Source organism: Natronococcus amylolyticus DSM 10524, from assembly GCF_000337675.1.
In the GTDB taxonomy this organism is placed as follows: Archaea; Halobacteriota; Halobacteria; order Halobacteriales; family Natrialbaceae; genus Natronococcus; species Natronococcus amylolyticus.
Map to the genome: position 1 here is coordinate 109,863 of NZ_AOIB01000026.1, position 101,279 is coordinate 211,141.

At 66.3% G+C, this 101,279-nt stretch carries 96 protein-coding genes and 1 pseudogene (1 of these 97 only partly in view); 55 read left to right on the forward strand and 42 right to left on the reverse strand.

Annotated elements, in window-relative coordinates:
• The 4 genes from C491_RS12280 to C491_RS12295 all read right to left on the reverse strand — a co-directional run.
• A protein-coding gene (locus C491_RS12280; protein WP_005556687.1) for a S8 family peptidase crosses the window boundary here: on the reverse strand, nt 1-1,289 show its 5' portion. It extends 193 nt beyond the left edge of the window; the window shows 1,289 of its 1,482 coding nt (coding positions 1-1,289); its start codon is at nt 1,287-1,289; the stop codon falls past the left edge of the window.
• A gap of 115 nt (nt 1,290-1,404) precedes the next feature.
• Nucleotides 1,405-4,011, reverse strand: coding sequence for a S8 family serine peptidase (locus C491_RS12285; RefSeq protein ID WP_160167152.1), 2,607 nt, complete (start codon nt 4,009-4,011; stop codon nt 1,405-1,407).
• Nucleotides 4,012-4,162: 151 nt separating this feature from the next.
• Nucleotides 4,163-6,172: a bacterio-opsin activator domain-containing protein gene (locus C491_RS12290; protein ID WP_005556691.1), complete on the reverse strand. Its 2,010-nt coding sequence runs from the start codon at nt 6,170-6,172 to the stop codon at nt 4,163-4,165.
• 344 nt (nt 6,173-6,516) lie between these two features.
• Nucleotides 6,517-8,607, reverse strand: coding sequence for an LVIVD repeat-containing protein (locus C491_RS12295; protein ID WP_005556692.1), 2,091 nt, complete (start codon nt 8,605-8,607; stop codon nt 6,517-6,519).
• Between the two features lie 593 nt (nt 8,608-9,200).
• Between C491_RS12295 and C491_RS12300 the strand changes: the two genes are divergently transcribed.
• The 4 genes from C491_RS12300 to C491_RS12315 all read left to right on the forward strand — a co-directional run bounded on the left by C491_RS12300 (nt 9,201) and on the right by C491_RS12315 (nt 11,354).
• Entirely contained in the window at nt 9,201-9,395 is a 195-nt protein-coding gene (locus C491_RS12300) for a hypothetical protein (protein WP_005556694.1), read from the forward strand.
• A 221-nt stretch (nt 9,396-9,616) separates the two neighbouring features.
• On the forward strand, nt 9,617-10,207 hold the full coding sequence (locus C491_RS12305; RefSeq protein ID WP_005556697.1) for a 50S ribosomal protein L15e: 591 nt from the start codon (nt 9,617-9,619) through the stop codon (nt 10,205-10,207).
• A gap of 162 nt (nt 10,208-10,369) precedes the next feature.
• Complete coding sequence (locus tag C491_RS12310) at nt 10,370-10,804, forward strand: universal stress protein (protein ID WP_005556699.1); 435 nt, start codon at nt 10,370-10,372, stop codon at nt 10,802-10,804.
• A gap of 121 nt (nt 10,805-10,925) precedes the next feature.
• The gene (locus tag C491_RS12315; RefSeq protein ID WP_005556701.1) at nt 10,926-11,354 is read left to right on the forward strand and encodes an arsenate-mycothiol transferase ArsC; all 429 of its coding nucleotides are present in this window, start codon (nt 10,926-10,928) and stop codon (nt 11,352-11,354) included.
• A gap of 21 nt (nt 11,355-11,375) precedes the next feature.
• On the opposite strand, the gene C491_RS12320 is transcribed toward C491_RS12315, so the two are convergent.
• Both C491_RS12320 and thrS read right to left on the reverse strand, forming a co-directional pair.
• A complete protein-coding gene (locus C491_RS12320) occupies nt 11,376-12,086 on the reverse strand; it encodes a phosphoribosyltransferase family protein (RefSeq protein WP_005556703.1) in 711 nt (236 codons plus the stop codon).
• A 176-nt stretch (nt 12,087-12,262) separates the two neighbouring features.
• Nucleotides 12,263-14,212 carry a threonine--tRNA ligase gene (thrS, locus tag C491_RS12325; RefSeq protein WP_005556706.1) on the reverse strand — a complete coding sequence of 650 codons (1,950 nt, stop codon included), beginning with the start codon at nt 14,210-14,212 and terminating at the stop codon, nt 12,263-12,265.
• A 316-nt stretch (nt 14,213-14,528) separates the two neighbouring features.
• Between thrS and tenA the strand changes: the two genes are divergently transcribed.
• The 6 genes from tenA (at nt 14,529) to C491_RS12355 (ending at nt 18,069) form a co-directional block, all read left to right on the forward strand.
• Entirely contained in the window at nt 14,529-15,188 is a 660-nt protein-coding gene (tenA, locus tag C491_RS12330; protein ID WP_005556707.1) for a thiaminase II, read from the forward strand.
• Entirely contained in the window at nt 15,185-15,934 is a 750-nt protein-coding gene (locus C491_RS12335; protein ID WP_005556709.1) for a TenA family protein, read from the forward strand. Before tenA ends, C491_RS12335 begins: the two co-directional genes overlap by 4 nt.
• 56 nt (nt 15,935-15,990) lie before the next feature.
• Nucleotides 15,991-16,692, forward strand: a complete 702-nt coding sequence (locus tag C491_RS12340; protein ID WP_005556711.1) for an HAD family hydrolase — start codon at nt 15,991-15,993, stop codon at nt 16,690-16,692.
• Nucleotides 16,689-17,330 (forward strand): class II aldolase/adducin family protein, encoded by a 642-nt coding sequence (locus C491_RS12345; protein WP_005556713.1) that lies wholly within the window; start codon nt 16,689-16,691, stop codon nt 17,328-17,330. Before C491_RS12340 ends, C491_RS12345 begins: the two co-directional genes overlap by 4 nt.
• 110 nt (nt 17,331-17,440) lie before the next feature.
• Entirely contained in the window at nt 17,441-17,692 is a 252-nt protein-coding gene (locus tag C491_RS12350) for an AbrB/MazE/SpoVT family DNA-binding domain-containing protein (protein ID WP_005556714.1), read from the forward strand.
• Nucleotides 17,689-18,069 carry a type II toxin-antitoxin system VapC family toxin gene (locus tag C491_RS12355; protein ID WP_005556716.1) on the forward strand — a complete coding sequence of 127 codons (381 nt, stop codon included), beginning with the start codon at nt 17,689-17,691 and terminating at the stop codon, nt 18,067-18,069. The genes C491_RS12350 and C491_RS12355 overlap by 4 nt, the downstream gene beginning before the upstream one ends.
• A gap of 42 nt (nt 18,070-18,111) precedes the next feature.
• Here the strand turns inward: C491_RS12355 and C491_RS21515 are convergent, their stop codons facing one another.
• From C491_RS21515 to pyrE, 3 genes are all read right to left on the reverse strand, one after another.
• Entirely contained in the window at nt 18,112-18,354 is a 243-nt protein-coding gene (locus C491_RS21515; RefSeq protein WP_083909309.1) for a GNAT family N-acetyltransferase, read from the reverse strand.
• Nucleotides 18,355-18,387: 33 nt separating this feature from the next.
• Nucleotides 18,388-18,603 carry a hypothetical protein gene (locus C491_RS12360; protein WP_005556721.1) on the reverse strand — a complete coding sequence of 72 codons (216 nt, stop codon included), beginning with the start codon at nt 18,601-18,603 and terminating at the stop codon, nt 18,388-18,390.
• Between the two features lie 91 nt (nt 18,604-18,694).
• Entirely contained in the window at nt 18,695-19,222 is a 528-nt protein-coding gene (pyrE, locus tag C491_RS12365; RefSeq protein WP_005556723.1) for an orotate phosphoribosyltransferase, read from the reverse strand.
• A gap of 122 nt (nt 19,223-19,344) precedes the next feature.
• On the opposite strand from pyrE, the gene C491_RS12370 reads away from it, so the two are divergent.
• Nucleotides 19,345-20,769 (forward strand): amidohydrolase family protein, encoded by a 1,425-nt coding sequence (locus tag C491_RS12370; protein ID WP_005556726.1) that lies wholly within the window; start codon nt 19,345-19,347, stop codon nt 20,767-20,769.
• Nucleotides 20,770-21,071: 302 nt separating this feature from the next.
• Nucleotides 21,072-21,872, forward strand: coding sequence for an alpha/beta fold hydrolase (locus C491_RS12375; RefSeq protein ID WP_005556728.1), 801 nt, complete (start codon nt 21,072-21,074; stop codon nt 21,870-21,872).
• A gap of 149 nt (nt 21,873-22,021) precedes the next feature.
• Here the strand turns inward: C491_RS12375 and C491_RS12380 are convergent, their stop codons facing one another.
• The gene (locus C491_RS12380; RefSeq protein WP_005556730.1) at nt 22,022-22,528 is read right to left on the reverse strand and encodes a hypothetical protein; all 507 of its coding nucleotides are present in this window, start codon (nt 22,526-22,528) and stop codon (nt 22,022-22,024) included.
• Between the two features lie 400 nt (nt 22,529-22,928).
• Nucleotides 22,929-23,282 (reverse strand): 4a-hydroxytetrahydrobiopterin dehydratase, encoded by a 354-nt coding sequence (locus tag C491_RS12385; RefSeq protein WP_005556733.1) that lies wholly within the window; start codon nt 23,280-23,282, stop codon nt 22,929-22,931.
• A gap of 136 nt (nt 23,283-23,418) precedes the next feature.
• On the opposite strand from C491_RS12385, the gene C491_RS12390 reads away from it, so the two are divergent.
• The gene (locus tag C491_RS12390; protein WP_005556735.1) at nt 23,419-24,597 is read left to right on the forward strand and encodes a M24 family metallopeptidase; all 1,179 of its coding nucleotides are present in this window, start codon (nt 23,419-23,421) and stop codon (nt 24,595-24,597) included.
• A gap of 5 nt (nt 24,598-24,602) precedes the next feature.
• Complete coding sequence (gene gdhB, locus C491_RS12395; RefSeq protein WP_005556737.1) at nt 24,603-25,892, forward strand: glutamate dehydrogenase GdhB; 1,290 nt, start codon at nt 24,603-24,605, stop codon at nt 25,890-25,892.
• On the opposite strand, the gene C491_RS12400 is transcribed toward gdhB, so the two are convergent.
• The 4 genes from C491_RS12400 to C491_RS12415 all read right to left on the reverse strand — a co-directional run bounded on the left by C491_RS12400 (nt 25,893) and on the right by C491_RS12415 (nt 31,416).
• On the reverse strand, nt 25,893-26,495 hold the full coding sequence (locus C491_RS12400) for a hypothetical protein (protein WP_152421314.1): 603 nt from the start codon (nt 26,493-26,495) through the stop codon (nt 25,893-25,895).
• A gap of 89 nt (nt 26,496-26,584) precedes the next feature.
• Nucleotides 26,585-26,980 (reverse strand): VOC family protein, encoded by a 396-nt coding sequence (locus C491_RS12405; RefSeq protein WP_005556740.1) that lies wholly within the window; start codon nt 26,978-26,980, stop codon nt 26,585-26,587.
• A gap of 236 nt (nt 26,981-27,216) precedes the next feature.
• Nucleotides 27,217-30,438: an FAD-binding and (Fe-S)-binding domain-containing protein gene (locus C491_RS12410; RefSeq protein ID WP_005556743.1), complete on the reverse strand. Its 3,222-nt coding sequence runs from the start codon at nt 30,436-30,438 to the stop codon at nt 27,217-27,219.
• Nucleotides 30,439-30,447: 9 nt separating this feature from the next.
• Nucleotides 30,448-31,416, reverse strand: a complete 969-nt coding sequence (locus C491_RS12415; RefSeq protein WP_005556745.1) for an NAD(P)-dependent oxidoreductase — start codon at nt 31,414-31,416, stop codon at nt 30,448-30,450.
• Nucleotides 31,417-31,539: 123 nt separating this feature from the next.
• On the opposite strand from C491_RS12415, the gene C491_RS12420 reads away from it, so the two are divergent.
• The 3 genes from C491_RS12420 to C491_RS12430 all read left to right on the forward strand — a co-directional run bounded on the left by C491_RS12420 (nt 31,540) and on the right by C491_RS12430 (nt 34,688).
• On the forward strand, nt 31,540-32,862 hold the full coding sequence (locus C491_RS12420; RefSeq protein WP_005556747.1) for an amidohydrolase: 1,323 nt from the start codon (nt 31,540-31,542) through the stop codon (nt 32,860-32,862).
• Nucleotides 32,859-34,091 (forward strand): threonine ammonia-lyase, encoded by a 1,233-nt coding sequence (ilvA, locus tag C491_RS12425; RefSeq protein WP_005556748.1) that lies wholly within the window; start codon nt 32,859-32,861, stop codon nt 34,089-34,091. The genes C491_RS12420 and ilvA overlap by 4 nt, the downstream gene beginning before the upstream one ends.
• Before the next feature lie 75 nt (nt 34,092-34,166).
• Entirely contained in the window at nt 34,167-34,688 is a 522-nt protein-coding gene (locus tag C491_RS12430) for a hypothetical protein (RefSeq protein ID WP_049891832.1), read from the forward strand.
• Nucleotides 34,689-34,712: 24 nt separating this feature from the next.
• Here the strand turns inward: C491_RS12430 and C491_RS12435 are convergent, their stop codons facing one another.
• Entirely contained in the window at nt 34,713-35,858 is a 1,146-nt protein-coding gene (locus C491_RS12435) for a zinc-dependent alcohol dehydrogenase (RefSeq protein ID WP_005556752.1), read from the reverse strand.
• 123 nt (nt 35,859-35,981) lie between these two features.
• Here C491_RS12435 and C491_RS12440 point away from each other — a divergent pair, with 123 nt between their 5' ends.
• Nucleotides 35,982-37,106, forward strand: coding sequence for a Gfo/Idh/MocA family protein (locus C491_RS12440; RefSeq protein ID WP_005556754.1), 1,125 nt, complete (start codon nt 35,982-35,984; stop codon nt 37,104-37,106).
• 67 nt (nt 37,107-37,173) lie between these two features.
• Entirely contained in the window at nt 37,174-38,139 is a 966-nt protein-coding gene (locus C491_RS12445) for a C-terminal binding protein (protein WP_005556756.1), read from the forward strand.
• 46 nt (nt 38,140-38,185) lie between these two features.
• Here C491_RS12445 and C491_RS12450 read toward each other — a convergent pair whose 3' ends face one another.
• Nucleotides 38,186-38,437, reverse strand: a complete 252-nt coding sequence (locus C491_RS12450; RefSeq protein WP_005556758.1) for a hypothetical protein — start codon at nt 38,435-38,437, stop codon at nt 38,186-38,188.
• A gap of 123 nt (nt 38,438-38,560) precedes the next feature.
• Here C491_RS12450 and C491_RS12455 point away from each other — a divergent pair, with 123 nt between their 5' ends.
• The 4 genes from C491_RS12455 (at nt 38,561) to C491_RS12470 (ending at nt 42,751) form a co-directional block, all read left to right on the forward strand.
• Nucleotides 38,561-39,793 carry an HD domain-containing protein gene (locus tag C491_RS12455; protein WP_005556760.1) on the forward strand — a complete coding sequence of 411 codons (1,233 nt, stop codon included), beginning with the start codon at nt 38,561-38,563 and terminating at the stop codon, nt 39,791-39,793.
• Nucleotides 39,794-39,845: 52 nt separating this feature from the next.
• Nucleotides 39,846-40,868 carry an amidohydrolase family protein gene (locus C491_RS12460; RefSeq protein WP_005556761.1) on the forward strand — a complete coding sequence of 341 codons (1,023 nt, stop codon included), beginning with the start codon at nt 39,846-39,848 and terminating at the stop codon, nt 40,866-40,868.
• Nucleotides 40,869-41,109: 241 nt separating this feature from the next.
• Complete coding sequence (locus C491_RS12465; protein WP_005556763.1) at nt 41,110-41,922, forward strand: thioredoxin domain-containing protein; 813 nt, start codon at nt 41,110-41,112, stop codon at nt 41,920-41,922.
• 103 nt (nt 41,923-42,025) lie between these two features.
• Nucleotides 42,026-42,751, forward strand: coding sequence for a ferredoxin--NADP reductase (locus C491_RS12470; protein WP_005556765.1), 726 nt, complete (start codon nt 42,026-42,028; stop codon nt 42,749-42,751).
• 350 nt (nt 42,752-43,101) lie between these two features.
• Here the strand turns inward: C491_RS12470 and C491_RS12475 are convergent, their stop codons facing one another.
• Nucleotides 43,102-43,746: a hypothetical protein gene (locus C491_RS12475; RefSeq protein ID WP_005556767.1), complete on the reverse strand. Its 645-nt coding sequence runs from the start codon at nt 43,744-43,746 to the stop codon at nt 43,102-43,104.
• A gap of 204 nt (nt 43,747-43,950) precedes the next feature.
• Between C491_RS12475 and rqcH the strand changes: the two genes are divergently transcribed.
• The 3 genes and pseudogenes from rqcH (at nt 43,951) to C491_RS12485 (ending at nt 47,554) form a co-directional block, all read left to right on the forward strand.
• Nucleotides 43,951-46,104 (forward strand): ribosome rescue protein RqcH, encoded by a 2,154-nt coding sequence (rqcH, locus tag C491_RS12480; RefSeq protein WP_005556769.1) that lies wholly within the window; start codon nt 43,951-43,953, stop codon nt 46,102-46,104.
• A gap of 206 nt (nt 46,105-46,310) precedes the next feature.
• Nucleotides 46,311-46,457 (forward strand): annotated as a pseudogene (locus tag C491_RS24130) (NAD(P)-binding protein); the annotation flags it as partial.
• Between the two features lie 104 nt (nt 46,458-46,561).
• Nucleotides 46,562-47,554 (forward strand): NAD(P)/FAD-dependent oxidoreductase, encoded by a 993-nt coding sequence (locus tag C491_RS12485; protein ID WP_241431309.1) that lies wholly within the window; start codon nt 46,562-46,564, stop codon nt 47,552-47,554.
• Nucleotides 47,555-47,612: 58 nt separating this feature from the next.
• Here C491_RS12485 and C491_RS12490 read toward each other — a convergent pair whose 3' ends face one another.
• Both C491_RS12490 and C491_RS12495 read right to left on the reverse strand, forming a co-directional pair.
• Entirely contained in the window at nt 47,613-48,782 is a 1,170-nt protein-coding gene (locus C491_RS12490) for an ABC transporter ATP-binding protein (RefSeq protein WP_005556771.1), read from the reverse strand.
• Nucleotides 48,772-50,664, reverse strand: coding sequence for an ABC transporter permease (locus C491_RS12495; protein ID WP_049891852.1), 1,893 nt, complete (start codon nt 50,662-50,664; stop codon nt 48,772-48,774). The genes C491_RS12490 and C491_RS12495 overlap by 11 nt, the downstream gene beginning before the upstream one ends.
• A gap of 111 nt (nt 50,665-50,775) precedes the next feature.
• On the opposite strand from C491_RS12495, the gene C491_RS12500 reads away from it, so the two are divergent.
• On the forward strand, nt 50,776-51,090 hold the full coding sequence (locus C491_RS12500) for a thiamine-binding protein (protein WP_005556775.1): 315 nt from the start codon (nt 50,776-50,778) through the stop codon (nt 51,088-51,090).
• A gap of 75 nt (nt 51,091-51,165) precedes the next feature.
• Here the strand turns inward: C491_RS12500 and C491_RS12505 are convergent, their stop codons facing one another.
• From C491_RS12505 to C491_RS12515, 3 genes are all read right to left on the reverse strand, one after another.
• The gene (locus C491_RS12505) at nt 51,166-52,251 is read right to left on the reverse strand and encodes a thiamine ABC transporter substrate-binding protein (protein ID WP_005556777.1); all 1,086 of its coding nucleotides are present in this window, start codon (nt 52,249-52,251) and stop codon (nt 51,166-51,168) included.
• 51 nt (nt 52,252-52,302) lie between these two features.
• A complete protein-coding gene (locus C491_RS12510; RefSeq protein WP_005556779.1) occupies nt 52,303-54,054 on the reverse strand; it encodes an asparagine synthase-related protein in 1,752 nt (583 codons plus the stop codon).
• A 133-nt stretch (nt 54,055-54,187) separates the two neighbouring features.
• Complete coding sequence (locus C491_RS12515; protein ID WP_005556781.1) at nt 54,188-54,721, reverse strand: hypothetical protein; 534 nt, start codon at nt 54,719-54,721, stop codon at nt 54,188-54,190.
• A gap of 117 nt (nt 54,722-54,838) precedes the next feature.
• Between C491_RS12515 and C491_RS12520 the strand changes: the two genes are divergently transcribed.
• Nucleotides 54,839-55,099 carry a hypothetical protein gene (locus tag C491_RS12520; protein WP_005556784.1) on the forward strand — a complete coding sequence of 87 codons (261 nt, stop codon included), beginning with the start codon at nt 54,839-54,841 and terminating at the stop codon, nt 55,097-55,099.
• A gap of 1 nt (nt 55,100) precedes the next feature.
• On the opposite strand, the gene C491_RS12525 is transcribed toward C491_RS12520, so the two are convergent.
• From C491_RS12525 to C491_RS12535, 3 genes are all read right to left on the reverse strand, one after another.
• Nucleotides 55,101-55,385, reverse strand: a complete 285-nt coding sequence (locus tag C491_RS12525; RefSeq protein WP_193787536.1) for a DUF6360 family protein — start codon at nt 55,383-55,385, stop codon at nt 55,101-55,103.
• Between the two features lie 134 nt (nt 55,386-55,519).
• Nucleotides 55,520-57,298, reverse strand: a complete 1,779-nt coding sequence (locus tag C491_RS12530) for a nitrite/sulfite reductase (RefSeq protein WP_005556788.1) — start codon at nt 57,296-57,298, stop codon at nt 55,520-55,522.
• A 76-nt stretch (nt 57,299-57,374) separates the two neighbouring features.
• Nucleotides 57,375-57,701: a hypothetical protein gene (locus C491_RS12535; protein WP_005556790.1), complete on the reverse strand. Its 327-nt coding sequence runs from the start codon at nt 57,699-57,701 to the stop codon at nt 57,375-57,377.
• A gap of 288 nt (nt 57,702-57,989) precedes the next feature.
• On the opposite strand from C491_RS12535, the gene C491_RS12540 reads away from it, so the two are divergent.
• A complete protein-coding gene (locus C491_RS12540; protein ID WP_005556791.1) occupies nt 57,990-59,057 on the forward strand; it encodes an mRNA surveillance protein pelota in 1,068 nt (355 codons plus the stop codon).
• A gap of 104 nt (nt 59,058-59,161) precedes the next feature.
• Nucleotides 59,162-59,842: a DUF4336 domain-containing protein gene (locus C491_RS12545; protein WP_005556793.1), complete on the forward strand. Its 681-nt coding sequence runs from the start codon at nt 59,162-59,164 to the stop codon at nt 59,840-59,842.
• A gap of 32 nt (nt 59,843-59,874) precedes the next feature.
• Here the strand turns inward: C491_RS12545 and C491_RS12550 are convergent, their stop codons facing one another.
• Nucleotides 59,875-60,573 (reverse strand): phosphoglycerol geranylgeranyltransferase, encoded by a 699-nt coding sequence (locus C491_RS12550; RefSeq protein ID WP_005556795.1) that lies wholly within the window; start codon nt 60,571-60,573, stop codon nt 59,875-59,877.
• Nucleotides 60,574-60,735: 162 nt separating this feature from the next.
• On the opposite strand from C491_RS12550, the gene C491_RS12555 reads away from it, so the two are divergent.
• Nucleotides 60,736-63,426, forward strand: coding sequence for a PAS domain-containing protein (locus tag C491_RS12555; RefSeq protein WP_005556797.1), 2,691 nt, complete (start codon nt 60,736-60,738; stop codon nt 63,424-63,426).
• Between the two features lie 561 nt (nt 63,427-63,987).
• On the opposite strand, the gene C491_RS12560 is transcribed toward C491_RS12555, so the two are convergent.
• The 4 genes from C491_RS12560 to C491_RS12575 form a co-directional block, all read right to left on the reverse strand.
• On the reverse strand, nt 63,988-65,181 hold the full coding sequence (locus C491_RS12560; protein ID WP_005556799.1) for a threonine synthase: 1,194 nt from the start codon (nt 65,179-65,181) through the stop codon (nt 63,988-63,990).
• 69 nt (nt 65,182-65,250) lie between these two features.
• Nucleotides 65,251-65,949, reverse strand: a complete 699-nt coding sequence (locus C491_RS12565) for a DUF4013 domain-containing protein (RefSeq protein ID WP_005556802.1) — start codon at nt 65,947-65,949, stop codon at nt 65,251-65,253.
• 248 nt (nt 65,950-66,197) lie between these two features.
• A complete protein-coding gene (locus tag C491_RS12570) occupies nt 66,198-66,374 on the reverse strand; it encodes a 50S ribosomal protein L37e (protein WP_005556804.1) in 177 nt (58 codons plus the stop codon).
• Nucleotides 66,371-66,598: an LSM domain-containing protein gene (locus C491_RS12575; RefSeq protein WP_005556806.1), complete on the reverse strand. Its 228-nt coding sequence runs from the start codon at nt 66,596-66,598 to the stop codon at nt 66,371-66,373. Before C491_RS12575 ends, C491_RS12570 begins: the two co-directional genes overlap by 4 nt.
• A 125-nt stretch (nt 66,599-66,723) precedes the next feature.
• Here C491_RS12575 and C491_RS12580 point away from each other — a divergent pair, with 125 nt between their 5' ends.
• Together C491_RS12580 and C491_RS12585 are read left to right on the forward strand one after the other, a co-directional pair.
• Entirely contained in the window at nt 66,724-67,026 is a 303-nt protein-coding gene (locus tag C491_RS12580; protein ID WP_005556807.1) for a hypothetical protein, read from the forward strand.
• Between the two features lie 564 nt (nt 67,027-67,590).
• Nucleotides 67,591-68,547, forward strand: a complete 957-nt coding sequence (locus C491_RS12585; protein ID WP_005556809.1) for a zinc-dependent metalloprotease — start codon at nt 67,591-67,593, stop codon at nt 68,545-68,547.
• Between the two features lie 18 nt (nt 68,548-68,565).
• Here the strand turns inward: C491_RS12585 and C491_RS12590 are convergent, their stop codons facing one another.
• The 3 genes from C491_RS12590 to C491_RS12600 all read right to left on the reverse strand — a co-directional run bounded on the left by C491_RS12590 (nt 68,566) and on the right by C491_RS12600 (nt 69,823).
• Nucleotides 68,566-68,787: a hypothetical protein gene (locus C491_RS12590; protein WP_049891837.1), complete on the reverse strand. Its 222-nt coding sequence runs from the start codon at nt 68,785-68,787 to the stop codon at nt 68,566-68,568.
• Entirely contained in the window at nt 68,784-69,209 is a 426-nt protein-coding gene (locus C491_RS12595; protein ID WP_005556811.1) for a nuclear transport factor 2 family protein, read from the reverse strand. Before C491_RS12595 ends, C491_RS12590 begins: the two co-directional genes overlap by 4 nt.
• Before the next feature lie 62 nt (nt 69,210-69,271).
• A complete protein-coding gene (locus C491_RS12600) occupies nt 69,272-69,823 on the reverse strand; it encodes a hypothetical protein (RefSeq protein ID WP_005556813.1) in 552 nt (183 codons plus the stop codon).
• A 117-nt stretch (nt 69,824-69,940) separates the two neighbouring features.
• On the opposite strand from C491_RS12600, the gene C491_RS12605 reads away from it, so the two are divergent.
• From C491_RS12605 to C491_RS12625, 5 genes are all read left to right on the forward strand, one after another.
• On the forward strand, nt 69,941-70,186 hold the full coding sequence (locus tag C491_RS12605; RefSeq protein ID WP_005556814.1) for a hypothetical protein: 246 nt from the start codon (nt 69,941-69,943) through the stop codon (nt 70,184-70,186).
• 47 nt (nt 70,187-70,233) lie between these two features.
• On the forward strand, nt 70,234-70,539 hold the full coding sequence (locus tag C491_RS12610; RefSeq protein ID WP_005556816.1) for a hypothetical protein: 306 nt from the start codon (nt 70,234-70,236) through the stop codon (nt 70,537-70,539).
• 235 nt (nt 70,540-70,774) lie between these two features.
• On the forward strand, nt 70,775-71,704 hold the full coding sequence (locus C491_RS12615) for a substrate-binding domain-containing protein (RefSeq protein WP_049891839.1): 930 nt from the start codon (nt 70,775-70,777) through the stop codon (nt 71,702-71,704).
• Between the two features lie 9 nt (nt 71,705-71,713).
• Complete coding sequence (locus C491_RS12620; protein ID WP_005556820.1) at nt 71,714-72,430, forward strand: ABC transporter permease; 717 nt, start codon at nt 71,714-71,716, stop codon at nt 72,428-72,430.
• A complete protein-coding gene (locus C491_RS12625; RefSeq protein WP_005556821.1) occupies nt 72,430-73,194 on the forward strand; it encodes an amino acid ABC transporter ATP-binding protein in 765 nt (254 codons plus the stop codon). The genes C491_RS12620 and C491_RS12625 overlap by 1 nt, the downstream gene beginning before the upstream one ends.
• Before the next feature lie 67 nt (nt 73,195-73,261).
• Here the strand turns inward: C491_RS12625 and C491_RS12630 are convergent, their stop codons facing one another.
• Nucleotides 73,262-73,783, reverse strand: coding sequence for an SPW repeat domain-containing protein (locus C491_RS12630; protein ID WP_005556824.1), 522 nt, complete (start codon nt 73,781-73,783; stop codon nt 73,262-73,264).
• Nucleotides 73,784-73,945: 162 nt separating this feature from the next.
• Here C491_RS12630 and C491_RS12635 point away from each other — a divergent pair, with 162 nt between their 5' ends.
• From C491_RS12635 to C491_RS12650, 4 genes are all read left to right on the forward strand, one after another.
• The gene (locus C491_RS12635) at nt 73,946-76,705 is read left to right on the forward strand and encodes an AAA domain-containing protein (RefSeq protein WP_005556826.1); all 2,760 of its coding nucleotides are present in this window, start codon (nt 73,946-73,948) and stop codon (nt 76,703-76,705) included.
• 76 nt (nt 76,706-76,781) lie between these two features.
• Nucleotides 76,782-77,009, forward strand: a complete 228-nt coding sequence (locus C491_RS12640; protein WP_005556828.1) for a hypothetical protein — start codon at nt 76,782-76,784, stop codon at nt 77,007-77,009.
• Between the two features lie 77 nt (nt 77,010-77,086).
• Nucleotides 77,087-78,382, forward strand: a complete 1,296-nt coding sequence (locus C491_RS12645; RefSeq protein WP_049891853.1) for a lactate racemase domain-containing protein — start codon at nt 77,087-77,089, stop codon at nt 78,380-78,382.
• 30 nt (nt 78,383-78,412) lie between these two features.
• Nucleotides 78,413-79,546 (forward strand): ion channel, encoded by a 1,134-nt coding sequence (locus C491_RS12650; protein WP_005556832.1) that lies wholly within the window; start codon nt 78,413-78,415, stop codon nt 79,544-79,546.
• Here C491_RS12650 and C491_RS12655 read toward each other — a convergent pair.
• The gene (locus C491_RS12655; RefSeq protein WP_005556834.1) at nt 79,510-80,520 is read right to left on the reverse strand and encodes an AIR synthase family protein; all 1,011 of its coding nucleotides are present in this window, start codon (nt 80,518-80,520) and stop codon (nt 79,510-79,512) included. The two genes, C491_RS12650 and C491_RS12655, sit on opposite strands and share 37 nt — an antisense overlap.
• 131 nt (nt 80,521-80,651) lie before the next feature.
• On the opposite strand from C491_RS12655, the gene C491_RS12660 reads away from it, so the two are divergent.
• The 4 genes from C491_RS12660 to C491_RS12675 all read left to right on the forward strand — a co-directional run bounded on the left by C491_RS12660 (nt 80,652) and on the right by C491_RS12675 (nt 85,749).
• Entirely contained in the window at nt 80,652-81,260 is a 609-nt protein-coding gene (locus C491_RS12660; RefSeq protein WP_005556836.1) for a hypothetical protein, read from the forward strand.
• Nucleotides 81,261-81,635: 375 nt separating this feature from the next.
• Complete coding sequence (locus C491_RS12665) at nt 81,636-82,415, forward strand: Lrp/AsnC family transcriptional regulator (RefSeq protein WP_005556838.1); 780 nt, start codon at nt 81,636-81,638, stop codon at nt 82,413-82,415.
• Entirely contained in the window at nt 82,415-83,419 is a 1,005-nt protein-coding gene (locus tag C491_RS21520) for a universal stress protein (RefSeq protein WP_005556840.1), read from the forward strand. The genes C491_RS12665 and C491_RS21520 overlap by 1 nt, the downstream gene beginning before the upstream one ends.
• Nucleotides 83,420-83,559: 140 nt before the next feature.
• Entirely contained in the window at nt 83,560-85,749 is a 2,190-nt protein-coding gene (locus C491_RS12675) for a cation:proton antiporter (protein WP_394295453.1), read from the forward strand.
• 350 nt (nt 85,750-86,099) lie between these two features.
• Here the strand turns inward: C491_RS12675 and C491_RS12680 are convergent, their stop codons facing one another.
• Nucleotides 86,100-86,504 (reverse strand): arsenate-mycothiol transferase ArsC, encoded by a 405-nt coding sequence (locus C491_RS12680; RefSeq protein WP_005556844.1) that lies wholly within the window; start codon nt 86,502-86,504, stop codon nt 86,100-86,102.
• Nucleotides 86,505-86,599: 95 nt separating this feature from the next.
• On the opposite strand from C491_RS12680, the gene C491_RS12685 reads away from it, so the two are divergent.
• The gene (locus C491_RS12685; RefSeq protein ID WP_005556846.1) at nt 86,600-87,595 is read left to right on the forward strand and encodes an arsenic resistance protein; all 996 of its coding nucleotides are present in this window, start codon (nt 86,600-86,602) and stop codon (nt 87,593-87,595) included.
• Between the two features lie 39 nt (nt 87,596-87,634).
• Here the strand turns inward: C491_RS12685 and C491_RS12690 are convergent, their stop codons facing one another.
• The 3 genes from C491_RS12690 to C491_RS12700 all read right to left on the reverse strand — a co-directional run bounded on the left by C491_RS12690 (nt 87,635) and on the right by C491_RS12700 (nt 90,499).
• Nucleotides 87,635-88,588: a transcription initiation factor IIB gene (locus tag C491_RS12690; protein WP_005556849.1), complete on the reverse strand. Its 954-nt coding sequence runs from the start codon at nt 88,586-88,588 to the stop codon at nt 87,635-87,637.
• Between the two features lie 127 nt (nt 88,589-88,715).
• Nucleotides 88,716-89,726, reverse strand: coding sequence for a TIGR04024 family LLM class F420-dependent oxidoreductase (locus C491_RS12695; RefSeq protein ID WP_005556851.1), 1,011 nt, complete (start codon nt 89,724-89,726; stop codon nt 88,716-88,718).
• Complete coding sequence (locus tag C491_RS12700) at nt 89,723-90,499, reverse strand: SDR family NAD(P)-dependent oxidoreductase (RefSeq protein ID WP_005556853.1); 777 nt, start codon at nt 90,497-90,499, stop codon at nt 89,723-89,725. The genes C491_RS12695 and C491_RS12700 overlap by 4 nt, the downstream gene beginning before the upstream one ends.
• A 162-nt stretch (nt 90,500-90,661) precedes the next feature.
• Between C491_RS12700 and C491_RS12705 the strand changes: the two genes are divergently transcribed.
• From C491_RS12705 to C491_RS12715, 3 genes are all read left to right on the forward strand, one after another.
• Nucleotides 90,662-91,846, forward strand: a complete 1,185-nt coding sequence (locus C491_RS12705) for a lactate 2-monooxygenase (RefSeq protein WP_049891844.1) — start codon at nt 90,662-90,664, stop codon at nt 91,844-91,846.
• A complete protein-coding gene (locus C491_RS12710; protein ID WP_005556856.1) occupies nt 91,843-92,577 on the forward strand; it encodes an HAD family hydrolase in 735 nt (244 codons plus the stop codon). Before C491_RS12705 ends, C491_RS12710 begins: the two co-directional genes overlap by 4 nt.
• Nucleotides 92,578-92,761: 184 nt before the next feature.
• On the forward strand, nt 92,762-93,883 hold the full coding sequence (locus tag C491_RS12715) for a GNAT family N-acetyltransferase (RefSeq protein ID WP_049891856.1): 1,122 nt from the start codon (nt 92,762-92,764) through the stop codon (nt 93,881-93,883).
• A gap of 15 nt (nt 93,884-93,898) precedes the next feature.
• On the opposite strand, the gene C491_RS12720 is transcribed toward C491_RS12715, so the two are convergent.
• The gene (locus tag C491_RS12720) at nt 93,899-95,113 is read right to left on the reverse strand and encodes an acyl-CoA dehydrogenase family protein (protein WP_005556860.1); all 1,215 of its coding nucleotides are present in this window, start codon (nt 95,111-95,113) and stop codon (nt 93,899-93,901) included.
• A gap of 155 nt (nt 95,114-95,268) precedes the next feature.
• Between C491_RS12720 and C491_RS12725 the strand changes: the two genes are divergently transcribed.
• From C491_RS12725 to C491_RS12740, 4 genes are all read left to right on the forward strand, one after another.
• A complete protein-coding gene (locus C491_RS12725) occupies nt 95,269-96,378 on the forward strand; it encodes a phosphotransferase family protein (protein WP_005556862.1) in 1,110 nt (369 codons plus the stop codon).
• Nucleotides 96,378-96,830: a MaoC family dehydratase gene (locus C491_RS12730; RefSeq protein WP_005556865.1), complete on the forward strand. Its 453-nt coding sequence runs from the start codon at nt 96,378-96,380 to the stop codon at nt 96,828-96,830. Before C491_RS12725 ends, C491_RS12730 begins: the two co-directional genes overlap by 1 nt.
• A 117-nt stretch (nt 96,831-96,947) precedes the next feature.
• The gene (locus tag C491_RS12735) at nt 96,948-98,909 is read left to right on the forward strand and encodes a 3-hydroxyacyl-CoA dehydrogenase/enoyl-CoA hydratase family protein (RefSeq protein WP_005556866.1); all 1,962 of its coding nucleotides are present in this window, start codon (nt 96,948-96,950) and stop codon (nt 98,907-98,909) included.
• The gene (locus C491_RS12740; RefSeq protein ID WP_005556869.1) at nt 98,910-99,368 is read left to right on the forward strand and encodes a MaoC/PaaZ C-terminal domain-containing protein; all 459 of its coding nucleotides are present in this window, start codon (nt 98,910-98,912) and stop codon (nt 99,366-99,368) included.
• Nucleotides 99,369-99,374: 6 nt separating this feature from the next.
• Here C491_RS12740 and C491_RS12745 read toward each other — a convergent pair whose 3' ends face one another.
• Entirely contained in the window at nt 99,375-99,767 is a 393-nt protein-coding gene (locus C491_RS12745) for a hypothetical protein (protein ID WP_005556871.1), read from the reverse strand.
• 170 nt (nt 99,768-99,937) lie between these two features.
• Here C491_RS12745 and C491_RS12750 point away from each other — a divergent pair.
• Nucleotides 99,938-101,279, forward strand: a 1,342-nt coding sequence (locus C491_RS12750; RefSeq protein WP_005556873.1) for a polysaccharide deacetylase family protein, incomplete at its 3' end; no start/stop codon positions are given.

Here is a 101,279-nt window from a genome sequence, read left to right on the forward strand (position 1 = left end):
ATCGGGTCGGGGACCTCGCCGTGGTGTTCGAGGTAGGCGTCGAGCGCGAGGGCGGCACAGCCGACGGCGACGGGACAGGCCATGCTCGTTCCACTCAACAGACCGTACCACAGCTCGTCGTCGTCCTCCAGCGCCCACAGCGGTTGGGCGGGATTCAGCGTGCTCATCACGTCGGCGCCCTTCGCGGCGACGCTCGGACGGTGGAGCCCGAGCGGGCCGTCGATCTCGTCCTCCGGAACGCCCGAGTAGAAGTCGGCGACGTTCTCGAAGGCCGTCTCGCGGTCGTGGTTGCCCTCGACGTCACCCCGCGAGGAGAAGTCGGTGACCGACTGATCCGCGTGGGTGGCGGCGACGTTCATCACGTACGGCGCCTGCTTGCGCTGGCCGAGCGTGTCGTTCTCGGGCCCGTCGTTGCCCGCCGAGAACGCGACGAGGACGTCGGCCTCGTAGGCGTACCAGGTGGCGACGTTCAGCGGATCCCAGGGATCGAACTCGCCGGGGCCGGCGCCGTAGGAGTTCGACGCGAGGTGGATCTCGTGTTCGCCGTCCTCTTGGAGCGCGAGCAGGTGGTCGTACGCCGACGTGGCCTTCAGCAGCGTGACCGACGCGTTCGTCGAGTACGACGTCAGCGTGACGTCGGGCGCCATCCCGCGGTACTCACCGTCGCTCTCGGATCCGTCGGCGCCGATGCTTCCGCTGCAGTGGGTGCCGTGGCCGACGTCGTCGCTGTTCGTGAGGCCGAGATCGACCCAGACGTCCTCGTCGCCGCTCTCGTCGAGCGGGTTCCCGACCCACTGCCAGTTCGCTTCGAGGTTCTCCTCGAGGTCCGGGTGGGCGCCATCAATACCCGTGTCGATAACGGCCGCGTGGACGTTCTCGCCGGTGTAGGGCGTCTCGAGGTCCTCACCCTCCTGGACGTCGCGGGCACGGGTGTCGGGTCTGGCGTCGTCGTGCTCCCAGTCAAGTTCGACGTTCGGCGAGACGCGCCGGACCTCGTCCCAGCCGGCGACGGTCTCGAGCTGATCGCCTGAGAGCAGGCTGTAGCCGATCGGGAGCGTCTCGTAGCCGTAGAACCCCTCCGCGAGGTCCAGCTCCGCGAGGCGATCGACGTCGTCGACGTCCTCGAAGACGACCAGCGTCTCCTGGAGGTCGTCGGTGTCGGTCTCGAGGCCCTCCGCGAGGGTCGCGGCAGCGCTCCCGCTGAGCGCGACCGCCCCGGCGCCGGCTGCGCCGACGAGCCGGAGGACCTGGCGTCGGTTCGATACTGTCGAGTGTTGGGTGGGTGGCATTCGGTTTCGTGATCGGTGGGATCGATTCACACGGCGCACTCGAGCGCCCGTGGTGTGGCGGTTCCGTCGGTTCGGGAAGAAGGGCGTTATCCGGTCGAACGCCCGGTCGGGACGATCAGGTTTCCTCGGCAACGACGGTAACCGTCCGGTCCGTACCGCTGATCGTGGTCCACTCGCGGTCGGTGAGCGTGCCGTCGTCGTCCGTGTCGGTGGTGACGGCGATCGGTCCGAACGTGTCCCGTCCGGAGTCCTCGATCTCGTCGGGCGCCTCGGCGAAGTGAGTCAGCTCCTCGTAGGCGTCCTGGGGGTCGTCGACGCCGAAGTAGACGTGGGTGCCGCCGCCGAAGGCGGGAGTCGTCGCCTCGACGTCGCCGTGGTCCTCGTCGACGTCCCAATCTTCGGGCACCGTATCCCGGACCATGACCTCCTCGCCGTCGGGGTGGCGGACCTCGACGTCGAGTTCGGTGCGGTTCGTCTGGCCGCCGGTGAACACGGAGGCGTCGTCCTCGCGCTCGCCCTCGACGAGCAGCCCCGCTTCGTCGAACGCGGTCTCGAGGTCGAGGTGGGCCCGGCAGTCGAAGCCGTTGACCAGTCCGGGGACGTTCACCAGCTTCGCGACGACGTAGAACACGCGCTCGCCGCCGTTGTTCTCGAGGTCGTCCGGGGAGACCGTCGTCGAGACCGCGGCGTCGCCCTCGATACCGGCGTCGCTGTCGACGATCGTCGGATCACCGGTCTGCTCGTCGGGGTTCTGGGCGTCGTAGAGGAAGAGATCGACGTGTGGGTCGCCCTTGGTCGCACTCTCGTTCCCGCCGCTGTAGTGGCTGAAGGCGACCTCGGCGTCGATCTCGCCAGGATCGCTCACGCGGACGTGTCCGGCGATCGCCCGTTCGTCCTCGGGGACGGCGAGGCCGACGGTTCCCGAGACGGCGTCGTCGGTGAGATCGCGGGTCGCGGCGTCGATTGCGGGGCCGACGTTCGCCCGGCCGTATCCCTCGAACTGGTCGCGGCCGCCGTGGGTGTACCGGGGCGCCTTCGCCCGGTGGTAGGGGGCCGCGGTCAGCGCCGTCTCGCTCGCGGTCGCCAGCAGGGTCTGTTTGAGCCGGAAGACGTCGTCCCGGTCGGCGCCGGCCGGCTCGTCGAGTGCGATCGCCTCGGGTGCGTCGAACTCCATCGCTTCCGCGACGACGCCGGCGATCCCCGCCAGGGAGGGCGCTGCCATCGAGGTCCCGGCCTTTCCGGTATAATCGCGGACACCGTCGCTCCCGTCGCCCTCGGTGTTCGCGCCGGCCAGCGGCGACTCCAGCGACGTGTCGAGGCTGACGTCCCCCAGGGCGTCGAGGACGGAGTCGGCGAGGTCGACCTCGTAGTCGGCGGGGCCGGTGATCGCGTCGTCGAAGGTGGTCTTCGGCTCGAGATCGCTCTCGTCTACCTCGTCGAGCTCGGAGACGGGCTCGAGTTCGGCGTCGGCGACGTCGTCTTCGGGTTCGGTCTCGGTGACGTCGTCTTCGGGCTCGCCCTGCAGTGCGGCGATGTCGGGGACGTTCAACGTCCCGCCGGGGGCGGTGACGTCGGGTTTCATGTAGGGCTCGTCGTGTTCGTCGATGCCAGCGATCCCCCCGGAGGAGTACGCCGAGATCCCGTCACGGGCGCCGGTCGCGACGACCGAGATCGCCTCGCGGACGACCGCTGGTGCGGCGTTTCCGGAAGCCGGCGTGGCGTCGTTGCCGGCCGCCGCGACCGAGAGGATCCCCGCGTCCGCCAGGTTTCCGATGGCCTCGGGGACGTCGTCGAGGCGTCCGCCGGCCGCGCCGAGCGGGACGCCGCCGACGTATCCCCAGGACATGTTCACCGCGCGGACGTTGAGCTCCTCGGCAAACTCCTCCGCGTAGTCACCCATCTCGACGGTCGGGTCGCCGAGTCCCGACAGCGAGACGATGCCAGCGTCGGGCGCGATGCCGGCGTGCATCGAGCGGTCGCCGTCTTCGGTCCGGTCGCCGACGGTGTCGGTCGGATCGACGAACGCGCCGACGGCCACGCGCTCGACGGTCCCCGACGAGACGAGTTCGCCCTCCTGGGCGCGGACGTGGACGGTGTAGGTCTCCTCGCCGTCGTCGTGGACCGTCGGCGTCTGGGCGACGACGTTTTCCTCGAGGCTCGTGCCCACGAGGTCGCTGGAGGTCGTGATCTCCTCGCCGTCGGGACCCTCGATCGCGATCTCGACGAGTTCGCCGTAGACGCTGGCGAAGACGCCGCTGTGGGCCTCGGCGTCGACCTCGTAGGAGAGGGTATCGCCGAGGACGAGCGTCGTCCGGGGTTCGTCCTCCTGGTATTGGCTCCCGTCGAACCCGCTTGCCCGCCCGGTGCCGGCCATGATCGAGGCGACGTGGGTCCCGTGGCCGTTGGAGTCCCGCGGCCGGGAGTACTCGCCGTAGCGATCGAAGTCGTTGTGCCAGGCGACGAGTTTCGTCGTGTTCGAGGTGGTGTTTCCACCGGTGTTAGCGAACGGATTGCCGTCGATCTCGAACCCGTCTTCCGTCGAGACCGTCGCCCCGCTCCAGGGACCGAGATCGGGGTGGCGCGAGTCGGTGCCGCTGTCTGTCAGTGCGAGCGTTCGGTCGGCTCGCCCGCGATACCCTCGGTTCCAGGCCTGTAGGGCCTCGCGTACCCGTACGTTCGCGAACGCCGTATCGACGTCCTCGCTGGCTCCGACGGTGGACACGCCGGCACCGGTTCCGAGCAGCCCGGCTCCGACGAGCGCACTGGTTCCCGCGACGAATTTTCGCCGCGTCGTGCCTGTTGTGTTTTCAGAGTTGTCTTGCGACATGGAGTAACAGAGGGAGATTACAATAAAGAATCGTGAACCAAATCGGTTAGGCCATCAGTTCGGCCAGGTCGACCGGCGGCTGGTGATCGAAGTACGCGCTAATGAGTTTGCGCTGGCACGTCCGGAGGTGCTCGTGGAAGGTCGGCTCCGTGATCCCGAGGACCTCGGCGACCTCGCCGCTGTTCGCCCCGCGCGGCCAGTCGAAAAAGCCCGAGAGATACGCGGCCCGCAACACCTCCCGCTGGCGATCTGTCAGGGCATCGTCGAACGCCTCCCTGACCACCGCATCCGAGGGCTCGGTCCGCTCGCGCTCGCGCTGGGCGACGAGTTCGGTTCGGTCGTAGTACTCCTCGAGGCCGTCGACGACCGCACGGACGTCGGCGTCGTAGGGGAGTTCGACGACGAACCGTCCCTCGCCGTCGTCGGCGTCCGCCTCCCGGACGACGCCCCCGTAATCGGCGATGGTTCCGGACACCGACGGCTCCGGGCCGGTCAACCGAAAGACACACTCCTTCCCGTGGTCCGCTACGACGGTCGCCTCGACGTCCGGGTCGTCGCCGACAGTCGAAAGCACCGTCTCGCAGTTTGCACCGCTTATGGTGATGAACGCGGCGACTTCCCCGTCGCCGGTCGGCGAGACCCCCTCGACGGTCAGCTCACAGCCGAGTTCCGCCGACAGCGCCACGTAGCCGATCGACCGATCGCGGGTCAGGAACTCGAGTTCGATAACTGAGTTGGTGACGAGCGCGCGCCGTCGCTCGGCCGCGCTGATCGCGTACGCGACGGTCTCGCCGAGATCGGCGAGCACGGCCTGTTCGTCCTTATCGAAGGCCTCCGGACGCGGCGCGTACACGCAAAGCACCCCGTAGGTCGTTTCGCGATAGCGAAGCGGCACCGCGATCGCCGACCGGAAACCACGCTCCAGGGCCGCCTCGCGCCACGGTTCGAACTCGGGGTCCTCAGCGATGCGCAGTGCGGTCTGAATCTCGCCCGTTCGGATCGCGGTCGCCGCCGTGATGTGATCGCCCCGCTGTGCTTCGACATCGGGACGGTCCTCGAGATACCCCTTTTCGATTCCCGCCCACGCCCGCGGCGTGACGTGGTCGCTTGCGGCACCCTGTTCACCGATCCACGCGAACCGGTACGGTTCCTTTTTGGCCAGGTGGGTGCATACCGCCTCCTCGATTTCTTCGCGGGTCGAGGCCCGAACGAGCGCCTGGTTGACCTCCCGGATGACCGCGTTAATGTGGTTCACCGTTCGCAACTGCTCGGCCTGTTCGGCCAGGGCATGCTGGCGGCGTTTGCGATCCGTTATGTCCCGCCCGATTCCGCTGATCCGAGCGCCCTCCTCGGTGTCGAGCAGCGCGCCCGTGAACTCGTAGGGGATCTCCTCGCCGTCCTTGGTTACGAGATCCGCTTCCGTTCGGACGCTCCCGCTCTCGAGGACCCGTCGGACCGCTGCCTCGATCGCCGCTACGTCCTCGTCGGCGACGAAGTCGGACGGCGACATCGACGCGATTTCGTCACCGTCGTACCCGGTCACCTCGGGCAGCCGGTCGTTCCACTGGAGCAGGTTGCCGTCCGGATCGAAGACGAAAAACAGATCGTTCGACCGTCGGAGTGCCTCCCGAGTGAACTTCGCCTCTCGGGTATCGATCGCGGCTCTGAGCGCAGTCGCGAGATGTGCCACCGTCGCGTTCCGGTCGTCCCCCCAGTGTACGCACCGATCGACTCCGGCCGAGAGCGCTCGTTCTGCCGTCCGGTTGTCCTCGTAGAGGACGATCCACGCGCTGGCCGGGACCTCCCGTTTCTTTTCGGCAATACGCGAATCGACAACGTCGGGGCCACAGACGATACAGTCGATCCGGTCGGCTCGAGTCCCGATCTCGGATAGCTCCGAACGGAGTGTTACGTTGATCCCGCGTTCCCCGTCGAGTCGTTTTCCGAGGGCCTCGACGTCCGGGTTTCTGGATACGAGCGCCGTAGTGATCGTTCGGTGGTCGCGACTGGGTCGACACCCGAGATGACGATCGCCAGTTCGATCGGAACTCTTCACGCTAGCGGATATATATCGGGAAACTGCAAATTCCTTACGATCATTTATTGAAGAATCCGGTACACCCGACTCCTCTGTTCGTTCGGTTTCCCGATGCCACTCACGGGATAAAGAAGGCGGACCCTCCGTAAGCATTTGATCGCGATTCCGCCGTAACCAGGCCGGAGCGAGTCCGGAGGGTTCCACCTACCGTGGCGACTGAAACAATTTACACATTGCCCACGGACAGCGCCCGACGAGTCGAGGAGAACACTTGATATGGGCGAGCGCCTCCCCGCGTTTACCCCATCGCCGCCCGAAACGGTCAACAACCCGGGCAAGAGCGCGGTTCTTCCCACCTCCGCCTACGTCTCGAGCCCGACGACGGTCTTCGTGACGGTCTCGCCGTTCTCCTTCCGCCAGCCGAAGTTGTTGACGCTGACGCCACCACCGTACTCGCCCGCCGGGTCGGGACGGGCGTACTCGACCGGCCCGACCGTGTACGAACCGGTGTCGATCAGCTCGGTCGGCACCTCGACGAAGTACCGCACCGTCCCCTCTTCGACGGTTTCGTCGGCAGTCACGACTTTGCGCTTCCCGTCACTGATCTCGTCGACGCTGACGTCGCCGCCGACGACCTCCCAGTCGCCCGGGATACGGTCGCGGACCCGGACCGGTTCGTCGCTGTCGACGTGGATCCGCACCTGACTGGTCTGGCCCGCCGTGAACAGCGAGCCGTCGGCCTCACGTTCGACGTCGAGATCGATCGGCGTGTCCTCGCCGACGGTCACGTCGTCGTGGGCGATCGCCTGCGTCCCCTCGTTGATCCCGCCGGCGAAGGCCACGCCGTTGCGAGCGACCGCACACCAGTGGAACGGCGTTCCCGTCGAGAGGGCGCCGAGGGCGGCGTCGTCGGGAATATCGGGCCCGACCCGGCTGTACCCGGTCTCCTCGAGCCCGGAGTCGTCGGTGATCTCCAGAAACCGTGTCCCCGCGTGGTAGTGCCCAAGGACGACGGTCCCGTCGGCGTCGATGTCGAGGTTGTGCGCGCTCAGGTTGAAGTCGTCGAACCCCTCGTACTCCTGGTCATCGTCCTCGGCCTCCGCTTCGAAGCCGGGCGTCTCGTCGAACGTCTGCTCGTCCGACTCGAAGAGGATCCAGTAGTCCAGTTCCGTTTGCCCGTTGTCCTCGTACATCTCGAAGGCGGTTCGGGTCGCGGGCTCGACGCCGTCCTCGCGCAGCGTCGACGAGGCCCCCAGATAGACCGGGTCGTCGCGCTCGCCGGCGAGGACGGCGTCGATCGGGTCGGCGTCGACGAGGTAGTAGTGACCGCTCTCGCCGTCGTTGCGGATCCCGTCGTCCTCGTGGCTCGAGGGGTTCTCGTGGCCCGCGACGAAGACGCGCTTGTCGTTCAACAGCGTCGGCGCCGGTACCGTGTGATGGGCGCGGTCCTGTTCGAAGACGCCGAGCTCCTCGATATCTTTGGGATCGCTCACGTCGAGCAGCCGGGTGCCGGCGTTCCAGTTCGCGAGGTAGGCGACGGGCGTTCCGAACCGGGGGTCGTCCTGGACGACGATATCGTGAGCGTAGGCCTCGCCGCCGTCGGTGTCGGTTTCCGTCCCCGGCTGGGCGAGTTCGGCCGAGTAGTTCCACCAGTTGACGAACTCGAGCGTTCCGGCCTCGCGATCGAACTCAAAGACGTTGATGCCGCCGGTGACGCCGTCCTCGCCGTGGGTCGTAAAGACGTACTCCCCGCCGCCGATCTGGTGGTACCAGGCGTTGTGCGGACCGAGGGTCCATACCGACAGCGACGACTGCGTGACGAACTCGGGGTTGCCCGGATCGGAGATGTCGACGACCTCGAGCGCCGCGCCGTCGGCACCACCGGCGTCCGCGTCGTCGTCGTCGAGGTCGAGTTCGGTCTCGTCGAACAGCGCTGTGAACGGCTGCTTCGAGATGAACGCGTACTGCCCGTCGTCCGTGAGCTTGACGTCCATGCAGGCGGCGCCGTCGTTTCGGTTGCCGAAAAAGGAGAGGACGTTGAGTTCGGCCGACTCGAGGGCCGCCTGGCTCTCGGCGCGCGTGAACTGCCCGATATCGAGGACGGCCATCCCCCGACCCGGCGTCTCGTCGCGCGAGGAAAACACCGAGAGCACCGCGATGTCGTCGTGGAGACGTAACTCGGTGAGGCCGCCGTAGTGTGGCTCGTCGGGGGAGCCGGCCATCGACGCCGAGCCGATCTCGCCGAGGCTGTGGTAGCCGACGACGTCGGTGTTGGCGGCGGCGTCGGCGCGGTTCCCGTCGAACTGGTCGCCGTGGGGGCCGTCGGTCGTGTACTTGTGACCGCTCGCGATGCCGCCGACCGCACTGACTCCCAGCGCGCCCGCAGCCGCCGTCAGTACCGCGCGTCTGGTCGTTCCTGTGAGCGTGTCGTTCGAAAGAGTGTCTCGCGGCATGGACTAACAGACGGGAAAAACGATCAACAATCGTTGACCAAATCCATTAGGGGCAATCGTTTGCCGGGAAACACCAACGACCGCTTCGGGGAGTGCGAGACCGCCACTCGAACGGTTATCGGACTCGGTCTTCGAGCCGAAGTCGCAACCAGCTCACACCCTGTCCGTTCAACCACCGGCCGAAGCCGACCACGTGTTTGATGGTATGGATGGCTGTCACGCCCATATCTCGTCGGGCCGATTCTTCTGTCTCCCCCCTGTCGACCGACGAGAGAGCTATTGGTGAATTTATTACCGTTTACGCTGTCGAACCGGCGGGGCTGACGCCGTTTCTGCACGGTGAAACGCTCGAATCGAAACGTTCTGAGGACGGGACGACGCGAGAGCGCAGCTGCGTGCGTTGCAAAAACAAAACATCGGGGCTACCCGGGAGAAGCCATACGCCGCTGATTTCGCCGCTGCTTCGGCTCGGCCGGACCCTTCGGCTCCCGTTCGGCTGCAGTCCCCGAGGGTACCTGGTCAACACTTCGCACTGACGAACGATGATAGTCAATCTCATAACTAACTTGGGTGATGGTATGAGTACAGTTAGCATGAGCGAGACACCACTCGAGTATCAACGGGACGTACTCGAGACCGTCGTCGACGAGGCGGTCAGCGAGGGGATGACGTCGAAGGACGAGGCTCAGCAGCTACGACACCGGGTCGAGTCGCTCGAATCGATGCAGTCGGTCGATCGGCTCTGGGACGATCTCTCCCAGGAGTACGAACTGCTCGAGCCGGCGTGAGCGGCTCGAGGGCAGGAGAGACATCGGTCGTAGGGAACAGCAGACGCGGGCGACCTCGTCGCGGTTCGAAGCGTTTATACTCGGCAGTCCGATAGATCAGGATAACTCGCTGGGTCGCGGGCGCCGGCGGGCACCTGTTCGGTATCGACGCCCACAGGTCGGGATGTGATCCGCGGGGCCGGCCCGCTGGGTTGAACCAGGAAACGCCCGCAGTGATCACGATGGCAAAGAGCTTCTACTCCCACATCAAGGACGCGTGGAAGGACCCCGACGACGGCAAACTCGGTGAACTGCAGTGGCAGCGCAAACAGGAGTGGCGCGACCAGGGTGCGATCGAGCGAATCGATCGTCCGACCCGACTCGACAAGGCCCGCGAACTCGGCTACAAGGCCAAGCAGGGCATTATCGTCACTCGCGTCTCCGTCCGCAAGGGGACGGCCCGAAAACAGCGACACAAGGCTGGTCGCCGAACCAAGCGCCAGGGTGTCAACCGGATCGGCCGGCGCAAGAACATCCAGCGCATCGGTGAGGAACGGGTCTCCCGGAAGTACCCCAACCTGCGGGTGCTCAACAGCTACTGGGTCGGCGAGGACGGCTCGCAGAAATGGTTCGAAGTGATCCTCGTGGATCCCGAACACCCCGCGATCCAGAACGACGACGACCTCAACTGGATCTGCGACGACGCCCACACCAACCGCGCGTTCCGCGGCCTCACGAACGCCGGCAAGGCAAACCGCGGGCTGAACAACCGCGGCAAGGGCGCCGAGAAGGTCCGCCCGTCCAACACGGGCGGCCAGGGCCGCGCGAAGTAACGCCGGCTCGAACCCGATTTTCGATTCTTTGAACGTCGATAGCCACGGCTCTGCGAGCGGGACGAAATCGTCCCACGATCCCCCGCTCGCAGAGCGAGAATCGCCCTACTGCGTGACCGTTCGTGGGGTGTACTTATTTGGGATGATACTGTACACCAAGCCATGGCGAAACGAATCCTCGTTCCGATCGACGACTCGGACCGCTCGACACAGGCCCTCGAGTTCGCGCTCGAGGAACATCCCGAAGCGTCGGTGACGGCACTCCACGTCCTCGATCCGGGCGACTTCTACGCGGCGACGGGGATCGAGGGCGGGGCAATGGCGAACTACGACGAGATCCAGGATCACCACGAGACGCGAGCCGAGAACATCCTCGAGGACGCGGCCGAACACGCGAGTCAGCTCGGCGCGACCATCGAAACGGACAAGATCGTCGGCGGGATCTCCCGGTCGATCGTCGACTACGCCGAGGACAACGAGTTCGACCAGATCGTCGTCGGCAGCCACGGACGAACCGGCGCCAGCCGAATTCTCCTGGGAAGCGTCGCCGAGACCATCGCCAGACGCTCCCCGGTTCCGGTGACGATCGTCCGCTGAAGCCGGCCCTTGCGGCTTCGTGTTCCGGAAACCGCTTGCAGGACGTAGCCGCACCTGTGTCTACGATTTTCACACCGTCGAACATACGAACCATTAGGTCGCGGCCTGGAGAGAGCGTCGTATGGAAGCCGATCCGACTCGCATCGCGATGGTGTGCGTGCAAAACGCCGGCCGCAGCCAGATGGCGACCGTCTACGCCGAGCGTGAGCGCGAGGCCCGCGGGCTCGAGGGTGAGGTCGAGATCGTCTCCGGAGGAACCCACCCCGCCGAGTCGGTCCACGACGTCGTCCGCGAGGCGATGGCCAAGGAAGGGTTCGATCTCTCCGATCGAACGCCACAGGAGGTCTCCGATGCGGAGCTCAAGGCCTGCGACTACGTCGTGACGATGGGGTGTTCGACTCTCGAGCTCGATGCCGACACCGACATCCGGGACTGGGACCTCGAGGATCCTCACGGGAAGGAGCTCGAGCGGGTTCACGAGATCCGCGAGGACGTGCAGGACCGCGTCGAGGCGCTGTTCGACGAGCTCGAGGCCGAGCGAAACGAATAGTTGACCGGAGAGAACGGGCAGTTAGACGGAAACCAGCGAACCGATCGGCGCGTCCGTTCGGTCGCGGGCGCGTTCGATCCCGTCGTCGCCGGCCGCGATGAGCGCGAAGACGCCGGCGACGTCGGCGTCGGCGGTCTCGACGATGTCGAGCAGGAGTTCCTGGGTCTCGCCCGAGCGGATGAGGTCGTCGACGACGAGGACGGACTCGCCCTCATCGATCGCCGCGGCTGGCAGGTAGTAGGTGAGCTCGATCCCCGACTGGAGGCGTTCGCGGGCCTCGATGAACTCCTCGACTGCGGTCTCCTTGGTCTTTTTCGCGTAGGCACAGCGGGTGCCGTAGTAGCTCGCCAGCGCGCTCGCGAGCGTGATCCCGTCGGTCGCGGCGGTCAGGACGACGTCCGGGCGGTCGAACTCGAAGGCGTTGGCGACGACCGGTGCGGCGAGGTCGAGAAACGGCTGGTCGAACACCGTCGCCGTGTTGTCGACGTACCCCTCGTCGTCGACGCTGATTCGGGCGTCCAGTTCGTCGGCCAGCGCCTCGCGGCCGAGGTCGTCGACGACCTCGCGGGCACGCTCGGTGCCGGGCAGGACGTGGCCGTTGACGTACCGGTTGAGGTCGCCCGCGGGAAGACCCGTCTCGGCGGCGAGCTCGTCATAGGTGCGCGTCTCCTTCAACATTCCCAGAACGTCGACCGCCCGAAGCTGGAGGGCGGCCTTCTCGGCGCGGTTCATACTAGTATGCACGATGCTGCAAGTATGGGTATTTCGGTCTGTTTTGGTGTGAGATAAGCCCACAAACATGGTATCCACTGCGGGCGAGCGAGCCGAACGGCTGTCGCGCTCGATCCCGCCAAAACCGCATCGGGGCCGCGTGTCGGTCGGTTCCCGAGATGCCGTCGAGCGCCCGATCAGCCCTGCAGGAAGTCGGGTTCGGAACGCTTCTCCGCGCGCTCGGCCTCAAGGTGCTCCCTGAACTCGTCGATCTCGACGTCGTACTCCTGGTCCTCGAAGCGATCGCGAACCGAGATGTTGCCGTCGTCCTCCTCGTTGTCGCCGACGATGATCTGGTAGGGTACTCGATCGTCGTGGGCCGCGCGGATCTTCCGTTCTAAGGTGCTGTCGCGCTGGTCGACCTCGACGCGGAACTCCTCGAACTCGTTTGCGACGCGGTGGGCGTAGCCGAGGTTATCGTCCGAAATCGGCAGTACGCGGACCTGCTCGGGCGCGAGCCACAGCGGGAACCGGCCCTCGAAGTGCTCGATGAGCATCATGAAGAACCGTTCGTAGCTGCCGTACAGCGCCCGGTGGATCATCACGGGCTGGTGGTGGTCGTTGTCCTTGCCGACGTAATCGAGGTCGAAGCGCTCGGGCATGTTGAAGTCGAGCTGGACCGTGGGGCCGTCCCAGGAGCGCCCGATCGCGTCCTCGAACGCGAAGTCGATCTTCGGCCCGTAGAAGGCGCCGTCGCCCTCCTCGATCTCGTACTCGTGGGCGCGGGCCTCGAGGACTTCCTCGAGTTGGTCCTCGGCGCGGTCCCAGATCTCGTCGCTGCCGACGGACTTCTCGGGTCTCGTTGCCAGCGCCATCTCGTAGTCGAGGTCGAACGTCTCGAGGACCTCCGTGATCATGTCCATGATCTCCTCGACCTCGCTGCGGATCTGGTCGGGGCGGATGAACAGGTGGCCGTCGTCGATCGTAAACGCCCAGACCCGCGAGAGCCCGGAGAGTTCGCCGCGCTGTTCCTTCCGATACACTTTGCCGTTCTCCGCGTAACGAATCGGCAGGTCGCGGTACGACCAGGACTGGTCCTGGAAGATGGCGGCGTGGCCCGGACAGTTCATCGGCTTCAGGCCGAACTCGTCGTCGCCGACGTCGAAGATGAACATGTCGTCGGCGTAGTTCTCGTAGTGGCCCGAGCGGTGCCAGAGATCCGTCTTGAACACGTGGGGCGTCTCGACGTAGTCGTAGCCCGCATCCCCGTTGAGGTCCTCGACGAAGTCCTCCAGCTCCTTCAGCACCGTCTTCCCGGCGGGGTGATACAGCGGCAGTCCGGGGCCGGTGACGTCCTGGATCGAGAACAGGTTCATCTCCGAGCCGATTCGGCGGTGGTCCCGTTTCTCGGCTTCCTCCTTGCGCTCGATGAACTCCTCGAGGTTGCTCTCGTCCTCGAACGCCGTCCCGTAGATGCGCGTCTGCATCTCGTTTTCCTCGTCGCCGCGCCAGTAGGCGCCCGCGATCTCGAGGAGCTTGACGACGCCGATCTCGCCCGTCGAGTCGACGTGGGGACCCGCACAGAGGTCCTCCCACTCGCCCTGTTTGTAGAAGCTCACGGTGTCTCCCTCGTCGGCGAGCTCCTCGAGCAGCTCGAGCTTGTACGGTTCGTCGGCCAGTCGCTGTTCGGCCTCCACGATCGAGACGTCCTCGCGTTCGATCTCGTAGTCCTCGGCGACGATCTCCTCGATCTCGCGTTCTAGCTCCGCAAGGTCGTCCTCGTCGATCTCGAGGTTGTCGAAGTCGTAGTAGAAGCCCTCGTCCGTCGGCGGGCCGATCGCGAGCTTGACCTCCTCGTCGTCGTACAGTCGCTCGACGGCCTGCGCGAGACAATGTGAGGCCGAGTGACGCATCACGCGAAGGTACTCCTCGGAGCCGTCCGTGACGATCTCGAGTTCGGCACCGTCGTAGACGGGTTCCTCCTTGGCGACGAGTTCACCGTCGAGCTTGCCGGCGGCGGTGTCGCTTCCGAGCCCGGGCCCGATCTCGTAGGCGCAGTCCTCGACCGTCGCGCCGGCGTCGACCTCGAGTTCGGATCCGTCTGGCAGTACGACCGCTATCCGTTGCTGTGAATCTGATTCTGACATGGCTGTAATCGGTTGGGGAACTTCGTGAGAAGTTCGGACGGGCGTCCGCGCACGCCGCTCGCCGGTGGATCGACACGCCGAGCGGTAGGTAGTGGTTAGAAGCGGGCGAGAGCCCCTGTAAAGCGGACACCTACCATCGTAGATACGAGTTGTCTCGAGCGGGATAAAAGCGTTGTGATGGTGTGCGCTCGGACCGCACCGGGCCTCGAGCGATCGGTGTCGATGCCCCGCCAACGTCGACAAATCCGCGGACAGTCGTGTGTATTATTAGGTAATATTCGCTAGTTATATCTTCGCTCGAATCGAACTACCGCCGATGGCATTCAGCGACGACCTCCTCGAGCACGGCAGTCACGTCTGGGAGGCACAGCTCGAGCACCCCTTCGTGGTCGAACTCGCCGAGGGAACGCTCGACGAGGACGCGTTCGAACACTGGGTGAAACAGGACTACCGGTACCTACTCGACTACGCGCGGCTGTTCTCGATTGCGGGCGGGAAGGCTCGCGACGAGGCGACGATGACTCACCTGCTGGGCGTCGCCCACCAGGTGCTGGACCACGAGATGAAGCTCCACCGCGAGTTCGCCGCCGACTACGGCATTTCGAGGGAGGAACTCGAGCGCGTCGAGAAGGCACCGACCTGCGTCGCGTACACGAGCTTTCTCGTGCGAACGGCCCACGAGGGCTCGATCGCCGAGATCGCCGGGGCGCTGTACCCCTGCATGCAGGGCTACCTCGACGTCGCCGAGCATATGGACGAAATCGCGTCCGAAGAGCACCGCTACACGCCGTTCATCGAGATGTACACGAGCGACGAGTTCCGGGAGGCGACCGACTGGTGTCGCGAGTTTGTCGATCGCTGCGGCGAACGCTACCCCGGCGAGCACGAGGCGATGCGCGAGGCGTTCCTGACGAGCGCCAAACTCGAGTACCGGTTCTGGGAGATGGCCTACACGCGGGAGGGGTGGGAGCTGTGAGCGACGTCCCCGCCAGCTACGACGAGTACGCCGCTGGCGTCGACGAACCCCGGTTTACCGACTGGCTTCGGGAGCGGTCGGAGCCGGCGTGGACCGACGCGGTGACGCACCCGTTCACCCGCGAACTCGGTGCGGGAACGCTCGAGGAGGACGCCTACGCGACCTACCTCGTGCAGGACTACGCCTTCCTCGAGGCGCTGGTCGGTACCTTCGGCTTCGCGGTCGGCCAGGCGCCGGGGATCGAGGCGAAGCGCCCGCTGATCGAGTTCCTCGAGACCGTTACGAGTACCGAGAACGACTACTTCCAGCGGTCGTTCGACGCGCTGGACGTCCCCGAATCGCGACGGGACGACCCCGCCCGGTCGCCGACTGCGGCCGCGCTGGTCGACCTGCTGGGGCGCGCGGCTCGCGAGGGCGGGTACGCCGAGACGCTGGCCGTGCTGGTCCCTGCGGAGTGGATCTACCGCGAGTGGGCGACCGCGGTCGCGACGGAGTACGGCGATTCCAACACCGAGCCGCCGAGCGACGGGGCCGACCTCCCGTTCTACTACGCCGAGTGGATCGACCTCCACGCGGTGCCCTCGTTCGTCGCGTTCGTCGACGAGCTGCGCGACCAGCTGGATGCGGTCGGAGCAGAGTGCGCGACACGACGACAGGCGCGAGTCGAGCGACTGTTTCGGCGGACGGTAGATCTCGAGGTCGACTTCTTCGACGAGTGCTACGAAGCGGACTCGGGGAGCGGGTAAGACGCTGCCTCGCACGGACCGGTACTCGTTTCCACCTCGACCGTAACGGGTAGCGTATGACAGCCAACGTCGTGCTCTTCGACCTCGACGACACCCTCTACCCGTACGCGCCGTGTCGGGACGCCGGTCTCGAGGCGGCCCGCGAAACAGCCTCCGATCTGGGCTACGACTTCGACGCGACCGCGTTCGACGAGTTCTACCAGACCGGCCGTCGTGAGGTCAAGCGCGAACTCTCCGGCACCGCAGCGACCCACGAACGGTTCATCTACTTCAAGCGCGCGGTGGAAGAACACACCGGCGAGCCCCGGGCTGGCGACGCCCTGGCGCTCGGCGAGGCGTTCTGGGAGGGGTACCTCGAGGAGATGGAACTCTTTCCGGGCGTCGAGGAGACCCTCGAGACCCTCCGGAGTGAGGGGGTGGACGTCGCGATCACGACCAACCTGACGACCCGCATCCAGCTCGCGAAGATCGAGAAGCTTGGGCTTGAGAAGCGAATCGACGTCCTCGTCACCTCGGAGGAGACGGGTCGGGAGAAGCCGGGCTCGGTCATGTTCACCCTGCCGCTGGCGCGGCTGGACCGACGAGTATCGGAGGCGGTTATGGTTGGCGATAACGTCGGCGCCGACGTCGTCGGGGCCAACGCCGTGGGGCTCGAGACGGTGCTGTGGAACGCCGAGCCCGACGAGTCGCTCGAGGGACGGCGAAAACCCGACCACAGGATAGATGCCTTCGGGGAGCTAACGGAGCTGGTACTGTGATCCTCGAGTCCGAGCGCCGACAGGTCGTCGCACACGCCGCCGAGCTGGCCGAGCTGACCCCCGCACGGACGGGGAACCTGAGCGTCCGGGAGGGCACGGACGGCGACGCGTTCGCGATCACGCCGACGGGCGTTCCCTACGACAGCTTCGACGTCGAAGAGACGCCCGTGGTCGGCGTCGACGGCGAGCAGCGCGAGGGCGAGATGACCCCCAGCAGCGAGGTGCCGATGCACAGCGCGATCTACCGCCGCGAGGACGTCGGCGCCATCGTCCACACTCACTCCCCGTGGTCGACGGCGCTTGCGGTCGCCCACCAGCCGCTGCCGCCGATCCACTACATGATCGTCGCGGTCGGCAAGGAGGTTCCCGTCGCCGAGTACGCCCCCTACGGCTCCGATCAGCTGGCCGCAAACATCGTCGAAGCGATGGACGAGGCTGGCTCGACCGCCTCGTTCATCGAGAATCACGGGCTCGTAGTGACGTCGCCCGACCTCGAGACGGCCCTCGAGAACACCCACCACGTCGAGAGTCTGGCTCGACTGTATCTCGAGACGCGTTCGGCTGGTCTCGAGCCCCGACGGCTCTCCGGCGAGCAGTTAGAGACAGTGCTCGAGAAGTTCGAATCCTACGGCCAATAAGTGGCTCCAGCGTGATCAGCCGGCTCGAACGACACCCGACCCCGCCGCCCCTGGGGAACGAGCCGATACTGTGGGAATACCTTTTGTGCTTCCCAGCACTAAGCTCCATCATGAGCAAAACGGCGGAAGCCGACGATCGGGGTCGGATCGTTATTCCCCACGAGATTCGGGAGAAACACGGCAGCCGGTATCGCGTCGTCGAACTCGACAATCGGATCGAGCTGATCCCGCTCGAGGACGATCCGATCGAGGGGCTTCGAGACGCTGTCGGGGGCGCGTTCGAAGGCAACTCTGTCGAAGAGATCAAGCGAGCGTCACGCGAGGCCGCTCGAGAGGACGCCCTCGACGAAGTGACTCGATGATCTACGCCGACACGGACTTCTTTATCGCACTGGTAAAGGACGACGACTGGCTCCAGAGCAACGCGGCGGAGATCGCCGTCGAGAACGAGGGTGACATCTACACGTCGCGTGCGACGCTGCTCGAGTTGCTCGTGATCTCCGACCGCTTCGAGTTCGATCGGATGCGTGCACTCACCTACGCGCTCGAGATCGCGTCGGTTCCCGAAGACGAGGACGTCCTCTTTCAGGCGGCGGACTACATGGACGAACACGGACTCACCGCGTTCGACGCGTATCACGTCGCCTACGCGGGTGACGACGCCATCGCATCGTCGGACAAGGCGTTCGACGACGTCGCAAAAGAACGAATCGCAATCGAAGACCGAGGCTCGGAGTGAGGACGATCCCGTCTTCGTACGGCTCGGTCAGTACCGGCCCGTTCACAGCTCTCTGACGAGAACGAGGTCGTCGACCGACTGTCCGGCGAGGTCGACGGTGCGTTTTTCGTGTCGTTCGAACCCGTGAGCGTCGTAAAACGAGCGGGCGAGATCGTTCTCGGCCATCACCGCCAGCCAGTCACCCTCGTGTCCAGCCTGCCGGAGTTCGCCGAACACCTGCTGTAACAACGTCGTGCCGATTCCCTCGCCCCAGTACGCTGGCAGGACGTAGATTCGGCCGATGATCGCATCGACGGGACCGTTATCGCTCGGTCCGCCCTAGGCGAATCCAACTACATCGTCGTCGATAGCGACGAACATCGGCGCGTCCTCGCGTTCGATAGCGTCCGGGAGTTGTATCTTGCTGTACCACTTCTCGAGCAGCGCTTCGACAGCTTCCTCGCCGATAATCTCGCCGTGAGCCTCGTGCCACGCCCGCCGCGCGACTCGCTGTACTGCACCGGCGTCTTCGGCAACAGCCGTTCGAATTTCCATCGCTGGTTGCGGTAACTGTCGGTCGAACTATACGATTTCCGGTCCAGAAGTCGACACGTGGCCCGGGCGATCACTCCCCCGGCTGAACGCCTCACTCCCGCTCCGCCAGCAGTTCCTCGGCCGTGACGAGCGCCTCCATCTCGAGCCCCGCGTCTTCGACGTTCTCACGACCGCCCTCCTGGCGGTCGACGACGACCAGCGCGCGCTCGACGGTCGCGCCCGCCTCGCGCAGCGCCTCGACGGCCTCGACCAGGCTCGTCCCGGTGGTGACGATGTCCTCGAGGACGACGACCTCCTCGCCCTCCTCGAGACGGCCCTCGACCAGGTTCGACGTGCCGTACTCCTTGCGCTGCTTGCGGACGATCACGTAGGGGGCGCCCGCCGCGACGCTCGTGGCCGCGGCCAGGGGAACCGCGCCGAGGGCGACGCCCGCGAGCTTGTCGTCGGGCTCGAGTCGCTCGGCGAACGCTTCGGCGATCGCCTCGAGACAGTCGGGATCGGTCTCGAAGAGGTACTTGTCGACGTAGTACTCGCTCGTGCCGCCGTGGGAGAGTTCGAACTCGCCGAACTGGACGGCGTCGGCCGCGCGCAGGGCGTCGATGAGCTCCTGGTTCGTCATTGCGAGAAGGGGCGCGTCCCACCGAAATAAGCGGTCTGGTCCCGAGCGCCCGACGGTCCGACTTACCCGCACCGAGTTCCGGTTCGCCGACGGTTTTGTCGGCGGGTATCGTCGGTCGGGGTATGGACCTCGCGATCACGAACGTCCTCGCGCTGACGATGCGCGACGATCGACTGGGAATTCTCGAGGACGCGACGATCGGAATCGACGACGGTCGGCTCGCGTACGTCGGCTCGAGCGACTCGTTCGACGACGAAGCGGAGCGAACGATCGACGGCGACGGCCGCGTCGCGACGCCCGGCCTGGTGAACGTCCACGCCCACACCGACCTGACGCTGCTGCGAGGTGGCGCACAGGACGTCCCCGAGATCGAGTGGATGAACCATGCCCTCGGGCCGCTGTCGGCGGCGATGGAGCCGGAAGACCGCGTCGCGGGCGCCCGGCTGGGCGTGCTCGAGGCGCTTCGCTCGGGCGTGACGACCGTCGGCGAGTACGCCCACGACGTCGAACGGCTCGTCGACGAAGCTCACGAGCCGATGGGTGTCCGCACCGTCGCGACGGAGACGATCAACGCCGTCGACGGGCCGACCGACGATCTGGGTCCGGACGAGCCGTATCCGCTCAGCGAGGAGCAGGGCTGGAGTGGGCTCGAGCGCAACGAGGCCCTGTTCGACGCCTGCGCCGACCGCGAGCGCGTCTCGGCGTTGTACGGGCCGCAGGCGCTGGACATGGTTCCCCAGGAACTGCTCGAGGAGATCCGCGAGCGCGCCGAACGCCACGATCGCGGGATCCACATGCACGTCGCCCAGGGCGAGCGCGAGCAGCGCCAGATCGAAGCCCGGTACGGAACGGGCGAGACGACGGTGAGCGTCCTCGAGGAGCTCGAACTCGTTTCCGACCGATTGCTCGCGGCCCACCTCCACGGTGCGACTAACGAGGAGCGCGCCCGGCTGGCCGATGCGGGCGTCCGGATGGCCGCGAATCCGAGTTCGATCGCGGCGATCGACGGGATCACGCCACCGATCGTCGAGTACCGAAACTCGAGGGGCATCGCGGGCATCGGTACCGACCAGGCGCCCGGACCGGGTGGCCACGACTTCCTCCGGGAGCTCCGGACGACGGCGCTGCTCGCGAAGACCAAGCGAACCGATCCGACGGCGTTTCCGGCCTGGGAGGCCCTTCGTGTCGGCACGATCGAGGGCGCCCGCGCGCTGGGGATCGACGAGGAGGTGGGGTCGCTCGAGGAGGGAAAACGAGCCGATCTCGTCCTGTTCGACCTCGGCCACCCGTCGACGGCCCCCGTCGTCTCCGAACCGCTGCATACGGCCGTGCCGAACCTCGTCTACGGCGCAAACGGGGGCGTCGTCGACACCGTGCTGATCGAGGGCGAGGTCGTCCTCGAGGGCGGAGAGCTTCGGACCGCTGATGAGGGAGAGATCCTCGAGGAGGCGACCGAGCGCGCGACCGACGTGTTCGCTCGAGCCGGTGACGCGTGGCGGGACGCCGACTCGGAACTCGTCGGTGCGGTCGAGGGGGGCAGGCTATAGCAGTAGGTCGTAGCATGATTGCGCCGTTCGGCGTAACATGGCGGCGTGTCGGCGAACTGCGCCTCGCTACGGTCCAGTCAACTCAACGACCAGTAGTGCTCGAGTGTTTTTCTGTGAAAACCACACTCAGTACAGGTTAAGCAGGGAACAGAGAGACAATCGACCCCTCCGGTAGTTGTCAAAAACCGCCTGCTGAATATAGAGAATATATCTACCAGTGAGTTTTCAGAGGGTGGCCCCAGTATCTTTTCCAGAACTCCTCCTGGACGTTTATCGTCGAGTGCCGCGTATCTCGCACCGTTATGCCGTACAGCCAGTGTAACGGAGCAGATCTTTACTACGAAGACCGTAGCGAGGGGCCACCGATCATCTTTCTGCACGGGGTCATGGCGAGCCACCGGTTCTTCGAGTCACAACTGACGGCCCTTTCGACCGAGTATCGAACGCTCGCGATCGATTTCAGGGGGCACGGTCGCTCCGAAAAGGCTGAACTGGGACACACGGTGGCGCAGTATGCCCGTGATTTGCACGCCTTTCTCGACCAGCACGAACTCGACGACGTCGTCTTGATCGGATGGTCGATGGGTGCGCTTGTTTCCTGGGACTACGTCGATCAATTCGGAACTGGCAGGCTTCGAGGACTGGTGGATGTCGATATGGAAGCCACCCGTTTTCAGTGGGACGACTACGACTACGGCATCACCGATCTGGAGGGACTCAAAGCCACGCTCGAACTAGTCCAGCAGGATCAGACGAGTCTCATCGAACGGGGCACGGCGCAAGTCTTCAAGCACCCACCCAGTACCGAGATGAGAATTATGCAGTTCGACGAACTCTCGCGGACGCCCGCACCGATCAAAAGTGCAATCCTCTTCGACGCGCTCACGCGCGATTACCGGGATGTACTTCCCGAAATCGACGTTCCGATGTTGGTGTGTGCCGGCGCAGACGAGAAACGAGGAACCGTCGCGTCTGTTCGTCACGTCACGGAACTCGTTCCAAATAGTCGTTTTGAACTCTTCGAAGACAGTGGCCACTGTCCACTCCTCGAAGAGCCCGAGCGATTCAATCGGGTAGTGAGTCAATTCGTCAACTCATTGTGACCGATACGCGCTCTGTATTCAGCACGGCTCTCTCCATATCTCTATTAGCTGACGGAAGCGTTCGGGCTAGGTTCGCCGCCCTACGTAACGAACCGGTCTCTTCAAATCGGCCCCAACTCAAAACAGCGAAATCGCAGTACAAACTGGCACTACTCGAGCACGGTCTGGGGCCGCTTGAGGTACATCTCCTGGTCGACGACACGCTCGTAGACCTCGTAGAGGGTGTCGATCGCCGCCTCGTCGGGCGCGAACTGGATGTGCACCGCCGATCGGTAGGCCCGACAGGACGTCAGGAAGAAGTACAGCGTCTTGTGGTGTTTCGGTGTCGCGTCGACGACGCCGACCGCCTCGCCCGCGAGGTCGCCCGAGAACTCGTTGAGCATCGCCGCGATGTCGTCGACCAGTTGCTCGTCGGGGCGATACATCGGCGTGCCGAACGTCTGCTCGAGAAACCGCGTCGTCGACTTCAGAAACGGGTTCGAGTCGAGTCCGGTGGGGTCGACCGCGGCGAAGGTGTCGTACAGCTCGAGCAAGGTCCGTAGCTCCTCGCGGGTGACCGCGATCGGCATGACCGGATCGCCCTTGGGAAGCGAGTAGTCCGGGAAGCTGTGGCCCCCGGGGTCCGGGAGCGTCGAGAGCGTGTCGTCGATGCCCATACTCGACCCACGACGCGCGCTCCCTAACCGTTTCCGGGGTCTTCGGCTCGAGCGACGGGATCGGTGCGACGGCTCCTGCTCACAGATTCTGTTTCCCGCGGTTTTCGCTCTCACTCACTTCGTGCTCGCGGGTCGCTTTCGCTCCCCGTCTGCTCGCGGACGCCAAGCGCCCGCTCGCACGGTCCACGGGACCGTTGGTCCCGCGCTACTCGCAGCCGCGATTCTCACTCACTTCGTTCGCTCACGGGTCGCATCCACTCCCCGTTCGCCTCGCGGTTCTCGCTCACATCGTTCGCTCCGAACCGCGCTCGCTCCGAACCGCGCTACTCCGTGCTCACGGGTCGCGTCTGCTCCCCGTTCGCTCCGCGATTCTCACTCACTTCGTTCGTTCCGAATCGCGCTATTCGTCGTACTCCTCGTAGAACCGATCCATCCGTGCGGCCATAACGAAATCCGTCTCCCGGAGCCCGTCGATCTTGTGCGTCCACAGCTCGATCACGACTTCGCCCCACGAGAGATGGATGTCGGGGTGGTGAAACTCCTCCTCTGCGAGCTCGCCCACCTCCTTCGTGAACTCGAGGGCGTCCCGGAAGTCCGCGAACTCGTAGGTGCCCTCGAGGTGGTGTTCGTCGACGACCTCCCAGACGTCCCGGTCGAGGTCCTCGAAGAGGGGGATCAGTTCCTCGCCCTCGAGGGGGTCCTCGTCGCCGGTGCAGGCGGTACACTCTCGATCCGCGAGTTGGCTCTCCGTCATACGCCAACCTACGGGCTCCCCACCCATGTAACTGATCGACACGACCGTTCGGCGCGAGCCGGGCCGTACACAGTTACTGTAATCATTATACACAAATTTTTTATCGCCACTGCACGACCTCCCGGGTAGAGCCCACATGTCCCAGGAGATCTTCGACGAACAGGAGTACGAACGCCGGCTGTCGCGGACCAGAGAACGGCTCCGCGAGGAGAACCTCGACGCGATCGTCGTCTCCGATCCGGCGAACATGAACTACCTCGCGGGGTACGACGGCTGGTCCTTTTACGTCCACCAGGCCGTCGTCGTCACGGCCGAGCGCGACGAACCGATCTGGGTCGGCCGCGAGATGGACGCCGGGGGCGCACGAGCGACGACGTGGCTCGCAGCGGAGAACATCCGATCCTACAGCGACGACCACGTCCACTCGCCCCACGACCTGCATCCGATGGACTACCTCGCGGGCGTCCTCGAGGAACTGGACGTTGCCGACGGCCGGATCGGCCTCGAGATGGACGCCGCCTACTTCACTGCAAAGTCCTACACGCGCCTGCAGCAGAATCTCCCCGAGGCCGAGTTCGAGGACACCACCCTGCTCGTGGGCTGGGTCCGAATCAAGAAATCCGACCGGGAGCTCGAGTACATGCGCCAGGCCGCCGAAATTTCGGAGAACGCGATGCAGGCGGGGATCGACGCGATCGGCGAAGGGGTTCCGGAGTACGAGGTCGCGGCTGAGATCTACGACGCCCTGATTCGAGGTACGGACGAGTTCGGCGGGGATTACCCCTCGATCGTCCCGCTGATGCCCTCGGGCGATCACACCGACACGCCCCACCTCACCTGGACCGACCGCGAGTTCGAGGACGGTGACCCCGTCATCATCGAGCTCTCGGGCTGTCGCCACCGGTATCACTCCCCGCTGGCCCGGACGACGTTCGTCGGCGACCCGCCCGAAGAACTCGAGGAGGCCGCCGACATCGTCGTCGAGGGGATCGAGGCCGCCCTCGAGGTCGCGGAACCCGGCGTCACCTGCGAGGCCGTCGAGGAGGCCTGGCGCGAGACGATCGCCCAGTACGGTATCGAGAAGGAGGATCGGATCGGCTACTCGATGGGACTCGGCTACCCGCCGGACTGGGGCGAGCACACCGCGAGCATCCGGCCCGGCGACGAGACCGTCCTCGAGGAGAACATGACGTTCCACATGATTCCCGGCATCTGGACTGAGGAGATCGGGATGGAGATCAGCGAGACCTTCGTCGTCACCGATGACGGAGTCGAAACACTTGCGGAGTTCCCGCGAAAACTGTTCACAGCGTAAGACTCATGACGACCACACCACCCCAGCAGGACGACGAATCGGGCGAGAGCGACCTCGACTCGGCGCTCGTGACGGCCCGCCGTCAGCTCGAGCGCGCCGCGGCCCACGTCGACGTCGACGACGGCGTCATCGAACGACTCAAACACCCCACGCGAGTCGAGCAGGTCTCGGTACCGCTCGAGCGCGACGACGGCTCCGTCGACGTCTTCACCGGCTACCGCGCCCAGCACGACGACGTTCGCGGCCCGTACAAGGGCGGGCTGCGCTATCACCCGGAGGTCAACGCCGACGAGTGTACCGGGCTCTCGATGTGGATGACCTGGAAGTGCGCCGTGATGGATCTCCCCTTCGGCGGCGGGAAGGGCGGCATCTCGGTCAACCCCAAGTCGCTGAGCAACGACGAGAAGGAACGGCTCACCCGCCGGTTCGCGGAGGAGTTGCGGTACGTGATCGGCCCGACTCGGGACGTTCCGGCGCCCGACATGGGCACCGACGCCCAGACGATGGCCTGGTTCATGGACGCCTACTCGATGCAACAGGGCGAGACGATCCCCGGCGTCGTCACCGGGAAACCGCCCGTCATCGGTGGCAGCTACGGCCGCCAGGAGGCGCCCGGGCGCTCGACGGCGATCGCCGCCCGCGAGGCCATCGATTACTACGACAAGGACCTCGAAGAGACCACGGTCGCAGTACAGGGGTTCGGCAGCGTCGGCGCCAACGCCGCCCGTCTGCTCGACGAGTGGGGCGCCGACGTCGTCGCCGTCAGTGACGTCAACGGCGCGATCTACGACCCCGATGGACTCGATATCGGCGCGATCCCGACTCACGAAGAGGAGCCCGAGGCCGTCCTCGAGCAGGACGCCCCCGAGAGCCTCTCGAACGAAGAGATCCTCGAGCTCGACGTCGACGTGCTGATCCCCGCGGCGATCGGGAACGTCATCACCGCCGACAACGCCGACGACATCGCGGCCGACATCGTCGTCGAGGGGGCGAACGGCCCGACGACGTTCGCTGCCGACACGATCCTCGAGGAGCGCGGCGTCCACGTGATTCCTGACATTCTCGCCAACGCCGGCGGGGTGACGGTGAGCTACTTCGAGTGGCTCCAGGACATCAACCGCCGCAAGTGGAGCCTAGAGGAGGTCAACAAGGAACTCGAGTCGAAGATGCTCGACGCCTGGAAGGAGGTCCGAACCGAGGTCGAGGAGAAGGAGCTGTCGTGGCGGGACGCGGCCTACGTCGTCGCGCTCTCGCGGATCGCAGAGGCGAAGGCGACGCGCGGGCTCTGGCCCTGACTATCGGAAGCAGTCGACGAGCGACCCCGTCGAGACGGGATCCGGCGTCTCCGTCTCGCTCGGAACGGAACCCGACGGTCCCAGCGAGAGACCCGTTCTGACGGCAGCCGTTTCGTCGACGGCGTAGACGGCGCCGCCGTAGCCGTCGGCCGCCGCCCACGGTTCACCGTCTTCATCCACGCCGCTCGGCGTCTCCGTGTACCGCACGCGGACGACGTGGATCTCGTCGTACCAGTCGAACCGCCTGACGTCGTCGAACTCGATCGAGTAGTCGACGATCTGTTCGGGTCGCTCGCGGGAGCAGAGCACGTCGTTCCTGGCGTACGCACGCTCGTGGTCGCGGACGAACGAAACGACGTCGTCCGCACCGAAAGCGGTCGGCGGATCCGGATACGGTTCCGCCTCGGCACCGTCGACCGTCTCGGTGCTGTCGTCGGCTCGTTCGATTTCGACGCTCTCGAGGTCACACACCGGCCGCGACGCCTCCTTGCAATCGAAGCGCTCCGCCAGCGTGTCCTCGGCACCACGTTCGTGCGGGTCTCCCAGCACGCCCGAGGAGACGGCGCCTACGCCGATCATCCCGAGGAGTACACGACGTTTCATAGCGGTGTTCTGACGGAGTCACGTAAATACTTTCTCCGTATCACCTCCGAAAATTTGCAATATCAGCGTCGTTGACGGGTGTAAGCCGATCAGTCGTCCTTGTACCGACCGATCTCGACGAGGTTCTCGTCCGGGTCCCGGACGTACACCGACTCGAGGCGGCCGACGGTGCCGGTTCGCTCAACTGGTCCCTCGACGATCTCGATATTCTGCTCGTGGAGGCGCTCTTCGACCTCGGCGATCGGGGTCTCGGTCAGCAGACAGAAATCGCCCGCACCGGGGGTCGGCGCCGCGGCGACGTGCTCGACGTCGGTGTCGACGGGGTGGAGGTTGATCTTCTGCTCGCCGAACTGCAGGGCCCGCCGCTCGCCCGTCCGTCCGTCGTCGAAGGCGACGACCTCGGCACCGAGCGCCTCGTAGAACGCGCAGGTTCGCTCGAGGTCCTCGACGGTGAGCACGAAGTGGTCGATCCCGGTGAGGTTCACAGTCTATCGCCCCCGGCTAGTTGATGCATACACTGCTTTTCGGCCCGATCATACTAATTCCCCGTACGCAGGGCTCGATCGAGAAACGTGATCAGCGGAGATACGCGAGCAACGTTTCAACCGCCACATCGAGCGGATCAGAACGGATTCGACAGACGTAGTCCGTGATCAACGTCGGTTGGACTGACGCGATCGTATGCGGAACGATCGAGAGAATAGAATCGCTTGCGGTGAGGTTAGCGATCCGGATTACGCGACAGCGCCTCGGAGACCTTCTCTATCGGGTGGGGCGGTTCCTCGTGACCGTCGTAGCCCGCAATCTGACTCCGGCAGGAAGCACCGGGTGCGACGACGGTCTCGCCGTCGCTGCCGGCGATCTGCTCGAGGAGGACGTCGCCGATCTTCCGGCTCAGGGAGTAGTGCTCGGCCTCGTAGCCGAAGGAGCCAGCCATGCCACAACAGCCCGAGTCGAGCGCGTCGACCTCGTAGCCGACCGTCTCGAGGACGCCGGCTGCGTGGCCGTCCTTCTTCGTCGCCTTCTGGTGGCAGTGGCCGTGGTAGGTCAGGGACTCGCCGGACGCTGCGGTCGGGAGCCGATCGACCAGGTCGAACCGCTCGAGATACTCCATGACGCCGTAGGTGCTTTCGGCGACGGCTTCGACGTCGGGGCCAGAGAGCAGATCCAGATAGTCCGACTGGAGCATGACGGCGTCGGAGGGCTCGACGAGGACAACCTCCCAGTCCTCGGCGACGTATGGAGCGAGCGCCTCGACGTTCGTCCGCGCGCGCTCGCGCGAGATGTCGAGGAAGCCCTTCGAGTGGGCGGGCCGACCGGTCGACGTCACCTCGTCAGGGATCCGAACGTGGACGCCCGCGGTTTCGAGGACCTGCACCGTCGCCTTCCCCGCTCGCGGATGGTTGTAGTTGGTGTAGGCGTCGGGGACGAGCAGGACCTTGCGGTCGGTCTCTGCGGGGTCGACGCGCGACCCTCGAGCGTCGAACCAACCCTCGAGGCTCTCGTCGGCGAACGAGGGGAGCTCCCGCTCACGGGCGATTCCCAGTGTCTTCTCGGCGACGAGCCCGGAGCCCGGCAGCGACGCGGCCCAGTTCGAGACGGGCGCCAGCGCGGAGCCGACGGCGTTGAGCCGATCGACGTTGGCGAACAGTCGCTCGCGCAACCCGACGCCGTGTTCCTGGTGGGCGGCGTGTTCGACCTCGGCTTTGAGCTTGGCCATGTCGACCTCGCTCGGGCAGTCCCGCGCACAGCCCTTGCAGCCGATACAGAGATCCATGATCTCGGCGAGGAACTCCGTGTCCGTGGCCTCGGCCTCGAGATCGCCGCTCATCGCCTGGCGGAGCATGTTCGCTCGTCCGCGGGTGCTGAGACTCTCCTCTTCGGCCGCGCGGTAGGTCGGACACATCACGCCGCCGGTGGTCTCCTGGTCACTGCGACAGCCACCGCAGCCGTGACAGAGTTCGGCCATCCCCTGGAAGCCGTTCTCGTTCTCCCAGCGCAGGGCGGGGTCGAAGCCGGCCTCGAACTCGTAGTCGGGGTCGAACCGCAGGTGCTCGGTCATCCGGTGGTCGCCACAGACCGTTCCCGGATTGAGCAGCCAGTCGGGGTCGAACGTTGACTTCAGGTCGCGGAAGAGCTCCCAGACGTCCTCGCCGTACAGCTTGCGGTTCCACTGGGTGCGGGCGTGGCCGTCGCCGTGTTCGCCCGACACCGAGCCGCCGTACTCGACGACCAGATCCGTCACCGCGTCGGCGAGGGACTCGAACTCCTCGAGGCCGGCCTCGCTTTTGGTGTCGACCAGCGGCCGCATGTGCATACAGCCCGGCCCCGCGTGGGCGTAGAAGCTCGCGAACGTGTCGTGGTCGGCGAGCACCTCCTTGAAGTCGGCGACGTAGTCCGCGAGGTTCTCGGTCGGGACCGCGGTGTCCTCGATGAAGGAGATGTGCTTCGCGTCGGAGGTTCGCGAGAGCAGGATCGGCGCCGCGCTCTTGCGAAGCTTCCAGAGCTCGGCGCGCTCGTCGGGCGCGTGAGCCTCGAGCGCGTCGAAGGCGCGAACGGGGTCGCCGGAAGCGGTCGCGTTCCCCGCGGCGTCCGCGTCGCCCTCGTCCGCGGTCGGATCCGGAACCGTCTCGTCGGGCAGTCGATCGGCCAGCAGGTCGGCGACCTGCTCGCGACCGTGGTCGTCGTCCTCGGCGTAGAACTCCACGAGCAGCGCGGTTTCGGTGCCTGCGGGAAGCTGTGCGACGACGTCGGCGAACTCCTCGGTCCGTCCGGCGAGGTCGATCAGCACGTCGTCGATCGCCTCGATCGCCGCGGGGTCGTGGTTCCGGACGATAGTGTCGACGTCGGCCATCGCCTCGAGCAGGTCCTCGTAGGTCAGCAGGGCGACCGACGTGGTTTCGGGGATCGGCTCGAGGGAGACCTCGACCTCGGTGAGCACGCCCAGCGTCCCCTCGCTGCCCGCGAAGACCCGCGCGAGGTTGACCGTCGCGTTGGGGTCGGGCTCGCCGTCGATCTCGACGGAGTCACCGCTGTTCTCGTCGAAGGCGTCGGGGCGGCCGTAGGCTTCCGCGACGAGCCGATCGAGGTTGTACCCCGAGACGTTCCGTTTGAGCTGGGGGTACGCCTCGGCGATCGCCTCGCTCTCCTCGTCGATCACCCACCTGAGAGCCTCGTAGATGCGCTCGAGCGAATCGCCGTCGGGGTCGGCCCGCTCGCGCAGCGTCGCAACTGTGACCTCGCCGAACCGTTCGACGGAGCCGTCGGCGAGGACGACCTCGCAGGATTCGACGTAGGCGTCGGTTTTGCCGTACTGCAGCGAGTGGGCGCCCGTGGAGTTGTTGCCGACGGCGCCCCCGACCGCGCTGCGGTTTCCTGCGGCGGGGTCGGGCGCGAACTTCAGCCCGTGGGGCTCGAGCTCGTCGTTGAGTTCGGCGAGGACAGCCCCCGCCTGCGCGGTCGCCCGTCGCTCGTCGGGATCGATCTCGAGGAGGTCGCCCATATGCGTGGTAAAATCGAGGACGACGGCCTCGTTGACCGCCTGGCCCGCGAGGCTCGTTCCCCCGCCCCGCGGCAACACCGGAATCTCCCGGTCGGCGCAGTAGGCGACGACGCTGGCGACGTCCTCGGTCGATCGGGGGAGGACGACGCCGATCGGCGTCATCTCGTAGGCGCTGGCGTCGGTCGCGTACAGCTGGCGGCTGTACTCGTCGAAGCGGACCTCGCCGTCGATTCGTTGCCGGAGGTCGGAGACGAGCCTCGGGCGGTCGATTCGACCGCCGACGTAGTCGTAGTCCGCCCTCGAGTCGGCGGCAGGATCCTCGGCTCGCGGATCGTCGGGCGGCCCTAGCTGCACGTCCTCGGGCGCCGCCGTCTGATCGCTGTGGTCGGTCGTCGTTCGATCGCCGTGATCGGTCGTCGACCGGGTGTCTTCGCTAGCCATCGTGACGACTCAACTCGAGTCCGGTCGGAACACGACGTTTTCGAATCCGCGCCCGTCCTCGAGCGCGTCGACGTTCGTCGCGACGATGTCGGCGAGCCGATCCCAGTGTTTCGGCGTGTGGCCCCCCGTGTGAGGCGTGATCAGGCAGTTCTCGAGGTCCCAGAGCTCGTGATCGTTGGGCAGGGGTTCGGGATCGGTGACGTCGAGGGCGGCGCCCCGAATCCCGTTGAACTGCAGCGCCGAGACGAGCGCGTCGGTGTCGATAATGCCGCCCCGTGCCGCGTTGACGATCACGGCCTCGGGCGCCAGCGTCGCCAGCGCGTTCTCGTCAACGAGGTTGCGCGTGAGGTCGTTCAGCGGGCAGGCGAGCACGACGTACTCGCTTCGCGAGAACGCCTCGTGGACGTCGTCCTCCTCGAAGCTCAGGACCTCGTCGGTGGGCCCGCCCTTCGAGGGCGTGTATCGGATGCCGATCGTCTCCACGTCGAATCCCTCGAGTCGCTGGACGATCTCCTGGCCGATCGAGCCGAGGCCGACGACTGTCACCGTACTATCGGTGAACTCGTGTGACTGGAAGTGGCGCCACTCGCCGTTCGATTTGCGCCGCCACCCCTCGTGGAGGTTCCGCGCGAAGACGAGCATGTTCGCGATCGACTGCTCGGCGATCCCGGGGGCGTGGATCCCGCCCGCGTTCGTGACGACGACGCCGTGTTCGGCCAGTGCGTCCATCGGCACGTGGTCGGTGCCGGCGAACGTACACGCGAACAGCTCGAGACGATCCGCGTCCTCGAGCAGCTCCTCCTCGATCGTGACACCCGTCACGATCCGGGCCTGTGGGACGAGTTCGCGCTCCTGTTTCGGCGTGCGGGCGAGTTCGACGGTCGCCTCGGGGAGGCGCTCGCGCAGCGTTTCGGCGTACGATTCCATCGAGAGTCCTTCCGTCCCCTCGCGGAGGACGACGATATCTGGCTTGCTCATGATAGTTCACGCCTGAGCGACGCGTTGGCGTACGATTGTCACCATCTACCTTATCCTTTTTGTGTAGCCGACGTTAACGACAATTGTGTACAATTAAGTTCGTGGGGGGAGTCATCGACTCCCATGAGCGAACCGATCCGGAACCGACTCTCCGCCGTTCGGCGGGACTTCCACCGTCACCCGGAGCCCGCTTGGCGGGAGTTCTACACCACGTACCGCCTCGTCGAGGAGCTCGAGCGCATCGGCGTCGACGAGCTGGCCGTCGGCGCCGACGCCTACGATCCTGCCGATCGGATGGCCGTTCCCGACGACGAGCGCCTCGAGGACTGGCTCGCCCGCGCCCGCGAGTGGGGGGCCGACGAGGACGTCCTCGAGTGCATGGCCGACGGAAACACCGGCGCGGTCGCGGTGCTCGACCGCGGCGAGGGGCCGTCGATCGGCCTGCGCGTCGACATCGACGGGCTGTTCATCGAGGAGGCGGACGACGACGCACACCGCCCGGCCGCCGGGGGCTTTCGCTCGAGGATCGACGGCGCGATGCACGCCTGCGGCCACGACGTCCACATGACCTGGGGGCTCGCGGCGCTGGAGGCGATCAAAGAGAGCGACTTCTCGGGCAGGCTCGTCGTCTTCTTCCAGCCCGCCGAGGAGGTCAGCGGCGGGGGCTGTCCAATGGCGAAGAGCCGCTTCGCCGACGACCTGGACTACCTGCTCGCGGCCCACGTCGGCCTCGACCATCCGACGGGTGAGGTCATCGCGGGGATCGAGAAACCCCTGGCGATGTGTCACCTCGACGTCCACATCGAAGGCGAGTCGGCCCACGCCGGGAAGGCACCCCAGGAGGGAGCAAACGCCATGCACGCGATGGGGACGGCGATCGAGAACATCTACGCGATCCCGCGCCACGCGGACGGGATGACCCGCGTCAACGTCGGGTACGCCGAGGCCGGCAGCGCGAGCAACGTTATCGCCGAAAAAGCGCGAATGGAGGCCGAGGCGCGCGGCGAGACGACCGAGCTGATGGAGTACGTCGAATCGCGGTTCGAGCGGGTCGTCCGCTCGGCGGCGAAACTGCACGACTGCGAGGCCGAGGTCGACGTCGTCAGCAGGTCCCCGCGGGCCGACAGCGATCCCGAACTCGCCGCCGTGGTCGCCGACGTCGCCCGCGGCGTCGACGGGATCGACCGCGTCATCGAGCAGGCCGACTTCGGCGCGAGCGAGGACGCGACCTTCCTGATGGAGCGGGTCCAGGAGGACGGCGGGCTCGCAACCTATCTGATCGTCGGGACCGACCACCCCGATAGCCACCACACGCCCCACTTCGACGTCGACGAGCGCAGCCTCGAGCACGGCGCCGCCGTCCTCGTGGAGACGATCCGGGCGCTCGAGGATCGAGGGCCTCGAACGGGATCGCGGTCGTCACCGGCGACGGAGGGGACGCGGTGAGCGATCGCCGGATCTCCCGCGAAGACGTCGAGGCCGCTCGCGATCGGATCGGCGACGTCGTCCACCGCACCCCGCTGGACACCTCGCGGACGTTCGCCGAGCTGAGCGGGGCCGCGTCGGTCGGGCTCAAACTCGAGAACGTCCAGCGGGCGGGCTCGTTCAAGATCCGGGGCGCGTACAACCGGATGGCCCAGCTGTCCGAGCGCGAACGTGAGGCGGGCGTGATCGCCTCAAGCGCGGGCAACCACGCCCAGGGGGTCGCGCTGGCGGGCGACCTGCTCGGCATCGAGACGACCATCGTCGTCCCTGAGGTCACCCCCGCGGCGAAGATCGAGGCCACCCGCGGCTACGGTGCCGAGGTCATCGTCGAGGGCGAGATCTACGAGCGGTCCTACGAGTACGCCCTCGAGCGGGCCGAGGAGACCGGCGAGACGTTCGTCCACCCCTTCGACGACGAGGCGATCATCGCGGGCCAGGGAACGGTCGGCCTCGAGCTGCTCGAGCAGTACCCCGAGCTCGACACCGTCCTCGTCGCCATCGGCGGCGGGGGGCTGATCTCGGGGATCGGCACCGTCCTGAAGGCCGCCGACCCCGACGTTCGGGTGATCGGCGTCCAGCCCGAGGGGGCGCTCCACGCCAAACCCGCCCTCGAGAACGACCACATCCACGAGCTCGCGGACGTCGACACCGTCGCGGAGGGGATCGCCGACACCCGGATGCTCGAGACCACCTTCGCGAACGCTCGCGAGGTCGTCGACGACGTCGTCGGCGTCACGGACCGCGAGCTCGCGACGGCCGTCACCCTCCTCGCCGAGCGGGCGAAGACGGTCGCCGAGACCGCGGGCGCGGCCCCGCTGGCCGCCGCGCTCTCCGAGGAGACTGACCTCGAGGACGAGGACGTCGCCATCGTCGTCTCCGGTGGGAACGTCAACCTCTCCGAGCACGCCGAGCTGACCCGCACCGGACTCGGGGAGCTCGGCCGCTACGCCGAGGCCCGGCTGGCCGTCGCGGGCTGGCCGACGACCGTCGGCGACCTCGTCGAGACCGTCGAGGCCGAGGGCGCGGCGCTGGACGTCCTCGAGCGCGCCCGCCGCGGCCCCGACGATCACCCGAACCGGGTCCCCGTGACGGTCGGCCTCGAGGGCAGCGGCCCGCAGCACTTACGAGGTGTTCTCGAGTCCTTGGGAGAGCTCGAGGACGTTTCGGTCGTCGAGCGCGGGCTCGAGTAGGCGGGGACGTCGTCGCCGACTCGCGGCGATCGTAGTGGGCCGGCAGAATTATTCGTTGCTAATATGATTACCTGTATGAAAATTTGCGAGACGGGTGTGGCTGCGGCCCTCGCGGCCGTGCTGTTCATCCTCCTCTCTCGAGCGACGGAGATCCTCGGCGGCCTCGTCCAGCGCGGCGACGCTCCGGGCGTGCTGCCGACGCTCGGCACTCACGAGGAGACCGTCGTAGCGTACGGGGCGGCAGTCGGTATCCTCGACCGGCTCGTGCTCGCCGCGATCGCGCTCGGGGTCGGCTACGCTCTCGGTCGGCGGATCGACCTGGTCCGGGAGTACCGCCGATTCGCCGTCGCAGTTGCGGTCGGCAGCGCCGTGGGAGTCGTCCTCGTCGGGACGGCAGCACAGCTGCTGTGGGGGGCTCGGTCGTTCGGCGATCCCGGCGTCTTCGTGCGCGTCCTCGAGGTCGCCTCCCTGACGGTGCGAGTCGCGCTCCCGATCACCGGTTACGTCTTCGCAGGTGCGGCTCTCGCACAGTTGGAGACGGCTCGAGGGGAGTCGGGGCCAGAAAGAAACGGCACTGATCGCCCGGCCGACGCGTAGCGTCGGCTCGAGTCGAACGCCGCGCTACGGCTCGAGGACGACCTTGACGCAGTCGTCCTCCTTGTCGTTGAACCGCTGGTACATCTCGGGGCCGTCGTCGAGATCGCCCGTGTGCGTGATGATTTCGGAGGGATCGATCTGTCCGTCCTCGATCGTCTCGAGCAGCTCGTCGAGGTAGGCCTGGACGTGGGTCTGTCCGGTGTTGATCGTCAGCGCCTTGTTCATGATCGGACCCATCGGCGCGTCGTCCATTCCGTCGATGTAGACGCCCGGGATCGAGAGCGTGCCGCCCTTGCGACAGGACTTGGCGGCCTGCTGGATCACGTAGGGACGGTCGGGCTCGTCGGGAACGGTGTCGACGCAGGTCGAGTGGGCCTCCGAGCCGACGGCGTCGATACACCGGTCGGGCCCGTAGTCGTCGGTCGCGTCCATCAGGCGGTCGTAGACGTCCTCCTCGGAGTAGTCGATCACCTGAGTGTCGGCGTGACCCTGGGCCATATCCAGCCGCTCGGGAATCCGATCGATCGCGATCACTTGGTCGGCGCCCATCATCCAGGCGCTCTGGATGGCGAACTGGCCGACGGGGCCACAGCCCCAGACTGCGACCGTGTCGTTCTCCTCGATTTCGGCGTTCTCGGCGGCCATATATCCCGTCGGATAGATGTCCGAGAGGAACAGTACTTCCTCGTCGGAGAGGTTCGAGTCGATCTTGATCGGTCCGACGTCGGCGTGCGGTACTCGGAGATACTCGGCCTGCCCGCCGTCGTAGCCGCCCAGCGTGTGCGAGAAGCCGAACAGGCCGGCCGGCGAGTGACCCATCGACTCCGCGGCCATCTCGGCGTTGGGGTTGGTTTCGTCACACAGCGAGTACATGTCGTTCCCGCAGAACCAGCAGGAGCCGCAGCTGATCGTAAAGGGGATGACGACGCGGTCGCCCTCCCGCAGGTTGTCGACCTCCTCGCCGACCTCGACGACCTCGCCCATCGGCTCGTGGCCTAAGATGTCTCCCTCCTGCATCCCCGGCATAAAGTCGTTGTAGAGGTGGAGGTCCGAACCGCAGATCGCCGTCGCGGTGATCTCGACGATGGCGTCCGTCGGTTTCTCGATCTCGGGCTTCGGGACGTCGTCGACGCGGACGTCCTGTTCACCGTGCCAGCGGAGTGCTTGCATTACGAGCACAGCCATGCTGACCGTTCGGGTAAGGGCGCGGCCTGTGTTCGCAACGGCCGCGCGACCGCCGAAAACCGCCGCGAGACGGAAACTTCTAACTACATCTGTGGTGAACGATCGCGCATGACCCTCGAAGTCGGCGTACTCGGCTATCGGTTCATGGGGAAAGCCCACGCGAACGCACTGGCGCGGCTGCCGATGTTCTTCTCGGACGCCCCGGACGTCGAACGCAAGGTCCTCGTCGGCCGCGACGAGGAGGCGCTCTCGGAGGCCGCGGATCAGCTTGGGTTCGCCGAGACGGCGACCGACTGGCGCGAGGTCGTCGACGATGTCGACGTCTTCTACAACCTCGGACCGAACCACGTCCACGCCGAGCCGTCGATCGCCGCCCTCGAGGCCGGCACACCCGTCTTCTGCGAGAAGCCGCTGGCTCCGACCCTCGAGGAGGCTGCAGAGATGGCCGAGGCGGCCCGCGAGGCCGGCGTCCCCAATGGCTGTGCCTTCAACTACCGGTTCGTCCCCGCGATTCGGTACGCGAAGCGGCTGATCGACGACGGCGAGATCGGCGAGATCCGCCACGTCCGCGGGCGCTACCTCCAGGACTGGCTGGTCGATCCCGAGGCGCCGTGGGCCTGGCGCCTCGACGAGGAGATGGCCGGTTCGGGCGTGCTGGGCGATCTGGGCGCTCACACGGTCGACCTCGTACGCTTTTTGGTCGGAGGAGACGAGCACGCGGGCGAGATCGAGCGACTCAGCGGCCACCTGCAAACGTTCGTCGACGAGCGTCCCGTCGAAGGGGAAGACAGCGAGACGCGGCCGGTCACCGTCGACGACGCCTACTCGGCCCAACTCGAGTTCGCAAACGGCGCGATGGGCACGCTCGAGGCCACGCGGTACGCGACGGGCCACAAGAACGACCACACGATCGAGATCCAGGGCAGCGAGGGCAGCCTCCGGTTCTCCCTCGAGCGCCTGAACGAACTCGAGGTGCTTCGCCGGGGGGAGAACCGCGGCTACGAGACGATCCTCGTCACGGACGAGGACGACCCCTACGTCGACCACTGGTGGCCGCCGGGCCACGTTATCGGCTGGGAGCACACGTTCGTCCACGAGAACTACGAGCTGCTCAGTGCCGTCGCGAACGACGGGACGTTCGAACCCAGCTTCGAGGACGGGCTGGCCGCCCAGCGGATCCTCGCGGCGGTCGAGGACAGCGACGAGCGCGGCGAGTGGGTCGACCTCGGGTAATCGCGGTTCGGTCTTCGTTGCAGACCGTACGCCTATCGGGGAGACGCCCGAACGTATCGACCGACCGATGACCCACACGATTCTCGTCACGGATTTCGACTTTCCCGACCTCGAGATCGAACGCGACGTCCTGACCGACCGCGACGTCGAACTCGTCTCGGCCGACGCCGAAACCGCCGACGAGGTGATCGAGGCGGCCCGGGAGGTCGACGCCGACGCGTTGCTCGTCCAGTACGCGCCGATCGACCGGGACGTCCTCGAGACCCTCGACGTCGCGGTCGTGGGCCGGTACGGGATCGGCGTCGACGCGGTCGACCTCGAGGCCGCGACCGAAAACGGGGTCGTCGTGGTCAACGTCCCCGACTACTGCGAGGACGAGGTGCCGACGCACACGATCGCGCTCCTGTTCGCCTGCGTGCGCAAGACCTCGCTGTACGACCGCGCGATCGCCGAGGGAACGTGGGACTGGACGGTCGGCGCGCCGATCCACCGGCTGGCGGGGAAGACCCTCGGCTTCGCGGCGTTCGGGAAGCTCCCGCGGGGGATCGCCGAGCGGCTCTCGGGGTTCGACCTCGAGTTCGTCGCGTACGACCCCCACCAGTCCGCCGACGAGCTCGCCGAGTACGGCGTCGAGAAGGTGTCGTTCGACGGGCTACTCGAGCGCTCCGATATCGTCTCGGTGCACACGCCGCTGACCGAGGAGACGCGGGAGCTGTTCGACGCCGAGGCGTTCGCGGCGATGGACGACAACGCCGTCCTGCTCAACACGGCCCGCGGCGCGGTCGTCGACGACGAGGCGCTGGCGACGGCTCTCGAGGACGACGAACTCGCCGCTGCGGGACTGGACGTGCTTCCGGCGGAACCTCCCGATGACTCGCCGCTGGTCGGCCGCGACGACGTCGTCTGTACGCCTCACGTCGCGTGGTACTCCGAGGAGTCGATCGTCGAGCTTCGAGAAACCGTGACTCGAGACGTTCTGCGCGTGTTAGGCGATGATCGGCCCGAGAACCCGGTCAACAAGAACGTTCTCTGAGAACGGGGGTTCGAGCGAAGTCCGAAGCGATCGCTCGTCCGGACGGCTACTTCGAGTCGACCCGAACGACCGTGTGGATTTCGTCGTACCGGACGCTGCCCTCGTCGGCGGGCTGGTCGTCGATCTCGAGGTAGCCGGGCTCGAAGCCCGTTACCGTCCCTTCGAGTTCGAAGTCCTGGCTGTCGTCGGCCCACTCCTTGCTCTGGACCTCGACGACGTCGCCGACCGCGACGTGTTCCTGTACTAGCTCCTGTGCACGGTCCCCGTCCGCGTCCGGCGGGATCGTCAGTTCCGTCATGTACTCGAATCGAACGGCGGCTACGCGTAAAGTGTTGCTGTCGTCGTATTCAGCGTGGACTTCGGCTCGTCGGGAGTCTCGTGGTCCGACGACTTTTGTACGAACGCGGCGAAAAACCCGGTAATGAAGACGATAAAGGACAGCGTCCACGACCACATCCGGATCGACGGCGTGGCTCGAGCGCTGCTCGACACCCCCGAAGTTCAGCGCCTCCGTCGGATCGCCCAGCTAGGGACCGTCTCGCTCGTGTATCCCTCCGCGAACCACACTCGGTTCGAGCACAGCCTCGGGGTCTACCACCTCGCCTGCGAGGCCCTCGAGGGGCTTGGTATCGAGGGGAAACAGGCCGAACGCGTCCACGCGGCGGCGATGCTCCACGACGTCGGCCACGGGCCGTTCAGCCACAACCTCGAATCACTTACTTACCGCAGGACGGGGCGCTACCACGACGACGTCGGCGAGCTGCTCGCCGACGGGCAGGTCGGCGACGTCCTTCGAGAGCACGACCTCGAGCCCAAGGCGGTCGCCGGGCTGGTCGCCGGCGAGGGGCGGTTCGGCCAGCTCGTCTCGGGCGAGCTGGACGTCGATCGGATGGACTACCTCGTCCGGGACGCCCACCACACGGGCGTTCCCTACGGAACGATCGATCACGGACGGCTGGTCCGGGAGCTGACGTTCACCGACGACGAGCTCGTCCTCGACGAGGGGAACGTCCAGACGGCCGAGAGCCTGCTGGTCGCGCGGGCGCTGATGAATCCGACGGTGTACAGCCACAGCGTCGCCCGGATCAGCAAGGCGATGCTCCGGCGGGCCGCCGAACGCCTGCTCGAGGCGCCGGAGGCCGGCGTCGACGCCGAAACGCTCCAGCGGATGGACGACTACGATTTGACGGTTGCGCTGCGCAACTGCGAGGCGACGAGCGCGTTCTCGCGGCGACTGGATCACCGCGACCTGTTCAAACGGGCCGTCTGGGCCGAGATCGACGACGTGCCGGGCGGGATCATCGAGAGCGACCACGAGGCGATCCGGCAGTTCGAGCGCGAGATCGCCGACAGGGTGGACGTCGATCCGGCACACGTCATCCTCGACGTGCCGGGACGCCCGTCGATGACCGAGTCGACGAGTCGCGTGCTGGTCAACGGCGACGTTCGACAGCTCGGCCAGCAGTCGCCGCTGGTCGAGGCGCTGCGAGCCGCCCAGTACTCCCAGTGGCGACTCGGCGTCTACTCGCCGACCGAGCTTCGCGAGCGGGTCGGGCGAGCTGCCGTCGAGGTGCTCGGACTCGACATCGAGGGCACGCTCGTCACCGAGGTTCGGGACGGGCTCGAGACGACCCTCGACGAGTTCGTCGAGTGACGTTCGGAGGCGAACGCAAACGGTTGAAGGGACGGGCCACGAAGAAGCGAGCATGGAACGAACCGGGACGATCCTCCGCGGTAGAGACCTCGAGCCCGTCGAGGGACGCATCGTTATCGACGGCGAGGGACGCATCGAAGCCATCGAGGAGGAGTCGGTCGACAGCTCGGATATCATCCTCCCGCCGTTCGTCAACGCTCACACCCATATCGGCGACTCGATCGCCAAGGAAGCCGGCGGCGGGCTCTCGCTCGAGGAGCTGGTCGCCCCGCCCGACGGGTTGAAACACCGCCTCCTCCGCGAGGCCTCCCGCAAGGAGCTCGTCGACGCGATGGAGCGATCGCTTCGGTACATGCAACGCGGCGGGACCGCCGCCTGTCTCGACTTCAGGGAGGGCGACGTCGAGGGCGTCCGGATGCTCGAGGACGCGGCCGAGGGCCTCGAGCTCGAGGCCCTGTCGTTCGCCCGCGGCTCGGTGGCGGCGATGGAGGCGGGCGACGGGTTCGGTGCCAGCGGGGCCAACGACGGCGACTTCGAGGATGAGCGGGCTGCGACCCGCGAGGCCGGCAAGCCGTTCGGCATCCACGCGGGCGAGGGGGATCCGAGCGACCTCGACGGCGCGCTCGCCCTCGAGCCCGACTTCCTCGTCCACGTCGTCCACCCCGAACCGGACCACCTCGAGCGAATCGCCGACGCCGAGATTCCGGTCGTGCTCTGCCCGCGGTCGAACCTCGTCACCGGCGTCGGCTTCCCGCCCGCGGCCGAACTGGCCGAGCGAACGACGCTCGCGCTCGGGACCGACAACGTGATGCTCAACTCGCCGTCGATGTTCCGGGAGATGGAGTTCCTCGCGAAGTGTTCCGAACTTCGGGCCGAGACGATTCTACGGATGGCGACGGTCAACGGCGCCGACCTCGCCGGTCTCGAGGGTGGCGCCCTCGAGCCGGGAGCGCCCGGACGGCTGCTCGTTCTCGACGGGGATTCGGATAACCTCACAGGTGCCCGGGATCCAATCCGGGCCACGGTGCGGCGAGCCGGCGTTGACGACGTCCGCGAGGTCGTCCTCGAGCCGTAGCGTCCGCCTCGACGCGGACGGCCCCTCCGAACGGGCGGCTGTCGGTCGAGAGCCCTGATTCTCGTCCTCTCCTGGATAATACATAACTATTAGAGAGTGTTTTAATCACTACATTTTCTCCTCTTAGATGCCATATTAGGCACGTATTCGAAATCCACAACCATCAGTACTGAATTATATTTCCAGTAACTAGTGACTTATCTGAGTAGTAGTAATTCCGGGTAACCGATTAGTTCGATCCGTGACGCAAGACAACCGAACCAGACGGCGCGTACTTCAGGTCGGCAGTGGCGCGGCCATTGCCGGGCTCGCGGGATGTACCGATTTCCTCTCCAGCGACGACGACGAGGACGACGACGATCCGTCGAACGAAACCGACGGTGGTAACGGCGGTAACGGGGAAAACGGCGGCAACGGCGACGACCCCGACGGCGAGGAGGACAAGGACGAGATCGAGGAGCCGAAGGGCGTGCTCGATCCCGTCCCGACGCCGGACGACCCGAAATCCGCGTTCCCGATCGCCGGCACGGGCGACGCGCCCGTAACGATCAAGCTGTTCGGCACCTGGAAGTCGACCGAGACCTCCGAGTTCATGCTCGAGGAGTTCACCGAACTGCTCGAGAAACACGTCAAGAAGGGCGAGGTCGACCTCGAGGTCCACGCCGTCGCCTCCCTCGGCGGGGCGGCGCTCCACGGCGACGACGGGGAGCGACTGGCTCGAGCCGGACTGGCCGTCTGGGACCACGACCCCGGCCAGTTCTGGATGTTCGTCGAGTGTATCGCGATCAACATCGACCTCGAGGAAGAGTGGGCGACGCCGAAGCGACTCGAGCACGTCGCCGAGAAGTCTGACGTCGCCGACCCCGAGACGGTGTACGACGCCGCCAGCGGCGATGCGTACCAGGACGAACTCGACGAGACGATCGACGAGGTCGAGAAGATGGACGTCGACGACGTGCCCCGCGTCAGCGTCGACGACACGGTCTACTCGCCGACAGAGGAGACCGACGAGCTGTACGCGGCCATCGAGGCCGCCGTCGAGACGGAGACGTAACGGACCGGAGACAGTCGTCGATTGGGTCATTCACTTTTTCGATCGGAGTCAGGGTGCACGTGCCGACAGTACGGTTTAGTTGCTTCTGACCGCAGATCGGGCTATGACACTCTCCGTTACGGTTGCCGACGTCCACCGAATGACGCCGGACGTCAAGCAGTTCCGGCTCGTCGCCGACGATCACCGCTTCGAGTTCGATCCCGGCCAGCACACGTCAGTCCACTTCGAGGCCGACGGCGAGGATCAGGAACGGCCGTACACGGCGATCAACGCCCCCGGAACGAACCAGCTCGTGCTGACGATCAAGCGCTACGACGACGGCACCGGTTCGGTCTACATGCACGACCGGACGCCGGGCGACGAGATCGAGATCGACCCCGTCGACGGGAACCTCCACCTCCGCGATCCCGAGCGCGACGCCCTCTTCGTCGCCACTGGAACGGGGATCACGCCGCTGTATCCGATGATCAGACAGTACGCCGACGAGGGCCAGGGAACGGCCACGCTCGTTTTCGGCGAGCGCGACCAGGAGCACCTGATCTTCCGCGAGAGTCTCGATCAGCTTCGGGCAGGGACCGACGCCGTCTCGGTCGAGTACGTCCTTTCGGATGCCGACGACGACGCGGCCTGGAACGGACGAACCGGCCACGTTCAGGACCACCTCCAGGAGTCGCTCGAGGGCCTCGAGGACCTCGCGAACGTCGACTGCTACGTCTGTGGCGTTCCGGAGATGGTCCTCGAGACCCAGGACCTGCTCGAGGACGCCGGCGTCGACGGCGATCGGGTCTTCACTGAGGGATGGGAGGCGGACGCGGCCGACGATGATTGAGTCCCTCGTGCGAGGTCCGTTCATCACGTACACATCGCCTGACAACGACGGGTCTCGACCGTTAAAAACATCGCAACAGGTGCGAAATTTTTATACCAATGGGGCCTGAAGCATCAGGTGCCGACGAACGTCGGCATCGATCACACTCCCCCTCAGAAACCAGCGCCACACCCGCTGTCTCTCATGGGGCGTGTCGTCGCCACTCCCCCCACCCCCCACCGCCCGAACTCCCCCCGTTCGGGCGGACTGCGACGACGCGCCTTCGTGATCCCGCTTTTCCGCGATCGAACCGGCTCGTAGGGTTGACTCTGGTCGGCGCGTGAAACGTTTATACACCGGATAACGTCGGGTTAGCCGTCGATCGTCGCCTCGAGCTCGAGCAGCCCGAGATAGTCCGGGGCGGCACCGCTGGTTCGAAACTCCGTGACCGTCGAGTCGACGAACTCGTAGAACTCCGACTGCGTGCTCGGAATCATCGGCTGACCGTCCTCTCGCAGGAGATAGGCCGGGGCGTTCGTACTGCGGATCCGTTTCTGTTGTTCCGCCCAGGCGTCGCCGGCGTAGAGGAAGACGCCGAACGAGAAGCGACCGGCGGCGACCGCGTCACGTTTCGAGTCGAACTCGTCGGCCTCCTCGATCCGGTACTCCTCGTCGCTGAGCCAGGCGATCGCGGCGGCTCCCTCAGCCCGGAGGAGGTAGACGTCCCAGGACAGCGTCTTGTCGAAGATCGCCCAGCCGTTTCGCGGGCCGATCGTGTCGATCTGGACGCTGAAGGCCGGTCGGCCGCGAGAGCCGCTCGGCTCGTGGACGAACGTCGCGTCGTACCCCGGAATCCGGATCCCCCGATCGTGGTAGGCGACGCCCTCGACCGGAATCTCGACCTCGAGCTCGTCGATCAGCGCGCGGGCTGAGAGCCCGCCCGTCTGCTCGAGGCGCTCGAGAAACGACGGGAGTCGCGAGACTTCCGCCCAGACCGGGCGCTGGGGCGCGCTCATCGGCCGCCTCCATCCCCGTGCGCTCGACGTTCGTCCGTACTCGCCCCGTCGGTTCCGCTCGCGAGCGAACCAGCCGTGTTCATGCTCGTGTGAGACGGGCTCGTCGCCGATGAGCCTTTCTGACTCGGAGCGAGCGCGCAGTCGTGAGACCCTCGCTCGAGCCGGAGCGACACGCCTTTTTGACCGGGCCGGACAGGTAGAGGTATGGATCCAAAGCGGGAGCTTACGAGCGTCGATCTCGCGGCCCTCGTCGGGGAGTTCGGTACCTACGAGGGCGCGAAGGTCGACAAGGCCTACCTCTACGGCGACGACCTTCTGCGGCTCAAGATGCGGGATTTCGACCGCGGTCGCGTCGAGTTGCTGATCGAGGTCGGCGAGATCAAACGCGCCCACACGGTCGCCCCCGAGCGAGTGCCTGACGCCCCCGGGCGGCCGCCCCAGTTCGCGATGATGCTTCGCAACCGGCTGTCGGGAGCTGACTTCGTCGGCGTCGAACAGTTCGAGTTCGACCGCATCCTCGAGTTCGTCTTCGACCGCGACGACGGCACGACCCGTATCATCGTCGAGCTGTTCGGTCAGGGGAACGTTGCGGTCACCGACGGCGAGTACGAGGTGATCGACTGCCTCGAGACCGTTCGGCTGAAATCCAGAACGGTCGTCCCGGGCTCGCGCTACGAGTTTCCCGACTCGCGGACGAACCCGCTGTCGGTCTCGCGGGAGGCGTTCGACCGCGAGATGGACGATTCGGACACCGACGTCGTCCGGACGCTCGCCACACAGCTCAACATGGGCGGACTATACGCCGAGGAGGTCTGTACTCGCGCAGGCGTCGAGAAGGCGATGGACATCGAGGACGCCACCGAGGACGACTACCGACGCGTCTACGAGGCGATCGAACGGCTCGCACTCGACGTCCGAAACGCGAACTTCGACCCGCGGCTGTACCGGGAGCCGGTCGAGGAGGACGGCGAGAACGAGGAGTCGGAGTCGCCCGACGACGGCCCGGTCGTCGACGCCACGCCGTTCCCCCTCGAGGAACACGAGGAGGCCGGCCTGGCTGCCGAGAGCGCCGACAGCTTCCTCGAGGCGCTCGACGACTACTTCTTCGAGCTCGAGCTGGAAGACGAGGAGGAGCCCGATCCGACCGAACAGCGCCCCGACTTCGAGGAGGAGATCGCCAAACACGAGCGAATCATCGAACAACAGGAGGGCGCGATCGAAGGGTTCGAACAGCAGGCCCAGTCCCAGCGGGAGAACGCCGAGTTGCTGTACGCCGAGTACGGGGTCGTCGACGACATCCTCTCGACGGTCCAGGAGGCCCGCGCGCAGGATCGTCCGTGGGATGAGATCGAGGAGCGCTTCGAGGAGGGTAAAGAGCGCGGAATCGAGGCCGCCGAGGCCGTCGTCGGCGTCGACGGCACCGAGGGGATCGTCACCGTCGAGCTCGACGGGGAGGAGATCGACCTCCTCGCCCGGCAGGGCGTCGAGCAGAACGCCGATCGGCTCTACACCGAGGCCAAGCGCATCGCGGAGAAAAAGGAGGGCGCGCTGGCGGCCATCGAGGACACCCGCGAGGACCTCGAGGACGCCAAGCGACGCCGCGACGAGTGGGAGGCAACCGACGAGACAGACGACGACGACGAGGACGAAGCGCAGGAGGAGACGAACTGGCTCGAGCTGGCCTCGGTCCCGATCCGGGAGAACGAGCCCTGGTACGATCGGTTCCGCTGGTTCCACACCAGCGACGGCTACCTCGTGATCGGCGGGCGAAACGCCGACCAGAACGAGGAGCTCGTCAAGAAGTACCTCGAGCCGGGCGATACGGTGCTTCACACCCAGGCCCACGGCGGCCCCGTCACGGTACTGAAGGCGACCGACCCGAGCGAGGCGTCCTCGTCGGACATCGAGCTGCCCGACTCGAGCATCGAGGAGGCCGCCCAGTTCGCCGTCACCTACTCGTCGGTCTGGAAGGACGGCCGCTACGCGGGCGACGTCTACGCCGTCGACTCGGATCAGGTCACCAAGACCCCCGAAAGTGGCGAGTACCTCGAGAAGGGTGGCTTTGCGATCCGCGGGGATCGAACCTACCACCGGGATACGCCCGTCGGCGTGGCGGTCGGCATCCAGTGTGAGCCCTACACCCGCGTGATCGGCGGCCCGCCGTCGGCCATCGAGGGTCAGGCCGAGACGACGATCGAACTCGAGCCCGGCCGGTACGCCCAGGCCGACGCGGCAAAACGGATGTACCGGCAGTTCCGCGAGGAGTTCACCGACGAGTCGTTCGTCCGGAAGATCGCCAGTCCGGACCGCATCCAGCACTTCATGCCGCCGGGCGGGAGCCGAATCGCCGAGGAGTAGCAGGCTGCGTCCGCGAGGGTGCCCTCGTCGCCAACCGCGACCACCCTCGGTCCGTAACGAGCCGACGGGTTATCGTGGCTCGAGCACGTGCCAGAATCGCATCTGGCACCACAGATCCGACAGAACGAGCGACGTTCGACGGCCCACTGCTGGAGTGTCGCAACCCTAACCTATTCTTCGGCTCTCCTCGATAGCTGGTCCAGAGAATGGTCGAGTTCGACGTCGTCGTCGCCGGCGCCGGACCCGCGGGGCTCCAGTTCGCACGCGAACTGGGGAAGCGATCGGATCGCTCGGTCGTCGTTCTGGAGCGCAACGACGGGCTGGCCGACAACGACAAATCTACGGGCGGGACGTTCCGCCAGGTGATCGAGGGGTACGACATCCCGGATCGAGTCGTGATGGATTCCAGCCCCGACGTCGTGTTCGAGGGGCTGGAGACCCGCTCACGAGCGACGTCGTGTTCGAGGGGCCGGAGACCCGCTCACGAGTGGCGATTCCGAACTACGTCCTCGACTTTCCGGCGTTCCTGGAGTATCTCGGCGAGGACGCACGGGAACACGGAGTCGAGGTCGTCACGGGAACCCGCGTTTCGGAACCGATTACCGAAGAGGGTGCCGTTACTGGAGTTCGAGCCCGTCGGGGCGGCGATTCGGCGGAATACTACGGAGCGCTGGTGGTCGACGCGACGGGGCCCGCCGGAGCGCTGACGGACGAGCTGGAGATGTGGGATCCGGACGCGGCACAGCGCGGGATCGGAAAGGAGTACCAGGTGACGGGAACCTTCGACTGCGACTCTATGCTGTTTCGGTTCGACCACGAGTACGCCCCTGGAGGCTACGCGTGGGTGTTTCCGGGCGGCGATGGTGTCTTCAAGATTGGCGTCTGCTGGGTGAACGACTTCCACGAACGACACGCGCCGCCGGACGGCGGGGGGATCGACGAGTACGTACAGCGGTGGATCGAGAGCGACGACCGGTGGACCGTCGACGGGATCGAGGCGGTCCACGCCGGCGAAGTCGTCTCGGACAATTCGATCAACGACCGAGCCGACGACGGAATAGTGGCGGTCGGCGACTCCGTTTCGAGCGTCAACCCGCTGTTCGGCGAGGGGATTCGGCCGGGGATGGAGTCGGCGGAGATGGCGGCCGACGTCGTAATCGACGCCCTCGCTCGAGGGGACACCTCCAGGGAGACATTGCTCGAGTACGAGAGGCGCTGGAATCGCGAGAAGGGGCCGAAGTGGAAGATACAGCGGATGGTGGGCGAACTGCTGTACGATTTCGACGCCGACCAGCAGAACCGATTCGTGCGGAACGCCGACCGACTGTCGGACGAGCAAGCCGACCGGTTACAACGGTACGAACTCACGCTTCCGGACTTGTTCACCCTCTATCCGTTCGATCCGAAGGATATCCCGAAAGTGCCGACGCTCCTCCGCCACCTCCGGTAGTACTCGAAAGATCGCAGGGACGACGAGAACTCTCGACCGATCAAACCACACCACCCGCTCAGACGGTTCGATCGATCGCGACGACGTGTGCGTCTTCGGCTTCGAAGCCGACCGCGACGTCCCCGGAGAGGGGATCACGAGTCCTGACGAGCAACTCCTGGCCGTGCCACTCGAGGTGGACCCGCGTCGTCTCGCCGAGAAACTCCGCGCTCCGGACGGTCGCCGTCGTCGCGTTTCGCTCGCTCGAGCCCGCTTCGTTCGCGCTGACCTGCAGGTTCTCGGGTCGCACACAGAACGTGACCGCGTCGCCGACCGCGGCCTCGCGAGCGAGGTCGACCGCGAACGTCTCCGGACCGACCTCGAGTTCGGCTCGCCGACCGCCGTTCGCTCGCTCCTCGAGCGATCGGACGGTTCCCTCGAAAACGTTGTTGTCGCCGACGAACTCCGCGACGAACCGCGTCTCCGGTCGCCGGTAGATCTCGCGGGGCGGGGCGACCTGTTCCGGCGCGCCAGCCCGCATCACCGCGACGCGATCCGAAATCGCCAGCGCCTCCTCCTGGTCGTGGGTGACGTAGATCGTCGTGATCCCGAGTTCCTTCTGGATCCCCTTCACCTGAATCCGGAGTCGCTCGCGCAGCTGGGCGTCGAGCGCGCTCATCGGCTCGTCGAGTAAGAGGACGTCGGGACCGGGTGCCAGCGCGCGAGCGATCGCGACCCGCTGTTGTTGCCCGCCGGAGAGTCGATCGGGCTCCCTGTCCTGCATCCCCTCGAGGTCGACCAGCTCGAGCAGCTCTCGGACCCGTTCGTCGTCCGAGACGCCCCCTGGCGGGTCGGCGAAGTTGAGCCCGTAGGCGACGTTCTCGCCGACGCTCATGTGGGGAAACAGCGCGTAGTTCTGGAAGACGACGCCGACGTCGCGTTCCTCGGGCGGGACCCCCGTGACGTCCTCGCCGTGGAACCGAACCGTGCCGTCGGTTGGGGACTCGAAGCCGGCGATCAGCCGAAGCGTCGTCGTCTTTCCACAACCCGAGGGGCCGACCAGCGTGAAGAACTCGCCCTCGCGGACCGACAGGGAGACGTCGTCGACGGCGGTCGTCTCGGCGTAGCGTTTCGTGACGTCGGCGAGGTCGACGGCGATCGGTCGATCTTCGGTCGGGGACTCCGCGCTCGAGGACCGGGATCGGGACTCGAGCGACTCGAGCGAGCGATCCGACTCCTCAGATGCCAAAGCTCTCACCCCCGAGGCGGTCGATGATCACGAAACTGATGCTCGTGACGACCAGCAGGACGACACCCATTGCGGTTGCGGGTCCGAGCCGACGGCCGATGAAGCGTTCGATCGCGACCGGCATCGTATATTGGTCGGTGCCGGTCGCCAGAATGACCGTCGAGGAGAACTCGCCCATCGAGATGGCGACGACGAAGGCGGCGCCCGCAACGACGCCCGGCCAGACCAGCGGAAGCTCGACGTCGTACAGCGCCCGCGCTCGAGAAGCGCCGAGCGCGCGGGCCGACTCGACGAGCGAGCGGTCGACGGACTCGAGCCCCGGCGCGACGGTGCGGACGACGAACGGGTAACACGAGACCGCGTGGGCGGCGACGATCGCCGCGGCGCCGCCCATCGTGATCTGCCAGCCCGCGAGCTCGATGCCGAAGACCGGGCCCCGCAGGAGGCCGATCCCGACGATGATCCCAGAGACGGCGAGCGGGGCCATCGCCACGGCGTCGACGAGCTTTCGGCCCCGGTATCGTCTGGTCGTCAGCACCGAGACGACGACCCCCATCGGCAGGGCGAGCGCGAGCGCGCCGGCGGCAAACAGCAGGGAGTTGCGGATCGCGGGCCAGGGTCGGACCTGAAACGCCGCGGCGGTCTGCTGGCGGTCTATCAGGAATCGGTAGTGATCCAGCGTGAGCCCGTTCGGCCCCGCGACGCTGGCGTAGAGCATGCTGACGATCGGCGAGACGAAGACGACCAGCGCGACCGCGGCGTAGATGGCGATCCCCGCCCGCGGGACGAGTTCGCGGAGAGACAGGGACGGTGGGGAGAGCGGTCGGCGCGGGAGCGGACGAACCCCTCGAGAGCGGACGACGTGGTTTGCCTCGTAGCGCAGGTAGCCGTAGAGGATCCCCAGCGTGATGACGAGTTCGACGATCGCCAGCGCGGCCGCCTCGGCGTAGTTCAGGTCCTGGATCAGCCGGTAGACGAACACCTCGACGGTCGCCAGCTCGAACCCGCCCAACGCCAGCACGATCGGGAAGGTGCCGAACGTGAAGACGAACGTCAGCGCGGCCCCCATCAACACGGCCGGATATAGCTGGGGGGCAACGATGTCCCGAAACGCCCGAAACGGGCTCGCGCCGAGGCTGCGGGCCGTTTCGATCGCGCTCGCGTCGACGGACTCCCAGGCAGCGGTCGTCACCCGCGCCACCAGCGGCGCGTTGTAGAAGGCGTGGGCAATCAGGATCGCCTCGAGCGTGAACATCAGCTCGATCGGACCGAGTCCGACGAGGCCGAGGGCGCGGTTGAGCGTCCCGTTCTCGCCGAACGTCGCGACGAAACCGACCGCGACCATGATCGACGGGAGCACGAACGGGAGCACTGTCAGCGAGCGCAGCGTCCGCCGTCCGCGGAACTCGTAGCGCGCGAGAACGTACGCCGCGGGAACGCCGAGCGCGACGCTAAGTAGGGTCGAGAGGAACGCCTGGTAGGCCGTGAAGCCGACGATCCCGATCCGGCGGTCGCTCGAGAGCAGGTCGCTCGCAACCGCGAGCGGGGACTCGCCGGCGAACAGGCGGGCGACGTCCCCGAAGTAGAACGGGTCCCGCAGGAGCTCGAGGAAGACCGCGAGCGTCACGGCTCCCTCGACGACGACGGCCTCGACGAACACCGTCGCGACGGGGTAGTAAAACAGCACGACCAGCAGGAGGATCGTTCCGAGGCCGAACAGCGCGATGGCCCGACGCTCGAGGCGGTTGCGGATTCCCCTCGCGTTCCGTCGCCCCGTCGGCTCGTCTTCCGCGCGGGGGTCCTCGGGGTCGGAACCCGAAGCGGGAACGTCGACGGGCGTGGTCGCTCCGCCATCGGCTTTCGGATCCGGGCGGTCGTTCACGCGGCCACCTCCGCGCGGTCGCTCATCGCGTTTCGATCCGTCGAGCGCACCGACCACCGGGTGGTACCGGCGATCGAAACCACTACGTGACGACCGCGAGAACGGTCGCCGATGACAGTTTTCGCACTGCTTCGCGTAACCCCGATCACTGACGACGACGCGACCGAGAACGTCGCGGCCGCGATCGACGCCCTCGAGGAGTACGACGTCGAGTACGAGACGACGCCGCTAGCGACGACGCTCGAGGCCGAGGACGTCGAGGAGCTGTTCGCGGCCTGCGGGGCTGCCCACCGGGCGGTCGAGGGCAGCGAGGTCCAGACGCTGGTACAGGTCGACGACAGGCGCGAGAAGTCGATGACCGCGAGCGACAAGGTCGACGCCGTCGAGTCGGAGCTCGGACGCGACGCTCGGAGCGACGGCGACTGAGGCGTCGCTCGCGGCGTTCGCCAATTCGCGACGCCCGCAGTCGGCTCGTTCGGAGCGCTCGAGGCCACGGCTCGCTCAGTAGTCGCCGGCGGCGACCTGTTCCCACTCGTCGAGCCAGCCGTCGAGGTTCGCCTCGAGGTCGTCGTAGTCGAAAAACGGCGTGTCGTCGGGCTGTTTGGCGTACTCCTCGTATACCTCCGGCAGCTCGGTCTCGTCGTTGACCGGCCCCGTCACGTTGCGTTCGGCGATCACCGCCTGAACTTCGGGATCGAGGATGAAGTCCATGAACTCGTGGGCGAGGTCGTCGTTCGTCCCGTCGGCGAAGCGGGCCATGCCGGCGACGTTGGCGTAGGCCTGATCGTGCAGCAGCGCGACCTGGTGTTTCTCGAGGTCGTTGTCGGCACGCTGGGCGTAGACGCGGTCGTTCGCGTAGGAGGCGACGACCGGAACCTCGCCCTCCTCGAACTGCGCGTAGACCTCGCTCCAGGAGTCGAGGACACGAGTGTCGTTGTCGAGCAGCTCATCCCAGTACTCGAGGTACTCGTCCTCGCCGAAGTGGTCGATCGTCCACAGCAAGAAGAGCAGCCCCGTCGTCCCGCGCTGGGGGTTCGAGACCGCGATCTGGCCCTCGTACTTCGGATCGAGCAGGTCGTCGAACGTCTCGGGAGTGTCGACGTTCCGGCCGTCGTAGACCATCGCACAGAAGCTCCGATAGGTCGGGATCACCCGTCCGTGCGGGTCGAAGTAGTGTTCCTCGTCGACGTTCGCGACGTGCTCGAGGGCGTCCTCGTCGGTCTCGACGAACAGCTCGTCGTCGGTATTCTGGTCGGCCCGGACGACCTCGTGGGGATTCAGCCCCAGGTAGAGTTCGGGTTCGATCTCGACGTCCTCGTTGTGGCGCTCGATGTAGTAGTTCAGCTCCTGTTCGGGCGTCTGCCACTCGAACTCGACGTCGTACCGGTCGGCGAACTCGTCGGCGATCCACTCGCCGGGGCTGTCGCTGGGCGCGTCGACGAACGACGTGTTCGCCGCGACCCGAAGCACGTCCTCGTCGTCGCCGTTTCCGGTCGTTCCGCCGTTCTCTCCTTCCTGTGAGATGCAGCCGGCCAGCCCGAGTCCGGCGACTGTCCCCCCGCTCGCGAGAAACGTCCGTCGTCTCATTACCGAGTGATCACAACCGGTGGTACGTAAGGGTCGCGCTTTCGATCCGCACTACTCGTCCGCGGTCGGCAGCCGAAGCGTCGGTCCGTCGGGAAACGATCCCGTCGCGTCCCCGAGATCGAGCCGACCCGTCGCGGCCAGCGTCCGCAGCGCGTAGAGGTTCCGAAACGCCGGGAGTGACTCGAGGACGTCGTCGTCGACGATGCCGTACCACGCCAGGGGATGGGAACCGGGCTCGCTCCAGGCCGACCGCGGCGCGAGAAACGGCGGCTCCCAGTCCCCGCCGCGCTCGGTGAACTGGCGAACCGGCGAGTGTCGAACCAGCGCGAGGTGGCGATCCGCGGCCGAGAGCGTCCGATCCGTCAGCCCCGCCCGTTCGTCGGGGACGTCGACAGCGCGTCGATACCGCTCTCGCGCGAGGTCGGCGTGGAGTCCCTTGCCCCGCCGCGCCTCGAGCGGAACCCGTTCCCACGCACGAACGTAGGCGGGGTCCCACAGCGGGAGCCACCAGTCGAGGTCGGCATCCTCGTAAACCCGGAGGTCGCCGTTCGTGAACGTCGCCATCCGACCGCGCCACTCCCAGCGCTCGTAGGCCGCGGCCGCGCTCGCGGGGTCCATGACGGTGCTCGGATCCCGCCTGCCACATAGTCCGCGACGGATTCGTTCCCGCGCGGCGTCCTCGAACCGCTCGTCGTCCCACTCCCACAGCACGTAGTGGCGCTCGAGGACGTAGTCGACGAGATCCTCGAGCGAGGGGGTGATCAGCTCTCGGTCGAGCGCGTCGTCGTCGGCGTCGACGGCCGGCCCGCAGCCGACGCTCGAGTGCTCTGACCGACGGCGCTCGCCGACGAACCGCGGCAGCCGCTCGCTTGGCGTCGCGACGGTGTGGCCCGGACAGTACAGCGCGTCGGTCGGCAGCCGCCCCTCGGCGACCAGTTCGCGGACGGCGGGCCACTCCGCGAGAAACGGGAGCACGTCGCCGCCGAACGCCTCGCGCTCGTATTGTCGCCCCGCCGGACCGCGGTACCACTCGCGCCACGTCGACTCGTCGTAGTCACAGAACTCCCAGGGAATCCCGAGTCGACCCGCGATCTCCCTGCTCAGTTCGACGTCTGGGTGACCCGAGCGTCCGAAGGTGAACCCGATCACCTCCCGGTCGCGCTCGACGAGCGCCGACGCGAGCAGCCGAGAGTCGTAACCGCCTGACAACGGGACGACGACGGGTCGGTCGCCGGCGACCCGCTCGAGCCGATCAAGCGCGGTCTCGAGGGCCGACTCGAGGCTCGCTCGAGCTGTCGCGGGATCGTTCGTGCGCTCGTCTTCGGGATCCGCGGGCCAGTACTCGCGGTAGGTTCGCCGTTCGATCTCGCCGCCGCGGATCCGAACCACCTCGCCGGGCTGAGTCGCGTAGACGCCCGACCAGATCGTCTCCGGACCGGTGACGTACCGCGTCAGGAGAAACTCGCTCTCGAGAACGGGATCCGTTGGCGCCTCGAGCGCCTCGCGAACCACGCGCCCGCGATCCGAGATCGGTCCCTCGGCACCGTAGTACAGCGGGATCGACCGGGCGCCGTCGGCGACGAGATAGGTGGCGTCGTCGGTATCGATGACGGCGGCGAAAAAGCCCTCGAAGGTGGCCGCGAGATCAGCGACGCCCTCGAGTCCGGCGTCGGCCCTCCTGGCGTCCGCAAAGCGGGCGGCGAGGGACGCCCCCTCGAGGAGCTGCCCGTCCTCGAACGCGCGACCCCGAACTGCGACGCCGTCGGTTCGCGTCCAGCCGTCGTGACTCAGCACCGTCTGCATACTCGTTCGTTCGTCGAGGCGTACTTAGGTCCGCCGACGGGTGTCGACTCGACGGCTCATACTGTCGGACAGAACTATTTGGAGATCGGTCGCGACTTCACGATCGACTTTACACTGACTTCTGTCCGACAGCTCACTCCCGGTTGTCGGCCAGCTCGCGGCGCCGTCGGTCGGCCGCCGCGTCCCACCGCTCGGTCGACTCGTCGTAGGCCGTCCCCAGCGAGATCAGGAAGCCGGTGATGGCGGTGACGAGTGCGATACTGCCGATCGCGACAACCGCGATCGAGAACAGCTGGCCGGCGAGAACCTGTGCCGAAGTCAGCAGCGAGACCGCCGTCACGAACGCGATCAGGGTTCCGAGCCGCGCTAACCGCCCGGTGTCGAGACCGCGCTCGGAGCCCGACTGCGTTTCGGTGCGCTCGAGCAGTTCGTCGAGGATCCCGCTGTACTCGCCGCCGTCTCGCGCGTGGCCCAGCGAGTGAATCGACTGGGCGATCCACAGTCCGGCCGTGAAGTTCAATAGCGCGACGAACGATACCAGTCCCAGTTCACCGCCGACAAACAGTCCGGCGGTGATCGCGCTGACGAGCGAGAGCGCCATGATCGCGTGGGTAACGATCGATCGGGTACCGAAGTCGGCCAGCCGGTTTAGCTGAGTCGTTCTCATACCATGTCATAGGTTCTCGTGGCGAAAGCCGGTGTGCCCTAACCATGATAGGTATTTACACACGTCCGTTGCAGCTGCCGGGCCAGCTGCTACCCGTCCGAGGGCGGTAGTGAGCGTATGGCAGAACTCGGCACCGCGACGATCGTTTACAAGAACTCGACCGACGAGATCGAGGAGGTCACCGTCGACAACGACCATATCGCCTACTTCCAGGACCACTGGCTGTTCGCGTACGGTACCGACGACGACGGCAACGACATGGTTCGGCGGGTGCCCAGCGAGCGAGTCTACCACGTCGAGCGCTCGGTCGAGGAACTCGAGAGTACGTTCGACACCGCGGTCGACAAGGCCAAGGACACCCTCGAGGATCTCAAGTAGGCTACTCGTCGGTCGCGTCCTCGACCCGGTCCGCGTGTTTCTCGAGGTCGCTCGCGATCGTTCGAGCCTGGTCGGGCGTCAGCTGCACCTCCTCCATGTGTGCGGGAAGGTGCTCCTCGGTCATGTTGTCGAGCTCGAGCTGCAGCCGGACGCAGTCGGGCTCCTCCCTATCGGCCGTCGCGTTCACGACGGCGAGCGATTCCGTCTCGAACTCGTGGCCCTTCGCGACGGCGTCGACGAGGTCGAGCGTCGTGTAGGCGTTGACTTTCATCAGACGGTCTGCCATGGTTCTCGAGAGCAGCCGAACGTACTTAGGCGGCCCGACAGCGACGCGAAAACGGGTCCGCTAGAACGAACGGAGCGGCTCCGGGGACCGGCGCAAGGCGGCAGCCGAGAGCACAGCGCCGAGCGGAGACGTGGTCAGTCGTCAGACGGGATCGGCGTCCCGTCGGCCTGTGCGGGAGCGGGGCTCTCGTCCAGGTCGTCCTCCTCGGCGTAGGGGTACCACGTCCGCTTCGTGTTGTGCATGAAGGGGTCGTCGTAGTCGGTCTCCTCGGGCTCGATCAGGTCGGCGAGCTCCTCGTCCTCGCGCTCGGCGACGAACTCCCGGAAGCTCTGGGCCTCGCTGTCGCGCGCTTCCTCGAAGTTCTCGAGCAGGTTCGCGATCGCGCCGGGCACCTCGTCGGCGGGCACCCGCTCGGCGATCCAGGCGGCGAACTGCGGGTCCTCGCCGAGACCGCCCCCGAGGCCGATATCCAGCGCCTCGACGGGTTCGCCGTCCTTGCGCGTCTTCATCCCGCGCAGGGAGACATCGGCGATCTGGGGCTGGGCACAGGAGGCGGTACAGCCCGAGAGGTGGACGTGGAAGTTCTCGACGCCGTCTGGCAGCTCGACGTTGTCGACGAGCCAGCGGGCGTAGCGAACCTGTCGGTTCTTGGTCTCGACGATCGAGAGCGAGCAGAACTCGGTTCCGGTACAGGCGATCGACCCGCGCTGGAAGGGATGCGGGTCGGGGCTGTAGTGCTCGAGGACGTCCTCGGAGCGCAGGTCGTCGACGTTCTCCTCGGGGACGTCCGTGAAGACGATGTTCTGGCGCTGGGTGAGCCGAACCTCGCCCGAACCGTACTCGTCGGCTGCGTCCGCGAGGTCGTACGCCTCGTCGACGCCGATGCGACCGACAAGGACGTTCAGCCCGACGTAGTAGTTGCCGTCAGGCTGCTCGTGGACGCCGACGTGGTCGTGTTTGCCGTCGGCCTCGCCCGCGTTGTAGGAGTACGACTCCCGGAGGTCCTCGCCCGCCGTATGGAGTTCGAAGTCGACGAACTCCTCCTGGAGGGTTTCGCGGAACTTCTCGGGACCCCACTCGTCCATGAGGAACTTGATTCGGGCGTTGTAGCGGTTCTCGCGGTCGCCGTTGTCCCGGAACAGCGCCGAGATGCCGCCGGCGACGTCGACGGCCTGCTCGGGCGTCGCGAAGACGTCGATATCCCGGGCGAAGCGGGGCTCGTTGCGCGAGAGGCCGCCACCGACGCGGATGTTGTAGCCCGTGACGGTCTCGCCGTCTATCTCCTTCTCGGCGGGCTCGAAGGCGAGGTCGTTGATGTCGCCCTGACCGCAGCCCTCGTCACAGCCCGTGACCGACACCTTCCACTTCCGGGGCAAGTTCGAGTGAGCCTCGTTTCGCTTGAACGTGTCGTGAAGCTCGGTCGCGAGCGCGTCGGCGTCGACGTGCTCGTGTTTGTCCTTGCCGGCGACCGGGCAGCCGACGATGTTGCGCCAGGAGTCCCCGCAGGCCTGGACCGTCGAGAGGCCGACCGACTCGAGTCGATCGAAGATCTCGGGGACGTCCTCGAGGCGGATCCAGTGGAGCTGGATCGCCTGTCGGGTCGTCACGTCGATCCAGCCGTTACCGAACACCGGATTCTCGGCGGGGCCGCGGGAGAAGTCGTCGGCGATCTCGACGATCTCCCGGAACTGGCCGGGCTCGAGGACGCCGCCCGGTGGACCGATCCGCATCATGAAGTACGACTCCTGGCCGGCGCGCTGGTGGTACAGGCCGTACCACTTGAAGCGCTCGAACCACGCGTCGTGCTCGTCGTCGGGGATCGCATCCCACCCCTCCTCCGCGAAGCGCTCGATCTCCGCGCGGATGTCGGTACCGTAGAGTTCGTCTTTCCACTGCTCGACGTCACTCGGCATTGATATCACCGCTATGAACTCCGCCTATAAGCCCCCCTGCGTGACGTCAGTTCTCCCCGCCTCTCGGGGATTCCGGCTACGCTTGCCGCCCGGCGTCGGACTCGAGGGTCGACTGGACGGCTTCGGGACTGTAGGGCTTGAACTCGCCGTCGACGATGCGGCCGACGGGGAGTCGATCGATCGAGTCGCGGGTGCCACACTCGAGACACTGGCCGACCGCGTCGGCGACGACGACCGAGCCGTCGACCCCGGTTCCGAAGAAGCCCTCGAGCAGAACGTACGCCGGCTCGCACTCGCAGAAGACGCCTCGAGAGAGCGTCCAGACGTCGCTGACGCTCACCCGGCGGCTGTCGTCGACGCTGATCCACGCCCCGTCGTCGAGCGTTCGCAGTGCAATCGCCATACTCCCGATTCGAACCCGAGGGCACTCCGTTCGTCGCCCCGGGCAATGCTTACCGATCCCGTGACGCATCCTCGAGCGAAAACCGCAAGACACAGTCGGGAACGATCCAGGGCCGGCGTCATCGGTAGCGGTTCTTGTTGCCGATATAGACGAGATCTCCGTTTGCGGGACAACGGAAACCACCGCCCTGTTGACGAAGCGCGCGCTGACGGGCCCCCTCGAACGCCGGGCCGCTGCCTTAGCTCCCGGATCGCAGCCCACTTACCACCGCCCTGCGAACTCACGGCCATGCAGATCAAAGACCGGGAGCGACTCGACGGGGGTCGCGAGCGGCTCACCGTCGTCCCCGAGAGCGTGGACGACCTCTGGCATTTGCAGTACGTCCTCGAGCCCGGCGACCGCGTCGCGGGCGATACGACCCGGCGGATCCAGCGCAACGACGACCAGATGCGGGACACTGGCGGCGAGCGCGAGCACATGTGGGTCGCCATCGCCGTCGACGATATCGAGTTCCACAAGTTCGCCAACCGGCTTCGGGTCGGCGGCGAGATCGTCGCCTGCTCGCGGGAGGACCAGCTCGGCTTCCACCACACCTTGAACGTCGAGGAGCGCGAGGAGCTGTCGATCGAGAAGCGGTTCAAACCCGACCAGGAGGCCCGCCTCGAGGAGGCCGAGGAGGCGACCGAGAACCCGGACGTCGCCATCGCCACCGTCGAGGAGGGACAAGCCCACGTCCACACCGTCGCCCAGTACGGCACCGAGGAGCGGGCGGCGATCACGGGACCGACGGGCAAGGGCGACTTCGCCCGCGAGCGATCGGAGCTGTTCGCGGAGCTAGCGACGGTCCTCGAGCGCCAGGACGCCGACGCGGTCATCCTCGCGGGACCCGGCTTTACGAAGCAGGACGCCTACAAGTACATCGAACAGAACGCGCCCGACGTCGCCGAGAAGATCACGATGGTCGACGCGGCGGCCGTCGGCGACCGGGGCGTCCACGAGGTACTCAAACGCGGTGCCGTCGCGGACGTCCAACAGGAGACCCGCATCGAGAGTGAGGCCGAGTACATCGACGAGTTGACCCAGCGCATCGCCCAGGGCGCGAAGGCCGCCTACGGTCCCGACGAGGTCAAGCAGGCCGCCGAGTACGGCGCGATCGAACGCCTGCTGATCGTCGACGACCGGCTCCGACAGGAACGGGGGCCCGACGGCGAGTGGCGCCTCGACGTTGACGACGTCGTCCGCACGGCCGAGCAGAAAGGCGGCGAGGTAACGGTGTTCTCGAGCGAGTTTCCGCCCGGCGAGCAGCTCTCGAACCTCGGCGGGATCGCGGCGCTGTTGCGCTATCGGCTCGAGTGACCGGGCAGAACGCTGGCGGGCGACTCGAATGACCGAGAGCCGCTCGAGCCGACCCGACGAACCGTCGACTGTTTTGATAACGTACGCCGGCGTAGGACCACGGAATGCTCACCGAACGGGCCGATCGGCTGTGGACCGACGAGGAACCGCTGACGTTTTTCGGCGTCGAACTCGGGCGGATCATGACCGTTGTCGAACTCTCGAGCGGAGGGCTGTTCGTCCAGTCGCCGGCCGAACTGACGCCCGACCTGCAGCGTGCGCTCGAGGAACTCGGCGACGTCCGCTTCGTCGCGCCCGCGAGCAAGCTCCACGGCCACCTGTACATGGAGCAGTACCGGGCGGCGTTTCCGGGCGTCGAACTGCTGGCCGCGCCGGGACTGGCTGCTCGGCGACTCGATCTGCAGTTCGACGGGCTGCTGGGCGACACCCCCGATCCACGCTGGAGCGCCGACATCGATCAGGTCGCGGTCGACGGCCACCGCTGGCTCACCGAGATCGCGTACTACCACCGGCAGAGCGGAACCGTGATCCTCGGCGATGTCGGCTTCCACATCGGGCCCTCGAGTCCTCCGAAGACCCGCCTCGTCGCGCGGCTGTTGCGGATCTATCGGCGGATCTCTCCGCCGATCGAGTTCAGACTCACGATCGCCAACGAGGACACGTTTCGACGGTCGATCCGGGACGTCCTCGCCTGGGAGTTCGACCGACTGATCCCGGGCCACGGCGAGATCGTCGAGACGGGCGGAAAACAGGCCGTTGCGGATGGATTCGACTGGATTCTCTGAGCCCGACGGTGACTCGAGCGAGCGCGGTCCGATCAGGCGTCGTTCGCGGCCTCGACCGTCTCCCGCAGGGCGTCGACCCCCTCGTCGTGGGCGAGGTCGCCGACGACGATCACGTCGGCGTACTGGGCCATCCCGTAGGCCGAATCGTAGTCGTGGATACCCCCGCCGTAGAACAGCGTCGACTCGTCGACGCCCCGGCTGGCGGCTTCGACGATCTCCTCGTCGCCGAGCATCCCCGAGTACTCGAGGTAGACGATCTCCTGGCCGAACATCCGTTCGGCGACCTTCGCGTAGGCCTCGACGTCGTCGGGCCCGAGGTCGCAGTCGGCCTCCGTCAGGGTCGCGACGTCGGCCTCGGGGTTCATTACGATGTAGGCCTCGGTGGTCGTTCGTTCCCAGTCGACGGTGTCGATCCGGACCCACTCCTTGTGGGCCTCGGTGATCCAGAACGGCGAGCCGGCGTTGAACACCGTCGGGATGAAGTAGCCCTCGAGGGCGTCGTTCCGGACGACGACGCTCGGGTTCGCGGGCTCCTGGTAGAGCGGCACGTCGTGTTCGGCGCAGGCGTCGATCACCGCGGTCATGTTCTCCTCGGTCATTCCCATCGTCCCCCCGATCTCGATCGCGTCGGTGCCGGTCGCACAGAGATCGCCGAAGGTGACGCCGTCGGGAAGCTCCTTGTCGGGGTCGAGTTTGAGGATATGGTTCCAGTCGGTCCAGGGGGCAGTCATACCGCTCCGTTTCCCGACAACCGGGAAAAGCGCTACGAAACGGCCCCCAAGACGGCGGTCCGACAGTAGCCGACGACGGCGACCGCTGTCCCCTTCCGTGGCATCGAGGGGCGGGCCGACGAACGTCGGCTTTATTTTTCCACCGCCGAGAGTAGTCACCGTATGAGCGATCGGGCGGAATCGACCGAGGAACTGCGGTGGTCGACCGGCAGCCCGGCCGTCGAACGACAGCGGTTTCGGGCGATCGCCGACGCCCTCGACGGCGGCGTGCTTCAACTCGACGCCGACGGACGGATCGTTACGGTCACCGACGACCTGCTCGAGATCGCGGGCTACGCTCGCGAGCAACTGGTGGGCGCACGCGTCTCGGCGCTGTTCGACGACGATGTCCTCGAGCGCGAGGATGAGGGTGAGAGTGAGGACGACCCGGGTCACAGACGGGACCTCGAGACGGTGATCGAGACCACCGACGGCCGAACCGTCGACTGTACGGTCCGTCTCGAGCGGCTCATCGAGGAGGGAGAGGAACGCGGTACCGTCTGCATCGTCAGGCATTCGGGAGCGCCACCGCGGGCGGGTAGGGGAAGCGACGACCCGGATCCACGGACCCGGCGGCTCGAGCGCAGCGTCGAGCAGCTCTCGTCCGAGCTCGACGCGGTGTTCGACCGCATCTCCGACGCCTTCTGTGCCCTCGACGACGGCTGGCGAGTCACCTACGTCAACGACCGGGCCGCGGAGCTGCTCGGCCGGCCGGCCGAGGACCTGCACGGGGCGAACGTCTGGGAGGCGCTGCCGTCGCTCGTCGGCACCCACCTCGAGGAGCGACTCCGGACCGTGATGGCGACGAAAAAGCCCCTCTCGTTCGAGCGTCGCGTCGAACCCCTCGACAGCTGGGTTCAGATGGACGTCTATCCGACCGAGGTCGGGATCTCGGTGTACTTCCGGGACGTGACCGAACAGGTCGAACGCGAACGTCAGCTGACGGTGTCGGAGCGTCGGTACCGAACCCTCGCCGAGCAGTTCCCGAACGGGATCGTCGCCCTCTTCGATCTCGACGGGGAGTACACGCTGGCAGCGGGTCGCGGCTTCGATCGGCTCGACGCCGACCCGGCCGACCTCGAGGGGAAACACTTCCGGGAGGTCTGGGACGAATCGGTCGCGGCGACGGTCGGTCCGGCCTACCAGCGCGCTCTCGAGGGCGAGGAACAGCGGATCGAACTCGAGCAGGACGGCCGAGCGTGGCTCGTCCACGTGGTTCCGGTTACCGACGACGGCGGGAACGTCGTCGCCGGGCTGACGATGGCCCAGGACGTTACCGACCAGCGGGAACGCGAGCGCTTCCTGCAGGACGCGAAAGCACAGCTCGAGGCCGCGACGGAAGCCGGCGCCGTCGGCACCTGGGAGTGGCGCGTCCAGGAAGATCAGTTTGTCGCGGGAGCGGCCTTCGCCAAGACGTTCGGGGTCGATCCCGACGAGGCTCGGGAGGGGGTCTCCCTCGAGCGTTTCGTCTCGTCGATCCACCCGGCCGACCGCGACCGGGTCGAGCGAAGCATCGAGGACGCCCTCGAGCACTGCAGCGAGTACGAGGAGGAGTACCGCGTCCGCAACGCCGACGGCGACCTCCGCTGGCTCGTCGTCCGCGGTCACGTCGAGTGCGACGAGGACGGAACCCCGCGTACGTTCCCCGGCGCGGTCGCCGACATCACCGAACGAAAGCGCGCCGAGCGGAAGCTCCAGACCCACAAGCGCCAGCTCGAGACGCTGTTCGAGGTGTTGCCCGTCGCGGTGATCGTCGGCGACGCCGACGGACGGCTCATCGAGGCCAACGAAACGGCGCGGGAGCTGTGGGGCGGGGACGTCTTCGACGCCGAAGCGATCGGTGACTACGAGCGCTACGACGGCTGGTGGGCCGACACCGGCGACCCGATCGAACCCGAAGAGTGGACGATGACGCGCGTCCTCGAGGGCGAGGAGGTCACGGACCCCGACGTCCACGAGATCGAGACCGCCGACGGCGAGCGTCGGATCGTCATGACACACGGGATGCCCGTGCGCGACGATCACGGCGAGGTTCGTCGCGGCGTGATCACCCAGACCGACGTCACCGAACGTCGGGAGTACCAGCGCCGGCTCGAGGAGACGATCGAGAAGCTCGAAACGTCGAACCAGCGCCTCGAGCGCTTCGCCTACGCCGCCTCCCACGACCTCCAGGAGCCGCTGCGGATGGTCTCGAGCTACCTCCGCCTGCTCGAGGATCGCTACGGCGATCGACTCGACGGCGACGCCGAGGAGTTCCTGGCGTTCGCCGTCGACGGCGCCGACCGGATGCGCGAGATGATCGACGGCCTGCTCGCTTACTCCCGGATCGATACCGCGGGCGAGCCGCTCGAGCCCGTCGAGCTCGAGGCGGTGTTCGACGACGTCCTCGGGGGACTGGGCGGTCGTATCGAGGAGTCGAACGCCGAGATCGACGCCGAGTCGCTCCCGTGGGTCGAGGGCGACCCCAAGCAGCTCCGTCAGCTCCTCCGGAACCTCCTCTCGAACGCGCTCACGTACTCACGGGAGAACGAGCCGCGGATCACCGTTTCGACCGAACGACAGGGGCCGATGTGGCGAATCTCGGTCCGCGACGAGGGGATCGGCATCCACCCCGACGAGACCGAACGTATCTTCGAGGTGTTCCACCGGCTGCACACTCACGACGAGTACGCGGGCTCGGGGATCGGGCTCGCGCTCTGCCGGCGGATCGTCGAGCGCCACGGCGGCGAGATCTGGGTCGAATCGGAGCCCGGAGAGGGATCGACGTTCTCGTTTACGCTTCCGGCGGCCGACGAGGCGTACGGTAGCCGCTGAAAATCGGTGCGCACCCGATCGGACGACGGCTGGACGATCGGTGTCAATAATTTCAGTTATCGCTCGAGTAGACAGTAGTACAATTCCTTTACTCAAGGGACGTATGAAAATATAGTCACGTACAGATGAACTATGTACCAGCTCGGTCCGACCATTCACCCGCGGTGGCGCGCGCTGTCGGCCGTCCGAACGTCAGTGAGGACAGGCGACCACGCTGTGCGAGGGATGAGCGAACAACGTGAACGAATCGGCTGGGGAAGGTGTGGCGATTCCATGTATTCGTGCGAGTAGAACCAGGTACTTGTCAGTATCACCCCGAAAGCCCCTGGCGCGCTCGAGGGCTGTGGCTCGCTGTGCTCCTCGGTCGCGTTGCTCCCTGCGGTGCTTGCTTCGCCTCGCGCCTCCAGCGCGCTAGCCCCTTTCAGTTCCACCCAGTGGTGGTCAGTTGGGCTGCAGACACGATGTCGAACGGTCCATACGCACGCTTTGCGTGACGAATTTGACGGTTTAGATTCGCTACCCAGACTAAACAAAGAACCGCACTACCAACTGCTGCTACAGTCAAACCCCCTTGCTCATCAGGTGGCTGCGCAACACGTCGGCTTCCTTGTTCCCCGTCCCAGTGTTGACCGCGACGACCGTCTCGTCGCCGTCGAAGGCGCCCCGGTCGGCCAGTTCGAAGAGGCCGCTGACCGCCGCGGCACAGGTCGGCGCCATCTCGAGGCCCTCTCGCTTTGCGACCGCGATCGCGGCGTCGAGGATCTCCGGGTCGTCGGTCGCGACGGCGCCGCCGTCGCTCTCGCGGATCGCCTCGAGGATCCACGGGCTCGCGCCGGGGTCGGGAATTTCGATGCCGCCACAGATCGTGTCGGGGTGTTCGACCGGTTCGTGGACGTCCCGCCCCTCCTCGAACGCCTCGACGATCGGCGCACAGCCCGACGCCTGGGCGGCGTAGAAGGACGGAACGGCGTCGCTCAGGCCGAGCGTCTCGAGTTCGCGGGCGGCCTTGTACATCCCGACGAGACCGACCCCGCCGCCGGTCGGGTACGAGATCACGTCGGGGCTCTCCCACTCGAGCTGTTCGGCGATCTCGTAGAACATCGTCTTCTTCCCCTCGTGGCGGTACGGCGTGGCGAACGTTTGGAGGGAGTACCAGTCGTCGTGTTCCGCGAGTCCCTCCTCGAAGGCCGCGACGGCTTCGCCGATCCGTCCGCCGACGACGTTCATGTCGCCGCCGTGGACGTTGATCATCGCCTTGTTCGTAAAGCCAGAACGCGAGGGAACGTAGACGTGCGACTCCATCCCCGCCCGTCCCGCGTACGCTGCGGCCGCCTGGCCCGCGTTGCCGGCCGACGCCAGCGCCACCTCGCTCGCGTCGTGCCCGTCTGCGGCCGTCACAGCGACGGTCTGTCCCCGATCCTTGAACGTCCCCGTCGGGTTCCGCCCCTCGTCTTTGATCAGCAGCCGACCGACGCCCAGTTCGTCCGCCAGGGCCGGACACTCGACCAGCGGCGTCGCGCCTTCATCCATCGTCACGGCGTCCTCGCGGGGGAACGGGAGCAGTTCCTCGTAGCGCCACAGCGAGTCGAACGGGCGCTCGGCGAGCGTCTCGCGATCCAGATCCACCGCGTCGTAGTCGTAGCTCGGATCGAGGATTCCACCGCAGTCCGGACACCGGTGGCTCTCCGCGCCGGCGTCGACCGTCGACTCGCAGTCGACGCACTCGAGGCCCTCGAAGGCGGCTGTCGTCTCCATAGAGGTGTGTTCGCGGCGCGGGACTAATGGCTGTTCATCGGACTCGAGAGCGGGGTTTCGGTTCCGCGATCAGACGGCGGGACGTTCGCTCGAGGGTCCGTCGTCGGACGTCTCGAGCGAGACGGGGTGGAGGTCGCCCCAGGTGTGCCCGATGACGTAGTAGGCCGCGACGAGCGCGTAGAACGCGACGATCGCGCCCAGCACGGTTCCGACGAGCGGGACGGCGTTGAGTACTCCCGAGACGAACGAGCCGACGACGACGATCCCGAACGCCAGTAGCCACCCCGTCGCGTACGTTCCCGTCGCGAGGACCGCGCGGAGTTCGTCGACGTCGAACCCCGCGCCGAGGCGCCGCTCGCTCGCGAAGTTCGCGATCGCCGCGGGCGAGACGTACGCGGCTCCGACGAACGTCGCGAGGGTGACCATCCCGGCGAGGAAGAACCCAATCGCACCGATCGTCCCCGGCGTGCCGCCGGTGGCGAGCCAGACGCTCCCGAACAGGACGGCGCCGGCGGCCACGGGAACGAGCGAGTACGCGAGCAGGATCGCGAACGCCTTCGCGCCGTCGATCGTCAGGTCGCCCCAGTCCTCGAAGCCGGGGGCCTCGTCGTCGTCGCGGCTGGTCCGAGCCAGCACGCGGACGACGTACCCCCAGACGAGAAAGAGCGGGATCAGCAGGAAGCCAAACAGCAGGCAGAGCCCGCCGATGATGCTCGTCTTCAACGCGTCGTCGCTGTCTTTCAGGTAGGTGACTGATTCGGATAGCATGATTTCCTCGGCCGCAGGCGACTGCAGTCGCTCGCGGTCGATCGAGAGCTATACGCGCGACAGCTATATCAAGCGATCGTCGACGCTCGGCTCGAGCGCCGGAGATCGACTCGAGCCCAGCGGTGAGGCCATCGGCTATCGGACACCTTGAAGAGCTATCGGCCGTCGACACCTCGAGGACGGGATTCGAGCGACTCCGAACGAAGAGTCGCGTCGCTCGAGGGCAGCGAGTCCGAAGAGATAGAAGTTCAGTTGTCGCCCGTCTTGGACTGCCACTCGTAGTCGCGGCGCTTGGCGGACTTGCCGAAGCCGCACGACGAGCAGACCTTCTTCCTTGTGTGGTAGGACTTCTCTCCGCAGCGACGGCACTTCGTGTGGGTCGTCTTGTTCTTCTTTCCTTGGCTCGGGGTTCCTGCGCCAGTCATGGAGTGATCGAAACGACGTTATCGCCGCGTATAATCGTTGTGTCTTCGACCGGCGCCTCGTCGTCCACTTCTCGGTCGCCCGCCCTCGAGACGTCCTCGAGCACGAGATTCATGTGCTGATCGTAGCCCGTAAGATCGCCGACGTACTCGTCGCCGCTCTTGAGCCGTACGGTGACGCGTTCGCCGAGCGACGCCTCGAGGACGTCAAGCGGTCGTCCACTCATACAACACACCGCCAGTGACGCGCACTTAATCGTACCGATCGAGACTCCCAAACCTCCGAGTCGACGGCCGTCGACGCGCTCGAACAAGCCAAACGGCTAAGTGACCGCTCGCCGACTCCCCCGACATGGGAGAGAAGAAGTTTACCCTCATCGAGCTGAACCTCCAGGGCGACCACCAGTTCGGGCCGCGAGCGATCGACGACGCGCTTCCGTTCGGCGAGAAACGGGAGGAAGCCGACCTCGAGGGCGAGGAGGAACTCGAGGGCGAAGCGGAAGCCGAGGAAGAGGGCGGCGGAAAGGGAGCGATCGGCGCCCTGATCGCGCTGGTCGTGCTCGTCGCGCTCGGCGTCGCGGCGAAGAAGTACACTGAGGGCGACGAGGCCGAGGAGTTCCCCGAGGACGAACAGCCCGACGTCGTGGTCACGTAGTCGGTACGGCACAGTTTTTCTGACGCGATCGGAAGACCTGTCCAGTAGTTGGGAGTGCGAGTGGACCGTCCGGCATCGAGTCTGCAGCCCTCCCCAACCACCGCCGGGTGGGACTGAAAGGGGCTGGCGTTCTGGGGCGTTCCGACGACGCAAGCACGCGACTGCAAGGAGGGCGCGCAGCGAGTCAGAACGCCCCAGAACGCCAGGGGCTTTCGCGGTAATGACAGAAGCAGACGCTGCTCGCACGAACACAGGGATCGCCACGCCCTCCCCAGCCGACTCACTCGCTGCGCTCGTTCGTCCACTGGAAGACGCGCTGCGTCTTCCAAGCCGTTCGCTCGCATGGCTCGCGAAGACCTCGCACAGCATCGTCGACCGCCCTCGCTTTCGCTCGAGCGGTCGACAGCGCACGCCACCGCAGGAAGAACGGTCGGATCGAGCTGAGACGTCGTTCACCTGTACGTGACGCGAGTTTCGGATGGGGTTCCGAACACCCAAACCGCGCTCTCGAACCGCGAGTGGGCGAGCCGAACCCTTTTGCGTTCGCTGCCCGTAGCTCACTCCGTGAATCTCTATCGTAGTGCCCGCGCGGTCGCCGGCGCCTCCGGCGACAGCGTGATCGACTGGCAGTCGGCCGCCGAGGGTGCCAAGGCGGCGACCGACCCCGGATCGCTCGACCTCGAGCCCGGCGAGCGGGAGGCCTACGCCCGCGACGTTCGCGAGGCTCGCGCGGCCGTCCGGGCGGTCTCGGGCGCGGAGTTCGACGTCCCCGACACCGTCGAGATCCAGAACCGCCACCACTGGATCGACGCCAACGTCGAAACGTTCGAACGGGTGATGGGCGCCCTCGAGACGCCCACGGGTGCCTTCCCGGGCGCTGCCCGGACGGTCAATACTGGAACGATGACCGTGTTGCTGGCGTTTCTGGGCCGGAACGTGCTCGGCCAGTACGACCCGCTGTTGCTCGCGGACACGCCCTCCGAGGACCATGCGCTGTACTTCGTTCGTCCGAACATCCACAAGGCGGCCGACGCCCTCGAGGTCGACGTCGACCGGTTCCGCCGCTGGATCGCCTTCCACGAGGTGACCCACGCCGCCGAGTTCGGCGCGGCGCCGTGGCTCTCGGAGCACCTCGAGGAGCGAATGCAGGACGGAATCGCGGACCTCTCGACGGGGTCGTTCAACAAGGCGGCGTTCAAGGATCTCGACGCGGCGATGACGGTCGTCGAGGGGTATGCGGAGCTGCTGATGGACCACGCCTTCGACGACGAGTACGAGGACCTCCGACGGAAACTCGACGAGCGACGACAGGGTCGGAGCCCCCTGCAGCGGCTGTTCCGACGCCTGCTCGGGCTCGGCCTAAAGGAACGCCAGTACGAGCGCGGGAAGAACTTCTTCGAACACGTCGTCGCGGTGCGGGACGTCGAGACCGCGAGCCGGGTCTGGGACCGACCCGAGAACCTCCCGACCCAGGACGAACTCGACTCGCCGGGGCTGTGGATCCAGCGAATGGGTCGCTGACGACGCCGATCCGCTCTTCTACGCCAGGATCCAGTGGAGATACCAGAGCAGTCCGCTGCCGGCGACTAACCCGACACCGATCGCCGTTCCGATTCCCGCGAGCGACGCCTCGCCGTGGATCGCGATCAGTCCACAGGAGAGCCCCACGAGCAGGACGAACGCGATCCCCATTCGAGCCGATGGACTCGTCACCACGCTGGACTGCGGTGATCGACGGTCGGGGCCCCGCCGCCGACTCATAGCTCGTCGGCCGTGCTGACGTGCATCGTCCGGAACAGCCACGGGGGGGCATCGTCGCCCGCGTCGACGGCTTTGGATCCCGACTCGACGACCTCGGGACGAACCAGCGTTCCGCTCCAGCGAGTGTCGAACCGACGATCGGTCCCGGCTTCGGTGTCGGTCCAGGCCATCGTCACCTCGTCGACGAACGTGGCGTACGCTCCGTCCTCGTTGATCGAGAGTCCATGGCTCTCGACGCTCCAGTCGGTGGTCGTCTCGGTCTGGCTCTCGAGGGCCTCGGCGACGGCATCGTACCCGAAGGCCGCCTCGCTGATCCCGAACTTCGTCGTCGAGGAGTCCTCGAGAAAGTACGGCGGCAGGGGCGTGCCTCGTCGGAGGGCCTCGTAGTACTCGCGGACGACGGCCGCAGCTTTGTCGCTCATACCGTACGTTGTCGGAGTCGGTCGTCAAAGGCTCACTGGACGCAGTCGCAGGCGCCGCAACCTTACATAAAGCCGCGATCGACCTCGTCGGTCTCGATGAGGTCGTCGAGTTCGGCGCTCAGCAGCTCGTCGGCCTCCTCGAACCGATCCGAGAGGTCCTCGAGCTCGTCGGGTCGGTCGTACTGGTCGTACGCCATCGGTCCGAACGCGGGGCTCTCGAGGGCGTCCATCACGTCGTCGAACAGGTCCTGCGGTCGGGTCGGCGCGTCCGAGTGCGTCTCGAGGACGGTCTCGAGGCGCTTCGAGACCGTCTTGGCGTGGTCTTCGTCTTCGGGCGGCGACTGGACCGCGAATCGCCCGTCCGACTCGCCGTCGGGCAGGAAGGAGCCGATCTCGTCGTCGAGGCTGCGGGCTACCTTCGTTCCGACGCCCCGGACCTCGAAGGGGTTTTTCGCGTACGTCTTGAGGAAGAACACTCCCGCCCGGGGGTGTGCGAGGTACATGTCCTCGCCGACGCCGCCCGCGCGGTCGCCGGCGACGGCTCGCCAGTCCTCGGGGTCGACGCTGCGCTCGGTAACGTCCTCGAGCACGTCCTGCCAGTCGCGAATCCGCATAGGGAACGCTTGTCGCGCGGGCAGAATGAACGTATCGGTTACCTCGAACCTCGGATCGGCGGGAACCGAAAGGCATACCATCGCGCTCCCGACAGCACACGCAACCGCCGAGTTCCCATGGCCTCACGCCGACGCCCGTCGTTTCGCGAACTGTTCCGTACCGAACCGGTAACCAGCGCCCTGCTTTCGGTCTGCCCGCTCGTTCTCGCGGCCGGCCAGCTCGCCAACGGCTACCTCAACGATCTCCCGCCGACGATCACCCTCTCGTTTGCCGTCGTCATGGTCGCGTTCGCGGTCGTCGCGACGGACCACCACGCCGCTCGCTTCCGTCGACGACGGCTCGAGGCAGATCTGGATCGCTGAGACCGACCGACACCTATTCCTCCCGGGCGACGGGATCTCGCTGCTACATGATCGGGACGGGGCCGACTCGAGAGATCGTCGACTGGGAGCGAACGACCGACGACGGGACGACGGTGTACGTCATCGAGTACAGCGAACCGGTCCCCGAGCCCTCCCTTCGTTCGGCGTCGCTGTTCGGCGCCAGCAGCGGTGGAACGGTTCCGGAAGCCGACCGACGGATCACGCTACCCGACGGGGAGCAGCTCCCCGCCGACGAGGTCGTTTTCGACGCGGACGGGACCGTTCTCGAGGTCCGACACGAGGGGCCGTCGCTGCTTCGCCGGATGCGGCGCGCGCTGTTTCCCTGGCTGTAGGGCTCGTCCTCGGTGTGTGTGTGTGTGTCTCCCCGGTTTGTGACCTCGTCGGGCAGCGTTCCGCGATCGATCGTTCCGGACGGGCCGATGGGGTTCGACTCCCAGGAGACGCCCCGTACAGTATCCTCGTCCCGTAACCACACACGGTTACGGAACGGTGTGCTTTTTGCGTATATAGAAGTTAAGTAAACCAACCTTCGAAATCCATTTATACTGGGCGTTCGACGAAGTATCCATGCCGATACATCGCCGTGAGATGCTTGCGGGGATCGGCGGGGGCGCGACGATCGGTCTCGCTGGCTGTACCAGTAGTTCCGACGGCGGTGACGACGACGGACCGGAGATCAGCGGCGAGACGATTACGCTCACTACGACGACGAGCACGTACGATACGGGCCTCATCGACGAACTCAACGCGCCGTTCGAGGATCGGTACGGCGTCACCGTCGACACCGTTTCGCAGGGAACGGGCGCCGCCCTCGAGACCGGACGGAGCGGCGACTCGGACGTCGTCATGGTCCACGCCCGCTCGCTCGAGGACGAGTTCATAGAAGAGGGGTACGGGGTGAACCGCCGCGACGTTATGTTCAACGACTTCGTCGTCGTCGGGACATCCGACGATCCGGCCGGAATCGGCGGTGGGGACGACGTCGAAGCGGCGTTCGCCACGATCGCCGAGGAGGGCGCGACGTTCGTCTCGCGTGGCGACGACTCCGGAACCCACGCGAAGGAACTCGAGCTCTGGGACGCGGCCGGCGTCGACGAGTTCGGCGAGTGGTACCAGGAGGCCGGTCAGGGGATGAGTGAGGTGATAATGCAGGTCGGACAGACCGGCGACTACACGCTCGCCGACCGCGGAAGCTTCCTCTCGATGCAGTCGGAGATCGACCTCGAGATCCACGTCGAGGGGCCGATCGAGGGCGGGCCCGAACTGCTCGCGAACCCGTACGGGATCGTCGCGGTCAACCCCGGGGCTCACGACGACGTCGAGTACGACCTGTCAATGGCCTACATCGGCTATCTGACGGGTCCCGAAGGCCGGGAGATCATCGAGGAGTACACCCTCGAGGGCGAGCAGCTGTTCTTCCCGGAAGCGATCTCGGAGGAACCGAACTTCCAGCAGTACGTCCCCGAAGACTGGGCTCCCTCGGAGGCCGACGACTGAACCAAACCGATGCCACTCGAGTTAGCGACCGTCTCCCCGTTGTTTGCCGAGTTCCCCTTCGAGTGGAACTACATTCGAAGCATCGTTCGCGTCTCGCTGTACGTGAGCCTCGTCGCGGTGGCGCTGAGTACCCTGTGTAGCCTCCCGGTCGCACTCCTCGTCGGCTTCACGGAGTTCCGGGGAAAGACGCTGCTCACGTCGATCATCAACACCGGGATGGGGTTTCCAAGCGTCGTCGTCGGACTGATCGTGCTATTTGCGGTCTCGGGCCAGGGTCCGCTCGGGTCGCTGGACCTCGTCTTCACCCCGGAGGCGATGATCTTGTCACAGTTCGTCCTCGCGACGCCGGTAATTACGGGCGTAAGCCTCGCGGCGGTCAGCAGCGTCGAGCAGAACGTCCGCGACGCGGCGTACGCGATGGGTGGAACGCGATTCGACGTCGCCCTCGTCACAATCAAGGAAGCCCGCTACGGAATCGCGACGGCGCTGCTCGCCGGCTTCGGCCGGGCGATCAGCGAGGTCGGCTCCGTGCTCATCGTCGGCGGAAACATCGCCGGCGCGGACGGCGAATCGTACACGCGAACGCTCACGACCGCGATCCAGCTCGAGGCCCGACAGGGTCGCTTCGAGACCGCGATGATCCTCGGAGCGATCCTCGTCGTGCTCGTGCTCCTCGTCAACGCGGTCGTGGTTCGACTGGGTAGCGGTAACGGAGGCTACCGATAATGCTCGACGCACGAAACATCCACCACGGCTACGGTTCCGAGACGGTTTTCGAATCCGTCTCCCTGTCGGTCACGCCGGGCGAGGTCGTCGCGATCATCGGCCCGTCCGGCGTCGGGAAGTCGACGCTCCTTCGGCTGCTCGCGCTGTTCGACTCCCCCGATCGGGGAACGATCGAGTACGGCGACACCGACGTGTGGGACGTCTCGGAACAGCGGCGACTCGAGTTCCGACGCCGGATCGGAATGGTCTTTCAGGAGGCGAGCCTGTTCGACGCGAGCGTCCGTCGCAACGCCGAGTACGGACTGCGCGTCCGCCAGCCCTGGACGGATCGGCTCCGTCACGAGTTCGCCAGCCTGGTCGGACGGACCAACGGCACCGGTGCCGAGATCGAAGCGCTGGAGACGGTCGGGCTGGGCGAGAAGGTCGATCAGGATGTCTCGTCGCTCTCCGGCGGCGAGGCACAGCGCGTCGCGTTCGCTCGCGCGCTCGCGTACGATCCGGAGATCCTCCTGCTCGACGAGCCGACGTCGGACCTCGACCCGCGAAACACCGCGCTCATCGAGGACGCCGTTCTCGAGGCCCGCGATCGGGACATCGGCGTCGTCGTCGCGACACACGACATGCACCAGGCCGAGCGCATCGCGGATCGGGTCGCGGTGTTTCTCGAGAACGATATCATCGAGGTCGGCCGTACCGAGGACGTTTTCGACGATCCGGACGACGAGCGGACCCGGAAGTTCATCGACGGCGAGCTGATCTACTGACCGACACTACCAACCGTTCGGACGAGCCTCGAGGGGGAGCCGACGACCACCGGTCGGTTCGCGTCGGCTACGGCGCTCCGGCGTCGGGTTCCGTCGCGACCGTCCGCGCCTCTCGAGCCTCGTAGGCGTTGTAGCTCGCCAGCCCCGCGATGAGCAGGCCGGAGACGAGCGTGCTCCAGAACCCGCTTACCATCCCGAGCAGAGCCGGCGCGACGATCAGCCAGATTCCCAGGATCGCGACTAGCGAGCCGACGCCGATGCTCAGTGGGACGTCGTTGACCAGCCGGTAGTAGTTGTACGCACCCGCGACGAAGACGGCGCCGCCAACGAGGACGTTGTTCCAGAGGCCGGCCGCGCCGACGTCGTAGACGAGCGCCGAGAGCGCGACCCAGGCGCCGAGCGCGGCGACGATCGCGCTGATGAAGGGGGTGTGACGCCGTCGCTCCTCGTTCGCGATCTGGGTCGACTCGTCCCGCGGGTCGCGGCCGCGGTCGTCTCGGTCGCCCGCGCCGGTTCCCGAATCGGTCTCGGTGGGCGTGTGATCCTCCGGGGCATCGTGTCGAGCGTCGTCACTGCCGGAGTCGTTCATGGCGGCCAACGGTTCGCTTCGGAGCTGCAAAAGGACCGCGACCGTTACGCCGTGTGAACGGCCCATCCCCGAGGTAATCCGGGGTTACGTCGGGACGAGCGGACGATCGCTCCTCGAGCCGTGACCGATAGCGTTTTTGACGCCTCGCGCCTGACGACAGGCGTGGACGTACGCGGAACCGTCGCGGACGACGTCGAGGTTCGCTCGGTATCGACCAGCTACGGCGAGAGCGACCTCGCCGAGGTCCGGCTGGTAACTGACGACGGCCCGGCGGGCGAGGACGACCGCCCGGTCGAGGCCCACGAACCGATCACGGTGACGCTGTGGAATAAGTGGACCGAGTCGGCCGAGCTGCTCGAGCCCGGGATGGAACTGCTCGTTACCGACGCGGAAATCGACGAGTACCAGGGGGAAACGCGGTACAAGACGACGGGCGACTCGTACGTCGTCGTCGAACCGAGCTTTCTGGTGAACGTGACGGCGATCCGGAACTGGACCGAGTGCCCCCGGCTGTACTACCTGAACAAGCTCTCGGGCGTGCCGCTGAACTACCCCGTCGTGAAGGGGACGTTGGTCCACGAGGTGTTCGGGGACCTCCTTCGAGGCCGGGAACTCGAGGAGTCGATCGACGCCCGCGTCGAGGAGCGGGGCCTCCAGCTGGGGCTGCTCGGGGAGGACCCGGAGTCCGTCGCCGAGGACGTCAGACAGAACGCGTCGGCGATCGAGGGCTGGCTCGAGCAGGGTCGCCTGACCGAGGAGGATAGGGCGGCTACTGCCGCCGATAACTCGGAGCGGGCGTTCTCGCCCGCGAAGAGCAGCTGGCGCTCCGAGCAGCTGCTGATCAGCGAGACGTTCGGTATCCGCGGGCGGGCCGACGCCATCCGGCGGGGGGCGCCCGTCGAACTCAAGACGGGGAAGAACCTGAAGAAGGAGCCCCGGTTCAAGGACAAGGTCCAGGCCGCCTGTTATGCACTCCTGCTCGAGGAACACGGCGGCGACGTCGACACCGGGACGCTGCTTTATACGAAGAACTCGGCGCTGGACCGCAACGAGGAGACCGGCGACCTCACCCCCGCCAAGGAGTTCTCGATGGGCGCGGGGCTTCTGAAGTACGTCGTCCGGCTACGAAACGAGATCGCGGCGGCCGAGGTCGCGGGCGACGTGCCGACGGGCTACGAGGGCAACGCCAAGTGCGAGTACTGCTTCGAGCAGGACACCTGCATGGTCGTCTCGGGTCGGCTCGATCAGGAGTCGAAGGCGGGCCAGATCGGCCAGCCCCTGCCCGCCGAGGAGCGCGAGTTCTTCGAGCGCTTCTCGCACGCGATCGAGGAGGAGCGACGCGAGGTCCACCGCGAGTACGCCAAGCTCTGGGAGCAGAGTCCAAAAGAGCGGGCCGACGACGACCGCGCGCTGATCGACCTCGAGTTCGCGGAGAAACGCCCGCTCGAGGAGGGCCGCTGGGAACTCCGGGCCCGTCGGACGAGCGGGGCGAACTCCAAGATTCGCGAGGGCGACCTGGTGCTCGCGAGCGACGGCCACCCGGTTCGGGGGCAGTCCGAACTCGCGCGGATCGAGCGGTTAGACGAGGACGAGGTGGTTCTGACGGCCGACGAACCCGTCGAGGTCACCCGGCTCGACGTCTATCCCTCCGAGCTGACGACCGACCGACTGCTCGTCGCGCTCCACGACACGCTCCTGAAGGGCAGCGAGCGACGCAAGGACGTACTGTTCGGTCGCGCCGAACCCGAGTTCGACGAGCCGGAGGAGACGTTCATCGGGAACAACGCGGCACAGGACGAGGCCGTCCGGAAGGCCGTCGGCGCCCGGGACTGCGCGCTGATCCACGGCCCGCCCGGGACGGGCAAGACGTACACCATCGCCCGAGCCATCCGCGCGATGGTCGAACGCGGCGAGCGCGTCCTGCTGTCGGCGTTTACCAACCGAGCGGTCGACAACGCCCTCGAGGCGCTGCTCGAGCAGCTCGAAGGCGTGATCGAGGAGGATCGGATCGTCCGCGTGGGCTCCGAGAGCGGCGTCCGCGAGGACATGGCGCCGTACCGCCTCGAGCGAGCCGGCGACCCCGAGGAGCGACTCGCGGAGCTCGAGAACGCACAGGTTGTCGCCGCGACGACGGCGACCTGTGGCTCCCGGATCATGAAGGAGCAGTCGTTCGACGCCGCGCTGGTCGACGAGGCGGCCCAACTCACCGAGCCCGGAACGTTCGCGGCGATCAACCTCGCCGAGCGGTTCGTCCTCGTCGGCGACCACGAGCAGCTGCCGCCCGTCGTGCGCGCCGAAAACGAACTCACCGAGTCGCTGTTCGAACGGCTCGTCGAGCTTCACCCCGAGGCGGGCGTGATGCTCGATCGCCAGTACCGGATGAACCAGCGCATCCAGGCCTTCGCCTCCCGGGAGTTCTACGACGGGAAGCTCCGGCCCGCCGAGCCGGAGGTCGCCGCACGAACGCTCGACGACCTCGAGGGCGTCTCCCGCGACGACCTCCCCGCCGAATTCCGGGATCCCGTCGCGTTCGTCGACGTCGAGGGCGACGACGAGCGCTACACCGACAGCCTGGAAGCGGCCCGCATCGCCGAGCTGATCGCGGCCTACGAGGCCGCGGGCGTCGACCCAGCCGACGTCGGCGTCATCGCCCCCTTCCGCGCCCAGGTCTCGGAGATCTCGAGGCACGTCCCCGAGGGCGTCGCCGTCGACACCGTCGACCGCTTCCAGGGCTCGAGCAAGGAGGTGATCATCGTCTCCTTTACGGCGACGGGAACGCTCGAGGGGCCGATCTTCGAGGACTACCGGCGGATCAACGTCGCGCTCACCCGGCCGAAGCGCGCGCTCGTGCTCGTTGGCGACTCCGGAGCGCTGTCGTCCGATCCGGTGTACGGACGGATGCTCGAGTGGGCGCGCCGTTGAGTCGTCGCTCGGAATCGCGCGGCGGCCGTCGATCGAAACCGCGCAGCGTTATGTATCCCCGTCCGCAAGTTCGGGTATGTCAGAGGAGGTTCCGGTACACACGAACGATATCCTGGTCCTCATCGTCGTCTCGATACTCGGCGGATTCCTGCTCGCGGCCTGGACCCTGCCGCCCGCGCTCGCGTTCGACTTCGCGGTCTCGGTCCTGGCGGGGACGGTCCTGATGGCGTTCCTGCTCTTCATTCCGGTGATGGGCGTCCGGCTGTTCATCGACGACTACCGCGACGACGGATCGTCGGGGTAGCCACGACCGTCGCCTCCGGTCGATCGACGGAGTAACTGACCGAGGTGATTTTTGTCGCTCCGCTTCGAACGTGGTTCGTGAACGTTCCACTCGGAGACGGGTCGATCGACGTCTCCCTTTCCGACTGCGACGTGACGGTTGCCGAGCCACCGGGCGGCGAGGCCGTCGACGTCAAAGCGGCCGCCCAGCGAGCGCTCGAGGAGCCGCTCGGAGCGCCGCTCGCCGAGCGGATCGACGCGAGCGACGACGTCGCGATCGTCGTCACCGACATGACGCGGGAGGCGCCCGACGACGTTCTGCTCGAGGTCCTCCTCGAATGCCTCGCCGACCTCGGCGTTGCCCGCGAACAGGTGACCGTCGTCGTCGGACTCGGCCTCCACCGTCCGATGACCGACGCGGAACTCGAGGCGATGCTCGGCCCGCATGCTGACCTGGCCGTGAACCACAATCCGGAGTCGGTCGTCGAGGTCGGAACGGTCGGCGGGAGCGAAGTGTACGGTGCTTCGGGCAACGCGAGCGACGGCGTCCCCGTCGAGATCGGGCTCCCGGTCGCGAACGCAGACGCCGTCCTCTCGACGGGTGTCGTCGAGCCCCACCAGTACGCGGGCTTCAGCGGCGGCGCGAAGACGGTCGTCATCGGCGCGGGCGGCGAGTCGCTGATCCGCCACACGCACGGCCCGGAGACGCTCGCCCGCGAGGGCGTTCGCCTCGGACGGCTCGAGGGAAACCCGTTTCGCGAGCTGCTCGACGAGGCGGGCGATCTCGTCGGGATCGACCTCTCGCTCAACCTGACCCACGGTCCGACCGGGGTCCTCGGCGTCCGGGCCGGCGACGGCAGGCGGATCGTCCGAGAGCTGGCAACGGTGGCTCGAGACGCCCTCTCGGTTCCGATCGAGCGCGAGTACGACGCCGTCGTCTGTGGGGTCGGCGCGCCGAAGGACGCGAACCTCTACCAGGCGACTCGCGGTGCGACCTACGTCGCTCTCGGGGACCGAAACCCGCTGCGGGAGGGCGGCAAACTGGTCGTTCCCGCGGCGCTGCCGGAAGGTGCCGGCGAGGGCACTGGCGAGCGACGGTTCTACCGTCGACTGCGCGAGGTCGACGATGCCGAGTCGCTGTACGACGATCTCCGGGAAGGGTACGACCCCGGCGCCCAGCGGGCGTTCGTCGTCGCTCGGGTCCTGTGCGAACACGAGATCGTCGTGACGAACAGCGAGGCGCCCGACGTCGTCGAGGAGTGTCTGATGCGCGCCGAGCCCGACGTGTGCGACGCCGTCGAGTCCGGAAGCGACGTCCTCGTCGTTCCCGACGCCCTGAACACGCTGCTCGTCGCGTGCTCTCGAGCCGACGGCGGCCTGCGAACGCGGATCTAGCTTTACCCCGCTCGAGGTGGTGTGAGCGGTATGTTCGACCCTCTTAGCTACCGACCGACCGGTCGCGTCGCCGTTCGGATCGTTGCCGCGATCGCGCTCGTTTCCGTTGCGACCGGGATCCTCTCGATCCTCACGGATCCCACCCTCGAGGCGGCGGGGCCGCTCGCGGATCTCCAGGCCACGGCCGAGTTCAGCGGGACCGTCGTCGGGTTCGCGCTGCTCGTCGCCGCCTGGGGGATGCGTCGGGGCTACCGCATCGCCTACCTCACGGCTGGGGCGCTCGTCCTGCTCGCGGCCGCTCACGGGGTCGTCCAGCTTCGCCTCCTGTCGGTGCCCCTGATCGTGGTCTCGATCGGCGGGCTCGCGGTTCTGGCGCTGACTAGCACCCGGTTTACGCGCTCGAGTCGGCTCGACCTCTCGCCGACCCAGTTCGGGTCGTTCGTCGCCATCGTCGGCGTCTTCTGTTACGGCGTCGCGGGAGCGTACACGCTCCGGAACGGGTTCGCCGAACTCGAGACCGTCGTCGACGCCGTCTACTTCACGCTCGCCACGGCGAGTACGGTCGGCTACGGTGACATCCACCCGACGACGGAGGCGGCGCGGCTGTTCGCCGTCTCGCTGCTTCTGCTCGGGCCGACGACGGTCGCGGTCGCCGTCGGCAGCCTGTTCGGTCCAGCCATCGAAACGCGACTCGCCAGGACCGGTCGTCGAGTGACGAACCATCATTCCGCCGACACCGACCGCGTCGCCGTCCTCGGACTCGACGAGATAACCGTCGCCGCGGTCGAACGGCTCGCCGATCAGACTGCCGTAACGGTCGCGGCGAGCGACGAGAAGCGTCTGCGGGCGCTCCCGGACTCGGTCGATGGAGTCGTCGGCGAGCCGACGGACGACGAGACGCTCGAGTGTGTCGACCTCGGCGCGTGCGATGCGGTGGTGATCGCCGCGAGCGACGAGCCGGCGCTCGCCGGCGTCGCACGGGCCACGACGGACGCTCGCGTGATCGCGATCGCAGACGGGTCGACGGCTCCGGAAGTCGAGAGGCGGGCCGACGTCGTGATCGATCCGCTGGCGGTCGCGGCCGACGCGACGACGGCTGCGACGCTCGGCGAACCCGATGCCGCGGCTCAGTCGTCCGCGTCGGCGGCTTCCCACAGCGGGTAGAGATCGTCCTCGATCGGCTCGGTGATCATCTCGGCGCCGAGTTCGAGGGAGAACTCGTCGCCCTCGTCGTCGCTCAACCCCGCCTCCTCGACCGTTCCGATCGCCGCGGCTTCGAGCCCGGCGGACTCGAGTTCCGCGAGACAGTCGTCGAGCGCGTCGGCGGGAACGGTCGCGAGCAGGGCGCCGGAGCCGAAGATCCGGAGCGGGTCGACGTCCGCTGCCGTACACAGGGTCTCGGTTTCCGGACGAATCGGAACCGCGTCGCGGTCGACTGCGAGTCGAACCCCGGAGGCGCGGGCGAGTTCGAGCAGCCCCGCCGCGACGCCGCCCTCCGTGGGGTCGTGCATCGCGGTCGCGTACTCCCGCAGGACGCGACCGTCGGGAACGACGCTGATCTCCTCGAGGAAGTCGACTGCCCGCTCACGGACGGCAGGGTCGACGTCCAGCTCGCCGCCGAAGTCGGCCGCGAGGATGGCCGTTCCCTCGATCCCCGCGGCTTTCGTAATGACGATCCGGTCGCCGGGCTCCGCGCCCCCGGTCGGAACGAAGGCGTCGGTCGATCCCATCGCGGTCAGCGAGACCAGCGGGCGCTCGAGCTGGTCGACGTACTCCGAGTGACCGCCGACGATCGACGCGCCGACCTCGCGGGCCGCGGCGTCGATGTCGGCCGTGATCTCCTCGAGGGGCGACTCCTCGTCGGGAAGCAGGATGACGGTCGTGAGCCAGCGCGGGTCGGCGCCGGATGCGGCGACGTCGTTGCAGGCGACGTGGACGCCGAGGCGGCCGACCTGGGAGGCCGCGAGCGAGATCGGATCGGAGCTGACGACGAGCGTGCCCTCGCCCTCCGGCCAGGCGATGGCCGCGGCGTCCTCACCGTCGGCGGGCCCCTGGATCACCGACTCGTCGTCGCTCGCGGTCCCCGTGCGACCGAACACGTGCTCGAGCAGTTCCGCCGGCGGTACCTTTCCGGGCATACCACGAACTGGGCGGATCGGCGGTTTGTAGCTGTCGACAGCACTCGGCGGCTCGAGGCAGACGGTTCTCGGGTGGGCTTTCGACGAACGTACCAGAGCGGACTTCGAGCAGGAGCCGCTGGAATCGGACGATGAACCAGCGAACGATCCTCCTGGCCGTTGCGTTCGGACTCGCCGGCTTCTCGGCCGCGGTCCACCTCGTCCTCGGGATCGGCGGCGTCCTCGAGTCCGTCACCGACGGCGCGAGCGTTCTCCTGCCGATCCTGTTTCTGATCGGCGCGGCGCTCGTCGTCGCCCTCGGCGTGAGCTACGCCACCGGGGTCGTCGCGCCGCCGACGGTGTACCTCGCGGGCGCGCTCCTGATGATCGCCCACGTCCTCGCATACGCCGACTGGCACGTCTTTCAGGTCGCGGAGGGGATATTTGGGTTCGAGGGGCACGATCACTCCCACGACGATCACGGGCACAACGGAGACGATGACGGCCACAGTCACGACGACGATCACAGCCACGACGATGATCACGGCCATGACGACGACCATGCGCACGACGATGACCACAGTCACGACGACGACCACGCCCACGGCGACGACGGACACGATCACGACCACGACCACGACGGACCGGCCCACGAGGTTCTGGTCGACCACCTCCGGGACGACCTGGCCGCACTCTCGACGAAGCTCGCCGAGATCGGCGCTGCGGTCGCGTTCGCGACGCTGTTCCTGCTCGAGCGGTAATCATCTCGTCAGCGAGACGGCCGTCACGGATACCGACAACGCCTTCGGAGGCGTTCCGTCCTCGCAGTAGAGAGCGGTGTTTTTCAGAACACCGCGTGAAAATCGCGTTCCGTACAGGTCAAGCAGGTAACGGAGCAGCTATTGATCTCTCCGGATACTGTCAAAAGGGATGTATACTGCATCTCTCGAACCAAACCGAGTAGCGGCTTGTCTCGATTGACGGCGGAAGTATCTTAGACAGCGCTTTCGAGAGTCAGTTCTCTTGCTAATAATATTGCCAGTATTCCGCATTTACTGAACTAGAACCGGAAAAGTTGAGTATCTAAGGAGCATACTTATATATCTCCGCCTGCTCTGGAGGGTCAGTGATCAGTGATGGGCAACGAAACCACTGAATCGACGTATCCGTTGGACGAGGTCGATCAGGGGATCATCTACGAGCTGATGACCGACGCTCGAAGGAGTTCGGCGCCAGCAATCGCCGAGAAGATCGGCGTGTCGCCGGGGACCGTCCGTAATCGAATCGAGGATCTGGAAGCCCACGGTATCGTCAAGGGCTATCACGCACACATCGATTTCGAGCGGCCGGATGGTCGATTGTCGACACTGTTCATGTGCAACGTACCGTTCGCTGAACGGGAAACGATCGCTCGTGCAGCCTACCAGATCCCGGGGGTCATCAACGTTCGAATGCTCATGGGCGGCCGTCGGAACTTCCACGTGCTCGCGGTCGGCGAAGACACGGACGACCTGCGGCGTATCGGGACGACATTGTCGGAGCTCGGTATTGAGATCGAGGATGAGATGCTGGTCGAGAACGACGAAATACGACCGTACGAAGCGTTCGGCCCCGACGACTCGCGTAACCAGCACCCCGTCGATTTCATTAGCTCCTCGACCGGGTCCGAAGTCGTCGAGCTAACGGTCCGCGCCGACGCGCCCATCGAAGGCGAGACGCTCTCCGACGCCGTCGAGAACGGAATCCTCGTTGATAACCCGCTCGTTGTCTCAATCAGCCGCGACGGAGAGTTGCTCACGCCCCACGGCGACACCACGATCCGCCGGGACGACGTCGTGACCGTCTTCTCCGACACGGGTGTGGGTGAGGAGACGGTCCGTTCGTTCGTCGGGGGCGAACGCGAGGGGATTCACTGATGACGCAACCGGTGTTCGACCGCATTCTGCTGCCGATCGCTGAGGAGAACCACGCCGTGGCAACGTGCGACGCGGTGAGGCCATACCTCACGCCGACGGGCGACATCGTTGTCCTCCACGTCATCGAGAAGACGGAAGGCGGACCTGATAAGGCTCCGATCGGTGCGAGACAGGAGCAGGCCGACGCGATCTTCGAGATCGTTCGCGAGGAGTTGGCCGGGACCGGTCACGATGTCCGGACGGAACTCCGATACGGTACGGACGTGATCGACGAGATCCTTGCTGCCGCTGAGGAAGTAGACACGGCGGCCATCGGCTTTACGCCGCGACCAGGTAGTCGCTGGATCAAACTCCTCTCAGGAGACCACGCGCATCGGCTGACGACCGAAACTGAGCTTCCGGTCCTGGTCTTCCCTCACCCGGAAAAGAAGACTCCAGAAATCAGTGAAGCTGCCGAGCCTGCTGACGACGATTCTTACCGGGTACTCGTTCCAATTGACGGATCGGAACTCTCTTGGAAGGCGCTCGAGCACGCCTGTTCGGTCTACCTCGAATCCGACGTGACCGTGCTGTACGTTGACAGCGTTGGAAGCCCCGGCGTGTACGATTCGATGACCAGTAACCCCTCCTTCGACGCCAACGCCGACGATCGAAGGAAAAAGCGCCAGGCATCTCGACTGTTCGAGCGAGCACGCGAACTCGCGACCGAACGCGGCGTCGAACTCTCGACGATCGCCCTCACCGGAAACGTAGTGAAAGCGATTGTCACCTGCGCGGAGAACACCGACACTGATCTGATTGTGATGGCCAGCCACGGCCGCGTCGGCCTCAAACAAAAGCTGCTTGGCAGTACCACCGAGGCGGTGATCCGTCGCTCAAACGTTCCNCCGCGTCGGCCTCAAACAAAAGCTGCTTGGCAGTACCACCGAGGCGGTGATCCGTCGCTCAAACGTTCCGGTCACCGTCGTTCGATGATAATCGATCCACCAAAATATAATAATTAATGCTTCAGAATATGACAGACGGTCTATTACAGATCTGGCTGCTCGACGTAGTGGCGAGGACCGGCACAGTTACTCCGCTCGCAACGGGCCCGTCGTTGACGACGCCGTTCGACGATCCCATCCTCATCTTCGGCATCGCGATGGTGATCTTCCTCGTTGCCCCGCTCGTGCTCAAGCGCTATCGATTACCGGGCATCATCGGCATTATCCTGATCGGCGCGGCAATCGGGCCGAACGGCGCGCACCTGCTTGAGCGCGGGGAGACGATTCAGTTGCTCGGCGAAGTTGGGTTGGTGTACCTCATGTTCATCGCGGGTCTCGAGATCAATCTCAACCAGTTCATCGAGTACAAGGATCGCAGTATCGTCTTCGGACTGCTCTCGTTCATCGTACCGCAGGCGGTCGGCACCGCCGTCGGCGTCTACGTGCTCGACCTGACGCTTGCGTCCGCGCTGCTGTTCGCGGCGATCTTCTCCTCGCACACGTTACTCGCCTATCCGGTCGTCAACCGGCTGGGAATCGTGAAAAACGAGGCGATGACGGCGACGATCGGCGGCACCATCCTGACGGACACGCTCGCTCTGCTCGTGCTTGCGGTCGTGGTCGCCTCGGTCGGCGGTACACTCGATGCTGCGTTCTGGATCCAACTCGCGGTCGGGTTGTCCGTCTTTTTCGCAGGAGTGTGGCTGATCGTCCCTCGGCTCGGCCGGTGGTTCTTTCGGCTCCACAACGAGGAGAGCTACTTCGAGTTTCTCTTCGTGATGGCCGTCCTGTTTATTTGCGCGTTCCTCGCCGAACTCATCGGCGTCAAGCACATCATCGGCGCGTTTCTCGCAGGACTGGCGCTCAACCGGCTGATTCCAGAGACTGGGCCGCTGATGAACCGGATCGAGTTCGTCGGTAACGCGCTGTTCATTCCCTTCTTCCTGCTCTCAGTGGGAATGCTTGTCAACGCTGGTGTCCTCCTCGAGGGAATCGACACGTTGCTCATCGCCGGTTCGTTGATNCTTGTCAACGCTGGTGTCCTCCTCGAGGGAATCGACACGTTGCTCATCGCCGGTTCGTTGATCGTCATGGTTGTGACGACGAAATTTGCCGCCTCGTGGGCGACAGGACAGGTGTACGGGTACGACAGTGACCAGATCCTCGGCATGTTCGGCCTGTCGGTCGGCCAGGCGGCCGCCGCGCTGGCGATCGTCCAGATCGGCTTCGATGTCGGCGTGCCCGGTTTCGATCAGCACATGATCAACGCCGTGGTGCTGATGATCCTTGTGGTGAGCTTGGTGAGTCCTGCGCTCGTCGAACGTGCTGGCGGGGCGCTTGTTCGCGCCCGCGATCGCACGGAGTACGACCCAAGTGAGACGCCCCAGCGGATCCTCGTCCCGGTTTCGAAAGACTCGAAACACACAGAATCCCTGCTCGATCTCGCTTTCACGATCCGTGACAAGCGCGCCGATCAGCCGATCCACACGGTATCGGTTGTCCAACCCGACCAGCGGACACAGACCGAAGCGAAAGTTGCCGAAACAGAGGAACTCTTCGAAGGGGTCGAGCAGTACGCTGCAGGAGCTGAAGTCCCGATTGAGGACCACACCCAGGTCAATTCTAATATCGCCTCAGGGATCGCCCGTTCAACGCTCGANCAGTACGCTGCAGGAGCTGAAGTCCCGATTGAGGACCACACCCAGGTCAATTCTAATATCGCCTCAGGGATCGCCCGTTCAACGCTCGAAAATCGAATCACGACACTCGTCATCGGCTGGGACGGCGCCCGCTCGCGCACTCAGCAGGTGTTCGGTCACATCATCGATCAGGTGCTAAAGTGGACCACCCAACTGACGCTCGTTGGGCGGGTGNGCGCCCGCTCGCGCACTCAGCAGGTGTTCGGTCACATCATCGATCAGGTGCTAAAGTGGACCACCCAACTGACGCTCGTTGGGCGGGTGCGCGAACCGCTCAACACGACGCAACGGATTATCCTCGTCCTTCCGCCGGGAATCGACCACAACGACGGATTCTATGAGGCACTACACACGGTAAAACTCATCTCCGAAGATACCGGGGCACCGATCTACGGGCTAGCTGTCAACGGGAATCCAGAGCAGTTCGAGCGGTTGTTCACGCTCGTTGAACCGGAAGCACCCGCCGATTTCGAGGAAATCGGCGGGTGGAAGGAATTGCTCTCGACCCTTCGTGACGACGTACAGGCGGACGACCTCGTCGTTTGTATGAGTTCTCGTCGCNCGATTTCGAGGAAATCGGCGGGTGGAAGGAATTGCTCTCGACCCTTCGTGACGACGTACAGGCGGACGACCTCGTCGTTTGTATGAGTTCTCGTCGCGATGAGGTAGGCTGGCACTCAGAACTCCAAACGCTCCCGAAGAGCATCTCGACGCTCACCGACGGTAACTTTGTCATTATGTACCCAGCAACAGAAGAACGGGCTGATGATCGGCAGTTCCTTCGTCTTTCATGATATTCTCTACGTGAAGTCCGGTAGTACGAGAGAAGCCGATTTCCGAGAGCAGGTAATGCTCTTAAGAACCGTTCTCTATAGTCCGCAGCACGCCATTCTGGAATCTACTCGTTTCTGATAGAACAATCAGCGATCAGTAAGCAAACATAGACAACGACTCGGTCGATTCGGTATGACGCCCGAGCAACAGAACCGTACTGACAGCTACTGCTCGAGGTCGTCGAACAGCGCCGTCACGCGGCGTTCGATCTCGTCGCGCTGCTCGCGGGTGTCCTCGATCCCGTCGCCGTGTGACTCGAGCGACCAGATCCGGACCTCGCCGTCCCAGTCCTCGGGGACGAACTCCGAGGCCGAACAGCCCATCGTCACGACGGTTTCGGCGTTGGCCACGTCCTCCGCCGTGATCTGCCGTGGCGTCCGACCGCCGACGTCGAGGCCGTCCTCCTCCAGGGCCTCGAGGGCGTCCTCGCTGATCGACTCCTTGGGTTCGGTGCCGCCGGTGACGAGTTCGACGTCGAGTCCGCGTCGATCCCGCTCCCGTTCGGCGTAGGCGGTCGCCATCTGGCTTCGGCCCGCGTTCCCGACGCAGGCGAACACGATTTTCGTCATCGACCGTCCTACACCCGCGATCCTTACCAGTATTTGCCCGGCGAGCCCGAGTCGGAATCCCAACCCATTCCACCTCTCCCGCCAAACCGATCACCGTGAACGTCCTCGAGAAGTATCAGACCGCCGTGATCCTCGCGGCGATCGCCGTCGGGCTCGCGCTCGGCCAGCTCGAGGGCGTTCCCGCCGTCGCCGACGCGCTCATCCTCCCCTTCCTGATGGTGATGCTGTTCGGCGCGTTCGCCGGGATGCCGCTGTCGAAACTCAAATCTGCCTTCGGCAACCGGCGGGTTGCCGGCTCGAGTCTCCTCGTGAACTTCGTCTGGAATCCGCTGTTCGCGGTCGGGCTTGGCGCGATCTTCCTCCGTGATCACCCCGCGCTGTGGGTGGGACTGATCATGCTTATGGTAACGCCGTGTACCGACTGGTACCTGATCTTCACCGACATCGCCGACGGCGACGTGCCGCTGGCGACGTCGATCCTGCCCTACAACCTCGTGTTGCAGCTCGTCTTGCTGCCCGTCTACCTCTACGTCTTCGCCGGCGAGCTCGTCGAGCTGCCGCTCGAGTTGCTGCTCGAGAGCGTCGTCCTCGTGTTGGTCGTCCCGCTCGTCCTCGCCGGTATCGCCCGGAAGGGGCTGATCCGCTGGCGGGGCGATCGGTGGTTCAGGCGGGCGTTCCTGCCGAAACTCGGTCCCGTACAGATCGTCTTCCTCAGCCTTGCCATCGGAGCGATGTTCGCCTCGCAGGGTCAGGCGGTCCTCGAGAACCCCGGACTGCTCGCACTGCTCGCCGTTCCGGTGATCGCCTTCTACGCGCTCAACCTCGCCATCGGGTTCGGTATCGGCCGCGTCCTCTCGTTCTCCTACAGTGAGATGGTCTGTTTCAACAACACGATCCTCTCGCGGAACTCGCCGACCGCGCTGGCGATCGCCGTCGTCGCCTTTCCTCACGAGCCCCTGATCCCGCTGGCGCTGGTCATCGGCCCGCTGCTCGAGCTCCCGCTGCTGGGCCTGATCGCCCAGATCCACACGGGGATCGAAGACCGGGACTGGTGGTCGGTGAGCGGAGACGAGCACGCCGGAGCCGGGTAGCGGGCCCGGTCGCTCGAGTCCAGTACACGACGATCGGCGTTAGCGAATACCCAGCATCTCGATCTGTTCCTGGTACCGGTTGCGAATCGTGACTTCGGTCACCTGGGCGACGTCTGCGACCTCCCGCTGGGTCTTCTTCTCGTTACAGAGCAACGAGGCAGCGTAGATCGCGGCGGCGGCGAATCCCGACGGCCCTCGCCCGGAGAGCAACGGATCGGCGGTCTCGTCGATGATCTCCTTCGCCTTCGCCTCGACTTCCTGGGGGAGATCGAGCGCCGAGCAAAACCTGGGGACGTACTGCTTCGGGTCGATGGGACGGATCTCCAGTCCGAGCTCGCTCGAGATGTACCGGTAGGTGCGACTCACCTCGATTCGCTCGATGCGCGAAACCTCCGTAACCTCTTCCAGCGAGCGCGGAAGCCCCTCCTGGCGACAGCCGGCGTACAGCGCCGCGGTCGCGACGCCCTCGATGGAGCGTCCGCGGATGAGGTCCTCCTCGAGCGCCCGCCGGTAGAGGACACTGGTCACCTCTCGAGTGGATTGTGGGACGCCGAGCGCGCTCGCCATCCGATCGATCTCGCTGAGTGCGAACTGGAGGTTCCGCTCGCCGGCGTCTTTCGTTCGAATGCGTTTCTGCCACTTCCGCAGGCGGTTCATCTGCGATCGCTTCTCCGAGGACAGCGAGCGCCCGTACGCGTCCTTGTCCTTCCAATCGATCTGGGTGGTGAGTCCCTTATCGTGGATCGTCTGCGTGGTCGGGGCGCCGACGCGTGACTTTTTCTGTCGCTCCTGGTGGTTGAACGCGCGCCACTCCGGCCCGGAATCGATCATCGACTCCTCGACGACGAGCCCGCAGTCCTCGCAGATCCGTTCACCCTGGTCGGAGTGGCGGAGTACGTTACTCGAGCCACACTCCGAACAGGAGGTCGTTGCATCGGCCTCGGCGTGCTCCGTCTCGTGCTCCTCGTCCTCGAGCCGAACAGACCAGACCATTGATACGTAACGGTGGAGGCACAGGAAAATAAAGTTTGAATCTCGCTGGTGACTCGATCACACACCGAAAGACCGCGAGCGAGAGCTGGCGTCGTGCTATCGGTCGGATTCGCGTGACGGTCGATCCCTACGCTCCGTCTGCGGTCGGGGCCACCGCGTCCATCGTCGCCTCGATCTCGCTCTCCTCGGCACCTCGCGGGAAGCTGACCGCGACGGCGTTGATGCCGTCGACGGTCTCGAACCGTTCGAGTCGCTCTCGAGCCGTCTCAGAATCACCGACGGCACAGAGGTCGTCGAGCAACTCGTCGGAAACTTCCTCGAGCGCCCGCTCTCGATCACTGTCCTGCCAGGCGTCGTGGATCGTCTCGGCCTCGTCGTACCCCTGGCGCTCGAGGGCGTCCCGGTAGAAAGTGCCCATCCCGCCGACGTAGAACGCGACGTGCTGGCGGGCGAGTTCCCGGGCGCGTTCTTCGTCCTCGAGCGCACAGCAGGTGACCCCGACGGTGACTGCGACGTCCGCCGAATCCCGGTCTCCGAGGTTGGCGCCGCGCTCGAGATCCGCGAGCCGATCTCGAACGCCGTCGGGAGTGAGCATGATGCCGTGCCAGCCGTCGGCAAACCGGCCCGCGAGTTCGACCGCCTTCGGTCCCATCCCGGTCACCTCGACGGGCGGGGCGGGGTCGGGCGCTCCACACCGGAGCCGAAAGTCCGACAGCGAGAACTCGTCGCCGTCGTAGTCGACGGGCTCGCCCGACAGCACCCGCCGGACGACCTCCACGGTTTCGCGGGTTCGCTTGAGCGGGTTTCCGTACTCGAGGCCGTGCCAGTTCTCGATCACGACGGGGCCGCTGGGACCGACCCCGAGCCGGAATCGACCGTCGCTGGCCTCCTGGAGGGTCGCGGCGGTCTGGCCCAGCAGGGCGGGCGACCGGGAGTAGGCGTTGACGATGCTCGAGCCGAGGTCGACCTCGTCGGTTCGTTCGGCGATCGTCGAAAGCACCGTCACCGCGTCCCGGCCCCAGGTCTCGGGCAACCAGACGCAGTCGTAGCCGCCGTCCTCGGCCCGGACGGCGTAGTCGGCCAGCGAGTCGACGCTCGGCTGGGCCGCGACGGGCAGGTGGACGTCCCGGTCGGTCATACCTCGGGGGACTCCTCGACGCGCGGAACCCCCTGTGCGGTGATCGTCTCGCCGACGATATAGGAGGACGCGGGGCTCGCGAGGAACTGCGTGAGGTCGGCGATCTCGTCGACGGTCCCCATCCGCCGTTTTACCTCCGTTCGGTCGACCTCGTCGGCCGAGATCCCCATCTGATTTTCGACGCCCTTCGTCGCGACGAAGCCGGGCGCGATGCAGTTGACTCGCACTCCCTCAGAGGCCCACTCGTAGGACAGCGTCGTCGTCAGATTCACGACCGCGGCCTTCGCGGCGCCGTAGTGGCTCATGTACGGCGATCCCAGCTGGCCCGCGACGCTGGCGAGGTTGATCACGATCCCGCCGCCGTCTTTGAGGTGTTCGGCGGCGGCCTGGGTGCAGTGGTAGGTGCCGTGGACGTTGATGTCGACGATCGTCTTCCACCCGTTCTCCGAGATGTCGTCGAAGCTCGCCATGAACGAGGCGCCCGCGTTGTTGACGAGGACGTCGAGCCCGCCGAACTCCTCGACGGTCGCCTCGACCAGCGCGTCGACGGCCTCCCGGTCGGTGACGTCGCACTCGACGGGCAGGGCCGATCCGGTTCGGTCGCTCTCGGCGATCTCCTCGGCAACCGGATCGACGTTCTCCTGCTCGCGCGAGCAGATCACGACGTCGACCCCGTCGTCCGCGAACCCCTTCGCGATCGCCGCGCCGATCCCGCTCGAGGCTCCGGTGACGATCGCGACGTCGCCGTCGACGCCGAACTGGTCGGTGCTCATCGGCTGTCACCTGCTGCAAGAACTCTTACCATTGTTAGATCCAGTAGACGATATGAAGACACTGTTAATAAAGATGGGTACAACCCCCGCATCGTTAAGGGTGTCGAGGCGAATCGTCACCAGTACACACACCCGAGCGACGCTCGTCATTTCCACACTACTATGACAGGCAAAGACACCAACTACGGGCCGAATCGACAGGAGACAGTGTACCGACAGGGAATGCTCGAAGGCGAGCCGCCCGAGTTTCCCGTCGCCTACGAGGACCTCGAGGAGCGGGCCCGAGAGGAGCTCGACGAGAAGGCGTTCGCGTACGTCGCCGGCGGAGCGGGCGCCGAGTCGACCGTCGAGGCAAACGACCGCGCCTTCGACGCCTGGCAGATCGTCCCGCGGATCCTTCGGGACGTCTCCGATCGCGACCTCTCGGTCGAACTGTTCGGCAGCGAGCTCTCCGCACCCGTCCTGCTCGCGCCGATCGGCGTCCAGGGGATCCTCCACGACGAGGCCGAACTCGCGGTCGCCCGCGCGGCGAACGCCGTCGGCGTGCCGATGATCTCGAGTTCCGTCTCGTCGTACACGATGGAGGAGATTGCCGACGAACTCGAGACGACCGGCTGGTTTCAGCTCTACTGGAGCGCCGACCGCGACGTCGCCGCGAGCTTCCTCGAGCGCGCCGAAGATGCGGGGTTCGAGGCGATCGTCGTCACCCTCGATACGCCGAAGATGGGCTGGCGCGAACGCGACATCGAACTCGCCTACCTGCCCTTCCTCGAGGGCCAGGGGATCAGGAACTACTTCGAGGACGACGCCTTCTGCGACCGCCTCGAGACCGACGATCCGTGGGCCGACCCCGAGGCCTCGCTCGAGTCGTTCATCGACTGCTTCGGCGACGCCTCGCTCACCTGGGACGACCTCTCGTTCCTGCGCGAGCACACGGATCTGCCGATCGTCCTCAAGGGCGTGCTCCACCCCGACGACGCCAGCCGCGCCGTCGAGCACGGCGTCGACGGCCTGATCGTCTCGAACCACGGCGGTCGTCAGGTCGACGGCGCCATCCCGGCGCTCGAGGCCCTTCCCGAGATCGCCGAGGCCGTCGGCGACGACGTCCCCGTGCTGTTCGACAGCGGAATTCGCCGGGGCAGCGACGCCATCCGGGCGATCGCGCTCGGTGCCGACGCCGTCCTGCTCGGGCGACCGTACGCCTACGGGCTCGGGATCGGCGGTGAGGACGGCGTCGAGGCCGTGCTGCGAAACTTCCTCGCTGATCTCGACCTCACCGTCGGGCTCTCGGGCCGGGCGAGCGTCGACGAACTCGACCGATCGACGATCCGACGGGCCGAGCGATGAGTCCGGATTCGCACGCCGGTGCTGGCGATCCGAACGCGCCCGAGGAGTGGGAGGCCGTCTTCTGGGATATCGGCGGCGTCATCCTCGACCTCGGGTCAGTCCGGGGCGCCCACACCGCGTTCGTCGCGGAGCTCCTCGAGCGCCGCGCGGTCGACGCGACGATCGAGGAGGCGCTCGCGACCTGGCGGTCGACGGTCGGCGACCACTTCCGCGGGCGCGAGGGGACGGAGTTCCGGGCCGCCCGCGACGGCTACCGGAAGGGCGTCGAGGCGGTCGTCGGCGACCCGGTCCCTCACGAGGAGTGGGAGCCGGCGTTTCGGACGGCTGCCGGGGAGTCGATCGAACCCGTTCCCGGCGCCGTGGAGACGATCGAGCGGCTGACCGACCGGGAGCTTCACGTCGGCGTCGTCAGCGACGTCGACGACGACGAAGGGAAGTGGATGCTCGAGCGCTTCGGCGTCCGCGAGCGGTTCGACTCGATCACGACCTCCGAGGAGGTCGGCCGAACGAAGCCCGATCCCGCGATGTTCGAGACGGCCCTCGAGAAGGCAGGCGTCCCGGCCGAACGATCGCTGATGATCGGCGACCGGTACGACCACGACGTCCGCGGGGCCGACGAGGCGGGACTGCACGGGGTCGCCTTCGGCGCCGAGGACGGTCCCGCCGTCGCCTACCGAATCGAGTCACCGCTCGAGATCCTCGAGATCGTCGACGGAGAGCGGGACGCCTGACGGACCGGGGAGGCGGCCCACTCGAAAACGTGTACGCGTATATGACGTCGATCGACTCTAGAAGTTCTCTATCCCGTAAATTCCGGCGTATTCAGGCTCAAGAACTATCTACGAGTCCGGTGGAGAACGAACGTGATCGGTGGCGCGCTCGATCCCGGATGAACCGCGGTACAACCTCCACACCATGAAAACGGCCAGTCGACGGACGTCGCGGGTTACGATCCGGCAGTTCCAGCCCGGTGACCGAGAGGCGTTCCTCTCGCTGTACGAGCAGGTGTTCGGTCGCGGGCGATCGTCCGCCTGGTTCCGCTGGAAGTACGAGGACAACCCATACGTCGACCACGTTCCGATCGTCGTCGCCGAGGACGACGGCAGACTCGTCGGCTGTCGCTCGTTGTTCGCCCAGGAGATGCGCGGCCACGGCACGGTCAGAACGGCGTTCCAGCCCTGCGATACGATGGTTCACTCCGACTACCGTCGGCGCGGGCTGTTCGACCGAATGAACGAACGGACCCTCGAGCGGTACGCCGAAAGCGGTCCTTCCTTCTTCTTCAATTTCCCGAACGAGGCCTCGAAGCGAGGAAATCTCAACCACGGCTGGCGGGAGATCGGTACCGTCCCGCTGTACTACCGAGTTCGGGATCCCGTCGGCGCCCTCGAGCGCTGGACTGCCGGAACGGGAGCCGAAACACCGGTGCGAGCCGACGGACGCGCTGCGGTCGCGGTCGCGAAATCGTTTACAACTCGGGTCGCCGAGGGCACCCATCGAACCGGGGATCGGCTCCTGGCGCCCGACGCGGAGATCGCCCTCGAGCGTCACGAATCGCCGCCTGCCGAGGCGCTCGCGACGGCCTACCGACGATCGATTCCCGAGGCGATGCACACGAACCGAACGGCGACGTTCTACCGCTGGCGGCTCGCCAACCCCGAACACGCGTACACGACGTACGTCGCGAGACGCGACGGCGAGCCGGTGGCCGCGCTCGTCACCGCGGACGTCGACGACCGCGTCCGGATCGTCGAGACGGTCCCACGATCGCTCGAGGCCGAACGGGGAGCGCTCGAGCGACTGCTCGTCGCCGCGCTCGCCGACCGCGAGCGCCGGGAGTTCGTCACGGCATTCGGCGAGACGCTGCCGAGGCCGATTCGGTACCGGTTCTTCCCCGATACACGGCCACCCCTCTCGACGGTGGTTCGGCCGTCGTCGCGAACGCTACTGGCGCGGGACCTCGACGCCAGCGCCGCGGTCGAAAACAGCTCGATCGACGACTGGACGTTCTCGCGGCTCGATCTCGACACGACCTGAGCGGGTCAGCGGACCTCAGCCGCGGAACCGCGTCACGGGGTCGAGTTCGCGCTCATCGACGTCCTCGAAGGCGTCGCGAGCGATCACGCGCTTGTGAACCTCGTCGGCGCCGTCGACGAGCCGGAACGCGCGGACGTTCTCGTAGAAGTCCGCCAGCGGCAGGTCCTTGCCGATTCCGTTGGCGCCACAGCACTGGATCGAGAGATCGACGGCGTCCTGGACGACGTCGGCGGTGAAGACCTTCGCCATCGAGACCGGGACGCGGGCCTCCCGCCCCTCGCCGATCTCGCGGGCGGCGTGGCGAACCATCGTCCTGGCAGCGTGGAGCCGCGTCTCGGCGTCGGCGATCCCGTAGCGCAGGCTCTGTTTCTCCGAGAGCGCGCTGCCAAAGCCCTCGCGCTCGCTCGTGTAGGCCTTCGCGACCTCGAGCGAGCGCTGGGCCATCCCGGAAAAGCGCATGCAGTGGGTGAGCCGCGCGGGGCCGAGCCGTTTCTGGGCGATGGCGAAGCCGGCGTTTTCTTCGCCCAGCAGGTTCTCCTCGGGGATCCGCACGCCGTCGTAGACGATCTCGGCGTGGCTCGTTCCCGTCACCTCGCCCCCGACGTGGGGAATGTCGCGCTGGTACTCGACGCCGTCGGCGTCGCTCGGCACGAGGAAGATCGAACACCCCTCGTAGGGGTGGGCGTCCTGATCGGTGCGGGCCATCACCAGCAGGACGTCGGCCTCGCTGCCCTGGGTCGTCCACCACTTGTGGCCGTCGATGACCCACTCGTCGCCCTCCTTTCGAGCTTCGGTCCGAATCATCTTCGGATCCGATCCCCCGCCCTGCATCGGCTCGGTCATCGAGAACCCCGAGCGGATCTCGGCGTCGACCAGCGGCTCGAGCCACCGCTCTTTCTGTTCGTCGGTGCCGGCCATCTCCAAGGTGTGCATGTTCCCCTCGTCGGGCGCGTCGACCCGCAGCGCCAGCGGGCCGAGCAGGCTGCGGCCCGCCTCCTCGAACGCCGGCAGGACGTCGCGGAACGCGAGGCCGAGTCCGCCGTACTCCTCGCTGACCTGCGGGGCGTACAGCCCGCGCTCGCGGGCTACCTCGCGTAGCTCTTCGACCGTCTCCTCCGAGACGGGCCCCTCGCCGAGGACCTCCCGCTCGGCGGGGATCACGTCCTCGTCGACGAACTCGCGAACGTCCGCGGCCAGCTCGCGCGCCCGATCGCTGTCGTGGTACTCCATACCCTAGCTACACGAACATTGTAAGATAAGGTTTCGGTCGTAACTATTTTCGTTAATCGGGCCGCGGGTAGTACCATGCCGTGTGCACCCACCCACTCGACGCAGTCGACGAATCGGGACGCCTCGACGGACCAGCGGACCGATCGGCTCGAGCCATGACCGACACCTACTACGAGCGACTGGTCGACGAGGACGCCCTGGCGGCCTACCTCGAGGAACAGCTGGGCGCCGTCGAGACCTACGAGATCGAACGTCATCGGGAGGGCCACTCCAACGAGACGCTGCTTCTCACCTGGGGCGACCGCGAGCTGGTGATCAGGCGACCGCCGCCGGGCGAGACGGCCGACACCGCCCACGACGTGCTCCGGGAGTACCGCGTGACGAAGGCGTTGATCGACACCGACGTCCCCATCCCCGAGCCGGTGCTCGCCTGCGAGGACCACGACGTCATCGGCAGCGACTTTTACGTGATGGAGCGACTCGCCGGCGACGTTCTCCGGGACGACGAACCCGACCGCTTCGCCGATCCCGACTCGCGCGAGCGGATCGGCGAGGAGCTGGTCGACACGCTGGCGGCGATCCACGAGGTCGACTACGAGGCGGTCGGCCTCGAGGAGTTCGGCTACCCGCCGGGCTACACCGAGCGCCAGGTCGAACGCTGGGGCCAGCAGCTGATGTGGGCGTTCGAGACCACAGTTGAGGAACGCGAGGTCCCGGACCTCTACGAGGTCGGCTCGTGGCTCCAGGAGAACGTTCCGGAGGAGCATCCGCACACGTTGGTTCACGGTGACTACAAGCTGGATAACGTGATGTATGGGCCAGCGGGACGCGACGCGTCCCGGGACGAGCGAGCGGACGACGTCCGCGAGCCGGCGACGCCGGAGCTCGTCGGGGTCTTCGACTGGGAGATGGCCACGCTGGGCGACCCCCGGGCCGACCTGGGGTGGATGCTGTCGTACTGGCGCGACCCCAAGGACCCCGAGCCGGCCGTGCCGGAGCTGACGGCGACGTTCATGGAGCGGGAGGGGTACCCGAGCCGGCTCGAGCTGGTCGAGCGCTGGGAGTCGAGGACCGGGTTCGAGTTCGCACACGAGCGGTTCTACCGCACGCTCGCGGTGTACAAGCTGGCGGCGCTCGGGGAGATGTTCTTCCGGCGCTACCTCGAGGGCAACAGCGACGACCCGATGTACCCGAAGATGGAAGAACGGGTGCCCGCACTGGCCGCGCGCGCGGTGCGGATCATCGAGGGGGAGGAGCCGCTCTGATGCGGTACTTCGAGGACGTCGAGGTCGGCGAGATCCACGAGTTCGGCGAGTACGAGGTGACCGAGGAGGAGGTCGTCGAGTTCGCCGAGCAGTACGATCCCCAGCCGTTCCACGTCGATAGGGAGGCCGCCGAGGAGTCGATGTTCGGCGAACTGGTCGCCTCGGGCTGGCACACCGCCGCGATGTCGATGCGGCTGCTCGTCGACGGTCCCGAGGGCGAGGAGGATCGAGCCGCGATGGGATCGCCCGGCGTGGACGAACTCCGCTGGCACAAGCCCGTCAAACCCGGCGACACGCTCTCGGTGCGAACCGAGGTGCTCGAGAAGCGGCCCTCGGAGAGCCGCGAGGATCGGGGGTACGTGACGAGCCGGCTCGAGACGTACAACGAGGACGACGAGCTGGTGATGAGCTGGGTCGCGGACACGATCTACCGGCGACGAGACGCCGAGTAGTTACCGCCGTACGTATCTGGACGCTCTTCGTACAGGACGTACACCCAAACTACTCCATAGTTAACATTGGTAGCTTCGTTCGGTGGAGTTAAGCCCGTCCCGGCCGACCACACGACCATGTCAGACGACACCATCGACCGCGTCGCGGTCCTCGGCGCGGGGAACATGGGCCACGGAATCGCCGAGGTGACCGCGATGGCGGGCTACGACGTCGTCCTCCGGGATATCGAGCCCGAGTACGTCGAAGACGGCTACGAGTCGATTCGCTGGAGCCTCGAGAAACTCGAGGAGAAGGATCGCCTCGACGAGCCCGCCGACGCGATCCTCGAGCGAATCGAGACCACGACCGACCTCGAGGCAGCCGTCGCCGACGCGGACCTCGTAATCGAGGCCGCGCCCGAAAACCTCGAGCTGAAACACGATATCTTCGCCGACCTCGAGCGCTACGCGGACGAGGACACGCTGCTGGCGACGAACACCTCGAGTCTGCCGATCACGGACATCGCGGAGGCGGTCGACACCCCCGAGCGCGTGCTCGGCCTGCACTTCTTCAACCCGCCGGTGAAAATGGATCTCGTCGAGGTGATCTACGGTCGAGAGACGAGCGACGGGGCGGCCGAGGCCGGTCACGACTGGGTCGAGTCGATCGGCAAGACGCCGATCTACGTCCGCAAGGACGTTCGCGGCTTCGTCGTCAACACCATCGTCGGCCCGTTCGTCGGCGAACCGGCCTGGATGGTCTCAGCGGGAGATGCAGAGATTCGGCAGGCCGACGCCGCGATGGTCCACGAACGGGGCTACCCGATGGGGCCGTTCGAACTCGCCGATCTGACGGGCATCGACGTCGGCTACCACGTCCGCAAGGAGGCCGGCGACGACGTCCCGCCGATCACGGCGGAGAAGGTGCAGGCGGAGGAGCTCGGCAAGAAGACCGGTAAAGGGTTCTACGACTACGAGGGCGGTGACGGACCCGACTACGAACCCGGCCAGGGGGAAGGGTTCGACACGCTGCAGGTCGAAGCGCGGATGATCAACCGCGCGGCCTACCTCGTCGGCGAGGACGTCGCGACGCCGGAGGCGATCGATATCGGCGTCCGCCTCGGTCTCGGCTTCCCTGAGGGGATCTGCCGTCGCGCGGATAGGATCGGTCTCGATAGGGTCCTCGAGACCCTCGAGACCAAACTCGAGGAGACCGGCGATGATCGGTTCGAACCCCACCCGTACCTGCGCGAGCTCGTCGCGCAGGGGAAGACGGGCGAGGAGGCCGGCGCGGGCTTTCACGAGTACGGCGACACCGACGCGGGCGACCTCGACTCCTACCGCTATCTCGACGCCGAGATCGAGGACGGCGTCCTCGAGGTCGAACTCGATCGACCCGAGCGGATGAACGCCCTCTCGGCGGATCTGCTGGGCGAGATCGACGACCTGTTCTCGACGGTCGACACCGACGAGCTCCGGTGTGCGACGATCGAGGGAGCTGGCGATCGGGCCTTCAGCGCCGGCGCCGACATCGGCGGCTTCGGCTCGCTCGAGCCCACCGACGCGATGGACGTGACGCCCGCTTTCGAGACGGTCAACGAGTTCCCCCGCCCCGTGATCGCGAAGGTCGACGGCTACTGCCTCGGCGCCGGCCTCGAGCTCGCGCTGGCCTGTGATCTCCGGATCGCGACGAAGCGGTCGTCGTTCGGCGCACCGGAGATCGGTCTCGGGCTCATCCCGGGCGGCGGGGGGACCCAGCGACTCATGCGCGTCCTCGGCGAGACGCGCGCGAAGGAGCTGGTCTTCCGGGGTAACCACATCGACGCCGAACGAGCCGCCGACTGGGGGCTCGCTAACCGAGCCGTCGGCCGCGACGAGTTCGACGAGACGGTCGAGGCGTTCGTCGACGACCTGCGCGAGGGGCCGCCGCTGGGCCTCGAGGTTGCGAAGAAGGTGATGAACCGCGGCGAGGACGCCAGTCTCGAGGCGGCGCTGGCGATGGAGAGCCAGGGCTTCGGCCTGCTCATCGGCACCGACGACGTCCGCGAGGGGACCGCGGCGTTCGCCGAGGACCGCGAGCCGGAGTTCGAGGGCCGGTAGATGGGCGACGCGAACGACGACGGGGCCGTCAGGTTCGTGGATCTCGAGGTCGGCGACGAGACGATCACCCACTCGCGGACGCTCACCGAGGCCGACGTACGCGAGTTCGCGGGCGTCAGCGGCGATTTCAACCCACTGCACCTGAGCGAAAGCTACACGGCCGATCTGCCGTTCGGCGAGCCGATCGCTCACGGTGCCCTGCTGTTTGCCGTGACGACGGGGCTGCTCTGGCAACACCGCCACGAGCGCCCCGAGACGGTCGCGTTCTACGGTGTCGACTCCCTGCGGTTTACCGAGCCCGTGACGATGGGAACGACCGTTCAGGCGGAGTCCGAACTAATCGAGAAAGAGCCTCGCGACCACCCCGTGGGCAACGGCCTCGCCCGCTACGAGACGCGCCTCGTGACCGACGACGGGTCGGTCGCGCTTTCCTGTGAGTTGCTGACGCTCGTAAAGTAGCGGGTTTCAGCTGGTATCGTCGCCTTCGTCCGCTGCGTCAGCGTCATCTTCGCCGTTGACGTCGTCGAGTTCGTCCTCGGCGGCGTCGGCCTCGTCCTCGACCGACGACTGGACGTCGTCCATCTCGACGTCCGACTCGAGTTCGTCCCGGTCGATCGCATCCTCGAGGACTTCCGCGTCGGCGACCGCACCAACGCCGTCGTCCTCGACGGCGGATTCGATTGTCGTCGCGTCGATGGCCGAATCGACGTCGCCCGACTCCGATGCCGACTGTAGCGCCCGACGGACGGCAACGTATCCCGCCAGGGCAACCCCTCCGGAGGCGACGGCTCCCGGGATGCCGAAGCGTTTGTACCCGAACGTGACGGCCTTCTTCCCGACGGTGAATGCGCCAATCATAGCGCTTGTCGTAGCGTCGGCGGCGGGAAGAGGTCGGGGCTTTCGTGTGGAGGGACGAATCGGGACCCTGGCTCGAGCCGGCCATGGGCTCCGAACCGCTTCGTCGGAGGAATTCGTCAGCAAGTCAGACAGAAGTATAAAGATAGTTGACGTTCAAGTTAGATTATATTATGGTGGACCGACCGAACACTCGACGACGATTCCTCGCGCTGTCCGGAGCGACGATGGCCACCGGCCTGGCCGGCTGTTCCGACTCCGACACGTCCGAGGACGACGGCAATGGGACGAACGAGACGACGAACGGTGACGACGACCCACCGGAGGACGACACTGAAGACGAGGGCGACGACGACCCTGAAGACGAGGAGGAGGACGAAGACGAGGTCGAGTCCCCCGAACTCGCACTCGAGACCGAGTACGACAGCCGCGAGGAGTTCGGCCAGCCCGGGGAGGGGTTCGACGACTTCGAGGACGCCGGGGAGTGGGAGGTCGTTCGCGGCTCCGCCGAGCCCGACGAGGAGATCACGTTCGAGGGGTCACAGAGCCTCCGACTCTCCGCCGAGGACGGCGAGGACGTCATCGTCGAACGGGAGATCGAATCGACGGACCTCACCGACCGCGATCTCTCACTGGCCGTGCGGACGACCACCCCCGAGAACGTCGCGGTCGACATCCGGCTCGTGGACGCCTCCGGCGGATCGACCCACCACCAGCTCCGCTCGGTCTCCTACGGCGCCGACGACGTCGGCTGGTTCCGGACGAGCCCGGGCGTCTTCGAGGAGGGATCGGCGCCGCTCGAGCGCGACGCCGTCGAACGGATCCAGCTGCTCGTCTACAACACCGACGAGGCCGAGGTGTGGGTCGACGACCTCCGGGTTCACGGCAGGCCCGAGACCGGGTACGTCGTGCTCTGCTGGGACGACGGGATGCCCGACTTCTACGACGCCGCGAGTCCGCTCCACGACGAGTACGGCGTCAACGCGGTCCAGTCGGCGGTTCGGCAGTGGACCCAGGGATCCCGGGACGACGTCATGACTCTCGAGCAGCTACAGGAGCGCCAGGACGCCGGCGACCAGATCATCGCCCACGGGAGCCACGTCTTCCTCGAGGACCTCGAGGAGGACCAGCTCAGGGAGTCCCTCCAGGGCGACAAGCAGTGGGCCGTCGACAACGACCTGCAGGGCGGCCACTACATCACGTACCCGCACAACAGCTTCGATCAGACCGTCCTCGACGTTGCGTCGGACTACTACTACGCCGGCGGGTTCAACCAGGCCGGCGACGTCAACCTCACCGGCGTCTACGGCTTCGATCCGCTGGTGCTTCCACGAACGATCGGCCACGACCTCGAGATTGCGATGCGGTGTGTCGACCTCGCCGCCGAACACCGCCAGTGTACGATTCTGAACTTCCACGCCTTCGATCTGGAGAACACGATGGACGAAGCCGACTACGAGGGCCTCCTGGAGCACATCGATAGCGAGGACGGTATCGAGGCTGTCTCTTATACAC

What these genes read in the sequence shown, in the direction of transcription:
- C491_RS12540 (WP_005556791.1), top strand. Translation starts at nt 57,990, where the DNA reads ATGCAGATCAAAGACCGGGAGCGACTCGACGGGGGTCGCGAGCGGCTC.
- C491_RS12295 (WP_005556692.1), bottom strand. Translation starts at nt 8,607, where the DNA reads ATGCCGCGAGACACTCTTTCGAACGACACGCTCACAGGAACGACCAGA.
- C491_RS12305 (WP_005556697.1), top strand. Translation starts at nt 9,617, where the DNA reads ATGGCAAAGAGCTTCTACTCCCACATCAAGGACGCGTGGAAGGACCCC.
- C491_RS12565 (WP_005556802.1), bottom strand. Translation starts at nt 65,949, where the DNA reads ATGCTATCCGAATCAGTCACCTACCTGAAAGACAGCGACGACGCGTTG.
- C491_RS12720 (WP_005556860.1), bottom strand. Translation starts at nt 95,113, where the DNA reads ATGGAGTACCACGACAGCGATCGGGCGCGCGAGCTGGCCGCGGACGTT.
- C491_RS12610 (WP_005556816.1), top strand. Translation starts at nt 70,234, where the DNA reads ATGATCGGGACGGGGCCGACTCGAGAGATCGTCGACTGGGAGCGAACG.
- C491_RS12595 (WP_005556811.1), bottom strand. Translation starts at nt 69,209, where the DNA reads ATGAGCGACAAAGCTGCGGCCGTCGTCCGCGAGTACTACGAGGCCCTC.
- C491_RS12590 (WP_049891837.1), bottom strand. Translation starts at nt 68,787, where the DNA reads ATGAGTCGGCGGCGGGGCCCCGACCGTCGATCACCGCAGTCCAGCGTG.
- C491_RS12620 (WP_005556820.1), top strand. Translation starts at nt 71,714, where the DNA reads ATGCCACTCGAGTTAGCGACCGTCTCCCCGTTGTTTGCCGAGTTCCCC.
- C491_RS12380 (WP_005556730.1), bottom strand. Translation starts at nt 22,528, where the DNA reads ATGGGCATCGACGACACGCTCTCGACGCTCCCGGACCCCGGGGGCCAC.
- C491_RS12470 (WP_005556765.1), top strand. Translation starts at nt 42,026, where the DNA reads ATGACACTCTCCGTTACGGTTGCCGACGTCCACCGAATGACGCCGGAC.
- C491_RS12530 (WP_005556788.1), bottom strand. Translation starts at nt 57,298, where the DNA reads ATGCCGAGTGACGTCGAGCAGTGGAAAGACGAACTCTACGGTACCGAC.
- C491_RS12440 (WP_005556754.1), top strand. Translation starts at nt 35,982, where the DNA reads ATGACCCTCGAAGTCGGCGTACTCGGCTATCGGTTCATGGGGAAAGCC.
- C491_RS12385 (WP_005556733.1), bottom strand. Translation starts at nt 23,282, where the DNA reads ATGACGGAGAGCCAACTCGCGGATCGAGAGTGTACCGCCTGCACCGGC.
- C491_RS12525 (WP_193787536.1), bottom strand. Translation starts at nt 55,385, where the DNA reads ATGGCAGACCGTCTGATGAAAGTCAACGCCTACACGACGCTCGACCTC.
- C491_RS12300 (WP_005556694.1), top strand. Translation starts at nt 9,201, where the DNA reads ATGAGCGAGACACCACTCGAGTATCAACGGGACGTACTCGAGACCGTC.
- tenA (WP_005556707.1), top strand. Translation starts at nt 14,529, where the DNA reads ATGGCATTCAGCGACGACCTCCTCGAGCACGGCAGTCACGTCTGGGAG.
- C491_RS12435 (WP_005556752.1), bottom strand. Translation starts at nt 35,858, where the DNA reads ATGCAAGCACTCCGCTGGCACGGTGAACAGGACGTCCGCGTCGACGAC.
- C491_RS12715 (WP_049891856.1), top strand. Translation starts at nt 92,762, where the DNA reads ATGAAAACGGCCAGTCGACGGACGTCGCGGGTTACGATCCGGCAGTTC.
- C491_RS12400 (WP_152421314.1), bottom strand. Translation starts at nt 26,495, where the DNA reads ATGAAACGTCGTGTACTCCTCGGGATGATCGGCGTAGGCGCCGTCTCC.
- pyrE (WP_005556723.1), bottom strand. Translation starts at nt 19,222, where the DNA reads ATGACGAACCAGGAGCTCATCGACGCCCTGCGCGCGGCCGACGCCGTC.
- C491_RS12500 (WP_005556775.1), top strand. Translation starts at nt 50,776, where the DNA reads ATGACAGTTTTCGCACTGCTTCGCGTAACCCCGATCACTGACGACGAC.
- C491_RS12725 (WP_005556862.1), top strand. Translation starts at nt 95,269, where the DNA reads ATGACCGACACCTACTACGAGCGACTGGTCGACGAGGACGCCCTGGCG.
- C491_RS12605 (WP_005556814.1), top strand. Translation starts at nt 69,941, where the DNA reads ATGGCCTCACGCCGACGCCCGTCGTTTCGCGAACTGTTCCGTACCGAA.
- C491_RS12655 (WP_005556834.1), bottom strand. Translation starts at nt 80,520, where the DNA reads ATGCCCGGAAAGGTACCGCCGGCGGAACTGCTCGAGCACGTGTTCGGT.
- gdhB (WP_005556737.1), top strand. Translation starts at nt 24,603, where the DNA reads ATGACGACCACACCACCCCAGCAGGACGACGAATCGGGCGAGAGCGAC.
- C491_RS12625 (WP_005556821.1), top strand. Translation starts at nt 72,430, where the DNA reads ATGCTCGACGCACGAAACATCCACCACGGCTACGGTTCCGAGACGGTT.
- C491_RS12660 (WP_005556836.1), top strand. Translation starts at nt 80,652, where the DNA reads ATGAACCAGCGAACGATCCTCCTGGCCGTTGCGTTCGGACTCGCCGGC.
- C491_RS12355 (WP_005556716.1), top strand. Translation starts at nt 17,689, where the DNA reads ATGATCTACGCCGACACGGACTTCTTTATCGCACTGGTAAAGGACGAC.
- C491_RS12340 (WP_005556711.1), top strand. Translation starts at nt 15,991, where the DNA reads ATGACAGCCAACGTCGTGCTCTTCGACCTCGACGACACCCTCTACCCG.
- C491_RS12705 (WP_049891844.1), top strand. Translation starts at nt 90,662, where the DNA reads ATGACAGGCAAAGACACCAACTACGGGCCGAATCGACAGGAGACAGTG.
- C491_RS12535 (WP_005556790.1), bottom strand. Translation starts at nt 57,701, where the DNA reads ATGGCGATTGCACTGCGAACGCTCGACGACGGGGCGTGGATCAGCGTC.
- C491_RS12375 (WP_005556728.1), top strand. Translation starts at nt 21,072, where the DNA reads ATGCCGTACAGCCAGTGTAACGGAGCAGATCTTTACTACGAAGACCGT.
- C491_RS12580 (WP_005556807.1), top strand. Translation starts at nt 66,724, where the DNA reads ATGGGAGAGAAGAAGTTTACCCTCATCGAGCTGAACCTCCAGGGCGAC.
- C491_RS12520 (WP_005556784.1), top strand. Translation starts at nt 54,839, where the DNA reads ATGGCAGAACTCGGCACCGCGACGATCGTTTACAAGAACTCGACCGAC.
- C491_RS12735 (WP_005556866.1), top strand. Translation starts at nt 96,948, where the DNA reads ATGTCAGACGACACCATCGACCGCGTCGCGGTCCTCGGCGCGGGGAAC.
- C491_RS12630 (WP_005556824.1), bottom strand. Translation starts at nt 73,783, where the DNA reads ATGAACGACTCCGGCAGTGACGACGCTCGACACGATGCCCCGGAGGAT.
- C491_RS12700 (WP_005556853.1), bottom strand. Translation starts at nt 90,499, where the DNA reads ATGAGCACCGACCAGTTCGGCGTCGACGGCGACGTCGCGATCGTCACC.
- C491_RS12310 (WP_005556699.1), top strand. Translation starts at nt 10,370, where the DNA reads ATGGCGAAACGAATCCTCGTTCCGATCGACGACTCGGACCGCTCGACA.
- C491_RS12730 (WP_005556865.1), top strand. Translation starts at nt 96,378, where the DNA reads ATGCGGTACTTCGAGGACGTCGAGGTCGGCGAGATCCACGAGTTCGGC.
- C491_RS12315 (WP_005556701.1), top strand. Translation starts at nt 10,926, where the DNA reads ATGGAAGCCGATCCGACTCGCATCGCGATGGTGTGCGTGCAAAACGCC.
- C491_RS12455 (WP_005556760.1), top strand. Translation starts at nt 38,561, where the DNA reads ATGAAGACGATAAAGGACAGCGTCCACGACCACATCCGGATCGACGGC.
- thrS (WP_005556706.1), bottom strand. Translation starts at nt 14,212, where the DNA reads ATGTCAGAATCAGATTCACAGCAACGGATAGCGGTCGTACTGCCAGAC.
- C491_RS12570 (WP_005556804.1), bottom strand. Translation starts at nt 66,374, where the DNA reads ATGACTGGCGCAGGAACCCCGAGCCAAGGAAAGAAGAACAAGACGACC.
- C491_RS12510 (WP_005556779.1), bottom strand. Translation starts at nt 54,054, where the DNA reads ATGCAGACGGTGCTGAGTCACGACGGCTGGACGCGAACCGACGGCGTC.
- C491_RS12430 (WP_049891832.1), top strand. Translation starts at nt 34,167, where the DNA reads ATGAAAATTTGCGAGACGGGTGTGGCTGCGGCCCTCGCGGCCGTGCTG.
- C491_RS12505 (WP_005556777.1), bottom strand. Translation starts at nt 52,251, where the DNA reads ATGAGACGACGGACGTTTCTCGCGAGCGGGGGGACAGTCGCCGGACTC.
- C491_RS12420 (WP_005556747.1), top strand. Translation starts at nt 31,540, where the DNA reads ATGAGCGAACCGATCCGGAACCGACTCTCCGCCGTTCGGCGGGACTTC.
- C491_RS12575 (WP_005556806.1), bottom strand. Translation starts at nt 66,598, where the DNA reads ATGAGTGGACGACCGCTTGACGTCCTCGAGGCGTCGCTCGGCGAACGC.
- C491_RS12695 (WP_005556851.1), bottom strand. Translation starts at nt 89,726, where the DNA reads ATGACCGACCGGGACGTCCACCTGCCCGTCGCGGCCCAGCCGAGCGTC.
- C491_RS12460 (WP_005556761.1), top strand. Translation starts at nt 39,846, where the DNA reads ATGGAACGAACCGGGACGATCCTCCGCGGTAGAGACCTCGAGCCCGTC.
- C491_RS12550 (WP_005556795.1), bottom strand. Translation starts at nt 60,573, where the DNA reads ATGACTGCCCCCTGGACCGACTGGAACCATATCCTCAAACTCGACCCC.
- C491_RS12410 (WP_005556743.1), bottom strand. Translation starts at nt 30,438, where the DNA reads ATGGCTAGCGAAGACACCCGGTCGACGACCGATCACGGCGATCGAACG.
- C491_RS12415 (WP_005556745.1), bottom strand. Translation starts at nt 31,416, where the DNA reads ATGAGCAAGCCAGATATCGTCGTCCTCCGCGAGGGGACGGAAGGACTC.
- C491_RS12665 (WP_005556838.1), top strand. Translation starts at nt 81,636, where the DNA reads ATGGGCAACGAAACCACTGAATCGACGTATCCGTTGGACGAGGTCGAT.
- C491_RS12370 (WP_005556726.1), top strand. Translation starts at nt 19,345, where the DNA reads ATGGACCTCGCGATCACGAACGTCCTCGCGCTGACGATGCGCGACGAT.
- C491_RS12560 (WP_005556799.1), bottom strand. Translation starts at nt 65,181, where the DNA reads ATGGAGACGACAGCCGCCTTCGAGGGCCTCGAGTGCGTCGACTGCGAG.
- C491_RS12390 (WP_005556735.1), top strand. Translation starts at nt 23,419, where the DNA reads ATGTCCCAGGAGATCTTCGACGAACAGGAGTACGAACGCCGGCTGTCG.
- C491_RS12450 (WP_005556758.1), bottom strand. Translation starts at nt 38,437, where the DNA reads ATGACGGAACTGACGATCCCGCCGGACGCGGACGGGGACCGTGCACAG.
- C491_RS12545 (WP_005556793.1), top strand. Translation starts at nt 59,162, where the DNA reads ATGCTCACCGAACGGGCCGATCGGCTGTGGACCGACGAGGAACCGCTG.
- C491_RS12515 (WP_005556781.1), bottom strand. Translation starts at nt 54,721, where the DNA reads ATGAGAACGACTCAGCTAAACCGGCTGGCCGACTTCGGTACCCGATCG.
- C491_RS12360 (WP_005556721.1), bottom strand. Translation starts at nt 18,603, where the DNA reads ATGGAAATTCGAACGGCTGTTGCCGAAGACGCCGGTGCAGTACAGCGA.
- C491_RS12710 (WP_005556856.1), top strand. Translation starts at nt 91,843, where the DNA reads ATGAGTCCGGATTCGCACGCCGGTGCTGGCGATCCGAACGCGCCCGAG.
- C491_RS12475 (WP_005556767.1), bottom strand. Translation starts at nt 43,746, where the DNA reads ATGAGCGCGCCCCAGCGCCCGGTCTGGGCGGAAGTCTCGCGACTCCCG.
- rqcH (WP_005556769.1), top strand. Translation starts at nt 43,951, where the DNA reads ATGGATCCAAAGCGGGAGCTTACGAGCGTCGATCTCGCGGCCCTCGTC.
- C491_RS12320 (WP_005556703.1), bottom strand. Translation starts at nt 12,086, where the DNA reads ATGAACCGCGCCGAGAAGGCCGCCCTCCAGCTTCGGGCGGTCGACGTT.
- C491_RS12740 (WP_005556869.1), top strand. Translation starts at nt 98,910, where the DNA reads ATGGGCGACGCGAACGACGACGGGGCCGTCAGGTTCGTGGATCTCGAG.
- C491_RS12690 (WP_005556849.1), bottom strand. Translation starts at nt 88,588, where the DNA reads ATGGTCTGGTCTGTTCGGCTCGAGGACGAGGAGCACGAGACGGAGCAC.
- C491_RS12555 (WP_005556797.1), top strand. Translation starts at nt 60,736, where the DNA reads ATGAGCGATCGGGCGGAATCGACCGAGGAACTGCGGTGGTCGACCGGC.
- C491_RS12745 (WP_005556871.1), bottom strand. Translation starts at nt 99,767, where the DNA reads ATGATTGGCGCATTCACCGTCGGGAAGAAGGCCGTCACGTTCGGGTAC.
- C491_RS12680 (WP_005556844.1), bottom strand. Translation starts at nt 86,504, where the DNA reads ATGACGAAAATCGTGTTCGCCTGCGTCGGGAACGCGGGCCGAAGCCAG.
- C491_RS12650 (WP_005556832.1), top strand. Translation starts at nt 78,413, where the DNA reads ATGTTCGACCCTCTTAGCTACCGACCGACCGGTCGCGTCGCCGTTCGG.
- C491_RS12615 (WP_049891839.1), top strand. Translation starts at nt 70,775, where the DNA reads ATGCCGATACATCGCCGTGAGATGCTTGCGGGGATCGGCGGGGGCGCG.
- C491_RS12445 (WP_005556756.1), top strand. Translation starts at nt 37,174, where the DNA reads ATGACCCACACGATTCTCGTCACGGATTTCGACTTTCCCGACCTCGAG.
- C491_RS12600 (WP_005556813.1), bottom strand. Translation starts at nt 69,823, where the DNA reads ATGCGGATTCGCGACTGGCAGGACGTGCTCGAGGACGTTACCGAGCGC.
- C491_RS12350 (WP_005556714.1), top strand. Translation starts at nt 17,441, where the DNA reads ATGAGCAAAACGGCGGAAGCCGACGATCGGGGTCGGATCGTTATTCCC.
- C491_RS12640 (WP_005556828.1), top strand. Translation starts at nt 76,782, where the DNA reads ATGTCAGAGGAGGTTCCGGTACACACGAACGATATCCTGGTCCTCATC.